Annotated in this window: 118 protein-coding genes and 2 riboswitches (1 of these 120 running past the window's edge); of the genes, 21 read left to right on the forward strand and 97 right to left on the reverse strand. The window is 44.0% G+C overall.

The annotated features are described in order from the left end of the window. Positions 1-218: 218 nt before the first annotated feature. From gndA to mce, 5 genes are all read right to left on the reverse strand, one after another. Positions 219-1,631, reverse strand: coding sequence for an NADP-dependent phosphogluconate dehydrogenase (gene gndA, locus QNI08_RS18325; RefSeq protein WP_285768846.1), 1,413 nt, complete (start codon positions 1,629-1,631; stop codon positions 219-221). A gap of 45 nt (positions 1,632-1,676) precedes the next feature. Beyond that, positions 1,677-2,951, reverse strand: coding sequence for a DNA polymerase IV (locus QNI08_RS18330; RefSeq protein WP_285768847.1), 1,275 nt, complete (start codon positions 2,949-2,951; stop codon positions 1,677-1,679). Between the two features lie 352 nt (positions 2,952-3,303). Beyond that, positions 3,304-4,422 (reverse strand): tripeptidase T, encoded by a 1,119-nt coding sequence (locus tag QNI08_RS18335; RefSeq protein WP_285768848.1) that lies wholly within the window; start codon positions 4,420-4,422, stop codon positions 3,304-3,306. A gap of 208 nt (positions 4,423-4,630) precedes the next feature. Next, positions 4,631-6,184 carry an acyl-CoA carboxylase subunit beta gene (locus QNI08_RS18340; RefSeq protein ID WP_285768849.1) on the reverse strand — a complete coding sequence of 518 codons (1,554 nt, stop codon included), beginning with the start codon at positions 6,182-6,184 and terminating at the stop codon, positions 4,631-4,633. Continuing rightward, a complete protein-coding gene (mce, locus tag QNI08_RS18345; protein ID WP_285768850.1) occupies positions 6,181-6,606 on the reverse strand; it encodes a methylmalonyl-CoA epimerase in 426 nt (141 codons plus the stop codon). The genes QNI08_RS18340 and mce overlap by 4 nt, the downstream gene beginning before the upstream one ends. Before the next feature lie 161 nt (positions 6,607-6,767). Here mce and prli42 point away from each other — a divergent pair, with 161 nt between their 5' ends. Then, positions 6,768-6,863 (forward strand): stressosome-associated protein Prli42, encoded by a 96-nt coding sequence (prli42, locus tag QNI08_RS18350; RefSeq protein WP_155645590.1) that lies wholly within the window; start codon positions 6,768-6,770, stop codon positions 6,861-6,863. A gap of 40 nt (positions 6,864-6,903) precedes the next feature. Here prli42 and QNI08_RS18355 read toward each other — a convergent pair whose 3' ends face one another. The 15 genes from QNI08_RS18355 to QNI08_RS18425 form a co-directional block, all read right to left on the reverse strand. Then, positions 6,904-7,419: a L,D-transpeptidase gene (locus tag QNI08_RS18355; RefSeq protein WP_285768964.1), complete on the reverse strand. Its 516-nt coding sequence runs from the start codon at positions 7,417-7,419 to the stop codon at positions 6,904-6,906. A gap of 31 nt (positions 7,420-7,450) precedes the next feature. Then, on the reverse strand, positions 7,451-8,440 hold the full coding sequence (locus tag QNI08_RS18360) for an aromatic acid exporter family protein (protein ID WP_285768851.1): 990 nt from the start codon (positions 8,438-8,440) through the stop codon (positions 7,451-7,453). A gap of 189 nt (positions 8,441-8,629) precedes the next feature. Beyond that, positions 8,630-9,352, reverse strand: coding sequence for an amino acid ABC transporter ATP-binding protein (locus QNI08_RS18365; protein ID WP_285768852.1), 723 nt, complete (start codon positions 9,350-9,352; stop codon positions 8,630-8,632). Beyond that, positions 9,345-10,004, reverse strand: coding sequence for an amino acid ABC transporter permease (locus QNI08_RS18370; RefSeq protein WP_061144441.1), 660 nt, complete (start codon positions 10,002-10,004; stop codon positions 9,345-9,347). Before QNI08_RS18370 ends, QNI08_RS18365 begins: the two co-directional genes overlap by 8 nt. Before the next feature lie 127 nt (positions 10,005-10,131). Continuing rightward, positions 10,132-10,935 carry a transporter substrate-binding domain-containing protein gene (locus QNI08_RS18375; RefSeq protein WP_285768965.1) on the reverse strand — a complete coding sequence of 268 codons (804 nt, stop codon included), beginning with the start codon at positions 10,933-10,935 and terminating at the stop codon, positions 10,132-10,134. 498 nt (positions 10,936-11,433) lie between these two features. Continuing rightward, positions 11,434-11,871, reverse strand: coding sequence for a BrxA/BrxB family bacilliredoxin (locus QNI08_RS18380; RefSeq protein WP_285768853.1), 438 nt, complete (start codon positions 11,869-11,871; stop codon positions 11,434-11,436). A 211-nt stretch (positions 11,872-12,082) separates the two neighbouring features. After that, positions 12,083-13,204 (reverse strand): methylmalonyl Co-A mutase-associated GTPase MeaB, encoded by a 1,122-nt coding sequence (gene meaB, locus QNI08_RS18385; RefSeq protein ID WP_285768966.1) that lies wholly within the window; start codon positions 13,202-13,204, stop codon positions 12,083-12,085. Then, positions 13,204-15,390 carry a methylmalonyl-CoA mutase gene (gene scpA, locus QNI08_RS18390; protein WP_285768854.1) on the reverse strand — a complete coding sequence of 729 codons (2,187 nt, stop codon included), beginning with the start codon at positions 15,388-15,390 and terminating at the stop codon, positions 13,204-13,206. Before scpA ends, meaB begins: the two co-directional genes overlap by 1 nt. Further along, positions 15,387-17,261, reverse strand: coding sequence for a methylmalonyl-CoA mutase family protein (locus QNI08_RS18395; RefSeq protein ID WP_285768855.1), 1,875 nt, complete (start codon positions 17,259-17,261; stop codon positions 15,387-15,389). Before QNI08_RS18395 ends, scpA begins: the two co-directional genes overlap by 4 nt. A 298-nt stretch (positions 17,262-17,559) precedes the next feature. After that, on the reverse strand, positions 17,560-18,849 hold the full coding sequence (locus QNI08_RS18400; RefSeq protein ID WP_285768856.1) for a dihydrolipoamide acetyltransferase family protein: 1,290 nt from the start codon (positions 18,847-18,849) through the stop codon (positions 17,560-17,562). A gap of 26 nt (positions 18,850-18,875) precedes the next feature. Beyond that, positions 18,876-19,859 (reverse strand): alpha-ketoacid dehydrogenase subunit beta, encoded by a 984-nt coding sequence (locus QNI08_RS18405; protein ID WP_285768857.1) that lies wholly within the window; start codon positions 19,857-19,859, stop codon positions 18,876-18,878. A 12-nt stretch (positions 19,860-19,871) separates the two neighbouring features. Next, positions 19,872-20,867, reverse strand: a complete 996-nt coding sequence (locus QNI08_RS18410) for a thiamine pyrophosphate-dependent dehydrogenase E1 component subunit alpha (protein ID WP_285768858.1) — start codon at positions 20,865-20,867, stop codon at positions 19,872-19,874. Positions 20,868-20,889: 22 nt separating this feature from the next. Further along, complete coding sequence (gene lpdA, locus QNI08_RS18415) at positions 20,890-22,311, reverse strand: dihydrolipoyl dehydrogenase (protein WP_285768859.1); 1,422 nt, start codon at positions 22,309-22,311, stop codon at positions 20,890-20,892. 131 nt (positions 22,312-22,442) lie between these two features. Then, positions 22,443-23,540, reverse strand: a complete 1,098-nt coding sequence (bcd, locus tag QNI08_RS18420; protein ID WP_285768860.1) for a branched-chain amino acid dehydrogenase — start codon at positions 23,538-23,540, stop codon at positions 22,443-22,445. 400 nt (positions 23,541-23,940) lie between these two features. Then, positions 23,941-25,998 (reverse strand): sigma 54-interacting transcriptional regulator, encoded by a 2,058-nt coding sequence (locus QNI08_RS18425; protein ID WP_285768861.1) that lies wholly within the window; start codon positions 25,996-25,998, stop codon positions 23,941-23,943. Positions 25,999-26,203: 205 nt separating this feature from the next. On the opposite strand from QNI08_RS18425, the gene QNI08_RS18430 reads away from it, so the two are divergent. After that, positions 26,204-26,440 (forward strand): DUF2627 domain-containing protein, encoded by a 237-nt coding sequence (locus QNI08_RS18430; RefSeq protein WP_285768862.1) that lies wholly within the window; start codon positions 26,204-26,206, stop codon positions 26,438-26,440. A 38-nt stretch (positions 26,441-26,478) separates the two neighbouring features. On the opposite strand, the gene QNI08_RS18435 is transcribed toward QNI08_RS18430, so the two are convergent. The 28 genes from QNI08_RS18435 to QNI08_RS18570 form a co-directional block, all read right to left on the reverse strand. Further along, positions 26,479-27,213, reverse strand: a complete 735-nt coding sequence (locus tag QNI08_RS18435) for a glycerophosphodiester phosphodiesterase (protein ID WP_285768863.1) — start codon at positions 27,211-27,213, stop codon at positions 26,479-26,481. Positions 27,214-27,301: 88 nt separating this feature from the next. Further along, the gene (locus tag QNI08_RS18440; RefSeq protein ID WP_285768864.1) at positions 27,302-28,879 is read right to left on the reverse strand and encodes a flagellar assembly protein A; all 1,578 of its coding nucleotides are present in this window, start codon (positions 28,877-28,879) and stop codon (positions 27,302-27,304) included. Positions 28,880-29,210: 331 nt separating this feature from the next. Beyond that, positions 29,211-30,002, reverse strand: a complete 792-nt coding sequence (spo0A, locus tag QNI08_RS18445; protein WP_034308269.1) for a sporulation transcription factor Spo0A — start codon at positions 30,000-30,002, stop codon at positions 29,211-29,213. Between the two features lie 330 nt (positions 30,003-30,332). Continuing rightward, positions 30,333-31,625: a SpoIVB peptidase gene (gene spoIVB / locus QNI08_RS18450; protein WP_285768865.1), complete on the reverse strand. Its 1,293-nt coding sequence runs from the start codon at positions 31,623-31,625 to the stop codon at positions 30,333-30,335. A 170-nt stretch (positions 31,626-31,795) separates the two neighbouring features. Further along, a complete protein-coding gene (recN, locus tag QNI08_RS18455) occupies positions 31,796-33,511 on the reverse strand; it encodes a DNA repair protein RecN (RefSeq protein WP_285768866.1) in 1,716 nt (571 codons plus the stop codon). A gap of 22 nt (positions 33,512-33,533) precedes the next feature. Next, positions 33,534-33,983, reverse strand: a complete 450-nt coding sequence (gene ahrC / locus QNI08_RS18460) for a transcriptional regulator AhrC/ArgR (protein WP_061144401.1) — start codon at positions 33,981-33,983, stop codon at positions 33,534-33,536. Positions 33,984-34,293: 310 nt separating this feature from the next. Then, entirely contained in the window at positions 34,294-35,121 is an 828-nt protein-coding gene (locus QNI08_RS18465; RefSeq protein WP_285768867.1) for a TlyA family RNA methyltransferase, read from the reverse strand. A gap of 4 nt (positions 35,122-35,125) precedes the next feature. After that, entirely contained in the window at positions 35,126-37,018 is a 1,893-nt protein-coding gene (gene dxs, locus QNI08_RS18470; RefSeq protein ID WP_285768868.1) for a 1-deoxy-D-xylulose-5-phosphate synthase, read from the reverse strand. A gap of 236 nt (positions 37,019-37,254) precedes the next feature. Then, on the reverse strand, positions 37,255-38,148 hold the full coding sequence (locus QNI08_RS18475) for a polyprenyl synthetase family protein (protein ID WP_285768869.1): 894 nt from the start codon (positions 38,146-38,148) through the stop codon (positions 37,255-37,257). A gap of 1 nt (position 38,149) precedes the next feature. After that, entirely contained in the window at positions 38,150-38,383 is a 234-nt protein-coding gene (locus tag QNI08_RS18480; RefSeq protein WP_061144404.1) for an exodeoxyribonuclease VII small subunit, read from the reverse strand. After that, on the reverse strand, positions 38,380-39,732 hold the full coding sequence (gene xseA / locus QNI08_RS18485; RefSeq protein ID WP_285768870.1) for an exodeoxyribonuclease VII large subunit: 1,353 nt from the start codon (positions 39,730-39,732) through the stop codon (positions 38,380-38,382). The genes QNI08_RS18480 and xseA overlap by 4 nt, the downstream gene beginning before the upstream one ends. 150 nt (positions 39,733-39,882) lie before the next feature. Then, on the reverse strand, positions 39,883-40,758 hold the full coding sequence (gene folD / locus QNI08_RS18490) for a bifunctional methylenetetrahydrofolate dehydrogenase/methenyltetrahydrofolate cyclohydrolase FolD (RefSeq protein WP_285768871.1): 876 nt from the start codon (positions 40,756-40,758) through the stop codon (positions 39,883-39,885). A gap of 69 nt (positions 40,759-40,827) precedes the next feature. Next, positions 40,828-41,220, reverse strand: coding sequence for a transcription antitermination factor NusB (nusB, locus tag QNI08_RS18495; protein ID WP_285768872.1), 393 nt, complete (start codon positions 41,218-41,220; stop codon positions 40,828-40,830). A 431-nt stretch (positions 41,221-41,651) separates the two neighbouring features. Then, on the reverse strand, positions 41,652-42,056 hold the full coding sequence (locus QNI08_RS18500; protein ID WP_483313796.1) for an Asp23/Gls24 family envelope stress response protein: 405 nt from the start codon (positions 42,054-42,056) through the stop codon (positions 41,652-41,654). A gap of 37 nt (positions 42,057-42,093) precedes the next feature. Beyond that, positions 42,094-43,446 (reverse strand): acetyl-CoA carboxylase biotin carboxylase subunit, encoded by a 1,353-nt coding sequence (gene accC / locus QNI08_RS18505; RefSeq protein ID WP_285768874.1) that lies wholly within the window; start codon positions 43,444-43,446, stop codon positions 42,094-42,096. Positions 43,447-43,460: 14 nt separating this feature from the next. Further along, a complete protein-coding gene (gene accB, locus QNI08_RS18510) occupies positions 43,461-43,949 on the reverse strand; it encodes an acetyl-CoA carboxylase biotin carboxyl carrier protein (RefSeq protein WP_285768875.1) in 489 nt (162 codons plus the stop codon). Positions 43,950-44,528: 579 nt separating this feature from the next. Further along, on the reverse strand, positions 44,529-45,134 hold the full coding sequence (locus QNI08_RS18515; RefSeq protein ID WP_285768876.1) for a SpoIIIAH-like family protein: 606 nt from the start codon (positions 45,132-45,134) through the stop codon (positions 44,529-44,531). Between the two features lie 14 nt (positions 45,135-45,148). Next, positions 45,149-45,817: a stage III sporulation protein AG gene (gene spoIIIAG / locus QNI08_RS18520; protein WP_285768877.1), complete on the reverse strand. Its 669-nt coding sequence runs from the start codon at positions 45,815-45,817 to the stop codon at positions 45,149-45,151. Between the two features lie 8 nt (positions 45,818-45,825). After that, on the reverse strand, positions 45,826-46,434 hold the full coding sequence (gene spoIIIAF / locus QNI08_RS18525) for a stage III sporulation protein AF (protein ID WP_285768878.1): 609 nt from the start codon (positions 46,432-46,434) through the stop codon (positions 45,826-45,828). A gap of 16 nt (positions 46,435-46,450) precedes the next feature. Further along, complete coding sequence (gene spoIIIAE, locus QNI08_RS18530) at positions 46,451-47,659, reverse strand: stage III sporulation protein AE (RefSeq protein ID WP_285768879.1); 1,209 nt, start codon at positions 47,657-47,659, stop codon at positions 46,451-46,453. Between the two features lie 33 nt (positions 47,660-47,692). Then, positions 47,693-48,088 carry a stage III sporulation protein AD gene (gene spoIIIAD / locus QNI08_RS18535; RefSeq protein ID WP_100531630.1) on the reverse strand — a complete coding sequence of 132 codons (396 nt, stop codon included), beginning with the start codon at positions 48,086-48,088 and terminating at the stop codon, positions 47,693-47,695. Positions 48,089-48,096: 8 nt separating this feature from the next. Beyond that, positions 48,097-48,300 carry a stage III sporulation protein AC gene (spoIIIAC, locus tag QNI08_RS18540; protein WP_034308319.1) on the reverse strand — a complete coding sequence of 68 codons (204 nt, stop codon included), beginning with the start codon at positions 48,298-48,300 and terminating at the stop codon, positions 48,097-48,099. Between the two features lie 20 nt (positions 48,301-48,320). After that, positions 48,321-48,836, reverse strand: a complete 516-nt coding sequence (gene spoIIIAB, locus QNI08_RS18545; protein WP_285768880.1) for a stage III sporulation protein SpoIIIAB — start codon at positions 48,834-48,836, stop codon at positions 48,321-48,323. After that, positions 48,829-49,761: a stage III sporulation protein AA gene (gene spoIIIAA / locus QNI08_RS18550; RefSeq protein WP_285768881.1), complete on the reverse strand. Its 933-nt coding sequence runs from the start codon at positions 49,759-49,761 to the stop codon at positions 48,829-48,831. Before spoIIIAA ends, spoIIIAB begins: the two co-directional genes overlap by 8 nt. A gap of 603 nt (positions 49,762-50,364) precedes the next feature. Then, positions 50,365-50,922 carry an elongation factor P gene (gene efp, locus QNI08_RS18555; protein ID WP_034308328.1) on the reverse strand — a complete coding sequence of 186 codons (558 nt, stop codon included), beginning with the start codon at positions 50,920-50,922 and terminating at the stop codon, positions 50,365-50,367. A gap of 26 nt (positions 50,923-50,948) precedes the next feature. Beyond that, complete coding sequence (locus QNI08_RS18560) at positions 50,949-52,010, reverse strand: M24 family metallopeptidase (RefSeq protein WP_285768882.1); 1,062 nt, start codon at positions 52,008-52,010, stop codon at positions 50,949-50,951. Beyond that, on the reverse strand, positions 52,011-52,457 hold the full coding sequence (gene aroQ, locus QNI08_RS18565) for a type II 3-dehydroquinate dehydratase (RefSeq protein WP_285768967.1): 447 nt from the start codon (positions 52,455-52,457) through the stop codon (positions 52,011-52,013). 95 nt (positions 52,458-52,552) lie between these two features. Beyond that, positions 52,553-53,065 (reverse strand): YqhR family membrane protein, encoded by a 513-nt coding sequence (locus QNI08_RS18570; RefSeq protein WP_285768883.1) that lies wholly within the window; start codon positions 53,063-53,065, stop codon positions 52,553-52,555. Positions 53,066-53,398: 333 nt separating this feature from the next. Here QNI08_RS18570 and QNI08_RS18575 point away from each other — a divergent pair, with 333 nt between their 5' ends. Both QNI08_RS18575 and QNI08_RS18580 read left to right on the forward strand, forming a co-directional pair. Further along, complete coding sequence (locus QNI08_RS18575) at positions 53,399-54,352, forward strand: DUF1385 domain-containing protein (RefSeq protein ID WP_285768884.1); 954 nt, start codon at positions 53,399-53,401, stop codon at positions 54,350-54,352. 136 nt (positions 54,353-54,488) lie between these two features. Further along, positions 54,489-54,863 carry an SA1362 family protein gene (locus QNI08_RS18580; RefSeq protein WP_285768885.1) on the forward strand — a complete coding sequence of 125 codons (375 nt, stop codon included), beginning with the start codon at positions 54,489-54,491 and terminating at the stop codon, positions 54,861-54,863. A gap of 316 nt (positions 54,864-55,179) precedes the next feature. Here QNI08_RS18580 and QNI08_RS18585 read toward each other — a convergent pair whose 3' ends face one another. The 4 genes from QNI08_RS18585 to QNI08_RS18600 all read right to left on the reverse strand — a co-directional run bounded on the left by QNI08_RS18585 (position 55,180) and on the right by QNI08_RS18600 (position 61,212). Then, a complete protein-coding gene (locus tag QNI08_RS18585) occupies positions 55,180-56,061 on the reverse strand; it encodes a patatin-like phospholipase family protein (protein WP_285768886.1) in 882 nt (293 codons plus the stop codon). Positions 56,062-56,144: 83 nt separating this feature from the next. Next, positions 56,145-57,170 carry a spore photoproduct lyase gene (gene splB / locus QNI08_RS18590; protein ID WP_285768887.1) on the reverse strand — a complete coding sequence of 342 codons (1,026 nt, stop codon included), beginning with the start codon at positions 57,168-57,170 and terminating at the stop codon, positions 56,145-56,147. Between the two features lie 246 nt (positions 57,171-57,416). Continuing rightward, on the reverse strand, positions 57,417-59,987 hold the full coding sequence (locus tag QNI08_RS18595) for a vitamin B12-dependent ribonucleotide reductase (protein WP_285768888.1): 2,571 nt from the start codon (positions 59,985-59,987) through the stop codon (positions 57,417-57,419). A gap of 388 nt (positions 59,988-60,375) precedes the next feature. Beyond that, positions 60,376-61,212, reverse strand: coding sequence for a lipoate--protein ligase family protein (locus tag QNI08_RS18600; RefSeq protein ID WP_285768889.1), 837 nt, complete (start codon positions 61,210-61,212; stop codon positions 60,376-60,378). Between the two features lie 216 nt (positions 61,213-61,428). Between QNI08_RS18600 and QNI08_RS18605 the strand changes: the two genes are divergently transcribed. Next, positions 61,429-61,812 carry a rhodanese-like domain-containing protein gene (locus QNI08_RS18605; RefSeq protein ID WP_285768890.1) on the forward strand — a complete coding sequence of 128 codons (384 nt, stop codon included), beginning with the start codon at positions 61,429-61,431 and terminating at the stop codon, positions 61,810-61,812. 114 nt (positions 61,813-61,926) lie between these two features. Here QNI08_RS18605 and gcvPB read toward each other — a convergent pair whose 3' ends face one another. The 3 genes from gcvPB to gcvT are packed head-to-tail and all read right to left on the reverse strand — an operon-like array spanning position 61,927 to position 65,880. Beyond that, positions 61,927-63,384, reverse strand: a complete 1,458-nt coding sequence (gene gcvPB, locus QNI08_RS18610; protein ID WP_285768891.1) for an aminomethyl-transferring glycine dehydrogenase subunit GcvPB — start codon at positions 63,382-63,384, stop codon at positions 61,927-61,929. Continuing rightward, complete coding sequence (gcvPA, locus tag QNI08_RS18615; protein ID WP_285768892.1) at positions 63,377-64,723, reverse strand: aminomethyl-transferring glycine dehydrogenase subunit GcvPA; 1,347 nt, start codon at positions 64,721-64,723, stop codon at positions 63,377-63,379. The genes gcvPB and gcvPA overlap by 8 nt, the downstream gene beginning before the upstream one ends. Positions 64,724-64,740: 17 nt before the next feature. Then, entirely contained in the window at positions 64,741-65,880 is a 1,140-nt protein-coding gene (gene gcvT / locus QNI08_RS18620; RefSeq protein ID WP_285768893.1) for a glycine cleavage system aminomethyltransferase GcvT, read from the reverse strand. Positions 65,881-65,953: 73 nt separating this feature from the next. Then, positions 65,954-66,034: riboswitch (glycine riboswitch) on the reverse strand. A gap of 3 nt (positions 66,035-66,037) precedes the next feature. Then, a riboswitch (glycine riboswitch) is annotated at positions 66,038-66,125 on the reverse strand. Between the two features lie 286 nt (positions 66,126-66,411). On the opposite strand from gcvT, the gene QNI08_RS18625 reads away from it, so the two are divergent. Both QNI08_RS18625 and QNI08_RS18630 read left to right on the forward strand, forming a co-directional pair. Further along, the gene (locus tag QNI08_RS18625) at positions 66,412-68,100 is read left to right on the forward strand and encodes a DEAD/DEAH box helicase (protein ID WP_285768894.1); all 1,689 of its coding nucleotides are present in this window, start codon (positions 66,412-66,414) and stop codon (positions 68,098-68,100) included. Next, the gene (locus QNI08_RS18630) at positions 68,078-68,878 is read left to right on the forward strand and encodes a YqhG family protein (RefSeq protein WP_285768895.1); all 801 of its coding nucleotides are present in this window, start codon (positions 68,078-68,080) and stop codon (positions 68,876-68,878) included. The genes QNI08_RS18625 and QNI08_RS18630 overlap by 23 nt, the downstream gene beginning before the upstream one ends. 392 nt (positions 68,879-69,270) lie before the next feature. Here QNI08_RS18630 and QNI08_RS18635 read toward each other — a convergent pair whose 3' ends face one another. The 9 genes from QNI08_RS18635 to QNI08_RS18675 form a co-directional block, all read right to left on the reverse strand. Beyond that, a complete protein-coding gene (locus QNI08_RS18635) occupies positions 69,271-69,456 on the reverse strand; it encodes a YqzE family protein (protein ID WP_100531647.1) in 186 nt (61 codons plus the stop codon). Positions 69,457-69,557: 101 nt separating this feature from the next. After that, the gene (gene comGG / locus QNI08_RS18640; RefSeq protein WP_285768896.1) at positions 69,558-69,944 is read right to left on the reverse strand and encodes a competence type IV pilus minor pilin ComGG; all 387 of its coding nucleotides are present in this window, start codon (positions 69,942-69,944) and stop codon (positions 69,558-69,560) included. After that, a complete protein-coding gene (gene comGF / locus QNI08_RS18645; protein WP_285768897.1) occupies positions 69,937-70,416 on the reverse strand; it encodes a competence type IV pilus minor pilin ComGF in 480 nt (159 codons plus the stop codon). Before comGF ends, comGG begins: the two co-directional genes overlap by 8 nt. Positions 70,417-70,467: 51 nt before the next feature. Further along, positions 70,468-70,701, reverse strand: coding sequence for a hypothetical protein (locus tag QNI08_RS18650; RefSeq protein ID WP_285768898.1), 234 nt, complete (start codon positions 70,699-70,701; stop codon positions 70,468-70,470). Beyond that, positions 70,688-71,143, reverse strand: coding sequence for a competence type IV pilus minor pilin ComGD (gene comGD, locus QNI08_RS18655; RefSeq protein ID WP_285768899.1), 456 nt, complete (start codon positions 71,141-71,143; stop codon positions 70,688-70,690). The genes QNI08_RS18650 and comGD overlap by 14 nt, the downstream gene beginning before the upstream one ends. Beyond that, positions 71,136-71,444, reverse strand: coding sequence for a competence type IV pilus major pilin ComGC (gene comGC / locus QNI08_RS18660; protein WP_285768900.1), 309 nt, complete (start codon positions 71,442-71,444; stop codon positions 71,136-71,138). Before comGC ends, comGD begins: the two co-directional genes overlap by 8 nt. Positions 71,445-71,518: 74 nt before the next feature. Further along, positions 71,519-72,553: a competence type IV pilus assembly protein ComGB gene (gene comGB / locus QNI08_RS18665; RefSeq protein WP_285768901.1), complete on the reverse strand. Its 1,035-nt coding sequence runs from the start codon at positions 72,551-72,553 to the stop codon at positions 71,519-71,521. Further along, positions 72,537-73,613, reverse strand: coding sequence for a competence type IV pilus ATPase ComGA (gene comGA, locus QNI08_RS18670; protein WP_285768902.1), 1,077 nt, complete (start codon positions 73,611-73,613; stop codon positions 72,537-72,539). Before comGA ends, comGB begins: the two co-directional genes overlap by 17 nt. 104 nt (positions 73,614-73,717) lie before the next feature. Then, positions 73,718-74,098 carry a Spx/MgsR family RNA polymerase-binding regulatory protein gene (locus tag QNI08_RS18675; protein WP_285768903.1) on the reverse strand — a complete coding sequence of 127 codons (381 nt, stop codon included), beginning with the start codon at positions 74,096-74,098 and terminating at the stop codon, positions 73,718-73,720. 215 nt (positions 74,099-74,313) lie between these two features. Here QNI08_RS18675 and QNI08_RS18680 point away from each other — a divergent pair, with 215 nt between their 5' ends. Next, complete coding sequence (locus QNI08_RS18680) at positions 74,314-75,015, forward strand: helix-turn-helix transcriptional regulator (RefSeq protein ID WP_285768904.1); 702 nt, start codon at positions 74,314-74,316, stop codon at positions 75,013-75,015. An 85-nt stretch (positions 75,016-75,100) separates the two neighbouring features. Then, positions 75,101-75,343 (forward strand): DUF2626 domain-containing protein, encoded by a 243-nt coding sequence (locus QNI08_RS18685; protein WP_057911743.1) that lies wholly within the window; start codon positions 75,101-75,103, stop codon positions 75,341-75,343. A gap of 59 nt (positions 75,344-75,402) precedes the next feature. Here QNI08_RS18685 and QNI08_RS18690 read toward each other — a convergent pair whose 3' ends face one another. Together QNI08_RS18690 and QNI08_RS18695 are read right to left on the reverse strand one after the other, a co-directional pair. After that, entirely contained in the window at positions 75,403-76,500 is a 1,098-nt protein-coding gene (locus QNI08_RS18690) for a class I SAM-dependent methyltransferase (RefSeq protein WP_285768905.1), read from the reverse strand. A gap of 177 nt (positions 76,501-76,677) precedes the next feature. Beyond that, positions 76,678-77,304, reverse strand: coding sequence for an MBL fold metallo-hydrolase (locus tag QNI08_RS18695; RefSeq protein ID WP_285768906.1), 627 nt, complete (start codon positions 77,302-77,304; stop codon positions 76,678-76,680). Between the two features lie 220 nt (positions 77,305-77,524). On the opposite strand from QNI08_RS18695, the gene QNI08_RS18700 reads away from it, so the two are divergent. Next, the gene (locus tag QNI08_RS18700) at positions 77,525-77,698 is read left to right on the forward strand and encodes a DUF2759 domain-containing protein (protein ID WP_285768907.1); all 174 of its coding nucleotides are present in this window, start codon (positions 77,525-77,527) and stop codon (positions 77,696-77,698) included. A gap of 304 nt (positions 77,699-78,002) precedes the next feature. Here the strand turns inward: QNI08_RS18700 and QNI08_RS18705 are convergent, their stop codons facing one another. The 5 genes from QNI08_RS18705 to QNI08_RS18725 all read right to left on the reverse strand — a co-directional run bounded on the left by QNI08_RS18705 (position 78,003) and on the right by QNI08_RS18725 (position 83,706). Next, positions 78,003-78,251 carry a hypothetical protein gene (locus tag QNI08_RS18705; protein ID WP_285768908.1) on the reverse strand — a complete coding sequence of 83 codons (249 nt, stop codon included), beginning with the start codon at positions 78,249-78,251 and terminating at the stop codon, positions 78,003-78,005. 1,532 nt (positions 78,252-79,783) lie between these two features. Beyond that, positions 79,784-80,956 carry a YqgU-like beta propeller domain-containing protein gene (locus tag QNI08_RS18710; RefSeq protein WP_285768909.1) on the reverse strand — a complete coding sequence of 391 codons (1,173 nt, stop codon included), beginning with the start codon at positions 80,954-80,956 and terminating at the stop codon, positions 79,784-79,786. A 166-nt stretch (positions 80,957-81,122) separates the two neighbouring features. Continuing rightward, positions 81,123-82,289, reverse strand: a complete 1,167-nt coding sequence (locus QNI08_RS18715) for a M14 family metallopeptidase (RefSeq protein WP_285768910.1) — start codon at positions 82,287-82,289, stop codon at positions 81,123-81,125. A 230-nt stretch (positions 82,290-82,519) separates the two neighbouring features. Continuing rightward, positions 82,520-83,482 carry an ROK family glucokinase gene (locus tag QNI08_RS18720; RefSeq protein WP_285768911.1) on the reverse strand — a complete coding sequence of 321 codons (963 nt, stop codon included), beginning with the start codon at positions 83,480-83,482 and terminating at the stop codon, positions 82,520-82,522. Between the two features lie 2 nt (positions 83,483-83,484). Then, entirely contained in the window at positions 83,485-83,706 is a 222-nt protein-coding gene (locus QNI08_RS18725) for a YqgQ family protein (RefSeq protein WP_285768912.1), read from the reverse strand. Between the two features lie 221 nt (positions 83,707-83,927). On the opposite strand from QNI08_RS18725, the gene QNI08_RS18730 reads away from it, so the two are divergent. Further along, positions 83,928-84,785, forward strand: coding sequence for a hypothetical protein (locus QNI08_RS18730; protein ID WP_285768913.1), 858 nt, complete (start codon positions 83,928-83,930; stop codon positions 84,783-84,785). Here the strand turns inward: QNI08_RS18730 and QNI08_RS18735 are convergent. From QNI08_RS18735 to QNI08_RS18755, 5 genes are all read right to left on the reverse strand, one after another. Beyond that, positions 84,780-86,318 carry a rhomboid family intramembrane serine protease gene (locus QNI08_RS18735; RefSeq protein WP_285768914.1) on the reverse strand — a complete coding sequence of 513 codons (1,539 nt, stop codon included), beginning with the start codon at positions 86,316-86,318 and terminating at the stop codon, positions 84,780-84,782. The genes QNI08_RS18730 and QNI08_RS18735 overlap by 6 nt on opposite strands. Positions 86,319-86,442: 124 nt before the next feature. Continuing rightward, the gene (locus QNI08_RS18740; RefSeq protein WP_285768915.1) at positions 86,443-86,631 is read right to left on the reverse strand and encodes a hypothetical protein; all 189 of its coding nucleotides are present in this window, start codon (positions 86,629-86,631) and stop codon (positions 86,443-86,445) included. A 75-nt stretch (positions 86,632-86,706) separates the two neighbouring features. Then, on the reverse strand, positions 86,707-87,279 hold the full coding sequence (locus QNI08_RS18745) for a 5-formyltetrahydrofolate cyclo-ligase (RefSeq protein WP_285768916.1): 573 nt from the start codon (positions 87,277-87,279) through the stop codon (positions 86,707-86,709). Positions 87,280-87,395: 116 nt separating this feature from the next. Beyond that, positions 87,396-87,545 carry a 50S ribosomal protein L33 gene (gene rpmG, locus QNI08_RS18750; RefSeq protein ID WP_028391797.1) on the reverse strand — a complete coding sequence of 50 codons (150 nt, stop codon included), beginning with the start codon at positions 87,543-87,545 and terminating at the stop codon, positions 87,396-87,398. 116 nt (positions 87,546-87,661) lie between these two features. Next, on the reverse strand, positions 87,662-88,270 hold the full coding sequence (locus QNI08_RS18755) for a hypothetical protein (RefSeq protein WP_285768917.1): 609 nt from the start codon (positions 88,268-88,270) through the stop codon (positions 87,662-87,664). Between the two features lie 418 nt (positions 88,271-88,688). On the opposite strand from QNI08_RS18755, the gene QNI08_RS18760 reads away from it, so the two are divergent. Continuing rightward, positions 88,689-89,078: a hypothetical protein gene (locus QNI08_RS18760; protein WP_285768918.1), complete on the forward strand. Its 390-nt coding sequence runs from the start codon at positions 88,689-88,691 to the stop codon at positions 89,076-89,078. Beyond that, positions 89,075-89,515 (forward strand): hypothetical protein, encoded by a 441-nt coding sequence (locus QNI08_RS18765; RefSeq protein WP_285768919.1) that lies wholly within the window; start codon positions 89,075-89,077, stop codon positions 89,513-89,515. The genes QNI08_RS18760 and QNI08_RS18765 overlap by 4 nt, the downstream gene beginning before the upstream one ends. A 56-nt stretch (positions 89,516-89,571) precedes the next feature. On the opposite strand, the gene phoU is transcribed toward QNI08_RS18765, so the two are convergent. The 9 genes from phoU to QNI08_RS18810 form a co-directional block, all read right to left on the reverse strand. Then, positions 89,572-90,225, reverse strand: coding sequence for a phosphate signaling complex protein PhoU (gene phoU / locus QNI08_RS18770; RefSeq protein ID WP_285768920.1), 654 nt, complete (start codon positions 90,223-90,225; stop codon positions 89,572-89,574). A gap of 20 nt (positions 90,226-90,245) precedes the next feature. Next, positions 90,246-91,073: a phosphate ABC transporter ATP-binding protein PstB gene (gene pstB / locus QNI08_RS18775; protein ID WP_285768921.1), complete on the reverse strand. Its 828-nt coding sequence runs from the start codon at positions 91,071-91,073 to the stop codon at positions 90,246-90,248. Positions 91,074-91,090: 17 nt separating this feature from the next. Further along, the gene (gene pstA / locus QNI08_RS18780; protein WP_285768922.1) at positions 91,091-91,969 is read right to left on the reverse strand and encodes a phosphate ABC transporter permease PstA; all 879 of its coding nucleotides are present in this window, start codon (positions 91,967-91,969) and stop codon (positions 91,091-91,093) included. A gap of 3 nt (positions 91,970-91,972) precedes the next feature. Next, the gene (gene pstC, locus QNI08_RS18785) at positions 91,973-92,872 is read right to left on the reverse strand and encodes a phosphate ABC transporter permease subunit PstC (protein WP_285768968.1); all 900 of its coding nucleotides are present in this window, start codon (positions 92,870-92,872) and stop codon (positions 91,973-91,975) included. Between the two features lie 139 nt (positions 92,873-93,011). Then, positions 93,012-93,974 carry a PstS family phosphate ABC transporter substrate-binding protein gene (locus tag QNI08_RS18790; protein WP_285768923.1) on the reverse strand — a complete coding sequence of 321 codons (963 nt, stop codon included), beginning with the start codon at positions 93,972-93,974 and terminating at the stop codon, positions 93,012-93,014. 189 nt (positions 93,975-94,163) lie between these two features. Next, the gene (locus QNI08_RS18795; protein ID WP_285768924.1) at positions 94,164-96,341 is read right to left on the reverse strand and encodes a peptidoglycan D,D-transpeptidase FtsI family protein; all 2,178 of its coding nucleotides are present in this window, start codon (positions 96,339-96,341) and stop codon (positions 94,164-94,166) included. A gap of 172 nt (positions 96,342-96,513) precedes the next feature. Beyond that, positions 96,514-97,734, reverse strand: a complete 1,221-nt coding sequence (locus QNI08_RS18800) for an MFS transporter (protein WP_285768925.1) — start codon at positions 97,732-97,734, stop codon at positions 96,514-96,516. 343 nt (positions 97,735-98,077) lie between these two features. Continuing rightward, positions 98,078-98,686: a superoxide dismutase gene (locus QNI08_RS18805; protein WP_285768926.1), complete on the reverse strand. Its 609-nt coding sequence runs from the start codon at positions 98,684-98,686 to the stop codon at positions 98,078-98,080. A 136-nt stretch (positions 98,687-98,822) separates the two neighbouring features. Next, positions 98,823-99,308 (reverse strand): DUF456 domain-containing protein, encoded by a 486-nt coding sequence (locus QNI08_RS18810; protein ID WP_285768927.1) that lies wholly within the window; start codon positions 99,306-99,308, stop codon positions 98,823-98,825. A gap of 160 nt (positions 99,309-99,468) precedes the next feature. On the opposite strand from QNI08_RS18810, the gene QNI08_RS18815 reads away from it, so the two are divergent. From QNI08_RS18815 to ispG, 4 genes are all read left to right on the forward strand, one after another. After that, on the forward strand, positions 99,469-100,236 hold the full coding sequence (locus QNI08_RS18815) for a DUF1189 domain-containing protein (RefSeq protein ID WP_285768928.1): 768 nt from the start codon (positions 99,469-99,471) through the stop codon (positions 100,234-100,236). Positions 100,237-100,425: 189 nt separating this feature from the next. Beyond that, on the forward strand, positions 100,426-100,572 hold the full coding sequence (locus tag QNI08_RS18820; protein ID WP_285768929.1) for an anti-repressor SinI family protein: 147 nt from the start codon (positions 100,426-100,428) through the stop codon (positions 100,570-100,572). A gap of 81 nt (positions 100,573-100,653) precedes the next feature. Next, entirely contained in the window at positions 100,654-100,986 is a 333-nt protein-coding gene (locus QNI08_RS18825; RefSeq protein ID WP_285768930.1) for a hypothetical protein, read from the forward strand. 203 nt (positions 100,987-101,189) lie between these two features. Continuing rightward, positions 101,190-102,302 carry a flavodoxin-dependent (E)-4-hydroxy-3-methylbut-2-enyl-diphosphate synthase gene (ispG, locus tag QNI08_RS18830; protein ID WP_285768969.1) on the forward strand — a complete coding sequence of 371 codons (1,113 nt, stop codon included), beginning with the start codon at positions 101,190-101,192 and terminating at the stop codon, positions 102,300-102,302. 43 nt (positions 102,303-102,345) lie between these two features. On the opposite strand, the gene QNI08_RS18835 is transcribed toward ispG, so the two are convergent. Further along, entirely contained in the window at positions 102,346-102,816 is a 471-nt protein-coding gene (locus tag QNI08_RS18835; protein ID WP_285768931.1) for a DUF308 domain-containing protein, read from the reverse strand. 169 nt (positions 102,817-102,985) lie between these two features. Here QNI08_RS18835 and QNI08_RS18840 point away from each other — a divergent pair, with 169 nt between their 5' ends. Then, the gene (locus QNI08_RS18840; RefSeq protein ID WP_285768932.1) at positions 102,986-103,570 is read left to right on the forward strand and encodes a 5' nucleotidase, NT5C type; all 585 of its coding nucleotides are present in this window, start codon (positions 102,986-102,988) and stop codon (positions 103,568-103,570) included. Between the two features lie 39 nt (positions 103,571-103,609). Here QNI08_RS18840 and QNI08_RS18845 read toward each other — a convergent pair whose 3' ends face one another. From QNI08_RS18845 to QNI08_RS18855, 3 genes are read right to left on the reverse strand one after another with little or no spacing between them, the layout of a single operon-like run. Continuing rightward, positions 103,610-104,035, reverse strand: a complete 426-nt coding sequence (locus tag QNI08_RS18845; protein WP_285768933.1) for a Fur family transcriptional regulator — start codon at positions 104,033-104,035, stop codon at positions 103,610-103,612. A gap of 15 nt (positions 104,036-104,050) precedes the next feature. Then, complete coding sequence (locus QNI08_RS18850; protein WP_061140661.1) at positions 104,051-104,884, reverse strand: metal ABC transporter permease; 834 nt, start codon at positions 104,882-104,884, stop codon at positions 104,051-104,053. Between the two features lie 21 nt (positions 104,885-104,905). After that, a complete protein-coding gene (locus tag QNI08_RS18855; protein WP_285768970.1) occupies positions 104,906-105,640 on the reverse strand; it encodes a metal ABC transporter ATP-binding protein in 735 nt (244 codons plus the stop codon). 244 nt (positions 105,641-105,884) lie between these two features. Here QNI08_RS18855 and QNI08_RS18860 point away from each other — a divergent pair, with 244 nt between their 5' ends. Continuing rightward, positions 105,885-106,145, forward strand: coding sequence for a DUF2624 family protein (locus QNI08_RS18860; protein ID WP_285768934.1), 261 nt, complete (start codon positions 105,885-105,887; stop codon positions 106,143-106,145). Between the two features lie 68 nt (positions 106,146-106,213). Here the strand turns inward: QNI08_RS18860 and QNI08_RS18865 are convergent, their stop codons facing one another. Beyond that, positions 106,214-107,107 carry a deoxyribonuclease IV gene (locus tag QNI08_RS18865; protein WP_285768935.1) on the reverse strand — a complete coding sequence of 298 codons (894 nt, stop codon included), beginning with the start codon at positions 107,105-107,107 and terminating at the stop codon, positions 106,214-106,216. A 12-nt stretch (positions 107,108-107,119) separates the two neighbouring features. Continuing rightward, on the reverse strand, positions 107,120-108,433 hold the full coding sequence (locus QNI08_RS18870) for a DEAD/DEAH box helicase (protein WP_285768936.1): 1,314 nt from the start codon (positions 108,431-108,433) through the stop codon (positions 107,120-107,122). Between the two features lie 283 nt (positions 108,434-108,716). Between QNI08_RS18870 and vrrA the strand changes: the two genes are divergently transcribed. Beyond that, entirely contained in the window at positions 108,717-109,382 is a 666-nt protein-coding gene (vrrA, locus tag QNI08_RS18875) for a VrrA/YqfQ family protein (protein WP_285768937.1), read from the forward strand. Between the two features lie 127 nt (positions 109,383-109,509). Next, positions 109,510-110,454, forward strand: coding sequence for a 4-hydroxy-3-methylbut-2-enyl diphosphate reductase (locus QNI08_RS18880; protein ID WP_285768938.1), 945 nt, complete (start codon positions 109,510-109,512; stop codon positions 110,452-110,454). A gap of 39 nt (positions 110,455-110,493) precedes the next feature. Here the strand turns inward: QNI08_RS18880 and QNI08_RS18885 are convergent, their stop codons facing one another. The 6 genes from QNI08_RS18885 to dnaG form a co-directional block, all read right to left on the reverse strand. Next, positions 110,494-111,612, reverse strand: coding sequence for a Nif3-like dinuclear metal center hexameric protein (locus QNI08_RS18885; protein ID WP_285768939.1), 1,119 nt, complete (start codon positions 111,610-111,612; stop codon positions 110,494-110,496). Then, entirely contained in the window at positions 111,609-112,316 is a 708-nt protein-coding gene (locus tag QNI08_RS18890) for a tRNA (adenine(22)-N(1))-methyltransferase (protein ID WP_285768940.1), read from the reverse strand. The genes QNI08_RS18885 and QNI08_RS18890 overlap by 4 nt, the downstream gene beginning before the upstream one ends. Positions 112,317-112,532: 216 nt before the next feature. Beyond that, on the reverse strand, positions 112,533-112,901 hold the full coding sequence (gene cccA / locus QNI08_RS18895) for a cytochrome c550 (protein WP_285768941.1): 369 nt from the start codon (positions 112,899-112,901) through the stop codon (positions 112,533-112,535). 234 nt (positions 112,902-113,135) lie between these two features. Continuing rightward, positions 113,136-113,666: a hypothetical protein gene (locus QNI08_RS18900; RefSeq protein WP_285768942.1), complete on the reverse strand. Its 531-nt coding sequence runs from the start codon at positions 113,664-113,666 to the stop codon at positions 113,136-113,138. 141 nt (positions 113,667-113,807) lie between these two features. Continuing rightward, positions 113,808-114,941 (reverse strand): RNA polymerase sigma factor RpoD, encoded by a 1,134-nt coding sequence (gene rpoD, locus QNI08_RS18905; protein ID WP_285768943.1) that lies wholly within the window; start codon positions 114,939-114,941, stop codon positions 113,808-113,810. Between the two features lie 35 nt (positions 114,942-114,976). Beyond that, positions 114,977-115,343, reverse strand: the 3' end of a protein-coding gene (dnaG, locus tag QNI08_RS18910) for a DNA primase (RefSeq protein ID WP_483313795.1). The gene runs 1,442 nt beyond the window's last position; the window shows 367 of its 1,809 coding nt (coding positions 1,443-1,809); its start codon lies beyond the right edge, outside the window — the gene reads right to left on this strand; it ends in the stop codon at positions 114,977-114,979.

Raw genomic sequence — 115,343 nt, forward strand, 5'->3', positions numbered from 1 at the left:
TATAAAGAAGATGGCCAATTGGACATGGAAAGGTCCAAAAATGGCCTAACATGGTGGGCTCGTAGAGCTCCAATCTCTTAACTATAGGTAAAAATCAATAGGGAATTTCAAAAGGGGTACGGAATTTAATAATTCCGTACCCCTTTTGTCTACAAACTGAAGAGAGGGCGCCGCTTTGCGCCCTCTCTTTTTTACGTACAGTTTAAAAGGAGATAAATTTATTTATCCATCCATTCGGTATGGAATGTACCTTCTTTATCGATGCGTTGGTACGTATGAGCTCCGAAATAATCCCGCTGTGCTTGAATTAAGTTGGCTGGCAGCGTTTCAGTGCGATAGCTGTCGAAATAAGCAAGTGCAGATGACAGGCAAGGAACTGGGATTCCGTTCATTACCGCAGTTGATATAACCTCACGTAAAGCCCCTTGGTAGCTCTCAACGATTCCTTGGAAGTAAGGGTCCAGCAGGAGATTGTTCAGGTTCGCTTCACGATCGTAAGCATCCTTGATTTTTTGCAGGAATTGCGCGCGGATGATGCAGCCGCCACGGAAAATCATCGCGATATCACCATATTGCAAGTTCCAGTCATTTTCTTCAGACGCTGCTTTCATTTGAGCGAAGCCTTGTGCATAGGAACAGATTTTGCTCATATAAAGTGCTTTACGAATGCTTTCGATCAAGGCCTTCTTATCGCCTGTAAAGCTTTCGGCTTTTGGACCGCGCAGGATTTTGCTCGCTTCGACACGTTCGTCCTTAATGGCCGAAATGAAACGGGCGAAAACGGATTCCGTAATGATTGGCAGCGGTACACCAAGATTAAGGGCACTTTGGCTTGTCCATTTTCCGGTTCCTTTTTGGCCAGCTTTATCCAAAATGACGTCAACCATCGGTTTCCCTGTTTCTTCATCATACTTTTTGAAGATGTCAGCAGTAATTTCAATCAGATAGCTATCCAGTTCCCCTTCATTCCATTCGGTAAATACTTCATGGAATTCCTCAGCAGAAAGTCCAAGAAGATTTTTCATAAGGAAATAAGATTCGGAAATCAATTGCATGTCGCCATACTCGATACCGTTATGTACCATTTTCACATAATGACCTGCTCCATCCGGCCCGATATACGTACAGCAAGCATCACCATCGACTTTGGCTGAAATATCCTTCAAGATCGGTGCAACCAGTTCATAAGCTTCCTTTTGACCGCCAGGCATGATGGAAGGACCTGTTAGCGCTCCTTCTTCCCCGCCTGAGACGCCTGTACCGATGAAATGGATGCCTAGCTTGCTTAATTCCTCATTGCGGCGTTGAGTGTCCTTGAAGAACGTATTTCCGCCATCAATGACGATGTCAGCTTTATCAAGTAACGGTTTTAATTGCTCGATGGTAGCATCGGTGGCCGCACCGGCTTTAACCATCAATAAGACTTTTCGCGGCGTTTCCAATGATTCGACGAATTCTTCAAGTGTATATGCAGGCTTTACATTTTTGCCTTCCGCTTCCTTCATCATATCATCCGTTTTTGAACCTGAGCGATTATAAACGGATATTGAATAGCCTCTGCTTTCGATATTAAATGCAAGATTCTTACCCATTACTGCAAGTCCGATAACGCCAATCTGTTGTTTTGTCATAATTATCTTTCCTTCCCTTCTCTATATCTTTACACAGCCCAGACACTACTCTTTGCCACCTGAATGATCATTCCTCCTTGATTGCTCAAAGAAATCCTTACTGAAGCTCGTGTCTGTTCCGATCGAACCGTTCTTCAAGGGTAATCCCTTTTTAATAATATTTTCTCCGTACTTATTTTGCAAGTGTTCCATCGCTTCATACAACGGTTCTTTTTCTGCTTCCTTTTGAAAAGAAAAAATATCCAGCTGCATGAAAGCCGACTCCTTCTCGATCACATCATAGGCGGTTACGCCAAGAAGCCTGATTCCTTCGCCGTTCCAATTTTTCATGAAAAGCTCGGCAGCTGAAGCCATTATATCCTTTTTGTCGAACACCGGGTTGGAAACGGTCCGGCTTCGGGTAATGGTGCGACGATCTTTGTATCGGATCGTCACTCCTATTTTTTGGCCAAGGAGACGCTTATTTTTCAAACGGGCAGCCACTTTCCCCGAAAGCTTTTCCAGCACACCGAGCAGTTCTTTTTGGTTCGTGGAGTCATGGGGAAGTGTGGTCGAGTTCCCGATGCTTTTATGATCAAAAATCGATTCGGGATCGACAAGCCTCGGGTCAATGCCATTAGCCCTATCTTTCAAACGAATGCCATTGATCCCAAGCAATTGCTTAAGCTGACTGTCATGTGAACTGGCAAGCTCCCTGATCGTCATGATGCCGATCGCATGAAGTTTTTCCGAGGTCTTCTCGCCGATGCCATGCATGTCACCGACTTGCAGGGGCCAGAGCTTCTCAGGGATGTCCCTTTTCCTTAAAACGGTGATGCCCATTGGCTTCTTCATATCAGAGGCGGTCTTCGCCAGGAATTTATTAGGTGCAATCCCTATGCTGCACGGGAGATCCATCGTGTTATAAATCCGTTCCTGAATGCTTTTGGCTATTTCCAAGGGCGAACCCAATTCAGCGCATTCACTGATATCCAGATACCCCTCATCGATTGAAACAGGTTCAACCATATCGGTATATTGCCTCAATAAATCAAAAATGGCCAATGACGCCTTTCGATAACGTTCGAAGTTCGGCTTCTGTATGACCAATTGGGGACAGAGCTTTTTTGCCTGCCATATCGGCATCGTCGTTTTGACCCCGAATTTCCTTGCCTCATAGCTGCAGGTGACGATGATCCCCCTTCTCTCTTCAACATTACCGGCGATGGCAAGCGGCTTGCCTTTCAAAGAAACATCATAGGACATTTCCACCGAAGCATAAAAACTATTCATGTCTACATGGAGAATGACCCTGCCATTTTTGGGATACATGTTCTTCATTTTGACCGTCGTCACTTCCTTGTAAAAATAAAAAAACATCGGATAGCGGGGTCCATAAAAAACAAGTTCTTTTAAAGATAACCCCATTTACAGGTGGACAAACCAGGTACGGTGCTTGTCGCTTCAAGAAAAACAGCCATCATTTCATTGATGACTGTACATGTCTTCTTGCCACTTCTTAAATACACGCTACTGGCGGGATCAAGATTGGTACCGGCGGCTAATAACGCGGAATCCCTGCTGCCACTCCTGTTCCGATCGAAGCAAAAAACACGGGATGTGCAGCCCCTTTCACCTACAACATGGCTTTATTGAAAAAGAGGCTCCAGTGATCCCAGCATTTTTCACTTCATCATGCGGATACTTCCTGAATGATGCTTACGACCATTTCAGCAAGTTTCGTCAATTCTTCAACCGGAATTCTTTCATTTGTAGTATGAATATCTTCATAGCCGACTGCAAGATTGACAGTAGGGATTCCAAAACCAGCAATGACATTCGCATCGCTTCCGCCGCCGCTTTTAACAAGCTCGCATGGACGGCCAATTTTTCCCGCTGCCTTTCTAGCAACTTCGACGACATGATCACCGGCCCCATATTTGAAACCTGGATACATGACTGTCACTTCCACTTCAGCGCGTCCGCCCATTTCAATGGCGGCCGTCTCGAATGCTTCTTTCATTCTCGCTACCTGTTTTTCCATCTTTTCAGGCACTAGGGATCTTGCTTCTGCCAGGATTTCCACATGGTCACAAACGATATTCGTTTGCTGCCCTCCTTGGAAACGGCCGATGTTAGCTGTCGTTTCCTCGTCGATACGGCCCAATGGCATTCTTGAAATCGCTTTGGAAGCAATCGTGATTGCTGAAACCCCTTTTTCGGGAGCCACACCAGCATGGGCGGTTTTGCCCAAAATGGTTGCAGACACTTTCGCCTGAGTAGGTGCAGCGACCACCACATTCCCCACTTTTCCGTCACTGTCAAGCGCAAAACCGAATTTTGCCGTTACAAGCGAGCGATCCATCGCTTTCGCTCCAACCAATCCGGATTCTTCCCCGACCGTGATGATGAATTCGATTGTTCCATGCTCAATATTTTGTTCCTTCAACACTTTTAGCGTTTCTAACATGACCGCCAATCCCGCTTTGTCATCCGCCCCTAAAATGGTCGTTCCGTCTGACACTATGTATCCATCCTTAATGGAAGGCTTGATGCCCTGACCAGGCACTACCGTGTCCATATGGGAAGTGAAATAGATGGTATCTACACCTTCCTTCGTTCCTTTAAGCGTACATATTAAATTACCTGCACCATGACCGGTAACGGCTGTTGTATCATCTTCAAAAACCTCTACACCTAATGCCGTGAATTTTTCCTTCAGGACTTTGGCGATGGCTGCTTCATTTTTCGTTTCGGAATCGATTTGCACCAATTCCATGAATTCACTTACGATACGTTCTTCATTAATCATAAAATAAAACCTCCAAAAAAGTTTTCCTCTTTAATTATACTTCTAAAAGCTGCGCTCCGGCAAATAATGTGAAGGCGAATCGTCGCCGACCTAGCTTTTTAAGTTCCGTCCGCTAAAGATGCGGTATGGATCACTCCCAGTTATCTTCATTACTAAAAGAAGGGAAAAAACCCAAACAGATAACGTTTGGGTTCTTTGTCATATGAGATCACAGCGGGATATTGCCGTGTTTTTTCCATGGCCGTTTTTCTTTTTTATTGCGCAGCATTTCAAGCGATTGAATGATCTTGATCCTGGTTTCCCGGGGATCAATGACATCATCGACCATTCCAAGGCTTGCAGCGACATAAGGATTGGCGAATTTATCCCGATATTCTTCAATTTTTGCCGCTCGGGTAGCATCCGGATCTTCGCTTTGTTGGATCTCACGGGCAAAGATGATATTTGCCGCTCCAGCAGAGCCCATGACCGCAATTTCGGCATTCGGCCAGGCAAACGTGAGATCGGCACCGATAGATTTACTATTAAGCGCCACATAGGCCCCGCCGTAAGCTTTGCGAAGAATGATCGTCAACTTTGGAACGGTTGCCTCGGAGTAAGCATAGAGAAGCTTTGCACCATGGCGGATAATTCCGCCATGCTCCTGCTTGACACCCGGAAAGAATCCTGAAACATCTTCGAACGTAACCAGGGGAATGTTGAACGAGTCACAAAAACGGATGAAACGGGCAGCCTTATCGGATGAATCAATATCCAGCCCGCCAGCCAACACTTTAGGCTGGTTACAGACAAGTCCCACCGATTTCCCTTTGATCCGTGCCAAGCCAATTACGATATTTTTAGCGAAGCCCTCTTGCACTTCCAAGAAAGACCCCTCATCGACGACTTGCTCCAACACTTTCCGAACATCATATGGACGGATTCCTTCAAAAGGGACGACATCCGTTAAATCCGGACGGTAATCATCTTCACCTTCGATTTGGAAAACCGGCGGCTTTTCTTCATTATTTTGTGGCAAATAGCTCAGGAGACGTCTAACGTCAGCCAAGACTTGTTCTTCGGAAGCGCCCTTGAAATGAGCATTTCCGCTTATGGTATTATGTACGGTCGCTCCTCCCAGTCCTTCTGATGAAATCTTTTCACCCGTCACCGTCTCAATCACTTTTGGACCGGTAATGAACATTTGGCTCGTTTTCTCCACCATGAAGACGAAGTCGGTGATGGCTGGGGAATATACGGCTCCGCCTGCACAAGGTCCCATGATAACGGAAATTTGCGGGATGACTCCCGAGTAAATGGAGTTGCGATAAAAAATATGGCCATATCCGTCAAGAGAAACCACCCCTTCTTGTATGCGCGCACCGCCAGAATCATTCAAACCAATGAAGGGAGCACCATTTTCAGCTGCCAAATCCATGACATTGGCAATTTTCAATGCATGCATTTCCCCTAGTGCACCTCCAAACACGGTGAAATCCTGTGAAAACAAATAGATGTCACGGCCGTTTACTTTTCCGTAGCCCGTAACAACCCCTTCTCCAGGTCCTTCTTCCTTCTCCATGCCGAAATTGGTGTTGCGATGTTTGATGAAGGGATTAAGTTCAATGAACGTGCCAGGATCGACCAACAGATCGATCCTTTCCCTTGCCGTGAGTTTTTCCTTTTCATGCTGCTTGTCGATTCTTTCTTCACCGCCGCCCATTTCCACTTTTCGGCGCCTGTCATATAAATCATTGATCGCTCCATAAATGTCGTCTGTCATCCCTGTTCCTCCTTCGGTAGACCTGGTTCACAAAGTTCATACAATACACCCGCAGTGGACTTGGGATGAACGAAAGCAACATCCGCATCGTGCGCTCCCTTTCGTGATGTATCATCAATCATCCGTATTCCTGATTCTCTCAATACTTTAATCCGGGCTTCAATATCGTCTACACCGAGAGCAACGTGATGGATACCCTCACCACGCTTTTCGATGAACTTGGCGACGGGACTTTCGGATGATAACGCTTCCAATAATTCCAAACGTGTATTGCCGGCCAAGATAAACGCCACCTTCACTCCTTGGCTTTCGACAATTTCGATTCCTTCAAGTTCCAACTTCAGCGTTTCCGTGTAGAGCGGCAAAGACTCCTCAAGTGACCTGACCGCAATACCGATATGATCAATCTGTTTAATCATCATCCAGCCCCCTTAATCAATCTTGGTCGCTTCTCTTAAAATATGTCTATCATTCCAACGGAATCCCAAGATTCAAAATAATATGAACATTACACTTTTACTTGTTTCTGCTAATTGTACACGTTAAAATGAAATCAATTAAACTGTTAAGAGGGAGAGAGCATATGGGAAACAAAAAAATGAGAAAAATCGTTGTGTATTTAATGCTTATCTCAATGATATTAACAACGTTATTGTCAGGCATTGCATTTCTTTTGTAATAGATACTAAATGGGGAGGGGAGCCTAAGCTTCCCTCTCTTTATTTTATCGCGCCACTTTTTATCGCCAATGTCTTAAAGTCCTCGGCTGAATGGGTGATCAACACCTTTGTGCCGGCATCGACTTTGTCGTACAAGCGCTCTACATCGGATTTATGCATGCGCACACAGCCATTTGAAATGAATTTTCCGATCGAGGACGGTTGATTCGTGCCGTGGATCCCGTAAATCCTTCCATCGGTATTTCGGGCGTCAAACCCGATCCACCTCGACCCCAATGGATTCCTGGGATCGCCTCCGGGGATATTCTTTTTTCTATAGTATGGATTGACGGCTTTCACCTTGATGGTGAATATTCCTTCAGGTGTCAGCTCCTGGCTCTTCCCGGTACCGACTGGCAGTATCTCCTTGATTTCGTTATCATCGATGAACGCCAATTTGTTGCTGGCTTTATTGATGATGATGAAAGCATCGCCAGGCTTGACCGAGTGGGGTTCGGCATGTACAGACAGCGGCCACAGCGAAAACATAAGCATGAAAGAAAGGATCCTTCTCATTCGTCTCAATTCCTTTACCTTTTTGCTTAGTTTAAGCAAAGTGCCTCTTCTTCATTCGGTGTTTGTTATGCTTAGGCAATCCCTTGAAGGAATGCTTCAGCAAAAGGTAACGCTCCATTTCCTTCATGAGCTGCAATAATGCAGCCCTGGATTCAAACTCTTCCCTCGTTTGCGGAAGTGCCATTCCCCTAAAAAAGATCTCCAGCTCCTCAAGCTTCTTCAAATAAATGATGGCGGTATTTTGGGGATGGACGTTTTCGGCCAGGTCTTCGATGAAATTCGCCACGATGCCGCTTTGCTTGACGACCAGAGGAATATTCGTGACTAAAGGAAGGATGCGCTCTATTATTTCAAATTGCTTTTCACGCATCTTGAAATAATGGTAATACAGATCTTCTTCCCTTAAAAAATGATTTTCCACGTCCCTGAAAGCAAGGCTCTTGGCTTCATTAAGAAGATCGGCCGTTTCAGTGATTTCCTTTCCGCCCCATGTGTGATCATTATCCCGTAGGTAACGGACGATCCCCATCAGGATTTCACTGAAGTTCGTTTCAATACGCTCCTGATAGGCCAACAGCTTATCATCGACACTAGGCATGTACAGATTCATGACCAGCGCCACCCCAATTCCGACGGCAATCAATATCGTTTCATTCAACAGTAAGGAAAAAGTGATGTGTCCAGATCCATATAGATGCAGGATGATGACACAGCTCGTAACAATTCCCTCATTAATCTTCAGGGCAACGGTCGTTGGAATGAAGATCAAAAGAATCAATCCAATGACCAGTGGATTGAAGGCGATGAAATGAAACATCAGGGAAGAATAGGCCATTGCAATTAAGCAAGCTAAAAAACGGTGCCAGGAGGCATACACCGACTTTTTTTTCGTAACCTGGATACATAAAATCGTAATGATTCCAGCAGACGCGAAATTTTCCAGATTAAGCATTTGTGAAATAATGATTGCCAAGGTAGCCCCTAAAGCGGTCTTAATCGTTCTGTATCCGATTTTGAACATTGTTATGTATCACCTGGCTCTTTCGCTATCTATAATAATACTATCAGGATTGCAGAAATTTTCACAGTCCTTTGACCAGGAAATTTTCGATTTTTCTAAATACATTCCTTCAAGAATACGTTATAGGAATAAAATAAAAAAAGGCAACCTGAATGTCACCTTTTTTTGATTATATACTATTTGCTCCGCTTATAAAACTTTTTCCAAGAAGTCTTTTGCCCGTTGACTTTTTGGATTGGAAAAGAATTCATCCGGGGCACTTTCCTCTATCAGCAAGCCCTCATCCAAGAAGAGAACACGGTCTGCCACTTCTTTAGCGAATCCCATTTCATGCGTCACGATCAGCATGGTCATTCCTGTATGTGCCAACGATTTCATGACCTCGAGGACTTCCTTCACCATCTCGGGATCAAGCGCTGAAGTCGGCTCATCGAAAAGCATGACCTCCGGATTCATGGCCAATGCCCGTGCAATGGCAACCCTTTGTTTCTGACCGCCTGAGAGGCGATTTGGATAGGAAGATTCTTTATCCGCCAAGCCCACTTTGGCCAAGAGCTCACGTGCTTGCCTTACTGCCTCGGCCTTTGATAACCTTTTCACCTTCATCGGTGCATACGTAAGATTTTCGAGCACGGTCTTATGAGGGAACAAATGAAAATGCTGAAATACCATCCCGACATTTTCACGCACTTTCATGATATTGGTCTTCTTATCGGTGATCACTTGATCCTTGAACGAAATTTTACCATCAGAAGGGTTTTCCAGCATATTAATGCAGCGCAGGAATGTTGATTTTCCTGATCCGGATGGACCGATGATGGCCACCACTTCACCTTGACTAATTTCGGTGCTGATTCCTTTCAATACCTCGAGCTTACCATAATTTTTTTTGAGTTCATCAATTTTAATCACTGCGCCTCATTCTCCTTTCAATCACTTTGCCTAAGATGGTAAGTATCATCACCATCACATAATAAATCAGACCGGCAAATAAAATCGGTTCGAAGAATTTATAGGTCTCACCGCCGACAATGTAAGAACGACGCATGATATCCCCTAATCCAATGATCGTGACGACGGCCGATTCCTTCGTTAAGGAAATCAGTTCGTTCACGAGGGAGGGCAGGATATTCTTGATGGCCTGCGGAAGGATGATATTGAGCATCATACCTGAATAAGGAACCCCAAGTGCCAGTGCAGCCTCACGCTGCCCTTTATCGACAGCCAAAATGCCTCCCCTGATGATCTCAGAGATGTATGCAGCGGAATTCAAGCCGAATGCTAAAAATGCTGCTTGGAATGCTTCGATTTGGATACCAAGTATTTGCGGTGAACCAAAATAGATTAACATCAATTGCAGCACTAATGGTGTACCGCGGAAAATGGATGTGTAAAAGTCCGCTATCCAATTCAATGGCTTGATTCTACTGATTTTAAGTATAGATAATAGTATTCCCAAAACAAAACCAATTACTGCCGCAACCGCCACTACCTTTAAAGTGGTCGGTATTCCCTCCATGATATAGGGAAGGGAGGGCATGATCCTATCAAATTCCAGATTCACTTCATTCATCCTCTCTAAAAAGAAGGTCTCGAACGGTCCTTCCTTGCTTCATTTAACAGCAACAAAGCGCGGAAAAACGCTCAGAAGGCATACTCTTACTTCTGAACGCTTTTCTTCTCTCTCTGTATTATTCAGTTTTGCTGCCACCGAACCATTTCAGGATCAATTTTTCCATTTCACCATTCTCTTTCATGTCCTTCAATTCAGCATTGAATTGGTCAGTCAGCTTACTTCCTTTTTGGAATGCGATGGCCGAACCGGCTTCTTCTTCACCAGATTTGATTAAGTAGCCCACCAAATCTTTATTGTCTTTCAAATATCCTTTTGCCACAGTATCTTCCATGATGACAGCGTCAAAACGGCCTGTCGACATTTCTTGAACAACCTCTGGAATCCGATTCCGTTTTTCGACCGTCATCCCAAGATCTTTTTCTTTATTCAAGTCCGTTGCCAATGTCTCTTGTATGGATGCAAGCTGTACGCCTACCTTTTTTCCTTTTAAATCTTCAACCGTTTTGATTTTACTGTCCTGTGTCGTAATGATCATGTTTTTGGCTGTATAATAAATATCACTGAAATCCACGGATTGCTCACGTTTTTCCGTTGGAGTCATTCCAGAAATGACAAAGTCAATAGATTTGTTTTCCAGCGCAGGAACAAGGCTATTAAAATCAATATCCTTCACCTGGACCTCATATCCTAATTTTTTCCCAATCGCTTTAGCGATATCGATGTCAAATCCCTTTATTTCATCACTTTTAGAGGTTTCAACGAATTCAAATGGCGGATAGTCCGCAGAAGTTCCCATTACCAGTACCTTCTTGTCCCCATTTCCCGCTGTGCTCTTATCTTCCTTCTCTGATGTCCCGCATGCCGCTAATAGGCCAACCATCAATACGGTAGCAAGCAACAGCGCTAACTGCTTTTTCAACTTCATTATTATTCCTCCAAAATGATATTTTTAATTTTTTGTTAATAATTTTTCAATTTAGCTAAAATATCAATTAATTTAAATAACTAATATTCATACACTATGTTGTATTTTAACACACTCTAAAAATTATTCAATAACGTAAAGAATAGATTTATTTTTCTGAATATTACCATAAGTCCAATTGAGATTGCCTTTATTTTCTTAAGGGATTTGCTTGTCTGGCACCCTTAGTAATCTTTTTTCCTAAATGTTTCTTTTTTATGCAGATTCATGAATGGGAAATCCTGCTGGCACACGGGTCAAGACTGTGGACAAATTCAAGGCAAATCAATTTGTCCAATTTTTTTTGATATCTTTGTAAAATGTCAAGATAAACATAGTCCTGTACACACCCTCGCCTGAATAGCAAAAGGGTTCGGAATGAATCATTCCGAACCCTTTTGCTAAAAAGCCGGTGCCGCCACTTGGCAGTTCCTGTCGCTTTATGAATATCGCTTACACTTCTTCACAATATTGATCGAAGTAGTCTTGTAATTTTTCCACCACGGACATCGGATGGTGGCCTTCTATTTCATGGCGTTCTATCATCGTCATGATCTTTCCGTCCTTAAGCAATGCAAATGATGGGGAGGATGGCGGATACCCTTCAAAGTAATCGCGTGCCTTCTCAGTAGCCGATTTATCTTGCCCTGCAAAAACCGTTACAAGCTGGTCCGGGCGTTTGTCATTGTGGATTGCATGGGCCGCTGCCGGTCTGGCTATGCCCCCGGCACACCCACAAACCGAGTTGACCATAACAAGAGTTGTTCCTTTGTGTGCAAATACTTCTTCCACTTCCTCGGGAGTCGTCAATTCTGTATATCCAGCAGTCTTAATCTCATCGCGAGCCTGTTTGACCACATCGTTCATCAAAAAATTAAAATCCATATTCATGGTTTATACCCCTTCCAAGTTTTCTCTTCAATTCTATCATATCAATTGCCACAACGTGATTCAATAAATTTACCCGCTATTTCGCTAAAGGTTTTGATGAACAAGTTTAAAACGAAAAGGATATGGGAAACATATGTGTAACAACAAGACAGCTTCACTTCATACAAAAGGAGGGGGCGTGCGTGAAATTCATGCATGCCCCTTCCTTTTCTCATTCCAGCGTGTCCATAAAGGCTTGAAACGCCTGCTTTACTGCAGCCGTGACTGTTTTATTGCCTGACATCACCTGATTCTCAAGGTTAGGAAGCAGCTCCTTGATGGCTTCATTTTTATAAAACATCATTTTAAGCTGATGGTCCATTAAAGAATAAAGCCATTCCTTCGCTTGCATTCTTCTCCGTTCCTGGAAAACACCAGATTTTTTTGTCGTCTCGGAAAAATCAGTTAATACACCCCAAAGCTCGGGAATTCCTTTTCCGGTTAATGCAGAACATGTATAGGCCTTCCCTGCCCACCCTTTCGTTGCCGGCTGGAGAAAGTGCAGCATCCTGCTATATTCCGATTTCGTTCTAATCGCAAGCGGGAGATTATCACCGTCCGCTTTATTGACAACAATTCCATCCACTAACTCCATTATCCCTTTTTTCATTCCCTGTAATTCATCACCGGCACCTGTCAGGACAAGAAGCATGAAAAAATCAACCATGCTTCGAACCATCGCTTCGCTCTGACCGACACCGACCGTTTCAATCAGTATGACATCGAAGCCTGCCGCTTCGCAAAGCAGCATCGTTTCCCTTGTTTTGCGATGAACGCCTCCCAAAGTACCTTCTGAAGGCGATGGTCTGATGAAGGCGCGTGGGTTTCTTGCCAACTCCTCCATCCTCGTCTTGTCGCCAAGTATACTCCCCCCATTAATGGACGAGCTTGGATCGACGGCCAGGACTGCAACCTTATGGCCCCTTTCACATAAATAGGTTCCGAACGTCTCGATAAACGTGCTTTTTCCCGCCCCGGGCACACCGGAAATCCCGATTCGAATCGACCGTCCTGTATGGGGAAGTACGGAATGGAGCAATTCTTGTGCATGATTGAAATGATGGGAAGCATTGCTTTCAATCAGTGTGATACCTTTAGCAAGCCGGGCCCTGTCACCTGATAATATCCCCTTTTTCAATTCTTGGACAGATATGGTCTCACCATGTTTTTTGACGAATTTACTCGTCGATTCCTTGGTACGGTCAGCGGCAAATTCCACACCTGGTTTTAAAGAAGATGCAAAACCCTCATGATTGCTGGAATCAAACCATTCTGGCCTCTTGTCATCACTCATCATTCAGCCACTTCTTCATATCCGAGACGTTTGTATATTTCGAAAAGCACCTTTTTCGCTGCTTGGGGAATGACCGTCCCGGGCCCAAAAATGGCTGAAGCGCCATTTTCAATTAAGTACTCATAATCCTGGGCAGGGATGACGCCGCCGACAATCACGATGATGTCTTCACGCCCGAGCTTCTTCAGTTCTGCCATAAGCTGCGGCAATAGGGTTTTATGTCCGGCAGCCAGTGAACTCATGCCGACCACGTGCACATCATTTTCCACGGCTTGTAAGGCCGTTTCTTCCGGTGCTTGGAATAATGGGCCGATATCGACATCATAGCCCAAATCTGCAAATCCCGTTCCCACCACTTTGGCTCCGCGGTCATGACCGTCCTGACCCATTTTAGCCATGAGCAGCCGCGGCCTTCTTCCTTCATTTTCAAGGAAATCCCCGGTCATGCGGATAACTTCCTCGATCTCTGCTTCTCTTGAGTAAGCAGCGCTATAAACACCGCTGATGGATCGGATCGTCGCTTTGTGGCGGCCGGCAACCTCTTCGATCGCATCTGAGATTTCACCTAACGAGGCCCTGACTCTAGCAGCTTGCACAGCCAATTCAAGCAGGTTGCCATCACCTTTCCGGGCAGCAGCCGATAACGCCTGAAGGGCTTCATCCACTGCAGCCTGGTCACGTCTTCCCTTCAATTCCAACAAACGCTTAAGCTGGCTTTGGCGGACGGCAGTGTTATCGATTTCCAGGATTTCAATCGGATCTTCTTTTTTCAAGCGATATTTATTGACACCGACGATCGTCTCATCTTGGGAATCGATTTTAGCCTGCCGCTTTGCCGCGGCCTCCTCGATTCTCATCTTTGGCAGGCCGGTTTCAATGGCCTTTGCCATCCCCCCTAGGTCTTCAATTTCTTCGATGTGGTCCCAGGCACGCTCAATCAGCTCTTTTGTAAGAGCTTCTACATAGTATGAACCTGCCCAAGGATCGATGACCTTTGTAATTCCCGTCTCCTCCTGCAAATAAAGCTGTGTATTACGGGCAATGCGTGCCGAAAAATCTGTAGGCAAAGCAATGGCTTCATCCAACGCATTCGTATGGAGGGACTGAGTATGTCCAAGTGCAGCTGCATGCGCTTCAATCAACGTCCGCGCGACGTTGTTAAACGGATCTTGCTCCGAGAGACTCCAGCCAGAGGTTTGGGAATGGGTCCTTAATGCCATCGCTTTTTTGTTTGTCGGTTCGAATTGCTTCATCAGCTTTGACCAAATGAATCGGGCTGCCCTCATTTTTGCCACTTCCATGAAGTAGTTCATCCCAACAGCCCAGAAGAATGACAGCCGCGGTGCGAATTTATCGATTGCTATGCCTGCCCTCATGCCGGTACGCGCATATTCAAGTCCATCCGCCAACGTATAAGCAAGCTCGATATCGGCCGGAGCGCCGGCCTCTTGCAGATGATAACCGGATATGGAGATGGAATTGAATTTCGGCATATATTTGGAAGTATACTCGAAAATGTCAGCGATGATTTTCATGGACATCTCGGGCGGATAAATATACGTATTCCTAACCATATATTCCTTAAGGATGTCATTCTGGATCGTCCCTGATAGTTTATCCTGTGTGACGCCTTGTTCCTCGGCTGTCACGATGTAAAAAGCCAGAATGGGTAGCACGGCACCGTTCATCGTCATTGAAACTGACATCTGATCGAGCGGAATACCGTCGAAAAGGATTTTCATATCAAGAATGGAATCGATGGCAACTCCCGCCTTCCCCACATCACCGACAACGCGTGGATGGTCGGAGTCATAGCCACGGTGTGTGGCTAAATCAAAAGCGACGGAAAGTCCCTTCTGTCCCATCGCCAGATTACGCCTGTAAAACGCATTGGATTCCTCTGCAGTCGAAAAACCTGCATATTGACGCACCGTCCAAGGGCGATTGACGTACATCGATGGATATGGCCCCCTTGTATAAGGAGCTAGACCCGGCATGCTTTCCATATGCTCCAAATCCTCCGTCTTTACATAAAGCGGTTTTACTTTTATTTGTTCGTTCGTTTCAAACAATAAATCATCAATATTTTCCCCCACGGCTTTTTCTGCTTCTTTTTTCCAGGCTTCTACTGACCCTTTTCTTTCAGCCGCGTTTGGGTTTATCGCTGAAAAATTCGGTTTTTTCATTTCATTTCACCCCTAGCTGATGCAAGTAATTCCTCTAAAAAGGTAATTGAGTTCGTTCTCATATGGATAAAATCTTTGACACCAGCTGCGCTTAGCGTGATTTCCAGTTCCTTTGGCTGCTTGCCGGCGCAATATATTTGGATTTGCGGGAAGTGCTTTTTGATTTCTTGAATCACATCCGCCGCCAATTCCATGTAGTCCGCATCGCTGCCGCAAACACAATAGTTGGCAAGATTGGTTGTACCCACATATCTCACTGCATCCTCACCTGATTGACATCCCTCGCTCTCCAGAGTTTCGATGCCTCCTGCCGCTGCAATCCCTTTTATGAAATCGGCACGCGGCTTGTATGATTTAATGTCTTTCAAATTAATCAAGCCGATTTTCGGTGCCGCTCCGCTACTTGCCCTAAGCCTTTCACTGCGCAGCCTGATCCGTTCGAATTGGACAGATACCCGATTCAAGGTTATCGGGATAATATCAATAGGTTTCTCCACCTTCATATATGATTCACGGTCAACCTGTGCAGCGGGTTTGAACGTATCTGCTGGATTTGGATATACATTCGTCCCGATCAAGCTGTCTTTTCTAAAGGCTGCATTTTGATTTCTTTCGTGGAAGACCTCCGCTATTTCCTTCTGCATGGTTCCTTGCTTGATCAGCGTTAATATTCCGCCGGCTTCATCGATTTCAAGAAATTTCTTCCATGCTTTTTCAGCCATTTCATCCGTTAATTGCTCGATATACCATGAACCTCCTGCAGGATCAACCACGGTGGTTATATTCGTTTCTTCCTTTAAAATCAAATGTGTATTACGCGCGATTCTTTCAGAAAGATCATCCGTTTTACCTCGAGCATGATTGTATGGATGGATTTCAAGATAATCAATGCCCCCAATGACGGCAGCGAAGGCTTGGTTGGTGCCCCTAAGGATGTTGACGTGCTCATCATAAACCGTTTCCGTCAATTCGGACGTTACGGCATGTATCGCCATCTTAAAATGCTCCGGAGCTGTTTCGAAAGGTTCTGCCAGACAAGCCCAAAGCCGTCTCGCAGCCCTAAGTTTAGCGATGGTCATGAAGTAATTGGAGCTCACAGCAAAGGAAAAGACGATTTTTCCGGCCAGGGAAGCGACTGAAAGACCTTGTTTTTGCCCTTCCAATAAATATTGGACAGCAGCCGCTAATCCGTACGCAATTTCTTGGACTGCATTCGCTCCCCCGTTATGGTATACGGCCGTATTGATCAGGATGGTTTTCAAATCCTTACCTAGCTTTTGATACTCTTCTATCGTCTTCAGCCATTTTACAAAATAACCATCCGTATCTTCCGGCATCTGGCCGCCTAAAAGCCATTGAGTGATCGGGTCTTCAGCAAGCACGCCTGTCAATTGGGCATGTTGGGGTTGGACTGCAGCTTTGAATTGCGGGAGAAAGTTTTGTTGGCCACCCTTTAAATCCATAAAAATCGGTATTTCCGTTAATGGGATGTTCTTTATCATGTTTTCAAGCCTTGCTCCCTCAGCAAGCATTCGAGCGGGGAATGCGACGGCATTTTGGCCGCGCTTAAGTGCTGCCAGCATTTTTTCATTCGCCTCATGTGCGGTGATACCGCTTACAGGCTGAACGACCAGCCAAGGCTTTTCATGATAACCCATGGGAGATGTTCCGCGCGTGAAAGGAAAAAATCCTGGCAGTTCCGCTTTTGCCCCTAAACTTGCCGTATAAAGCGGATCAAGAGTGATACCTTCATATGTATGCGTTTTCAATTTATCGATTGTTTTCCCTTTTAAAGTGACTTCCACGGCTGCCTTCCATTCCGCAAAAGAAGGCTTTGGAAAGGTTATGTTTTTAACATCTTTAAGTTCCATTGTAATTGCTTTCTTATCGAAGTCATCTCAAACGCCCTATCCTCTTTTGTGGAGAACGAACGCTCAGTCAGTTTTGATAAGAAAACCTCCCTCCCATCGATATGATCTGGATCATACTTACATTCTATCATAATTTTCTTGCAATTTAAGGTAATGGAACGATTTCTTACCCTTGAAGGGTGATGGATGGCAGCCTGTATTAGAACAGCCCTCTTTAAAATAATAGCAAAAATAAACGTTTTGTCGATGTTTTTCTAAACAAAAAGGAAGGACCTATAAGGCCTTCCTCTTGTCTCTTTTAATAGATGGAAGTATTGTCTTTTGAAATGTTTTCGATGATTTCTTTGACCCTGGCAAGGAAACGGCCGCATACAAGTCCGTCCAAAACACGATGGTCGAGAGATAGACAGAGATTCACCATGTCCCGTACGGCAATCATGTCATTTATCACGACTGGACGCTTTACGATTGTTTCGACTTGTAAAATTGCCGCCTGCGGATAATTGATGATTCCCATGGACTGCACGGAACCGAATGAGCCCGTGTTATTGACAGTGAACGTGCCGCCCTGCATATCCTCTGCCTTCAACCTGCCTGCTTTCACTTTTGAGGCAAGCTCTTGTATCTCCCTAGCAATACCCTTAATTGACTTTTCATCTGCATTTTTGATGACAGGCACGAATAAGGCATCCTCCGTCGCAACGGCAATCGAAATATTAATTTCTTTCCTTTGGATGATTTTATCGCCAGCCCACATCGAATTAAGCTCAGGAAATTCGGTCAGCGCTTGAGCGATGGCTTTTACGAAGAAGGCGAAGTATGTCAAATTGTATCCTTCTTTTTGTTTAAAGCCGGATTTAAGGTTATCACGCAGCTTTACCATATTGGTTGCGTCCACTTCCACCATTGTCCAGGCATGGGGAATTTCGTGCTTGCTTTTTAACATATTGGAGGCAATTGCCTTACGCACGCCGGTAACCGCAATTTCCTTATCCCCAACAGCAGTCGGAACAGATACGGTAGCTTCTGCTGCTGGTCGGCGAGTCATTGCAGGGGCTGCCTCGACAGGAGCCGCCTCAGCTGTTCGCGAAGGTTCATTCACGCTAGGAACGGTCCCAGACTCTACGAGCTTAAGTAGGTCTTTGCGGGTGATCCTCCCCTCGCTGCCGGTTCCTTTCACTTTAGAAAGATCGATTCCATGCTCCTGGGAAAGCTTCAATACTGCAGGAGAATAGCGCGCCTTTCTTGATTCTACGGCTGACACTTCTCCTGAAGTGGGTAGTTCATCAGCATTGCCTTCCGTTTCGGATGCTGCTTTACCTTGTTTTTCATCATCCGTGCTTGAGGATTCAACTTCAATCGAGCAAATGATTTCACCGACGGCCATCGTCTGGTTCTCATCCGCTTTCAATTCCTTAATGATCCCGGTAAACGAAGAAGGAACCTCAGCATTTACTTTATCCGTCATCACTTCTGCCAACGGGTCGTATTTCGTGACATGATCGCCAGGCTTAACAAGCCATTTGCTGATGGTTCCTTCCGTGACACTTTCGCCTAGTTGAGGCATCTTCATTAATTCCAAAGCCATAAATCGTTCCTCCTTGTTAACAGTCATTAATAATCTGCCAATTCCCTCATCGCTTTTTCCACTTTATCAGGATTGACCATAAAATGCTTTTCCATAGTAGGAGCATAAGGCATTGCTGGCACATCGGGGCCAGCCAATCTCCTTACTGGGGCATCCAAATCAAAGAGGCAATTCTCGGCGATGATGGCTGCGACCTCACTCATAATGCTTCCTTCCTTATTATCCTCGGTGACCAGAAGCACTTTACCCGTTTTGGAGGCTGCTTCGATAATGGCTTCCTTGTCTAAAGGATAGACCGTCCGCAGATCCAGAACATGAGCGGAAATTCCATCTGCAGCTAGTTTTTCTGCAGCCTGCAAGGCAAAATGAACGCATAGTCCATAGGAAATGACCGTAATGTCTTCCCCTTCCCTCTTCACATCCGCCTTGCCGATGGGCAGTACATAATCCTCAGTCGGCACTTCGCCCTTGATCAAGCGGTAGGCGCGTTTATGTTCAAAGAACAGCACGGGATCTTCATCACGAATGGCTGCTTTGAGCAGACCTTTGACATCATACGGCGTGGATGGCATCACAATCTTCAATCCAGGCTGATTGGCAAAAATGGCTTCAACCGATTGTGAATGATACAGGGCCCCGTGAATTCCTCCGCCATAAGGTGCACGAATCACCATTGGACAGCTCCAGTCATTATTGGATCGGTATCTGATTTTGGCAGCCTCCGAAACAATTTGGTTTATGGCAGGCATGATGAAGTCAGCAAATTGCATCTCCGCAATTGGTCTCAGCCCATACATGGCAGCTCCAATTCCCACCCCTGCAATGGCAGATTCAGCTAGCGGGGTATCAATGACCCTGTCTTCACCGAATTGCTCGTACAAACCATTGGTGGCTTTGAAGACACCGCCTTTTTTACCCACATCTTCTCCTAATACGAATACACGGGAATCACGTTCCATCTCTTCCCTCATTGCCATCGTTACGGCATCTATATAAGAAATCACTGGCATTCTATTACCCCCTTACTTTTGTGCATAGACATGGTTCATAGCACTTTCAGCCTTCGGATATGGAGCATTTTCAGCATAATCAGTCGCTTCATTGACTATTTTCATGACCTCATCATTCATTTGCTTCTCGGACTCATCGTCCAAGATCCCGACATCCTTCAAATACGCACCGAACGTTTTGATGGAATCTTTTGTTTTAGCTTCTGCCACTTCGTCGGCAGTCCGGTAGCTCCGGTCATCATCATCACTGGAATGCGGGGTTAGACGGTATGAAACCGTTTCTACGAGGGTCGGCCCCTCTCCCCTTCGCGCACGGTCTGCCGCTTCCTTCACTGCTGCGTATACCTCCAATGGATCATTTCCATCCACCGTTATGCCAGGCATGCCATAGCCAATTGCCCTATCGGAAACATTTTCGCACGATAGCTGCTTCGAAATAGGAACCGATATCGCATACTTATTATTTTCACACATGAAAATCACCGGTAGCTTATGCACACCTGCGAAGTTTGCACCTTCATGAAAATCGCCTTGATTCGATGAGCCTTCCCCGAACGTTACGAAGGTGACGAGATCCTTCCCTTCCATCTTCCCTGCAAGGGCAATCCCGACTGCATGCGGTACCTGTGTTGTTACAGGGGAAGAACCAGTGACGATCCTATTTTTCTTTTGACCGAAATGGCCGGGCATTTGACGGCCCCCGGAATTGGGATCTTCCTCTTTCGCGAAGCCTGATAGCATCAGATCTTTTGCCGTCATTCCGAAGGTCAGCACAACGCCTACATCCCGATAATAAGGCAATACATAGTCCTTTTGCCGATCAAGGGCAAATGCTGCACCAACCTGCGCAGCTTCCTGACCCTGACAGGAAATCACGAAGGGGATTTTCCCGGATCGATTTAACAGCCACATCCGCTCATCAATCCTTCGGGACAATAACATTGTGCGGTACATATCCAGAACCGTTTCTTCATTTAAGCCTAATTGTTCATGACGTTTTTCTGACATCATAAAACCTCCTGACCTTATTTTATGAATGAATGGCTAGCCCATCGACAGCGAGCGCTGCCTCGCCAATTGCTTCGGAAAGGCTTGGATGCGGATGAATCGTCTTTCCTATTTCCCATGGGGTCGCATCAAGCACTTTTGCAAGACCTGCTTCGGAAATCATATCCGTGACATGTGGCCCTATCATATGAACCCCCAGGATGTCATCCGTTTTCTTGTCTGCAATGATTTTGACGAAGCCATCCGCTTCCCCATAAACAAGTGCCTTACCGACAGCACGGAATGGGAATTTGCCAATTTTAAGCTCGTACCCTTCTTGTTTCGCCTGTTCTTCGGTCAAGCCGACACTGGAGGCTTCCGGACTTGAATATATACATTTCGAAATGAGTGAATAATCCAATCGTTCCGGTTTTTTTCCGGCGATATGTTCAACAGCTGTGATCCCCTCATGGGAAGCGACATGAGCCAACTGCAAACCACCGATACAATCACCGATCGCATAGATATGCGTTTCCTTCGTTTGGAAGAACTCATTGGTTTCGATGACACCTTTATCTTTCACGATTTCAGTATTTTCAAGGCCGATTCCTTCGACATTTGCTGATCTGCCAACGGACACGAGCATTTTTTCAGCCGTGAATTCCTGTGTCGTTCCATTTACTTCGGCAGAAATGGCCACTGAACCATTCTTCTTTAGGGTTTCCGGAAGCACTTTGGCCCCCGTCACGAATTTGACGCCTTTTTTGCTGAGTAGTCGCTGCATTTCACTTGAAATATCATGATCTTCGGTCGGGATGATCTTATCGGCATATTCGAGCACCGTTACTTTGACCCCGAAATCATTCAGCATCGATGCCCATTCGATCCCGATAACCCCACCGCCTACAATAATAATGGAATCGGGCAGGCTCTCAAGCTTTAGAGCTTCATCCGAAGTAAGCACCCATTCGCCATCGGCCTCCAAGCCTGGCAGCATCCGTGGACGTGATCCCGTAGCAATGATGATATTCTGGGGAATGAGCATTTCATTATCTTTGCCATTGTTCATTTCCACGGAAATCGTTCCTGGCATCGGCGAAAAGATCGATGGACCAAGAATACGCCCTAACCCTTCATAAACCGTTATCTTCCCTTGTTTCATCAAGTGCTGAACACCTTTATAAAGTTGTTCGACCACTTTATTTTTCCTGTCCTGCACCTTGGTGAAATCCACTTTAACATCTCCGGTTACGATTCCGAATTCCTCACTTTTCACCGCAGTCTGATACACCTCCGCACTTCTTAAAAGTGCTTTAGAAGGAATACATCCATTATGTAGACACGTTCCGCCGAGTTTGCCTTTCTCCACGACAGCCGTTTTCAAACCCAATTGAGCAGCCCTTATTGCAGCCACATACCCGCCCGTTCCTCCTCCGAGGATGACGAGGTCAAATTCTTCAGCCAAAATGACTCCTCCTCACTATTCAACACACTTGGCCCAATTTCCCTGCCCTATGTTAATTACGTTATCCATGCTGAAGATTCCTGTGTTTATTCAAAAATAATCACAGGAATCTCCGTGTGGCACCGTTCAAATCATTTACGTCCATTCAAGATATGCTTTTCATTTTGCAAGAATTGACTTCTTGAATTCCTCATCCGCGCAATGCGCTCCTCTGCCATCCTGTCTGCAGCTTTATAGGTTGGGATTCCATCGCGTTTTGCAATTTCGATCACCCGTGCAATGGTATCATAAACCGTTTCCACCTTTTTAAGGGCTCTTTCGCGATTATACCCTAATAGTTCATCGGCGACGTTGATGACACCGCCCGCATTGATGACATAGTCAGGCGCATAAATTATGCCTTTTTCATGAATTTGGTCGCCATGGACGGTTTCTTTCAACTGATTATTGGCTGCTCCTGCAATGACCTTCGCCTTGATCTGGTTAATGGTTTGATCATTGATGACGGCGCCCAGTGCACAAGGTGCGTAAATATCACATTCAACGCCATAAATTTCATCCGTATTCACGGCGGTTGCGCCAAACGCTTCAACCGCACGGGCCACACTATCTTTATTGATATCCGTCACGATGAGCTTTGCCCCCTCCTCATGAAGATGACGGCATAAGTTAAAAGCTACATTCCCGACGCCTTGAACGGCAACGACCTTTCCTTCCAATGAATCCGTGCCGAAAGCTTCTTTTGCAGCGGCCTTCATTCCACGGTATACACCATATGCCGTGACAGGGGAAGGATTGCCTGAGGAACCGAATTCAGGTGAAATACCGGTTACAAAATCCGTCTCCTCATGAATGAGGTCCATATCCTCAACTGTAGTACCTACGTCTTCTGCTGTTATATAACGTCCATTCAGCCCTTGGATATATCTTCCGAAGGCACGGAACATTTCTTCATTTTTATCCTTGCGCGGATCGCCGATGATGACGGTCTTCCCTCCGCCCAAATTCAAGCCCGCAGCCGCATTCTTGTAAGTCATACCTTTTGCAAGCCTTAAGGCATCTTCGATTGCGTCCTCCTCCGAAGCATAGGTCCACATTCTCGTGCCGCCAAGTGCTGGCCCCAGTGTCGTATCATGAATGGCTATGATCGCTTTCAAGCCTGATTGTTTATCCTGACAGAATAGCAGTTGCTCATAATCATACTTCTCAAGATATTTAAAAATTTCCATAAAGGAATCCTCCCTAGATGTTTTAATACGTGACAGATAAGCAAGGACGATGACTGTTGATCCTTACCGTTAATACGTTCCATTCAATTTAGGTTTGCTGCTTACATATTATTTTTCCCATGGAGGAAAGTGTGCGCTTGATGCATTAACTGTAGCGCCAATTGTACGCTTTGCCCCGTTCTTACACTTGTTAAATATGCAAATAACATGCCAATAAAAGGATGCCAAAAGACCCGTTCAAGACATATTGGGGATACTTGCTGAAAAGTTAACCAATTATAGCCTATACCAAAATTAAAAAAATTTCATGCTCCAAGTGAATTCTTACTTAAATTAAAATAAATCAGAAAATTATACGCAACTATTTGCACACTGCGCAATATTTTGCATGCAATATTTTTCAGAGTTTTAGTTTTTCCATTTTATAATATAGATTTCTGACTGAAATCCCAAGCGCTTTTGCCGTAAGGGTTTTATTTCCATTATAGGTATGTACCGCTTGCTCAATGATTTCAGCTTCATACTGGTCTATTATCTCCGAGAGCGTTTTACCTGATACGTAAACAGGGGGCATCGGCACCTCTTTATCATGTTTTAAAGATATCGTTTCAATAAAATCGGGAATATGCTGGGTATCAATGATTGTTTCATTCAATTTCATGAAAATGATCGCCCGTCCCAAAATATTTTCCAGTTCCCTTACATTCCCTGGCCAGTCATAGTCTTGCATCTTCCCTATGGCAGCAGCAGTGATTCCTTCTATGCTCCTGCCATACTCCTGATTGATTTTATGAATTAAATGTTCCGCAAGTTCCCGTAAATCTTCCTTTCGCTTCCGCAGAGGAGCGATGAAAATGGGCATGCGGTTTAGCCTGAAATATAAGTCTTCCCTGAAAGATCCGTTGGCTATCGCCTTTTCAAGATTAATATTCGTGGCAGCTATGACCCTGACATTGATGGCGATCGGCTTGGTTCCGCCTACCCTGGTGATTTCCCGTTCTTGAAGAACCCGAAGTAATTTAGCCTGAATGTTGGCTGGCAGTTCGCCAACTTCGTCCAAAAAGATACTCCCTTGATTGGCCTCTTCAAAAAAACCGACCTTTCCGCCCCTGTTTGCCCCTGTAAAGGCTCCCTCCTCATACCCGAACAGTTCACTTTCAAGCAATGAATCCGAGATGGCTGCACAGTTGACGCGAACGAATTTATTGAATTTGCGATCGCTCGCATTATGGATGGCATGGGCAAACAGCTCCTTGCCCGTCCCCGATTCCCCCCTCAATAAGACAGTCGCCGGGGTCCTTGCCGATAATTTCGCCTGTTCGACAGGGAGCTTCATCTCTTCCGAAGCTCCTATAATATCATCAAAGGAATATTTGGCCTGAAGCGTCCTGATAATCTGTCGTGCCCGGTTCAATTCATGTGTAAGATTTTGGATTTCCGATACGTCATGAATGACGCCCACACTTCCTTTGAGGTGTCCATCGACAATGATCGGAGCGACATTCACGATGACCTCCTTATGCTTCGGGCCGACCCGCATATTGACTCCCCTTACAGGCTTTTTTGTCTGGAGCACTTTCATATGCATGCTTTCACCCTCATAAATGTCAATGGAGGCAGGCTTTCCAATCACTTCGGTCTTTGTCAAGCCAGTGATCCTTGTATATGCAGGATTAATCAAAAGGCCCCTGCCTTGCTCATCAACGACTGAAATGGCTTCATCACTGGATTGGATGATCGCTTGCAGCATCGTCTGAACTTCTTTTAAATCGGTGATTTGCTCGGCCAATTGTACCGCTTCCGTCTTATTCCTGAACATGGAAAAAGCACCGATGACTTCACGATCGGCATTCACAAGAGGGATTCTTGTTGCAATCAGCTCCAATCCATTTTCAAGGATGATTGGCTGATTCACTTCTTTTCGATTCGTTTCCATTACACGCAATAATCCCGTTGAAGGAACGAGATCTTTAATCTGCCTGCCAATCACATTCTTGCGTTTCATGTTCGCTGCCCGTTCGGCACTATCATTGAACATGACGATCGATCCATCTTGATCGATCACCACCATTCCTTCGCTCGTCGTATTAAGGATCAAGTCCATCTTCGCCGAAGCGTTCTCCAATTTATTGATTAACCGATTTTTTTCTTCGAATAGCTTGGACATGATGTGAGCAACGCTTCCAGGAATGAGAATTGTTTGATCGCCCATCTCCCTTTTGATCTCTTTATAAACAGATGGATCACCCGTGGTATCGACGATGATATCCAGATTCCCATGCAGCCCCCTGCTCCAGCTAGTCACTGTAGGAATCCCTCGTTCTTTTGCAGCAAGCATCCCTTCTGCTGATTCATTCGTATCCGCCATACAAACAATCGAGAATACCTCACTTTCAGAAAGGAGTCTCAGCACGGTTGTCCCCCCGACTCCCCCTCCTACTATCATGACCTTTTGCATGGGCCATCTCCCTTCCGATTTCATCTCTTTTAAGAAAATATATCTGCAATCGCTTTCTTACTCCCTCATTTTAGCATATTGACAACCACTGAAAAACAAACAGCCATTTCGCTTCCAGTCCTTTTCTATTTTCCCGAAACTTGACAAATATTTTATATCCTTTATCATTTTTTTAAGACGGAATTATCGGAAGGGATTTGACCGCATGAAACGCTTGATCGCTTTTTTGATTCTTTTTATTCCCGGGGCATTTGCCGCTTATGGCATAAAAATAATGAGGGACATGGTCTTCGGCATTTTGCAGCCCCCTTTTCCGCTCCTTTGGGTGCAATTCTTGATCGGCTTAATGATTACGATTGGCGGAATTGCCTTCATTGCAGGGTTCATCCTTCATCGCGATCGCAAACAAAACAAGGTCCAAAGCCGGTTCAATAAGTTTTAATCCGTGAGAAGAGGTGCCACGAAATGGCACCTTTTTCTTTAGTTCACTTGGAGTCCTTTTCTGACGCGTATCGCTTCTTTAGGATAATCGGTAATGATGGCACTGCAGCCCAATTCGAATAATCGCTTCATTTCGTCTGTCTTATTGATGGTGTAGGGCCTGACAGGCATGCCCATCCTCAAGCATGCTTGAATGATGATATCGGGGGCTGCACGAATGCTTGGATGGATGGCGCTAGCGCCGATTGCCTTGGCATAAACCCAAGGCATGTACAGGCCATCACGATAAAGAGGCGCGGTTTGCACTTCGGGCGCCAATTGGTGGCAGTTGACCAAACTATAATGATTGAAGGAAGAAATAATGATCCTTTCCTCCATCTTGTAAGCACGAACGAGTTGTATGACCTTCTCCTCCAAGCCTGGATACAGGAAAAACGTGTTTTTCAATTCAATGTTGCACCACATTTGATTGCGGTTTAGCCATATCAATAATTCCTCAAGCGTAGGTATTTTTTCTTTCCCCCATTTACCCTTGAAACCAAAGGATGCATGGAAGGTTTTCAACTCCTGCAATGTACGGTCCTTCACATACCCCGATGCATTCGTCGTTCGGTCCAGCTTCTCGTCATGGATGATGACCACTGCGCCATCCTTCGAAAGTTGAACATCGGTTTCGATTCCCTCCGCTCCGACACGTGCCGCTTCATTGAACGCAGACATCGTATTTTCCGGATGTGTGCCTGCCGAGCCTCGATGGGCGAAGATTAAGGTCATATTGATTCACACCTCCCATAAACCGTCATATACCAATTTATGAAAAGCAAAGCGAAAATATTTACCAATATCCAGCCTTCAACGGAGTTCAGTCAAAATACAGCTGATTATTTTCTGCATAGAAGGTCCCTTTCGTCATATCATTCAATATCTTTTCCAGACTTTTGATTTGCAAGCGTGTATCCGGAAAGGCCATTCGATTAATCGTGATTTCACCTTCCCCTTTCGATTCAAGCATATCCATGAACGATTTCCGTTTCCCATCTATTTGAAAAATTTGCGCCAGCAGCCTCTCCATCCCCTTCCTTGTTTGTTCATATTGAAATTGCTGCTCTTCAGTCAATTCATCAGGAAACGCATCGTAGACTTCGAACTTTTCCTTTAATGCTTCCAGCTGTTCAATCTTTGATTTATATAAAAGTAAGGTCTGATTCAATTCTTCCTTGATCAACTTACGGTTAAACCCCTTCACGTTTATGATCGTTTTCCGTTGCAAACGGTTACCTATCACTGCCGCCCTCACCTTTCCTTCCGCTTCTACTACGCCGCCGATCAGCTTCCCCTTTTTTTCATCCGTGAAAATATTCTTCGCTTTAAGGAAGCTGCCTAGCGAATATGATCCTATATGTATATTTTCCCCTGCGTTCAAGTGGCATTCGTTGGCGTGCTTCACAAAAATATTCCTTCCTGCCGAGACCTTCGATAGTCCTTTACCGAATATGCCTCCTTTAATGAATACGTCACCCTCTACTGATTGGATCTCCTTGACATTGCTTATGCCGAGCTCACTAAGTATGGAGATATCTTTCGTAGCTGTAACCGAAAAATGGTCCACGACCGTTCCTTTAACCGTGACGCTTCCATCAAATTCGATATTGCCGGTTTCAATTCCTACATCTCCATCAATCGATAAGTGGGCACCCACCGCAATCTTCCCATCCCTGAATTCCACTACCCCGTCCATCAATGCCCGAAGGATGATCTTTCCCTCTTCCTCATATGCCGCGATCGTTTTTTTGTCATAGCGCAATTTTTTATCGCTTCCTTTTCTAGGAAGCGCGAGCTCTCCTGTAATCATCCGTCCCATTTCTCCTGAGGTAGGCGCAATCCTTTCGCCAAGCCAATCGCCCCTCTTCACCTCATCAAGAAAACTCATATCATAATAATCAGCTTTACCATCTTCCCTGACAGCCGGTTTACGCTTTGAACGTTTAAAATAGGTGACAACGGCATCCCTTCCATGAACTGGTTCCTTCCCCACCGCAATGATCATTTGATTTTTGGTGGTCAGCTCGTTTTGCAGAACCTCCATCAATATTCCCTCTGAAATATTTTCCTTTTGAAGGCTTTCGAGAATATCTCCCACAATGGCGGAATAATTTCCTTTAAGATGGGCTTCTGAACAATTTAGTTTTACATGTGCGGACATTTTATCCTGAGCGATGTCCAATTCAATAATGGGCTTCAGCCGCCCGACCGGAATTTTTTCTCCGTTAGCCTCCATCAGCGCTTGTTTTAAGTCTTTTACGTGCTCCAGTATGATTTGTGGGAACGTTTGCAGAATGGGGTTCAGATTCAGTATGGAAAAGCCTTTAAGTAAAACGGTGATATACACCATTCCGGATTCCGCTTCTAATACAAAATGCTCATTTTTTTCAAAGATCATGTACACCCTTCCCATCTGATACTTATATATACCTATGATTATAATCTAAAAATTAAGAGAAATGATAAAATAGGAACATTTTCTATTTAACTAATAATTCTGATAATTAAACAAACAAAAACGCCTTTTATTTATTGGATTCTTCCTGCAAAATCCAATAAATAAAAGGCGTTTAATTTTTAGCCTACTAGAAGTTGCCTAAAAGGGCGAAGGCACAAGCAACTTCTTTCTTTCCCGTGCCACCAGCAAGGGGGAATATTTATCTTTAGCGGCTCTAGCCTTTATCTAATCGAAGGAAACGATCGAAGCTAATAACATCCCGTGTGTCCTGTCAAGATGCTTTATGTTCAAGACGGAGCTTATCGGCAACCATTGCAATGAATTCGGAATTTGTAGGTTTTGCCTTGGTCATGCTGACCGTATAACCGAATAGAGATGAAATGGATTCGATATTGCCTCGGCTCCAGGCCACTTCAATCGCATGACGGATGGCTCTTTCAACACGGCTGGCGGTTGTATTGTATTTTTTTGCGATATCTGGATACAACACTTTGGTGATCGAACCCAACAGTTCGATATCGTTGTACACCATCGATATGGCTTCCCTTAAATACAAATAACCCTTAATATGTGCAGGCACACCAATCTCATGGATAATGCTTGTAATGCTGGCGTCCAGATTCTTGGGCTTGGATTCATTTTGGGGACGATAGCTGAACTGACTATGATTTTTCAAGACCGCCTGCCCTTTACCGCTCACCTGACGAATATGATTGGCCAGGTTCTCCATATCAAAAGGCTTCAGAATGAAGTAAGACGCGCCCAAATCAACTGCTTTTTTCGTGACATCTTCTTGACCAAAGGCAGTAAGCATAATTACGTTAGGCATGGCACCCCGTTTTACTTCACGAAGCTTTTCCAATACACCCAACCCATCTAAATGAGGCATGATAATATCGAGGATCAATATATCGGGATCGACGCTTTCAAGCATCCCCAGGCAATCTTGTCCGTTATGGGCTACCCCGATTACCTCCATGTCTTCCTGTGCAGAAATGTATTCTTCCAGAAGGCCAACAAGTTCTCTATTATCATCTACAACGCATACCTTAATTTTTTTCACGCTTGATTTCCTCCTCAACTACAATTGGTCTTTTTTTCTATATGACTAAATTCTATTGTAATTGAACTTTTCGACAATGGAAACTAAATTCCTTTTATTTTTGAAAAAATATAAGGAATTCAATATTATTCTCCCGATATCTCTCGTTTTCGACTTCGTTTGCTATTCGGTTAAATCGTTTGTCGAAAAATCTTCACATTGTTATCATTTTATCACATCGTTTGAAAAAAACCTCTACTTTTTACATAATACTGCAGTAAAACCTAAGGCGCGCCTTCACGATTCACTCCGCCTTCAAAAAAAAAGGGCATCCTAAGGGATACCCGGTCTTCAACTTGCCTTTTCATAATTATCTTTGTCATATATATTGATACCGGCTTCGTTTAACATCCATTCGATATGGACTCCATACCCACTTGTTGGATCATTTACAAATACATGGGTAACTGCACCGATTAATTTCCCATTTTGTATGATAGGACTGCCGCTCATTCCTTGAACGATCCCACCCGTTTTTTGGAGCAATTCTTTGTCTGTCACTTTCAAGACCATTCCTTTGATGGCAGGAAACTTTTGCGGAATGGAACTGACGATTTCCACATCGAATTCTTCTACTTTAGATCCATCCACCACAGTCAAGATTTTTGCTGGCCCTTCCTTTACCTCATGGGAAAGGGTGATGGGCAGAGCTTTGTCATTAATCCCATTTTTGAAATCTTGATTTAATTTTCCAAAAATCCCAAAGGGACTGTTGCGATTGATATTACCTATTTTTTCTTTATTGGAAGAAAAGCGTGCCAATTTTTCTCCAGGATCTCCATTGCTTCCCTTTTCAATGGAAGTGACCGTCGATTGAACAATTTGTCCATCTTTGACAACAATCGGTTTTTTCGTATCCATATCGGATATCACATGTCCCAATGCCCCATATTTTTTTGAATCCGGGTGATAAAAGGTCATCGTTCCAATGCCGGCTGCCGAATCACGGATATATAAACCCAATTTGTATGTTCCTTCATTCTTATCTTTCAAAGGTAAAAGGGTGCTATGAAGTACTTCGTTATCACGATTGATGACTAGTTTCAACGCTTCTCCCTTTTCACCTGCCTGCTGAACAAAAGGGGTTACATCCCCCATCTTTTTTATCGTCTGACCATTGATTTCTGTAATAATATCACCGATTTCAATTTTCGCTTTTTCTCCTGGTGATTTTTTCCCCTGCGCAGTATCAATAAGATGATGACCTACAACGAGTACACCAAGAGTATTCAGTTTCACCCCGATGGATTGGCCTCCAGGCATGACTTTAAAGTCCTTCAACACCCGAATGTCGACCTTTTTGGCAGGCAGCCCTGCCACATCAAGTAACACTTCATTCGTACCTGGCTTCTCTGCACCAAGTGTAATTGAAGCTTGCTCATCATGAAGCGAAATCCCGTCACTGGATCCCGAAGTTTTTGCAGAAACAGGCAATGACTTGGAAATACTATATTGACTTCCTTCAAATAGTACAAGATGATTTGGAATCAAAAAATATTCACGAGATGGCTGGTATAACCCTAATGTTAATAGCGAAACAAGGAGAATTCCACCGATGATTCTGTTTATCCATATAAATTTCAATCCATTCACTCTCCTCGCTCTCTGAAACTTTATGGCTACACCTTTAATTTAGCCCTCATGACAATCATTTATAACAGGAGCAAAAAATAAAAGCTATCCGTTTTTGGATAGCTTTACAATGAATGCTCATGATAAGTTAAAAAAATGTTCATAATCTTCTTACGCGCCGCTCAAGAAGTGATCTTCAGCCTTTTTGCCAGCTGTATTAACTCATTGGCATGCTGCTTCGTCAAGTCCGTAATCTCGACACCTGAAATCATCCTGCCGATTTCTTTTATTTTTTCCGTTTCAATCAAAGGCTTAACCGAAGTATTCGTACGTCCCCCCCTGACATTTTTCGCAATGAATAAATGGGTATCCGCCATAGCGGCAACCTGCGGCAAATGAGATATGCACAACACCTGTGATCCCGTTGCCACTTTATAAATCTTCTCGGCAATGGACTGGGCAACACGTCCGCTGACACCCGTGTCGACTTCATCGAATATGATGGAGGTAATCCCTTGATGCTTGGAAAAAATACTTTTCAGCGCCAGCATGATACGCGACAGCTCACCACCTGAGGCGATTTTGGAAAGGGGCTTCAATGGTTCCCCTGGATTGGTTGATATATAAAATTCCATGGAATCCAGCCCGGATTGATTTATTCCCTTATCTGACAATTCATCGAACGTATAAGCAGTTTGATGGAAGTGGGGTTCAAAAATTGTTTTTTCCATGTATAAATCTTTTAATTCCTGATGGATTTTTTTTGTAAGCTGTTGAGCGAATGCCTGACGTAATTCAGACAAGTTCTTTGCTTCGACAATCAAATCAGCCTTAATCGATTTCATTTCCTTTTCGAGCTTCGCTATATGCGTTTCCCTATTAAGCAGTTTTTCGACTTCCTCTTCGATGCCTGCGCCATATTCAAGAATTTCCTCGATGGACCGTCCGTATTTACGCTTCAATTGATTTATTTCATTAAGCCGTCCCTCAATGAATTCAACACGTTCCGTATCATAATCCAAGGAATCCAGTTGATCCCGGATGTTCGACACGGCTTCCTCAAGGAGGAAGTAACTATTGGAGACGATCTCAGAGCTTGCCTTTAACCCTTCATCGAGCCCTGCAGCTTCTTCCATGTTATTCATGGCCACCGACAGCCAATCAATTGCTTGCTGCTCACCGTTTAATGCATTATAGCTCGTTTGCAGCGCTTCATGGATTTTCTCAAAATTATTGATTTTCTTCCGCTCTTCCATCAATTCTTCATCTTCCTGAAGTTTCAAGTCGGCGTTTTGGATTTCATCGAGTTGAAATTGGATCAAATCAAGGCGATGAACCATTTGCTGCTCATTTTGACTTAAATCATTCAATTGCTTTGAAGCGGATTCATAACGTTTATATAGCTTTTGGTATTCCGTAAGTGCAGAAGCAATTTTTTCACCGCCGAATTGATCAAGCAGCGGCAGATGGAGTCGTTCATCCATTAATTCCTGATGTTCATGCTGGCCATGGATATCGATCAGCGTCCGACCTATCTCGCGTAAAATGGCAATAGTTACCAGCTTTCCATTTACACGGCACACGCTTTTTCCGCTGAGAGAGATGTCTCGTCGAAGAATGGCCATCCCATCATTCATGTCCAAGCCGAATTCTTCAGCCTTGGCAAAGACCGGATGTTTTTCATCATCTATTTGAAATAGCCCTTCTATTTCCGCCTTAGATTCTCCGTGACGAATAAACTCCGAAGAACCGCGCCCCCCAACTAATAGATGGACAGCATCTATGATGATTGATTTACCTGCCCCTGTTTCACCGGTCAATACCGTCAAGCCTTTCTCGAACGAAACGGACAAGCTGTCTATGATCGCAAAATTCCTTATCGATAGTTCTGTTAACAAACGAGGTCACCTCACAAAATTATTAGAGCATGTCCAAGAATTTGCCGGAAATGATCTTTGCATCTTCCTCAGAACGGCAAATGATCAAACACGTATCATCGCCGCCGATCGTTCCGAGTATTTCTTGCCAATTTAAGTTATCAATCAACGCACAGATTGCCTGGGCATTACCTGGAAGCATCTTCATGACGAGTAAATTGTTCGCTGCATCGATGCGAACAAAAGCATCAACGAGGATTCTCTTTAATTTTTGAAGTGGGTTAAACCGTTGATCGGCGGGCAGGCTGTATTTATACCTTCCATCCGTCAGCGGGACCTTTACAAGATGGAGCTCCTTGATATCCCTTGATACCGTGGCCTGGGTCACGTTGTATCCAGCCAATTTCAGCTCTTCCACCAACTCATCTTGAGTTTCGATGTCGTTATTGGTGATAATGTCCCTTATTTTTATATGTCGTTGTCCTTTATTCATAAGCAGAAGCACCTCTTCTCAACTGTTGTTCATGTAATGAGCATGGGCATCACTGTCATATCATGTTAAAGCTGCCGATTCAGTATCGCTTCTCAATGATTGCTGCGTGCCTGAAAGGGCTGCTCTTGCCCGTGGTTAATATTAATGGTAGCGGATTATTATGCAATTGTACAACTTTTTCTCTAAATCGCATGTGTTGCGCTTTCATTATTTGTCGCAATGCTTACCAAGGCTCCTAAAAATCCTTCCCCAGAAGATAAAAAGCTCCTTTAGCCAACCATTCAGCCAAAGGAGCCCTCTAAAGTTCCAGCTATTCTTTTTTGAACTGGGCATGTGCTTCCGAGACGATTTTATCAACCGATTTCGCTAGCTTAATTTCCCCGTCTTCCTTCGTTCCTTGCCAATGTAAATGGAGGAGAAATTCAATATTTCCATCGCCTCCGGTAATCGGGGAAAAGGAGGCATCCAAAATATCGTAGCCTTCTTTTTTTGCGAAAGAAATGATTTTATCCAGCACTTGCATGTGGATTTTCGGATCACGGACGATCCCCTTTTTGCCCACTTGGTCCTTTCCGGCTTCGAATTGCGGCTTCACCAAGGCAACGACATCACTGCCAGGAACAAGCAGGGTCTTTAACACAGGTAAAATTAACGTTAGCGAGATGAAGGAGACATCGATGCTTGCAAAATTAGGCATTTCCCCATCCAAATCGGCTGGTGTAACATAGCGGAAATTGGTCCGCTCCATCACTTTTACCCGCTCATCCTGCCTTAGCTTCCAAGCAAGTTGATTGTATCCGACATCCAGTGCATAAGACATTGACGCACCTTTTTGCAAAGCGCAATCGGTGAACCCGCCAGTTGATGATCCGATGTCAAGGAGGATCTTTCCATCCATTTGCAAGTCAAATTCATTTAATGCTTTCTCCAGCTTCAGCCCGCCCCTTGAAACATAAGGCATGACTTTTCCTTTAATCGTGAATTCGAGATGGACGGGCACCTTTTCCCCCGGTTTTTCATACCTCTCTTCATTCGCGTAGACAAGACCGGCCATGACCATCCGCTTAGCTTTTTCACGTGTATCGGCCAAGCCTTGTTCTACAAGCAGTACATCTACTCGTTCTTTCATTACTTTCATAGTGTCAGGCCCTTTTTTCTTTTTTGGGTGTTATCATTTTAATCTTTTTAATGGCAGTTTCCGTCGTCAACCCGATTTCTTCTAGCAATTGATCGACACTCCCATGTTCAATGAAATAATCCGGGATGCCCATCCGATCGATGATGGCCCCATAAAAGCCTTGATCGTGTGCATATTCCAGTACAGAACTTCCAAAGCCGCCCTGCAGTACGGCTTCTTCTATCGTCAGGATCGGCATTTTTTCACCAAGGAGGCTGCTGAGCAGTTTCTCATCCAAAGGCTTAATGAACCTGGCATTGATCACCTTAACCGAATAATCCTCTTTCTCCAGCCGTTCTGCGGCCTCAAGGGCCATCGGAATCGTTGTGCCGAATGTTAAGATGGCTGCATCCGTTCCTTCTTTCAGCACTTCCCATGAACCGATTGGTATCTGCTTCAATTCGGTGTCCATCGCAACGCCCCACCCGTTTCCGCGTGGGAAGCGCATAGCGATCGGACCATCGTCATAGTTTATGGCCGTATTGACCATATGCTGACCTTCGTTTTCATCCTTCGGCATCATCAATACCATATTCGGGACGTGGCGCAGAAATGCTATATCGAAAACGCCTTGATGCGTCTCGCCATCTGAGCCGACCAGCCCGGCACGATCGATACCAATGAATACGTTCAGATTCTGGCGGCAAATATCATGGACCACTTGGTCATAGGCCCTTTGGAGAAAGGTCGAATAAATGGCCAGGAATGGTTTCATGTTTTGCGTAGCCAAGCCGGCTGCAAAAGTGGCAGCATGCTGCTCGGCAATCCCTACATCATAGAAACGCTCCGGGAATTCCTGAGCAAATCCAACCAATTTCGAGCCGACCGGCATAGCAGGTGTTATGGCGACAATGCGTTCGTCTTCTCGGGCGAGCCTGCTGACGGTATCACTCACAAGGGCGCTCCACGCAGGACCTTTACTAGGCGATTTGACGAAATCACCAGTATCGATCTTGTACGGACCTGTCCCATGCCAATTACCTGTCGTGTCCAATTCGGCTGGGGAGTAGCCCTTGCCCTTCTTCGTGATGACATGCAGCAGTACCGGACCTTTCGTTTTCTTGGCATACCTTAAATTCTCCAAAAGTTCTTCATAATTATGGCCATCCACGGGGCCAAGATATGTGAAGCCGAGTTCCTCGAAGAAAATTCCTGAAACCAACAAATACTTCATACTATCTTTCAAGCGTTCAGCGGTAGCAGCCAGCTTTCCTCCGACGGCAGGAATTTTTTTCAACAGCAGCTCCAACTCATCTTTTGCCCAATTATATTTCCCTGCTGTCCGCAATCTTCCCAATATGGTATGCAAGGCGCCAACGTTAGGGGCGATCGACATTTCATTGTCATTAAGAATGACGATCATGTCCTTTTTTTCGTCACCGATATGATTCAAGGCTTCAAGTGCCATACCGCCGGTCAGGGCTCCATCCCCGATAACAGGTAGTATGAAACTTTTTTCACCTTTGATATCACGGGCAGCAGCCATTCCCATCGCAGCCGAAAGAGAAGTTGAACTGTGGCCGGTTTCCCATACATCATGGGGACTTTCAATCATTTTAGGAAACCCGCATAGCCCTTTGTATTTCTTTAAGCTATCGAACTCTCCAGCCCTGCCTGTCAGGATTTTGTGGACATAGGATTGATGCCCGACATCCCACAGGATTTTATCATTGGGACTGTCAAACTCTTTATGCAAGGCAATGGTCAATTCCACTACACCTAAATTGGGGCCGATATGCCCGCCGGTGACCGATAGTTTTTCTACAAGGAATTTCCGGATATCCACACTTAGCTCGACTAGTTCTTCATTATTCATCTTCTTCAAAAAAGAAGGGTCTTTTATAGATAGAAGATCCAAATAGGACCACTCACTTTCCGTCATTTTCGGTTGGAAGCAAAACAAAGCCTCATCAAGAGGTCTATATCGAAGACTTGACCGAAAAATTGTTTTAAGTTAAAAATAGCCGCCAACACCCAGGTGATTTCGGCGGCTTGATATACCTATTTTATCACGTAACTCAATTATTGATTTTCACAGTTTTTTGCACAATGAGTATACCATAAAACTTCAATTGATAACAAATTTAGCCACAATCAATGATCACGGTTTGCTATTAAATCGGTCAGTTCATTCAACAAACCGGTTTCCAGGGCCGTTTTACTTAAAGAGGCGTGGGCAAGGCCGATGTGATGTTCGAGCTTATCCTTCGCCCCTTGCAGCGTAAGCAGTGAAGGATATGTGCTTTTATGGTTCCCCTCGTCACTGCCAACGGGCTTGCCGATCAACTCGACTGACCCTTCAATATCCAGAATATCATCCCGAATTTGAAAAGCAAGTCCAAGGTGATAGCTGAAATTGCGCAAGTGCTGAAGCTGTTCTTCATTCGCACCGGATAATATGGCCCCGGAGATGACACTTGCCGTTAGCAGCTTGCCAGTTTTATGTTCATGGATATACTCCAGTTCCTGGATGGTCAGTTGCTTACCCTCTCCTTCCATATCGGCGACTTGACCGCCAACCATCCCCTCGACTCCGGCAGACTTGGCAATTTCGTCAACAAGGGCCAGCTTCATTTCAGCCGTCACCCCTGGTTCGCTCATGCCCGAGATCAACTGGAAGCTATATGTAAGCAAGGCATCACCGGCTAGGACTGCTACTGCTTCACCGAATACTTTATGGTTTGTCGGTTTTCCGCGGCGAAGATCATCATCATCCATCGCGGGAAGGTCATCGTGGATCAAAGAATAGGTATGGATCATTTCAATCGCAGAAGCAGCCGCTATGCCCCTCCTCAAGTTTTCCCCGAATGCCTCCAACACGGCAAAAACCAATAATGGACGAATTCTTTTTCCTCCCGCTTCAAGTGAATAGGCCATCGCTTCTTTCACCACAGCCGGAGCCTGAAGTTTTTTTACGTACTCAATGATTTCCGTTTCGATGATCGCTTTATATTCTTTAGAAAAAAGCTCAAAGGTTGTTGTACCCATGTTATTCTTCCTCCTGGACAACGAAATTTTCAAGTTCCCCGTCTTCACGTAAAATTTGGGTCAGCTGATCTTCAACAGCCTTGAGCTTCGTATGACAAAGTCGGGATAAATCCATTCCTTGCTTATATATGGAGATGGCTTCTTCAAGAGGCACATCGCCCTCTTCAAGCTGTTCCACGATTTTTTCGAGATTCTCCATCGCCTCTTCGAATGTAGCTTCCTGCTTCTTGGTCATGGTTCAATTCGCTCCTTTATATCTTTAATTTCACACTCAAGGGTGCCATCCTTTATGGAAACGGCTATCTTTTCCCCAACGGATACCTGCTGCGCGCTTTTCACGAGCGTCTCATCTCCAGCAAAAACCAATCCATAGCCACGCTCCATGATTTTCAACGGGCTGAGGGCAGACAAGGTGGCCGTCATATGAATGAACTGCTGCGATTTATGCCGATAGATCGCTTCCATCGCCCTCCGTATTGCCTTTTCACGCTGATGCAATTCTTGCCGGGCATTTTTCACCGCTTGTTCAGGATGCTGCTTCTTAAGGATTTCGTTCACCTGGTTTAGCCCGTCTCTCTTTTTCATGAAGTACCGGGTACTTGTTTTCAAAAGCCTATCCTTCGTCCTATCAAGCTGTTCAAGCTTTTGTTCGTACATTTTATGGGGATAACGGAAAGCATAGGATCGCTCCATCCTCGTCAATTTGGTGCGTTCGAAATTCACCGCCTCCCTAATTGAGCGGGTCAAGCGATTCTTGCGGTTCATTAGGCGCTCGAGTATTTCATTTAAATGCGGGACCGCTAGCTCGGCTGCCCCGGTCGGTGTCGGCGCCCGCATATCAGCGACAAAATCAGCAATCGTAAAATCCGTTTCATGTCCCACTGCGGAAATGATCGGGATATCGGAATCATAAATCGATTCAGCCACGATTTCTTCATTGAAAGCCCAGAGCTCCTCGATTGACCCGCCGCCCCTCCCGACTATGAGAACATCACTTTCCGCCCGGGCGTTAGCCATTGTGATCGCTTTGGCAATGGATTTAGCGGCATTATTCCCTTGGACAAGTGCCGGGTACACGATGATCCGTGCAATGGGATACCGTCGCTTGATGGTAGTCAGGATATCTCTCAAAGCAGCCCCGGTCGGAGAGGTTATGACACCTACCGATTTAGGATACTGGGGTATCTTTTTCTTATGTTCGGCCGAAAATAATCCTGCCGATTCAAGCTTTCTCTTCAATTGCTCATAAGCTAGGTACAATTCGCCCACACCGTCCGGGGCCATGCTTTTCACATAAAGCTGGTACTGTCCGCTCGCTTCATATAAAGAAATATCGCCTTTTACAAGTACCTTCATCCCACTTTCGGGGACGAACTTCATCCCCTTGGAATTAGCGGCAAACATAACGGATAGGAGGCGTGCCTTATCGTCCTTGAGCGTAAAATACATATGTCCGCTCGTATGTTGTTTAAAATTTGAAATCTCACCTTTTATGTATACATTTTGTAAATGTGGGTCGGCATCAAACTTCCTTTTAATGTACTTCGTCAATGCCGACACGCTCAAATATTGCTGGTTGTCCATATCATGTCTCCTTCCGACGGAAATCGGATATAAAGAAAGCCCACCTATAGGTTACACGTAATATGTCATTAAAATTTATCAATGTAAAAAAGCGGTCTCCCGTTATTATAAAACAAGAGGTCCGCTTCTTAAAATGATTTAACGCTTTTTTCAGCTTTTTAGTGCTGATTTTCTCTGTCCGACTGTTTTTTGAGCAGATTTGACCGTATTCTTCATAAGCATGGTAATCGTCATGGGACCGACGCCTTTGGGAACAGGGGTAATGTAAGACGCCTTATTTTTCACATCATCAAACGCCACATCACCGCAGAGCTTTCCTTCATCATTCCTGTTCATCCCGACATCTATGACGACGGCACCTTCTTTAATATGGTCGCTTGTGATCGTATCCCGCTTTCCGACAGCTGCCACGACCACATCAGCTTGCTTGGTGAAATAAGCAAGATCCTTTGTCTTTGAATGACAGTATGTAACGGTTGCGTTTGCATTTAGAAACAATTGTCCCGCGGGTTTTCCGACGATATTGCTTCTACCGACTATGACAACATGCTTGCCTTCAAGCTCATAACCGATATGGTCAAGCATCACCATGATTCCATATGGCGTACAAGGTAAGAAGGCATCCTGACCAGTCATCATCCGCCCAATGTTAATCGGATGGAACCCATCAACATCCTTTTCCGGTGAAATCGCTTCGATGATCGCCTTTTCGGAAATATGCGCTGGCAATGGCAGCTGCACCAATATGCCATGGATGCTTGCATCCTCGTTCAGTTCATCAATGCTCTGCATTAATTCCTCCTGAGATAAATCGGCTGGCTTTTTGATTAATAAAGAATGCATGCCCAAATCCTCACAGGCTTTTTGCTTATTGCGGACATAGGTCTGTGAGGCTTGATTATCACCGACGAGAATGACAGCCAACCCCGGGACAATATGTTTTTCACTTAATTGTTGAACTTCCTTGCTGATTTCCTGTCTTACTGCCTCTGCAATTTCTTTACCATTAATGATTTGAGCTGACATGTGTATATTCCTCCCAAGTTAATTTTGCTAAAGAAATTGCCGGGAGATTCATGGCTTTAGAATGTCGCCTTAGCGTTCGCTTTTCACCTTCACTTTGGATAAAACGGCATTCACAAAGCTGCTGGATTGATCATCACCGAATTTCTTAGCAATTTCAATAGCCTCATTCATTGCGACACTTACAGGCACATCTTCACTGTGAACCATTTCATAAATCGCGATTCGCAGTAAATTCCGATCAATGTTCGCCAATCTTTCCAACGTCCAGTTCTCTAAATTGTCCCTGATCATTCCATCAAGCTGTTCTCGATTTTCCGTAATCCCCATGACTAATTTCTTGAAATATTCATCAGTAGGAGCGCCATTCAATACGCTTTCCATTGCTTCTTCGGCATTCGACTTAGCAATATCCATCTGATATAGTGCTTGAAGGGATTTTTCACGGGCTACTCTTCTTTTCATAATCTTACTCCTTTAACATCTACTATTATATATGAAAACGCCAGAACAAACGAACATTAAATAACATTTTTCCAAAAATATTAAGATTTACAGCGTATTTTACCGTAATTTAGTTAAAATCCATAAATCCAAAGGGGAAAAGGTATAATCGACCGACCATTTTTCAGTAAGAAAAACGCGGCCCCATCCTGTTTAAAATTGAAAAAAAGTGCATGCCCTGGCTTTCATGCTCATATTTCACCTTTTACACTCTAACAGAAATCACCCTTGAATTAAAGGGAAACTTCCAGACACCGCCTTATTATGTTCATTTACCGAAATTTTATCAGTTTAGCTCGACTTTCTGGATGCAAGTAATCATGGAACAAAATCACAAAACAAAAACCCGGCTTTTTGCCGGGTTCCTGCAGGTGTGAATCGAATGGTGCCACTTACACTTCTTGTTCGTAATCCGCTTCTTGTTTCGCGTTTTCAAATGCTATGCCAACAACATGGATGTTCACTTCACCAGCATCGATGGCAGTCATGTTCAACAAGGCTTCACGAATGTTGTCTTGTACTTCTTGGGCAACTTTCGGAATTGAGACACCAAATTTCATGACGCAGTAAAGTTCGACTTTGATCGCTTCTCCCGTCAAGTCAACTTTAACACCCTTACCGTGGTTCTTTTTACCAAGCTTTTCAACTACACCAGTAGCGAAATTCCCACGCATATGTGCTACACCTTCAACTTCCGATGCAGCGATACCCGCAATTACCTCTATCACTTCAGGTGCAATCTCCACTTTGCCCAGTCCACTATTAAAATCATTCATTTCGAGTAATTGGCCTTCCATTTCACTCATTCAAAAGCACCTCCTGTCTTCCTTTACATTATGAGTTCATTACATCATATATTTCAAGGAATTTGGTATTAAATTCTCCGGATACGAATTGTTCATGCTGAAGTAACTTAATATGGAAAGGAATGGTTGTATTAATTCCTTCAATGACGAACTCACCTAAAGCGCGCTTCATCTTCTCAATCGCTTCATCTCTGGTCGGTGCATGGACAATCAATTTAGCAATCATGGAATCATAGTATGGCGGTATCGAGTAACCTGGGTATGCTGCCGAGTCCACCCTTACCCCATACCCGCCTGGAGGTAAATACATGTGTATTTTCCCTGCAGAAGGCATGAAATTCTTTTCCGGGTTTTCGGCGTTGATCCGGCATTCGATGGACCAGCCGTTAAACGTTACATCCTCTTGGGATAGGGATAGTTTATCACCTGAAGCGACCTTGATCTGTTCTTTAATCAAATCGACTCCTGTCACCATTTCCGTGACCGGGTGTTCAACCTGGATACGTGTATTCATTTCCATAAAGTAGTATTTTCTATTCACATAGTCATAAATAAATTCGACTGTACCGGCTCCTGAATAATTGACCGCAAGAGCAGCCGTTACCGCAGCCTGCCCCATTTCCGCACGGATTTCACCATCCAGTGCAGGAGAAGGGGTTTCTTCAACCAGCTTTTGCAAGCGCCGTTGAATCGAGCAGTCACGCTCGCCTAAATGGATGGCATTTCCATGGTTATCGGCCATGACTTGAATTTCTACATGCCGGAAGTCCTCAATGAATTTTTCAATATAAACACCCGGGTTGCCGAAAGCCGTCGCGGCTTCCTGTTGCGTGATGTTTATGCCCTTGATGAGATCTTCTTCGGTCCTTGCAACCCTGATCCCTTTACCGCCGCCGCCGGCAGTGGCTTTGATGATGACCGGATAACCCATTTCATTGGCAAGGGCCACTCCATCATCGGTATCTTTTATGATGCCTTTGGAACCTGGGACGATTGGTACGCCAGCTTCGCGCATGGTTTCCCTCGCTACGTCCTTTGTTCCCATTTTATTGATCGCTTCAGGGCTAGGACCGATGAATATGATATTGCATTCACGGCAAAGCTCAGCAAAATTAGCATTCTCAGCAAGGAAGCCATATCCGGGGTGAATCGCATCGGCTCCCGTTTTCTTGGCAGTACTGATGATGTTCGTCGTATTTAAATAACTGTCTTTTGATAGTTTGGGACCGATGCAATACGCTTCATCGGCAATCTGGACGTGTAAGGCTTCTTTGTCGGCTTCTGAATAAACCGCTACAGTCTCAATTCCCAGTTCCTTGCATGCCCGGATGATCCGGACAGCAATTTCCCCGCGATTGGCAATTAATACCTTTTTAATCATTTAGAAACAGCTCCTCATTCAGGCTTCACTAAAAATAATGGTTGACCATATTCTACAAGTTGCCCTTCCTTTACAAGGACTTCTACGATTTCACCGCTGATTTCAGCTTCGATTTCATTGAATAGTTTCATGGCCTCGACGATACAGACTATCGAATCCGCTGATACTTTATCACCCGCTTTTACATATGCCGGGGAATCCGGTGCAGGCGATTGATAAAATGTCCCTACCATAGGAGACGTGATTTTATGTAAGTTTTCCCGTTCTGAGACGGCTGCTGCCGGTGCTTCCGGTTCAACGGATTTTGCTACTGCAGGGGCAGCAGGTAGGACCTCGGCGGCTGCATTGGCTTGAACGACATCAGGAGACGCTGCTGGCTGGATGGCTGTAACCGTTTCAGTTTTCTTCAACTTAATTTTCGTACCTTCATTTTCATAAACGAATTCAGTGATATTGGATTGATCAACTAGCTTGATGATTTCACGAATTTCTTGCACTTTCATTTTGTGCACCCCTTGTCTAATTTAATATGAGTTTGTGAGGCAATAATATTTTATGTAATACCCTTTTACTCTTAGCTTATCTCTATCTTGTCCAATTCTGCAAGATGTAATTGGTCCTTCACCCGGAAACGAATGTCCTCTTCCTGTTTTATAACAGGAATTTCACTTTCCCAAAATATTGTTTCCTTTAAAGAATTGAAAAGTTTATGACCAGCTTCTAACATCATACAATATTAGCTTATACAAATTCAATGATAGATTAGTTGCAACTTGATACCCGCCCCTCCATTCTACACCTTTATTATACTATTGTGAATTCTTTACCCTTGGTTTCGTTGGCTTTTCCTTTAATAATTCAGCAATAATCTTTCAGAAGCAGATGCAACATCCCTTTCTATTACTTTTCTAGAAAAGTAATTTCTTCCTACCTATTTGATTTACCATCATCAATTGGCCTAAAAAAGCTTTTCCTCCAAAATTTACGTTTGAAAAAAGGCAAAAAAAAAGATCCCTTTATTAAAAAGGGAGACCTTCAAACTCTAGAGCTGTTGTGTATCAGACCTTTTATCTGACTATGGATCATTTTTCAGGTTGGAAATCCACCACTACATTTTGTGCATCGCTCACTTCTTTCCGGACCAGGCGGATAATGTTATTGGCTTCTGTTTTTGTTTGCTTATCAGCTTTGACACTCACCTTTACGTCCGTTCCATCAACGCGAACCAGCGCAGCATTATAATCCATGGCCACAATCAAGTTTTCAATGATATTTTCTTTTACCTTTGTTTCACTCAATTGTTCGATTTTCGCATACGCTTCGTCTCTTTCTTCAGCGGATAGTTCTGTGTTGCCCATCTTTTCAGTCAATTCTTCATTCAGCTTCGCTCGTTCATCCTCAATTTGCATCCTCAATGATTCGAACTCATCGCCTGAGGCAATCGTTACGGAAGATCCTTCAGCATTTTTGGACGTTTCTTTATTCCCTTTGCTTTCACCTTTTGTATCAGCTTTACTGTCCGTTTTATTTTCCGCTTTGTTTTCCGCCTTATTTTCTGCCTTGTCCGTCTGCTCCGACGCCGTCATATCGGAAGCATTTTCTTCTGGAGCGGTTAAATAATAGACCGAAAGGACAACGACCAGACTTAGCATTGTCAACAACCAAACCGTTTGCTTTTTTAATAACATGTTACTATTCCCCCTTATTTTTTAGGCATGACCGAAACCCTGTGACTCGGTACGTCAAGCGATCGTGTGACAGCCTCGATGATCCACTTTTTTATTTGGATGTTCTCGGCTCCTTTAGCGACTACCAATACTCCCCTTACACTCGGTTTCTTTGTTTCGGAAATGATTGGCCCCTCTTTTTCACCGCTTTTGACTAAAACGAGTTGTTCATCCACCGATGTATCCTCGACGGTCCTTTTACCGCCTTCCTGATCGGTTTCTTCGGTGATCTGCTTTTGGGTGACTTTATTTCTTTCATATACTTTTTTCTCGGATGCATCCACATAAATCACGACTTTTACATCCTTGACCCCCGTAATCGATTCCAGCGCTTCCTTCATTTCATTTTGAAGGTATATTTCATAATCCTTCGTGTTCTTGAATTCGGATTGATTTTTCTGTCCGAATGTTTCAACATCATCCTTTTCTTCTTGCTTGTTATTGAATACCGACTTCACGTCGGATGTTTGTCCCGTCTGGTTGGTGGTTAACAGATTGCCGGCCATCATGATCCCCGCCCCCAAAAGGACGACGATCAAAGCATAAACATACAGGGAAGGCTTTTTTTCATTGGGCTCTTTTTTGTCAGGGTCCTTATTCAATAGTTTTTGCAGCCAGGATAATGGACCTTTGTCTTTGTTCAATACTTAAGTCACTTCCTTTCCCCGGCGATTTCAATGATCTCTTTATCGACAGACCAATTTGTAGCCAGAAAACTTTTGACCGCCTCCAGATTGGCATCGTTCGAAGGTGACGGCCGCTCTGCGTTAATATCGACCTTTGCAACAGCCTCTATCGAAGTGTCTTCTTTCCCTTCAGCCTTTTCGAGAGATATGGTGATATTTTGCAAGTCTTCCAAGCTGGGATTTTCCTGATTCTTGACTCCTACCTCAATCTCACTGATCTTCATGTTATAATCCTTCATCAGCTCCTCTTCCACCTCTGTCTTTAAGTCAACAGCCATTTGTTTTAAAATATATGCACCCTGAGTAGCTTGTATTTCTTTTTTCTTCATTTCTGTCAAATTTCCTAAATCTTTTTTTTTCTGATTTTGAAATTCGCTGGTGGCGGCAGATAGAATTTCGTCGAAGTCCTTATTGAATAATCCCAATATTGGAGTGATGATGATCGCGATCAGCAATAGTCCGATGACCATTTTGGCATATTTCTGTAAAGCTGAATTGGGAAGGAGCATATCGATTACAGTGGCAAGCAAGACGAATACAATGATATTGGATACCCAGCCAGCTAAAAAACTCACCAAGACTTCCTCCTTTCTAACGAACCATCAGGGTAATGTTTCCAGAGGCTATGATTACGGTGATACTTAAAAAGAACATGAGCGATACGATGGCCAATGCGGCAAAAATATAAATCATGCTTTTACTGATGATGTCGAGGCATTTGATGACCGGTCCGCCGCCAAGAGGCTGTAAAAGACTTGCTGCCAATTTATAGACAAATGAAATCATCAGGATCTTTATCGCAGGAAAGGTCGTAATGAGCAGCAATATGATGACGCCTGAAAGGCCCACCGTATTTTTCAGAAGCACAGAGGCACTGATGACCGTATCCGTTGCATCGGTGAACATGCGACCGATTACCGGTATGAAATTGCCCGTCACGAATTTGGCCGTCCTGATCGTCACTCCATCCGCTACAGCCGAGGATGCCCCTTGAACGGATATGACACCAAGGAATATCGTCATGAACGCCCCAAGGATGCCGATGGCAAAGTTACGGAGAAGCTGGGCAAGCTGGGTTACTTTGTAATGTTCGGTAAGTGTGCTGACGATGCTTAAAATTGCTGCAAAGAATAATAACGGAAGGACGACGAATTGTACCAAGATGCCGCTCGTATTCATTAAAAACATTAAAACCGGATGAAAGAAAGCTGCTGACACAAGCCCGCCTGACGCGGCTATTAAAGCCAATAGAAGCGGGATGAGCGCCATCAAGAAGGAGATCATCAAATCTATCGTGTCTTTCGTATATTCAATCGCAACGTGAAAGCTGTTGAGCGCCAGAATGATCAGCACCATATAAACGATGGCATAGGCGACCTTACTTACGGAGCTTTGCTCGAACGCGTTCTGCAAATTCTGTAAAAACATGCTGAAAACTGTTAACAGGATGAGTGAGCCCAATAGCTTGCCGTTGACTAGCAGTTCATGAAAAACGAATTTTGTAATGCCCTTTAACCACTGGTCAAAGGAGAACTTCTTATCTCCGCTTACAAAATCCATGAAACTGCCTTTCTGGCTTTCCGGTAAGAACCCCCCGTATTCGGTGACAATGTTATCCCAATATTGTTTAAGATCATCCACTCCCAGTCGTTCTATTTGGGCTTGTACCAGTTCGGACTGCATGATCGGCTCTTGAACACTTTCGCCATTTTCAGGATTTTCGGCAGCTTGTCCAACAGATGTATGCAAAAAAAAGAGTAAAAGGAATAGGAACGATAAGTAAGGCATCCGCTGCTTCATACATTCACCTCATTGACTAGTAGGAATAATCCATTAACTTGGGAGCATCTGAATGATCGTTTCGATAATGACCGTCAAAATCGGGATTGCCATCGCCAGGATCAGGATTTTCCCGCTCAATTCTATCTTTGAAGCGAGAGAGCCTTGCCCGGCATCCTTCGTAATTTGGGAAGCGAACTCAGCAATGTAAGCAATTCCGATTATTTTCAAGATGGTCTCTAGGTATACCGTATTTACATTGGCATTAACTGCAATTTTCTCTAACATTAAAATGATTTCGTATATTTTATCTGCGAGAAAAAGAAAAATGGAGCATCCGACAAAAACGATAAGCAGGAATGCCAGATTTGGTTTTTGCTCCTTTACGATCAAGGCCAGAAAGGTGGCAACGAGGGCAATGGCTACGATTTTTATGATTTCAATCGCCAATCCCCCCCTTACTGAAATAGGAATACAGATTTAATTTTTTGGAATAAGTCCTCCACTACAGATGCGACCATGAATAAAATATAGATGAATCCGAAAAGTGTCACCCATTGGGCATACTCCTTTTTCCCAACCTGGTCGAGTATCGTATGAAGAAATGCCACAACAAGCCCCACACCCGCTATTTTGAATATGATGTCCACATCAATGCCCATTTTCATTCCCCCCACATAAACTACATCAGCAAGATGATCAATAACAATCCCGTTAGAAAACCTAAACTTTTCATCATTTTTTCATATTTCCCCTGTCGGTCGAGGGCATCGCTCTCTTCGCGTTCCAAGTGTGCCAGCGTCAGCATGATTTGTTTTTGTTGATGATGCCTATCGCTTTTTCCGAGGGTCTTCCCGAACTGTGAAAGGATTTCGAACTCCCCCTGCTTCAGGGCCAGCGATTGCCATATTTTCCTGAGGCTCTCATCCCATGCTTCCTTGACCGTGGTCTCACCAGACTGGAGCCGATTGGCGAATGTATCGAAAAAGTTGGATAAAGGCTTTGCCAGCTGCTTGGAAAGCTTCCTTGACGCCTCTTGCAAAGGTGTATGGCCATACATGATTTCCGCTTCAAGCGATTGCAAGGCGACTTTCAGCTGCCTTAGCTGCCGCGGCCTCAAGCTCAATTTTTTGGCAGCCTCGAAACCGGCCCATGTCGTGGCTATGATGATGATTGCAGCACCAACCAATTTAAACATGCGGCTTCACACTTTCATTCGAAAATAGATGAGCCCCAGCAGCATCGAGGACTCTGCAGCTTCGCACCCCGGCTTTCGTTCTCTGTAACTCTATAAAACGTTCAAAGATGTTTTGTTTTAATATTTCTGCGATGAAGGGCCGCTTCTTCACTTCTTCCAGTGTATGTCCATGTGTTGTTATCATGAGTTTAATGCCCGCATTCACTGCTTCGAGAACTGCTTGAGTATCTTCAGCCCGGCCTATTTCATCCACGACCAATACGTCCGGGGACATCGAGCGGATCATCATCATCATCCCTTCCGCTTTAGGGCAACCATCGAGGACATCCAGCCTTGTACCAAATGCAAGCTGCGGCACCCCATGAACGCAGCCTGCTATCTCCGAGCGCTCGTCCACAATTCCCACCTTTTGCGGTGCAATGCCCTTCATTTCACTTCCACTTGATATCATTCTTGCAATATCTCGCAATACCGTCGTTTTTCCTGTTTGCGGAGCGCCGATCAACAAGGTATGCTGCCATTCCCCATCATATATAAATGGAGTAAGCGGTTCAGCCACACCCACTTTTTCACGGGCAATCCGAATATTGAACGAGGATATATCCCTGATTGCCTTGACGGCCCCATTTTCCAGAATCACCTTGCCTGCAAGACCGACACGATGGCCTCCGGCAATGGTTATATAGCCGCGCTTTAATTCTTCTTCAAGCGTATACAACGAAAATTGACCGATTTGGTTCAATAATTGATCTGCATCCGTTTTGGTCACTGCATATGAAAAGAAGAAAGGTTCCCCACCTATAATGACCTCAAGCGGCCTTCCGATCCGGATTCGCAGCTCTTCCATCTTTTCAATCATCATCGGTGTCATACCCTGGAGCTGTTCGTATATGGTTTTCGGTAAAAAAGAAAGAATACTTTCCATTTTGACAATCCTCCTGTATACACCACTTTCAATAAAATATATGCCGTTCAATCATTATTGATGCCAAGCTATTAAAGAAACTGGGCATTAATTGATTGTTTATGGTCCCAGCTAAACATATATAAAAAAAAAGCAGAGACATGAATCTCAGCCCCGCCGTAGTCTAACGCGTTAATATTTGTGTTTACCCTTATCATTTTTTTACCTGATCGTTGATTTTTCCACAAGGCAATTCCATTCCCGCAGAAGCCTCTCTCTTATGTTCCAATCAACTTGCATACCGTTATGAATATGGACCATTTTGTTTAAATATACAGCATATAAAAGCGGATTCGATTAAATTGGCAAGCCCACTTTGTCTACAGAAAGCATGGATTACCAACCATCCCTATGCGGAAGATCAAGTCAAGAAATGATTTTCAATACAAATAAAAAACCTAGTGAATACTATAAGGGGATAAAAAAATTTTCAAGCAAGCGATGCATCACTTGACTTCAAGCCAACATATATAGGGGAAATATAAAAAGGGTCCGGAAATTTAATTCCGAACCCCTTTGTCTACAAACTGAAAGGCCGAGACATGAATCTCGGCCTTTCGGCAATTATGCGCGTGATACGTATGAACCCTCATTCGTATTGATCAATAGTTTATCACCTTGGTTGATGAAAAATGGGACTTGAACGGATAGTCCCGTCTCAAGTACAGCTGATTTCGTACCGCCTGATGATGTATCGCCTTTAATTCCAGGCTCAGTTTCGGCCACTTCAAGTTCAACTGTATTCGGAAGCTCAACTCCAAGTGTTTCGGCTTGGAAGGTCATGATATGGACTTCCATATTTTCTTTAAGGAATTTCAGTTCGCGCTCGATGCTTGAAGCAGGCAGCTCGATTTGGTCATATGTTTCGTTATCCATGAATACATGGCTATCACCGCTTGCATAAAGGTACTGCATTTTTCGGTTTTCGATATGTGCCTTTGCGACCTTCTCACCTGCGCGGAATGTTTTCTCTTGGATTGAACCTGTACGCAAATTGCGTAGCTTGGAACGTACAAATGCTGCACCTTTACCAGGTTTAACATGTTGGAACTCGATAACCTGCCAAATCCCGTTATCTACCTCAATCGTAACACCCGTGCGAAAATCGTTTACAGAAATCATAAATTTGTCCTCCTACATGTACATGTTTACAGAATGATTAACTCTTTCGTTGAATGAGTAAGCGCTTCGTTACCTTCAAGTGTAACGATTGTATCATCTTCAATCCGCACACCGCCAACACCCGCCAAGTAAATGCCCGGCTCTACGGTTACGGCCATACCTGGTTCCAAAATGATATCAGACCTCAAGGATAATGCTGGACCTTCATGGACTTCCAGACCAATCCCATGTCCGGTCGAATGTCCAAAATACTGTCCAAATCCCTTTTCTTCAATTAAGTTACGAGTCAGTGCATCCGCTTCCCTGCCCGTCATGCCTGGTTTGATCCCAGCCATACCGCGCAGCTGCGCTTCTAAAACAATGTCATAAATGTTAATAAGTTCTTCACTTGGCTTGCCAACTGCTAATGTCCGAGTTATATCAGACACATACCCGTCATAGTATGCTCCGTAATCCAATGTGACAAAATCGCCCTTTTCAATGATTTTATCCGTAGCCACTCCATGCGGAAGTGCCGATCTCTTGCCGGATGCCACAATAATATCAAAAGAAGAAGAAGTTGCCCCTTGCTTTCTCATGAAGAATTCAAGTTCATTGGATACATCCAATTCCGTAATCCCTGGACGGATGAAATCGAGGATATGCGTATAGGCAGCATCGGCAATAGCAGCCGCTTCCTTTAATATCTTAATCTCTGATGAAGTCTTTATCAAGCGTAAATTCTCGATAACCCCTGACACTGGGGTAAGTTTTGCTTCCACAGCTGCTTCATATGCCTTGTAGGTTGCAAAGGTCAGGTGCTCCTGCTCGAAACCGAGTGTGCCGATATTCATTTCTTTCACCTGCCTACCGACTTCTTCGATGATGGTACCCGTGTGCTGAACGATTTCATAGCCTGCCGCCTGCTTGGCAGCTTGTTCCACGTAACGGAAATCCGTGATGAATTTCGCTTCATTACGGGAAACCAGGACGACACCTGCGCTTCCTGTAAAATTGGTCATGTAACGGCGGTTATATGTACTGGTGATCAATAAGCCATCAATGCCCGCCTTTTCCATTGAAGCTCTTAAGCTAATAAGTTTCTTCATTCAATTTCTCCCCTTTGCAATCTTTGTGATCGCCTGCAGCGCCAATTCATATCCGTGTATCCCCAAACCGACAATTTGCCCCGCCGTGACCGGTGCAGTCACTGATTCATGCCGAAAGCTTTCACGTGCATGGATGTTCGATATATGCACTTCCACGACTGGAACATCGATTCCGGCAATTGCATCACGAATCGCATAGCTGTAATGAGTAAAAGCACCGGGATTAATGATGATCCCGTCGATTCCATGATCTTCGGACCAATGGAGCTTATCGATGATTGCTCCTTCATGGTTAGATTGAAAAGAAGAGAATACCACATGCATCCCTTCCGCTTGCTGCTGTAGCATGGCTTCAACATCCGCAAGCGTCGAGGATCCATAATGCGCCGGTTCCCGCTTCCCTAACCGATTTAAATTCGGACCATTGATTAATAAGATTTTTGTCATCATCCAACACCTGCTCATACATAAAAGAATGTTTACCACCAACATTCTACCATAATTGCAAATTGTCTTACTACTTTTTTACAACTAAGTTGCCTTTAGCTTTCCTGCTGCTTTTGAGCGCTGTTTTTGTTACGTATATATTCCTGATGATCATATGATATAGAATATCCAACAAAAAGTCCGTATAAAATAAAAATGCAGGCACTTGTGATGATCGTATTCGCCGACATTTTTGAAAAGGCAGGCAAGTCGGAAAACATCGGCTTTAAAACGAAAATCAACAAAGCCCAGCAAACCGCTCCAAAAATAATCCCCGAGAAGAAGCTCTTCACCCTTTTAAACAAGCCATAGTAGATCAAGGCAAGCACGACGGATATGATGCCGAAAATGATGATGGTCATGACAGCACCTAACCAGTGATCGATCCAACCCATATTCGACCAAGAAGTAAGAATGAACCTAGGACTGAAATCCATGAAATTGACATAGTGCACAATCATACCAGCAGCACTGGCTGCGGCGCCTCCAACAAAACCGATAATTAATGCGTTATAGAGTAGCATGCTTTGATTTTCCTGTTGATTTTGTCCATGTTCATTAGAAGACATATCAAACACCTCCGCTTGTAGTATGCCCTTTGTTATTTAGAACTATTTTTTTTTATTGTTATGGAGGAGATTCACTAGAGGTTTTTCGTTTTATTATGTATGATTAAATCATAAATAATGGACTTTCAACAAAGGAAAATATGCACCCTCTGTTGAAGTTTATATTGTACACAGGGTGATCTCTTCCCGTGATTCAACAATTCATAAAGCATGGCAGGGATCAGGTGCGCATTTCCTTTCCTGGAAGTTCGTCCGAATCCTTGTAATGTTTGATAATAAACATGTTAGCACCCATGAGAGAGCTACGTGAATAACGATTAGGTTGGTGTAGAAATGTCCGAAATCCAAAAACCCGTTTATGGAGGGCAGGCTGTAGTGGAAGGCGTCATGTTCGGCGGCAAACATCACACAGTCACTGCGGTCCGCCGCAAGGATTCAACGATCGCGTATTACCATTTACCGCGTGAATCGAAGCCTGCTGTAAATATTATGAAAAAAATACCGTTTCTACGGGGGATCGTATCATTGATCCAATCCAGTGCTACCGGCTCGAAACATCTGAATTTTTCCACGGAACAATTTGAGGAAGAAGACGGGGAAAAGCAGGCCGAAATAAAACAAGAAACGAAAAATCCTTCTAAATTAAGTCTGTGGCTGGGTGTAGCCGTGATCGGGGTGATTTCCTTCCTATTCGGAAAATTGCTTTTCACTTTAATCCCTGTCTTTCTCGCTAAATTGACGGAACCCATTTTTCCAGGCCATACTGCTCAAGTGCTAGTCGAAAGTGTATTCAAGCTGATCTTGCTGCTCGTATATATTTATGTAGTCTCCTTAACGCCATTGATCAAGCGAGTCTTTCAATATCACGGGGCTGAGCATAAGGTGATCAATTGCTTCGAGGGCGGAAAAGAATTGACTGTGGAAAATGTGCAGGCAAGTTCCCGCCTACATTATCGATGTGGCAGCAGTTTCATTTTATTTACTGTTTTTGTAGGAATGTTTGTCTATCTGCTCGTACCGACGGATCCGTTATGGCTTCGTGTCGTCAATCGGATTTTACTCATCCCGGTCGTTCTCGGCATTGCCTTCGAAGTATTGCAGGCAACGAACAAATTAAAGGATATTCCTGTTTTGCGCTACCTTGGCTACCCTGGACTTTGGCTTCAATTGTTGACAACCAAGGCTCCAACCGATGACCAAGTAGAAGTCGCATTGGCTTCCTTCCATGAACTGTTGCGAATGGAAAAAGAAACCGAAAAAGGTTTAGAGTCGGATGTTATTGTGTAAAAACCTATACACAAAACAATCACCAAATCACATATACTACCTAAGGGAATGATCTTCATTTTTTTTAAACATTTTACATGAAGAATGTTTAAAATAAGCAGAAAATGCTTATGATGCTCTTAAGGAGGTGTCTTTGTTGAAACGTTTCATATCTTTCATGATATACGGAATCATCGCCCTCGGAGTCCTCGGATTATTGAGCCGACTATTTAATGACCCGATTGGCTTTTTTAGGAACATTGTCATAATAGCCATTGTCGCAGGGATTATTTATATGATTTATACCGGATTAACAAAGGGTAAACCAGCAAAAAAAGAGCAGCAAGCATTCCGGAAGGCTGCCCGCCAATCGAAAAAAAGGCTAAAAAGCCGAACATCGAAAAAGGATAATGTGGCTAGCTTTTCTGCAGCAAAGTCTTCAAAGAAAATTAAAGTGAGAAAGAAAACGGATAGCCATCTAACCGTCATCGAAGGAAAAAAGAACAAAAAGAAAAACCGGGCTTCTTTTTAAGAACCTGGTCCAGATTGTAGACAGAGGGGTTCGGGATGATACCGAACCCCTTTAAAATTGAATGAATACGCTGCAGCCTCTGCTGGTTTTCAACTTTTCAAGCACTGCAGATCCATGCAGCCGAAAGGGGTAGTACTTCAAGGCCAAGCGAAGCATAATGAAGGATGCACTCCCCCCTGCGAAACAAGGGAGACCCGCAATGGAAAGGAACGATAAAGGTGCGGAACCTAAAAAAGCCTGCAGACAAAACTCGATTCTCTCCGAGTTTGCCTACAGTGTCCACCCTCTTATCAAGAGTCCTATCCTTTCGTGTTCATCAATAGCTCCATTGCTTAAGGAATTCTTTCGTCCGCTTACGGCCCCGGTTAATCAACTCCATCTTTTTTTCGTCATTCAGATTGAAATCCATGGCGGAAATCCCCTTCATCGGAATGAACACAATATTCTGGACGTGCTTCTTGGAAATGTAACGGGCGTCATGTGCATCTTTCATCGTCTTGAACAGGGCGGAAAACAATTCAACCGCATTGTCCACCTCATGTGGTTTCCATATTTCATCGACACTAAGGCGCAGGCCAATGACCGGCCGCTCCTTCCTTACATGATCTGAATTGAATAACCACATGGGAAAATTACTCAGCACACCTCCATCAACGAATAGGAATGTGCTTTTCCCAACTTCAATCTTAACTGGCTCAAAGAAATAGGGAATACTGCAGCTCATCCTTACTGCCTTGGCCACAGGGAACGTAAACGGATCGAGTCCATAGCTCGGCAAATCATCAGGAAGTACCACCAACTTGCCATTTGTAATGTCAGATGTAATGATACGGAGGGAATTCGGGCGAACGTCCTTAAAGGTGACCACCCCCCTTTCCGCAAGCTTACCGGCAATCCATGATTCCATTGCATCTCCCTTATAGAGCCCCAGTTTCCAATATACAAGGAGCCATTTCGCGAGTGGAACGGGCAAAAGCCCGCGCCTTTTATCAAGAAGGCTGCTTAAGTCTATATCAAAAAAAAGCTCTTCCATTTCTTTTCCCGTATAACCCGCAGCCACGAAGGCTGCTATTATTGAACCTGCACTCGTACCGGCTGTCCTATGAAATACAAATCCCCGATCCTCCAATTCCTGCAGGGCCCCCACTAAACCATAGCCTTTAATCCCGCCCCCGGAAAAAACGCCGTCAATAATCATAGCTGCCCTCCCCTAATCCGGTCTTTACATTTCTAAGCGGAATTAGGGCGAATTATGACCATTTCATCTGGATAATTTCTTGATCAGGTGAAATACTGAATGTCAGCTTCAGGGAAATATTCAGCTATATACCCACGGATGGTTGACTCCAGTTCGGCGGCTTCTTCGGTTTGATAAACATATTTTCCGATTCCATACCGCCCCCACTTATACTTTCGCTTCGATTCATCCAGTTCCAATTTCGTTTTCGGATAGTTTTTTTGAATCACCTTTTTAGCAGGGCCGGTAAACCGATGCTGGATCAATTCAAACGTCAAATCCGGGGTTTCCACACCTTCCAATGCCACGCTTAATCGCTCGAATAGTTCATGATAGCCTTCCTTCCATCCTTCATGACGATAAATCGGGGCAACGATGAACCCTAACGGATACCCTGCTCCCGCCACCTTGCGAGCCGCCTCCATCCTTTCCTCGAAGCTCGAAGTGCCTGGCTCGAAATTTTTGATCACATAACGGGAATTGATGCTGAACCGAAATCTTGTCTTCCCGTTATGCTCTGCATCCAATAGATGATCGACGTGATGGAATTTGGTTACGAATCTTAAAACCCCATATTCACTTTTCCCAAAATATTCAATGGCCCTTTTTAATGAATGCGTCAAATGATCGATGCCAACGATATCAGAAGTACAGGCTGCCTCAAAACGGGTGATTTCAGGCTTTCTCTCCTCTATATATTTTTCGGCTGCCTCGAAGATTTCATCAAGATTCACATAGGTCCTAATATAAGGCTTTGACCCAAGTGTTGTCTGCAAATAACAATAATGGCAATGCCCCATGCATCCAGTGGCAAGCGGGATGGCATATTCAGCCGACGGCTTGGAGGTATCGAACTTCAAGGTTTTTCTGATTCCGACGACTAGCGTCGATTTGGCTACACGGTATTTCTGCAAATCGTTTTCGCCCGGAAGGTCCCTGATTTGATTATGTGAGGTTGTCTCACGGATCTCAATATTCATATCCTCGAATTTCTTCTTTAATTCCCTTCCAAGAGGGTATTCCAGTGCCTTTGGTTCAATGTATACTAACTGCGGGATAAATGGTTTCATATCTTTCTCCATTCCTTTATGGTTCTGTTCAGGCAATATTTTGAACAAAACGATTTAATTGATACAAATAGCTTTTCTTTTTTCTGTTATCCTCATGATTGTTTTTAGTTGGAAATTAAATTGTAGGAGATATGTAGAGGTAAACGGCCGTTTCATTGCAATGGCCAAAGGGTGTAAAAGTGGTTACTTGAACATAAAAAAGGCCGTTAAGGTGCAGAACTCACCTTAACGGCCTTATCAGCTAGCTTAAAGCCCGCATTTCAATTGTGCTCCGCAATTGGTGCAAGTGTTACAGCCACCCATTTCCTGAACTTCCCCTTTACGGCAGACAGGACAAGTGTTTCCCACTTCCGAACCAATCGTAACATTCGTCGAGCGCAGTTCATTTATCGTATCGACCAATACGACTTTTTTCGTTACTTCCACATCATTCAATTCAGCCATCTCAAGCTGCTCATCCATTTGGTTTTCTTCCGCTTTAAGCGTTAGGACCTGACTGTCTCGGCTGCCATCCACATAGACGGTACCGCCTTTCGCTCCGCCTTTGTATAAACGTTCATATACCTTTTCGACTTGCTCGACCGTATATCCCTTAGGTGCATTGACCGTTTTACTGATTGAGCTGTCTATCCAGCGCTGAATGATGCATTGAACATCAGCATGGGCTTCAGGTGCTAATTCCATCGCGGAAATGAACCATTTCGGAAGCTCTTCCGTCCCTGCCTCCGGATGGCGATCCAAGTATTCCTGGACGATATCGGCCTTCACTTCAATGAATTTACCAAGACGGCCGCTGCGGAAATAGGTGAATGAGAAATACGGCTCAAGCCCCGTTGATACCCCGACCATCGTCCCTGTGCTTCCTGTTGGCGCCACTGTCAGTAAATGAGAGTTGCGGATGCCGTGAGCGGCGACACTTTCCTTGATGTCTTCCGGCATTTTATCCATGAATCCGGTTTGCGTAAAACGTGTTCTTAGCTCATCGGTTTCTTTATCCGTCGATCCAATCAGGAACGGGAAACTGCCTTTTTCTTTCGCAAGTTCCACGGAAGCTCTGTAAGCTGTAGTCGCGATTGTTTCAAACACCTTGTCAACAAGCACATTTCCTTCCTCAGAGCCGTATTCCGTTTCACAGTAGATTAACAAATCATGCAAACCCATGACACCGAGGCCGACCCGACGCTCTCCAAGGGCTTGTTTTTTGTTTTCCTCCAAGAAATAAGGAGTGGCGTCAATGACATTATCCTGCATGCGCACACCGACTTCGACCGTTACTTTAAGCTTTTCGAAATCGACGGTTTTATTGTCTTTATCAGCCATCTCAGCCAAATTGACAGCAGCAAGGTTACATACTGAATATGGGGCAAGTGGCTGCTCACCACATGGATTCGTGGCAACAACCTGTTGGCCATAAGCCTTCGCATTCGTCATTTCATTGGCATTATCAATGAAGAAAATGCCGGGTTCAGCGGAATATGTCGCACAAATGTTAATCAAGTTCCAAAGCTCTTTAGCGCGGATTTTACGGTAGACTCGGACTTTATGACCCATTTTCTCCCATTCACGAACATCGCCGACTTTATGCCATTCTTCATTATAAATGGCCATTTCTTCGGCATTGTAACTTTCTACGTCAGGGAAGCGTAATTCATATTCTTCATCTCGTTCTGCCGCTTCCATGAATTCCTTCGTCAAGCAAATCGAAATGTTGGCCCCTGTAAGGAAATCAGGATTATGGACACTGTACGTTCCGCCCGTACGGAGTTTTTCCTCTGCATCCTTAATGATCTTCTCGTTAAACCCGCCAAGGCCAGGAATTTCTTTATAATTGATGATTCCTTGATACATGGCCATTTCCTGCTCGGTATGTGCAGTGAACTTCAATTTATCCGTCGCATATTTCTTGATGGCTTCATCTTTCGTGTTTTCCACCAAGTAGCGAAGGATCCGTGGATTTTGCATTTTGGAAATGATGAATTCTGCAATATCCGGGTGCCAATCGGCAAGCATGATCATTTGTGCACCGCGCCTGCTGCCGCCCTGTTCAACAAGATGCGTCAATTTCGCAATGTCATCCAACCATGACACCGAACCTGAGGATTTACCATTAACCCCTTTTGCCAGTGTGTTTCTCGGACGAAGGGTCGAACCGTTGGTGCCTACTCCTCCGCCGCGGCTCATGATCTCCATAACCTGTTTTCTATGCTCGGAAATGCCTTCTCGGGAATCCGGTACGAAAGGCATTACATAGCAGTTGAAATACGTAACATCCGTATTGGAACCTGCCCCATATAATACACGTCCTGCCGGGACGAAATTAAGGTTTTTCAATTCTTCATAGAATTTATTGAACCATTCCGTCCTTTTTTCTTCCGTTTTTTCCACTGAAGCAAGTCCCGTTGCATTACGTTTTGCTATTTGCTCATAGAATATTTCAAGCGGCTTCTCGATGATATCAAGCGGACGATTTATAATCCCCGTCTCCACTTCTTCGGGATTATCCAATACGCCACGGAATTCATCATCCACCAATACCTTGGCCTTTTTCGTTTCCCAATCTATTTCAACGATATATCCGAGACCCCGTGCCGGGAATTTCGGATCTTCCTTAATTGTCAGCACCACAAAATCGCCTGCCGAGAGCGTGATTTTTTCAGTATCCTTAAAAGAATAGCGGTCAAGCATGACTAGACGGGATACACCCTTATGCGTCATTTTCATATCAGCCGTTACAGGGTGTACTTGGGGAAATAAAGAAATATCCTTATTCAACCTTTCTAGATCAACCTTTAGAGCATCTTTTATTACAACCGACATAATTCCCTCTCCTTTATCTGTTTCAAAGTCCGTCCTTGCTGACGCAAAAATCTATATGTAGCCTTACATGTCCGTTTCGCTTAAACAAGTACCCTAAATTTATCATAGCGAAACGCAAATATCAACATATGGTGTGTCGTAAATTATTTTAACCACTATATATTGTGTTTTTTTAATTGACTTTTCATTTTGTCAAACGATGAATCAATTAATATAGTTAGCAAAGGGGAGTAAAATGTCGATTTACAATAATTTTTCAACAGATTTCAATTAATTTGGGCCTTGCTTTTTTCCCATCCCTTTTAGAGCTTATCCAGTCAAGGAAAAGCCTTCTTGGTCAAACAAATCTGAAAAAACTTTTTTATTATCCAAACCGATCATTTCCATTTCATCTCATGAAATTCCATTCATCGCTCTCATATTTACTTTCTGCGATGGCCTTCACTTCCAGCATTTGCTGTTCAGTAAGGGTGTATGGGACCAAATCGATGGACAGCCCCTCTGCAAAACCTTTTTCAAAAGCATCTTTCGCTTCCGGTATGCCAATCTTTCTCCCAGCAATGTCATTTATCGCCACAGCTTTATTTCTCAGGTTTTTTTGCATTCTTTCTTTAACCCTGTCATTGGAAAACTTAAATACACTGAAGAGCTTTTCATCATCCAGATCGAGTAAAATTGCGCCGTGCTGAAGAATGACTCCCTTTTGTCTCGTTTGGGCGCTGCCGGCCACCTTCCTGCCCTCCACGACCAGTTCATACCAGCTCGGAGCATCGAAGCATACCGAAGATTTGGGAGCCTTTAATGCCGCTTTTTCCTGATCGGTTCGGGGCACTGCAAAGTAAGCATCCAGCCCGAGATTCCTGAATCCCATCAATATCCCTTCCGAAATAACCCGATATGCCTCGGTGACTGTGGTAGGCATGCCTGGGTAAGATTCCGGAACGATTACACTATATGTCAGTTCATGCTCGTGCAGGACAGCTCGTCCTCCGGTAGGTCTGCGCACGAATCCAAGACCTTGCCGTTTGACCTCCTCGAGATCGATTTCCGCTTTTGCCTTCTGGAAATAACCAATCGATAATGTCGCCGGATCCCATCCGTAAAAGCGTATGATGGGAGGGATTTCCCCTTGACTTTGCCAGTTCAATAATGCTTCGTCCAACGCCATATTAAAGGCTGGTGAACAATATCCTGAATCGATAAATCCCCACTTTTCTTTCGTCATCCTTACCCCTCATTTCAATTAGATTTTATCTCGGCAAGTTCGTCATTCCCCATAAAAAACTCACATGTAGTAGTTTAACAGACTTTATCACTCTGAAAAAGGAAGGGACATCAAGTTTGATGCTGAAATTGCTGAAAATTCTTTTTGATTATTGGGTAAAGCAATTATATAATAAAGATTGTCTGTAATCGTTAAGGTAGAAGGGAGTTTTTATGCTTGGAAATATTATATACACTGCTCATCATCATAGGAGCGATCATTGTGTATTCACTTTTTAATTGGTACCGCCAGCGTAAAATCGTAAAGACATTGACACAGGACGAGTTTATTGCCAACTACAGAAAAGTGCAGCTCATCGACGTTAGGGAACCGAATGAATTTGACAATGGCCACATCTTGGGGGCACGGAACATCCCGATGACACAAATGAAAACCCGCTTGGTGGAGATCAGGCCGGACAAGCCGGTTTATTTGTATGCCCAAAGCGAAATGATCAGCGGAAGAGCTGCGGCCATGCTTTACAAAAAGGGATACAGGGAACTTTATCACTTAAAAGGCGGTTTCAAAATGTGGACCGGAAAAATCAAAGCAAAGAAATAAGCTATAGCATGTGGGTCGGCCTCGCATTACGGGTTCATTCACAAGATACATAAACAAGAAAAAATCCCCGCCATGCCGGCTGGGATTTTTTCCTCTGCTTGCAGCCCCTAGAGGCTACGCTTGATGGCGCAGAACTGGCTTTCTCGCTGCTAGTGTTTCATCAAGCCGCTTTATGACGGTAGTGTGCGGTGCTTCCTGGACGATTTCCGGAGTTTCTTCCGCTTCCTTGGCAATCTGGATCATTGCATCGATGAAAGCATCGAGAGTTTCCTTCGATTCCGTTTCAGTCGGTTCGATCATCATTCCTTCCTCTACGTTCAGCGGGAAGTAAATGGTTGGAGGATGATATCCGAAGTCCAAGAGCCTTTTCGCTATGTCAAGCGTCCTGACCCCCAATTGCTTTTGCCGGCGACCGCTTAATACGAACTCGTGCTTGCAATGGCGGTTATATGGCAAATCGAAAAATGGTTCCAGCCTTCGCATCATATAATTGGCATTGATGACCGCATTTTCGGTTACTGCTTTAAGACCGTCCGGCCCCATTGAGCGAATGTACGTGTATGCCCTCACATTTATACCGAAATTTCCGTAATACGGCTTCACCCGTCCAATTGATTGCGGGCGGTCATAATCCAAGGTGAATCGCTCATCCTGTTTAATCACGAGCGGCTTCGGCAAGAAAGGAATCAAATCTGCTTTCACACCGACAGGGCCGGAACCCGGACCGCCGCCTCCATGCGGGCCAGTGAAGGTTTTATGAAGATTCAAATGTACCACATCAAAACCCATGTCACCCGGGCGTGCTTTGGAAAGCACAGCATTCAGATTGGCTCCATCATAGTAGAGCTTCCCGCCGGCTTCATGGACAAGCTGAGCCATTTCCAAAATGTTCTCCTCGAATAATCCAAGCGTATTGGGGTTCGTGAGCATCAAGGCCGCCGTATCCGGACCCACCACTCTTTTTAAATCTTCAAGGTCAACCAACCCATTTTCATCGGATTTCACCGTAATCGTTTCAAGACCGGCAACCGTGGCAGATGCCGGGTTCGTACCATGGGCCGAATCCGGCACGATCACCTTTGTCCTTTCTGTATCGCCATTTGCCTCGTGGAAGGCCCGGATCATCATTAATCCAGTCCATTCACCATGTGCACCTGCGGCAGGCTGCAAGGTCACTTGATCCATCCCGGTGATTTCAGTTAAATGCTCCTGCAAATCAAATAACAGCTCCAAAGCCCCTTGGACGGTCGATGGATCTTGATATGGATGAATATGGGCAAACCCGTTATAACGCGCAACGTTTTCATTGATTTTCGGATTATATTTCATCGTGCATGATCCCAGCGGATAAAATCCTGAATCCACACCATGATTACGCCTCGAAAGGGCTGTATAGTGACGCATGATATCCAGCTCCGACACTTCGGGAAGCGCTGCTTCTTCTGTACGGATATACCCCTCCGGAAGAATTTCTCCAAGTGGAGTAGCTTCCACATCCATTTCCGGCAGGCTGTACCCGATGCGTCCTGGTGTACTGATTTCAAAAATGAGTGATTGATCTTGATTATTCATGTTGATCCCCCAATTCCTGCGCAAATGCATCGATTTCTTCTTTGGTCCTAAGTTCAGTAACAGCGACAAGCATATGGTCATTCAATTCAGGATAAACGGAGCCTAAGTCGAAGCCGCCGATCATTCCTTTTTCAAATAGTTTCTTATTGACTTCCGAAAACGAAGCAGGAAGTTTGATCACGAATTCATTGAATGAAGGACCAGCAAACACAATCTCCAATCCTTTTTGCATGAAAGCGTTTTTTGCATAATGCGCCTTTTGAATATTTTGCACAGCCATCTCCTTCACGCCCTTTTTGCCTAGGGCTGTCATGGCAACGGAAGCCGCCAGTGCATTCAACGCTTGGTTGGAGCAAATGTTGGATGTCGCCTTGTCACGGCGTATGTGCTGCTCACGGGCTTGCAGCGTCAGCACGAAGCCTCGTTTGCCATCTTCATCGACCGTTTGACCGACGAGCCGGCCAGGCACTTTTCGCACCAGTTTATTCGTGACGGCAAAATATCCGCAATGAGGTCCGCCAAATGCTGCAGGAATGCCGAAGGGCTGCGCATCTCCCGTTACGATGTCCGCGCCGAGTGAACCTGGCGACGCCAAAGCCCCCAATGCAAGCGGATTACTGGACACGATAAACATGGACTTGACGCCATGAATGATTTCTTCCATTTCCTTCAAAGGCTCAATCCGTCCAAAAAAGTTTGGATATTGGATGATCACACCCGCGATGTCGTCATTGGCCAGTTCCTTTAAAGCAGCCACATCGGTCACGCCGTCCTTATAAGGAATCTCGATCACTTCCACGCGCTGCCCCTTCGCATACGTCTTGACCACTTCTCTCGATTCAGGATGAACCGCTCCTGAAATGAGGATTTTCTTCCTGCGTGTCTGACCTGAAGCAAGCATGGCCGCTTCAGCCAGCGCCGTCCCCCCGTCATACATCGAGGAGTTGGCCACATCCATGCCCGTCAGCTCACAAATCATCGTTTGGTATTCAAAGATGGCTTGAAGCTCTCCTTGTGAAATTTCCGGCTGATAAGGAGTATAAGCTGTGTAAAACTCCGAGCGGGAAAGGACGTGATCGACGATGACCGGTGCATAATGGTCATATACACCCGCACCAAGGAATGAAGCATAGTTTTTGAGATCCGCGTTCCTCGAAGCGAGCCTCGATAATTCCTTCATTAAGGCTGGTTCCGATTTGGCTGGTTTAATATCATATTCTCCTTGAAAGCGAACACTTTCAGGGATATCCTTGAAAAGCTCTTCAACCGTGGGCACCCCTATAACCTGCAGCATATCCTGTTGATCTTGCTCTGTCATGGGTAAATAACGATGTTTCATCTATTGACCATTCCCCTCTATTTACGTGGTTTTTTATAAAAAGGTGTTTGTATGATAACGGCTTTCAAACGTTTGGAGCGGATCTCCACTTCCACAGCTGCATCCAGCACCGAAAACTCCTTATCGATAAGCGCCAATCCAACATTTTTCTTCAATGTAGGGGATTGCGTGCCGGTCGTGACCTCGCCAATGAGTTTGTCCCCGCTGTATACCTTGTAACCATGACGCGGAATGCCCCTGTCGATCATTTCAATTCCGACAAGCTTGCGGGGAGCCCCTTTGTCCTTCTGTTCAGCAAGAACGGCTTTTCCGAAAAAATCCACTTCCTTATCCACTTTTACCGCAAAGCCGATTCCCGCCTCTATTGGAGTGATGTCCGCTGATAGCTCCTGCCCATATAACGGCAGCTTCGCTTCGAATCTTAGTGTATCCCTGGCACCCAAGCCGATCGGCTGAATTCCTTCTTCCTTTCCGGCTTCCAAAATCGCCCGCCAAAGGGCCGGACCGTTTTCACTTCGGCTGTAGATTTCAAATCCATCTTCGCCTGTATATCCAGTACGGGAAACGATCGTTTCGGCCCCATTGATCATGACGTTTTCCTTGAACTTGAAGAAGCCGATTTCACTAAGGTCCGTGTCACCCGACAGTTTTTGCAATATTTTCTCTGCAGCCGGTCCTTGAAGGGCAAGCTGTATATAGTCACTTGAAACATTCGTAAGTTGGACATCTTCCGGACAATTAGCTTGCAGCCACTTAACATCTTTTTCGGTATTCGCTGCATTGACCACAAGCAGATAGTCATCCTCCGCCATTTTATAAACGATGAGGTCATCCACCGTCCCGCCGTTTTCATAACACATAGCCGTATACAGCGCACCGCCCTGCTGCAGCTTCGATACATCATTGGTCAGCATCTTTTGTAAAAAAGGAAGGCTTCCAGGACCTTTTACATCAACCTCACCCATATGCGATACATCGAATAATCCCGCTTTCGTACGGACCGCTTCATGCTCATCCTTTATACCTGAAAATTGGACAGGAAGTTCCCAGCCGCCAAAATCAATCGTTTTGCCTCCGCTTTCCTGATAAAGCTCGAATAGTGGTGTTCTTTTTAAATTGGTCAAAAAATGACCCCCCTCAGATATTTTTGGATTCATCAATCATAAACTTCTTAATCACTCAGATGGGAAAAGCACAAAAAAGGACAGAGAAAGCCCGTTTGAGCTTTTTCTCTGTCCTGAAACCTGAAAGTTTACCTATATGATAGGTTTTCCCCTTTGGTGGCCGTCCAACCGGCGGCGCTCTCCAGAGTCGCGTCCAATAAGAGTTCTTTTGCCTGAGAGATTCACTGCTAAGTTTGCTCCTTCGGCGCTACATCCGTAGTCTCTCCCCTTATCTTCAACCGCATATAAATGGTTTACCGACGGAATATCTTCACTGCCACCTCTTTTATCTTCAGTTACTTGGATAAAGCGGGAGCCTATGGCCCATACTAATAAAACGCGAACCACAAATCAAAGTACTCCAAACGTGGAAAATTGGAATTTTCTAAATATACTTATATCCTACCCTAAGAAACTTATCTCTGCAATATCTTTTGAAGATAAATATTTTTCTTATTCCACATATGTAATGTTCGGATTTTGACCTTATATTAAGGAAATTATGATGTAAGAGGGAGTTTTTTTATGAAAATCAATATATCCTCCAATTCCGAATGGAATGACGAGTTTCTGCAAAAAATTGAAAATGACGGACCATGGGGCAATTGGGAGCTGTATAAGCTGGCTGTTCAAATGGAGGAAAACCTGATCATTCCGGATTTCGAAGGATTACAGGCACCCAAGCATCTACCGCATCTAACCCCGCTTCCCCATCAATTGGAGGCAGCAAAACAAGTGGTGGAAAAGATGAATGGCAAGGCCATTTTGGCAGATGAGGTGGGGCTCGGAAAAACGATCGAAGCCGGACTGATTTTAAAGGAATATATGATACGCGGCCTTGTCAAAAAAGTATTGATCCTTGTACCGGCTTCCCTTGTATCGCAATGGGCATTCGAACTGAATACGAAATTTCATATCCCTGCAGTCGCCCAGAGGAAAAGTTATGTTTGGGAATCTTGCGATGTCGTCATCTCTTCCATCGATACTGCGAAAAGGGCCCCCCATCGCGATATCATTTTTAATCAGGAATATGATTTCATCATCATTGATGAAGCTCATAAATTAAAAAATAATAAAACGAAGAACTATGAGTTCGTCCAAAATCTGAAAAAGAAATTTTGCCTGCTCCTGACTGCAACTCCGATCCAAAATAAGGTAGAGGAAATCTTTCACCTTGTATCCTTGCTGAAACCAGGGCATTTGGGAAATGCTTCGCTCTTTTCAGAAAAATATAAAGGAAAAGGCAGAAACATAATCGAGGATGAGCACCTTAAGGAATTGGTCAACACCGTCATGATTCGCAATCGAAGGGCCGATACAGGGATCGAATGGACAAAAAGGCATGTGGAAACCATCACCATCGAGTTTTCTCCCACCGAACAAGCCTTATATGATGCTGTTTCCCAATTCAAGCCTATTTCAGAGGGAACAAAGGGAAGTACCTTTTCCGCTCTCACTCTTCAAAGGGAGGCTTGTTCAAGCAGGGAGGCCGTCTACTACACTTTAAAAAATATGAAAGCTAAATATGAAGACCCTTCTCCCGACTATATGGAAAAGCTTGATGATTTATTTACAAAAGTGAATGAAACGGTGCAGAATTCAAAAGCCGAAAAGGCTCTGGAGCTTATCAAGAAAATTGATGATAAAGTGATCATTTTCACCGAATACCGGGCCACCCAGCTCTATTTGCAATGGTATTTACAGCAAAACGGCATATCCTCGGTCCCTTTTCGCGGCGGCTTCAAGCGCGGAAAGAAAGATTGGATGCGGGAATTGTTCCAAAAGAACATTCAGGTGCTGATTGCTACGGAAGCTGGCGGAGAAGGGATAAACCTGCAGTTTTGCCATCACTTGATTAATTTCGACCTGCCATGGAACCCAATGAGGCTTGAGCAAAGGATCGGGCGGATCCATCGGCTGGGTCAGGAAGAAGATGTCAGGATTTATAACTTTGCCACCAAAAATACGGTCGAAGAGCATATTCTCAAGTTACTATACGAAAAGATTAATTTATTCGAAAAGGTGATTGGGGAATTGGATGATATTTTAACCAAATTGGACATCAGCAATATTGAAGAATATTTAATAGATGTAGTCGGCGAGTCCAAAACCGAGGGCGAAATGAAAATCAAGATGGATAACTTTTCGTCGTTAATCCAATTCGCTCAATCCATGAAGGAAGGTGAGGTTCATGCAGCAACAGGAAATTCATGATTTTTTACGTACCTACTTTCAGGCCAATGATTGCGAAATACTGAACGATGGCGGCTCCCATCTCACCGTTCAATTGTCAATCGACATGGATAAAGAATTGATGAACCGCCCTTTTTATTGGCACTATCTTGAAAAAACGGGAGGGATCCCGAACCCTGCAGTAATCACCTTCATAACCAACCCAGAACAAGCGCCGGCGGATTTGAAGGGAGAAATGATTCATTTCGGTTCCCCCCGCCTTCATCAGATTATTCAATCGACGAAGAAGCTGGCAGGGTATACGAGACTTTTTGAGAATGCCCCTCCAGTCAAAAGCGGCGGAAATAATCCATTATTTCCTTGGCTGACACTTAATGTGAAAATATCTTATCAATGCGATCGTAAAAAAGATACGTTTATGTCCATTGGCCTGAATCTCATATCAGGAGAAATCATGGAAGGTTTTCACAATCGGCTCTTGCCAATCAAAGTCACACCAAAGATACCAGATTACTCCTTTACCCTTTCACCCCTCATCATGCCTAAAAGTGGATTGGCAAGACTCGATACATACATTAGAACCAGTTTCGAGGGTGATGATCATTTATGGGCGGAGGAAGCGATGAAGCGCTGGCAGGATGACTTGAAGTTGTTGGAGCATTTTTACAAAGATATGGAAGAAAAAAGCGATAGCTATTTTACCGAAAAAGAGGCACTCAAGGCCCAATACGAACCGAATATACGAATATCAATCATTAACGGAGGATTATTTTACCTTTCAGAACGTGCATTAGGATAGACCTCCGGCGACTCTGGAAACTGGGTCCCAGCTGGAAACCGACGGCTCATGAACATTTCCTACAACAATTGGGATTACCACTTCATTCCCACACTAATATGAATGAATCGTAAGGCGCGGCACTCCTGCGGGAAATGCGCGGCACGTGAGACACCGTAGGCTGAAGGCGCCTAAGGAGGCTCACGGACCGCCCGGGGAAAGCGAGCGCCCACAGTGAAACGCTCATTATACACATCTCTACCTGTGGGCAATTGGAATCCACTCTTATATTTCTAATGCAGAGTGGAATGAATCGAATTTCAGTATAAACAAAATAACTGTAGACAAACCCCTTATCATTTTTGAGTTTGTCTACAGTTTGAGATGTCCATGTACAATGAAGGACATCAGTTTCATTTTTTGATATTCTTCCTTACAAACATCGTCAATGCAAAAGGGACAATGCCAAACCAATGGGACATCCCGTGATTTTTATCCTCTTTTTTATGACGGCGTTTTTCTTTTCGTTCTTTTTTGGTCAGATTAAAATACTCGACAAACTGCTGCGTCAAATATTTGATATAAGCGTTAGTAGACATATTAAATCACCCTCAAATAAGTATGCCCGAATTCCGCTCCTTTTATTCCCTGCTTCATCCTTAACAGGCTCGGCTTATCGTTAACCGCTTGTAGAAAACATTCACCCAATCTGTTTTTCGATCCATTCCACCACCCTCCCCTCCTCTTGATCGTATTGGATGACGATCCTGCCCACTCGATCGTTTTTAGTCGTGGAGGAAAATTCGATAAAGGCATATCTACCTTCTTGCTTCAGTAGCGAATACCGCACCACACCATTCGGATAAGAAATGTCGCCTTGGAAAACTACTTGAGGTTCCTTCTCCCACCCTGCCGTCACTTCCTTGACGGCAAGGTGGACAAGATGGTCTGCTACCAGCGATTCTTCCACTTCTTTATAAAATCTTTTATCAATGATAAATTGATCAATCATTAAAACCATCAGTATGATGAAAACACTGGCGATAATTAGCACCATCGGGAATACGACTCCTTTTTGATTATTCATCGGCTTCCTGCTCCACTTTAAGGAATGGATGAAAACTTCGGCTAAAAGTAGTCCCTGCCTTATCCGTTATGTCTAGGACGATGACACTGCCATCCTTCTTCACCTGAAATCTCGATATATTCTGCAAGATGACTTCATGTCCCTTGCCATCCACCCTCCTTCGAACCTTATCCTCATATTGTTCAATGGATGCTAATTGATCACCTGAAAGCAAATATAACCGATTTCCGTTTACATCCTGGGATTTGGAACTCCGTATCTCCTGATGCATCTGCATGGTAAAAACCTCCCACTCTTTAGGATGCAATTTGTCAATGGCCCTCACCTGGGTTTGGATGATTGAAAAAAGCTGTACGACAAAAAGAGAGATTGACATCAAAACCAGTAGTGAAAAAAGCATTTCAATCATCGTAAAGCCATCATTTTGGCGCAATATCACAAACCGATTCATCTTTTCCCGACGCATTTTCATAATATACACATCCTTCCATGCTTCCCGATGAGTCACCATCTTCCTGCCAAATCATGCGGTACGTTTTTTTTGAATCATGAATTCTTTCTCCATTCCTTGTTGCTCCCCATCCATGAACGCCGTCAATTTTTCATACAACAAATGATGGGCTTCCGTTTTCATGATCATATTTTTGCGGTCGGTCATCACTTTCTCAAGAATCGGGAAAATCGACAGCACCAAAAATATACAAACGGAAAAGGCAGCCATCAGCTCAAGGTAGACATATCCCTTACAATTCCTCAATCCTGAACCTCCCTTTACCGATATTCAGAACCAATTTGTATTTCCCCTTTGATGTCTCAATCATCATCGTTCCTGCTTTTGATATATTTCCATACTGATTAAAGTGAAAGCTATATCCCAAAGTCGCATTCGAAAATTGGATATCCGCCGGTATTTTACGCTCAAGGATCATTCCTTCATTGTATGAGGAAACGGTATATACCTTATTACGGGTATCGATATGGAGGTAAAGCAATCCTTCATGGCTGATCGCATATTGTTGCGCATAGAAAATATCCTCATGAAGCTGGAAAAGAAACATTCTTTCTTCCATACCTTTATTGAAGCTTGGATATAAATTGGGGGTTACGGAAAGCAGCAGTACGAAAATGACGAGCACAATCAATGTTTCCGACATGGTATATCCGTTGGCTGCCTTCACTATTCCTTTTCTGCTACTCAACGATCGTGATCTTTCCCTTTTTATCCATACTGATTTCTTCTCCATTCGGGCAGGTTGTCTGCTTAAGATAGCCTTGATTTTCCAATTCGTTGATGCTCATAGGAAGCTTGGCATTGTCAATCTCATATGCCTGTACTTGTGCTTGAGCCATCTTTATGAACGCTTCACATCCTTTAGAATGGATCGTCGATTGATGCTTGGTGATATTGGGGATGGTTATGATCAAAAGTATCGATATGACAAGTAAAACAATAAGCATCTCGATTAAGGTAAATCCTCTTTCATCCAAAATTTTCTTCATATCAACCTGCTCCTGAAACCACCTGATTCCCGATGGTCCGTGCAGTGTCACCTCCACAAATCAATAATGAAATTCTATACACCTTCGAGCAATGAGAACATCGGCAGCAACACCGCCAAATAAATCGAAACGATCAGGCAACCTATCACCGAAAACATAAGAGGCTGAAGGATCTTCAGGATAACATTCATTTTTTCTTCCATTTTCTCAAGCAAAAATTGGCTGTAATGAAGCAGCTCTGCATCAAGCCTGCCGTATTTTTGGCCATTCGCGGCAACCACTGGTAAATTTCGATCAAAATAGGGCAGCTCCTGAAAAATCATTTCGAGCGAACGGCCCTCTGTCAGGTCATCCTTGATGATCGAGCAAAGTTTTTGGTAGAATGGCTGCTGCTGATTGATCGAAAACAAATTAATGCTTTCGTTAATGGACAGACCTCCGGAAAGCATGCCGCTAAATTGGCTTGCAAAAAAATAGGTTTCATATAACCTGATGAAGCTTCCTACTATCGGGATCCCGATTAATAGCCTTCGCTGCCGCAAAGGGCACATTCGGTTAAACCATAATCGTCTGAGTAGATACAAGAATAGGAACATGCCAATGAGAATGAAGGGAAGAAGAGGCAAAATGAAGGATAATGCAGATAACAGGATCAGAATGATGTTTTGATCCACATTCATCGTGATATAGATGGCCTGGAACTTAGGAAGGAGAACACTTTGGAGAATATAAAACACAATGCTGACAAAAAAGACCAAAAATATGGGATAAACCAATACTTTTTTTACTTTATGGAGATCTTCCGTTCTTTTTTTCCAATAACCTCCTCCTTCTTTCAACGCCCGATCCAGATCGCCGTACTGCTCTCCATAAAAGATATAACTTACAAGTTGTGGATGAAAACCAAGATGGGACAGCACTTGATGCAAGGGATAACCGCTCCTTAAGTCCTTTAAGGCCTTAGTGAAATCTCCCGCCTTCTTCTTGGATTCCTGAAATTCGAGGAAATGGATAGCCTCTGCCAATGGGTAGCCATGGCTTAATAATTCACCTAGCTTGGTAACGAAGACGGCTTGTTCCTTCAATTTCCATTTACTTTTTGTCATCATGATATACCAGCCGGTCATATTCTTGTGAATCCACATAGCCCATGGCAACCGCTTTTCCGATTTCATCCCTTAAGCGGCGATAGCTGACAGATGCACTGCCCTTTTCAGCCTTATGCATTTGGAAAAGGTCCGCCAAGCTTTTTCCATAAAGCAATTCATACACACTCGCCCTTTTCGCCCTATCAGTCATGACGCAAGCAGATGCACAATCCTCCTTACATGGCAGGCAGCGAAGTTCAACAAGCCGCTGAGCCGTCACACCGATCAAGCTTTGTTCGATCTCAAGCAAGCTGACACCAAATTCCAGCAGCCTGGAGATCGCACCTTGTGCATCCCTTGTATGCATCGTCGTCAGGATTAAATGACCGGTCAAAGCGGCCCGCACCGCGATTTTCGCCGTTTCCGAATCCCTGATTTCCCCCACGATTATCACGTCGGGGTCGTGTCTAAGCACGGCCTTTAGGCCGACCGAATAGGTAATGCCGGCCTTTTCATTGATTTGGACTTGCAGCACCTTTTCGGACACACTCTCAATCGGATCTTCAAGTGTGATGATATTTCGGTTGAGCATCGCATGGGCATGATGGAGCAGGGAATAAAGGGTAGTCGTTTTCCCGCTGCCGGTCGGGCCGGTAAATATGAGCATGCCATGGGAGTGCTTCAGAAGTGCAATCAGTTTTTGGGCGGTATTCGGGAATAAGGATAATTGTTCTAGCGGAAGAATGTTCTGTTGGGGTATTAAGCGGATGACCAGACTCTCGAGATAGGCAGTGGGGAGTGTGGAGAGGCGAAGTCCTACCACTTGGTTAGCTAGATTCATGGTGATGGCACCGCTTTGCGGCCTTCTTTTCTCGCCTATATCCATTGCGGCAAGGAACTTCAAATGAGCTATCAGCCTTTCAGCTTCAAAGAATGATATGGTTTCCTGAGGGACAAGCTTATTATCGATCCTGAATTGGATGAGCGGTCCCTCCCTGCGGAAAAAAATATGGATGTCCGACGCGGATGCCTGAATGGCACGGGTAAGGATTTTTTCTGCCGTTTTTTCAATTGATATCAAATCATTCATCACCTCCTATAGTTCTAAATTAAAATTTCGACAATCACCGACAAATTCCTGCTAAATACATGAAAAAATCCTCGAAAAATTTTCGAGAATCACTTTTACATGCTCATTTTCAAATCCATCTTTTTGGAAACCAAATTTCTCAATGCATCTTCATTGTGGCCGATCACTAATTTTTCCCCGTCTATAAGGATGGGCCTTCTCAATAGTCTCGGCTCTTTTGTAAGTAATTGGATGACATCAAAAAGCATCATTTCGTCAATATTAACTTCCAAGCCTTTATACACTTCACTTCTTGTTGCCAATACTTCATCAAGGCCCTCGGTAGTCAATTCAAGGATCCGTTTTAATTCAGCTTCGGTCGGTGTTTCTCTGAATAAATGACGCTCTTCGAAAGAAATATGATTGGCCTTTAACCATTTTTTTGTTTTTCGGCAAGATGTACAACTTGGATACGAAAAGAAAGTCAATCGTTCCATATTTACAACCCCTCATTCCTAATTTGTATATATAACATGTTCTTTAAAAGTATTGTATAACATTTGTACAATAAATGTATATTAAAAAGCTCTACTAAAATGGGGAAAATGTGAATTTTTTTTTAACTAAAGCGATATTGCAGGTTCTGTTATTCCATTATTTTCTGCCTGTATTATAATAAACAAGTAAAACTATGGAAATGCAGGAGGGCAAAATGGAACAAACGTTAAAAATTACGAACGTGTTAGCAGACCCCACCCGGTATTATATATATCAATATATTTTGGACAATCATGGGGACGTGACGGTACAGCAAATTGCCGATTCATTTAACATCCATCCAAATGTGGCTCGCCTACACTTGTCAAAACTCGAAGATATTGACATGCTGGTATCGGAAGCACGTAAAACGGGGAAAGGCGGACGTCCAAGCAGGCTTTATCGTTTATCCGATAAAGTCATTCAGCTGCATTTTCCTTATAGGGACTATCAGCTGCTATCAAGGATAGCCATTCAGACGATGATGACATTAGGGGAGCAAGGGAAACAGGCCCTTTACGATACGGGCAAGGTTTTCGGCGAGGAATTGGTCAATCAGCAACTATCGATGAGCTTACATTCAATTAACAGCCTTACTTTTGCGGAGAAAGTCGGTATGCTCAGGAATGCTGCCATCATTGCAGGGTTTTCACCTGAAATTCAGGCAAACGATGCGGAAAATAAAATTCACTTCCGTATCTTCAATTGTCCATTCAAGGAAGTTACAGCCGTAGAGCCAGGAATAATATGCTCGATGCATAATTCTTTCTTAAAGGGAATGTTCGAAGCCTTGTTTGATAACGTGGATCTTGTGGAAGTAGAAAATATGATGTCTAATTGTTCCACTTGCTCTTATCAAGCTTCGGTTCTGACATAGAAACAAAAGGCATCCTTTACATTACCTTACAATTTCATTTATAATTATTGGGAATGTACACGACTTGACAAAAGGAGGGATTCGGATGGAACGCATGTTCAGAGTATGTGGATTTTGGACAGGAATTATGGCTATTTTCTTTTATCTGGGCCATATGCATCAAACGTCTTTACTTTTCTTTGCACAAACGATCTTTTTTGTTCTCTTAAGCTATTTGAAATTATCGGAGCGCATGTATATTTATGTATTTGGCGCCTATCTTACCGTTTTCTTTGCAGGATTCTCATATTGGAGTGTATTTATGATGACTCCTGGTGCCTCCCATTAGGATCGGAACATGCATGATACATAACCCATGAATCATTGGTTCATGGGTTTTCTCTTGCATCAATCAGGGAAAATCCTTGCAGCCTCAGCCAGATTCTTCGTTTGCAGCAGCACCCTGAAATGGTCACTGTACCCACCTATGATCAGGCCCCGAATAGCACGGTTGCGCCTTGCCGTTTCCGAGAAGGGATTCGTCTCTTGGTGCCCCTTCAGCTCCTGGAGGATCCCCGTTTTAAGCAAAAATTCATGCTGCTGATAAAGGCCGGAGACGGCTGCCCCCTTTTTTTTTCCAATATCCATTAATGTGTCAAAATGGATATGTGTCGTCATATCCATATCACCAGGATGCATAAGTGCATCCGTGATCATTTCATGCCGATAGTAGCCCCTTAGACTTCCTTGATGATGTGCGGACTCCTGCCACTCCTTTTGAGTGTAGCCATAATCGATGGTAAGCAGGACCCCCGAACGGATGCTTGAAGCGATCTTTTCATATTCCTGAACCATCTGCAGCGGAATTTCATATCTTTGCTTATCTTGTAATGTTACGGACCGTTCCGCAAGGTAAGTAAGAATGTCAGGATTGTCCAACGGCTCCTTCACTTCCAGCAAACGGCCACCCTCCATCGTGACGAAGACCTCTGCAAGGGACCCGCCATCCTTCTCGATGACATGGACAGGCAGTGCATCGAAAAATTCATTTGAAAACACGATTCCATTCATATTCGCCCATTCTTCTGCTTCGACAGCTAAAGATGCCTGTTTGAACATCCCTATACGGTCTTGCTGAGCCCTCCTATGAAATGGGCTGGTTTCTACCAGAACATACGTCAGCGAGTCCCAAATCAGCGGCTCTGTTTCTTTAATGTAGACGAGAATGTCATACGCCAGCTTCCCATCCCCTGCACCCATTTCAACGATGTGCGGGGAAACGCCGCACACTTTTATCAAATGGACGAACCACCTCGCAAGTGATCTGCCAAAAGCGTCCCCGACATTGCCGGACGTATAAAAATCCCCTCTTGAGCCAATCTTCTTTTTTTGCCTCATATAATAGCCAATCTGCGGGGCATATAAAACGGCTGCCATATAGTCCTGATAGGAAATTCTCTTTTTAGGGCTGCGTTCAATCATTTCCTCCAAATGGTGTATCAACATAACGCCTCCTCTTCCCTGAAACGCGATCAAAAAAAATGACCTTTCCGATTAGTTAATGCGTCGGCTATTCTTTTACTTTATCAAGAAACATACTCAGTATAATTCCACGAGTCATTTTTTTCAATATTCAAACATCAAGACCCAAAAACCAGGTGCCACATGGCACCTGGAGGAATGTTATCTCAAAAAGGGGTTTGCACTCTTTTCATCTAAGATGGTCGTGACTGGACCATGTCCCGGGAAAACGATCGTATCATCAGGAAGCGGCAGCAGTTTCGTATCGATGCTTTTTAGCAGGACCGCTTCGCTTCCGCCAATTAAATCTGTCCTGCCAATGCTTCCTTGGAACAAGACGTCTCCTGAAAATAGCAGCCGTTCATCCCTTAAAAAAAAGGAAACACTGCCTGGTGAGTGCCCGGGGGTTTCGAAAACTTCGAAAGTAAACCCACCAATTGTAAGCTCCTGCTCATTTGCGATGAAATGATCAGCCGGTTTCATGCGCATCGGGTTTTCAGGGAACCAGTTCAAAGAGCCGTTCAACGCGGGATCAAGAAGCCACTTGGCCTCTTTTTCATGAAGATAAGCAGGCACTCCATAATGATCGCGGATGGCATCAAGAGCACCGATATGATCGAAATGAGCATGCGTCAATAAAATCGCCAAAGGCTTCAATTTTTTTGTTTGTATATATTGTATGATTTTCTGTGGCTCTTCACCCGGATCGATAATGATGCAATCCGTTCCATCCGAGACTGCATAACAATTCGTTTGCAGGGGTCCAAGCGGGATTTGTGTCCATTTCATTTCCATCAACTCCAATAAGAATTTCTCTCTCCATCTTACACCAAATCTTGACGTACATGTTAATCCTGTTCACTCCAAGCCCTTTTTAGCCTCGACAAATAATTGAATAAATATTAAAATATTAACAAATGCATTCTTTTCTACATATTTTTGGTAGTTGCATAATTCTCTGGGTATATTATTAGTGATGAACATTCATTTTGTAAAAGGGGGTTTTGATATGATATTAATGGTTGTGTTCGGACTTGTGGCCCTTTTGGGGGTGGCAGCTGTATTTACTTCATTAAAAAAGAGAAACTTCTTAGGATTCATTTTTGCAGCCGGCAGTGCCGTCGTATTCGGCTGGTTCACTGTCATGACAATCATCAACAGCGGCTTTCCTGTTTCCCACTAAAGAAAAAAAGGTTTCGGAAGGATTTCCCTTCCGAAACCTTTTTTAATTCCCAGATTGCCTAAAGTTTGGAGTATCTGTACTTAGACCGCTCTGTTCCGTTCCCCTTTGCGTGAAAACTAAGGTTAGAATCGAAACGATATAGATATTGTTTGGGGGAAGTCTCAACGAAGGTTATTAAAATACATTAGTGTTTCTATTCATATAGTCCTAAAGGATCGGGGTTACGTAATAAGAGAACACCCCGTACATGTTAGTTTGGTGTCTAACATATACGGGGCAATTCATATTGAGTAAAGCGAACTTCCTATGAATTCAAAAACAAAAAAAACCTTAGCGATAAAGAAAATAGCATTACGATAGCACAAATGATTACAATAACAAATGAAATTTCAGATTTATTCTTAAAAGCAATATATGTAAACGTAGAGGTGGAAAATAAAAATACTACTTGCATCCAGATGGGCTGTTCAAAAGGTCCCATACGCAATAAAAAGGTTATCGCCATTGCTGAAACAATAAGTATTATAAAAAGCGGAAAAAATCTCTTTCCCATTTTTATCACCTCCTATTTTATGCTATGCACAAGGTCTTGTTCCATAATACCAGCTACCAGTCTTATTAAATGATTTATTGAACTTTTTTCCAACTATAGTGAAATTAATTCTTGGATTTTGATATCTATATTGATACAAATATTCACAACCAGTAAATTTCTTTGAACCACTTCTATAATTATCAACTTTGAAAGTACCACTCATTAATTTTGAGGAGAAATATGTTCCTAATCCAATAACACTCAACCAATTACCAATTGCACTAGCAAAATCTGTTTTAGCAAATTTGAAACCAGTAAGAGAAGCAGCTGCTATTACTCCACCAATGACTGTTGCTACAGCACTTTAAGAAGCTACGTGTTTATTGAAGCTAAGAGTTGTAGTAGACATATATTTAGGTGAAGTTGAAGCAGCAGCCATTATTGAATGAAACGTAGATTCTGACTTCACTAATTCTGGATCTATAGATTCGACAATCTTTAATTTTCTATTTACTTAGACTTATATATTCTCATCTAGAACTTTTTTAAAAATATAAACCAGCTAACAAATTAGTCGCATTATCATTGCTATGACTTCTTTCCAGCATTTTTAATAGCATTGTTCATATTCTCTCTTTCTATTAACAATACCACCGCTAGTTGAGGTTTTTCTCCGTAGTCTCTACCTGAACCTATGGAAATCTGTAACATATTTCAAGTACACTTCCATTATTCATGGAAAATCTAGCTTGTACACTCTATTAAAATCATCATTTGACACAAATTTATATGCAGCTTCTGGTATTCATGCACCTTTAGAAATAAACTTTACTAACTCCTAATTATTCTATTCAATTGTTTGCTCTGACCATCCTGTTCTGTAAGAAAGGACAATTAACCATCAATTAATTTAACTTGATGGGAGCCCAAATATTAAATCATTTATTTGGCATCATAGCGTTCCTATTTTGATATGCGCATTCACAAATTTGGAATTAGCAATTGGTGCTGGTAGGTTAAAATGAGGGGTTGTCATTATCATTGGGTCCAATTAAAATGTCGGTTTAATTTGGTGGTGCGAGTCTCCTGCGGGTACGAAAATCTAGTCTACTTTTCACGTACAGTGAAATGAAACGATTGAAGTCCAATTCCTCAAATTTTGTGGGCAATAGTATCCACTTAAATTTCATTCAGAGTAAAGGGAAACGAAACGGTCCATGTACAAAGCTCCATTACTTATAGCTATTGCGATTCTAAATTTTCAAGCAAAGTGAAATGGAACGGAAGGCAACGAGACTCCTGTGGGAAATGCGTGTCAACGTGAGACCCTGCAGGAGCAAAAGCCGAGGAAGCTCACGGACCGCCCGCGGAAAGCGAGTGCCTGAAGTGCAATGAAACGGTCTACGTACATCCAACTTGGGTAATAGTGGTTTGAAAAACAGCGTTCAATTTATCTAAACCTAAAAAAATACTGTAAACACACTCCATCCTTACAGAGTGTATCTACAGTAAGAAAGCTCGCCATTGTGGCGAGCTTTTAATTTAGATCATCATTGTTTTTTAAACAGTCTTTGTATTTGATGGGTTTTCATATCAATGATTTTCTCGAATTGATATCCATATAAGCAGAGGTTGCCATCAAGCGAACAGCTTAATGGTTCATTTTCCATGTCCTTCATCACTTCTTCTTGTGTGCCTTTTTCCCAATTAAATTTAGTCAAGGTAAACCTTCCCTCATATTGGTCCGCGTCTTTTGATTCATTTGGAATGAACGTTATGAATTCCTTGTTTTTTTCAATGAAATCGTAGGATGGAATCACCCAATCTGAAAAGCTTTTCAATAGCGGCACGGAAAAAGAGTGAATCGGCTTGTTTGTTTGATCATAAAAAGCGTATGTACCCCGATCATGTTGTTCTGTCTCCACTTGAATCGTCATTAGCGTATGTTTCATTTTTTTAAAGTGAATGACATCGAGCATAAGGCTGTCCGCCCCATCAGCATTCAACGCTTTTTTTACTAAGGGAGCCGTCAAAGCAGGTTCATTCCTATCCCAATCGAGAAACATCAATTCCTTTTCACCCGCCCACTGTGCAAAGGGCTGTGGAAAATCCAGTGCTTCCATTGATTGTTCATCCGGGTTCAGCACATAGGAGCTATATGTCCAATCTTCATTAAAACTAGATAAAAACAGCGTTCCATCTCGATAGGAGTTCCACTCGTAAGCTAATTCATAAGCTGGTATCGCCACAGAATACAATGGATTGCCTGTGCGATCGAGAATGGTAATCGATGCTTTACCCGAAGATGTGAAGGACGATACCAAGATATGCGTTCCAGATGGACTGATTGAAACTTCGGAAAACGCAAAGGTTGGCTGATAGAAAACGGAGGTATCATTCGTTTCCATATTCCAAGTCATAAGCTGGGGGACTTTATTGCCATCCCGCTTCTCAGCGAACAAAATGGTTTTGGAATCAAGCCATCCATAAATAGCGACGATTTTTTCGGTTTCAGCAGTCGGGATCTTCCATTCACCTGAAGATATCCCCAAATTGGGTTGGGAGTGTTCTTTTTCCGTATCAGTTACGGGTTTACTAAGGTCCTTGGAAGGCTCACAAGCCGAGATAAGAAGGATAGTGGAGATAAATAATGGGACAAAACACAACATCTTACAAATGGTAAGCCGCATACAAAGCGCTGCTTTGATTGCTTTAATCTCCACACACCTCCAACTTCAAAACTAAAACGCCTGGCATATGTGAGCGAGACATTAGAAAGAGCAAGGATCCATCGAATCCTTACGCATTTCATTATAAAGTAAAAAAGAGTAAAAGTGGCGAATAATTATCTTATATTTTTGTGGAAGTATATTCCTTAGTAAAATCGACTCAAATACAGAGCCCAGCCATTAAAATCTTCACAGATTCTTCATAAATACCCGGAAGATGAGACAAAGGAAGTGGATTGATGCCCTTCCCCAGCTCAATTGTGAAGCCAGGTCGCTTGAATTCCTGAATGAACCAATCTTTATAGCCGGCGTGGCTATCAACGTAGCGAACGGCCCGATATCCGCTGCGTGCCTCAAACTCCTTTGCCATAGTAGCCGAATTCTCGGGTTCATGTCCTTCATATCCCCAATAAAACTCCTTCCCCTGTGTATGAAGGGCTATTACTCTTTCGAAATTCCGTCTTTCAGCCAATTTCTTCATGGCCAATGCTTCTGGTTCGGATAAGGGAAGCTCTCCTGGAAAATCCCTTGGAGCTGGAGCTTTTGGAAGCTTTCTTTGCTTTTCAATCTCCCAATTGGCAGGGTATTGATTATTCAGGTCAACGCCACGAATATTGGCTTTCCAGGCGTAAAAGGCTGGATTGCCGTTATTCATCTTGATTACATCAAATTTCCCTTCTGCGGCTTGCTTCCCTTTTATCACTAGGTTGACCCCATCCGGATCGACCATCGGAACGATCGATAGTGTCACATTTTGATAATAAGGCATACAGTCCACACCGCTAAGCGTGCCCTCATTGGTTACAGCCAACAGGAAGTCATTCAGCCATTTCATTAAAACGGCAGAGGTGATCCACTCGTTGGCATGGAATGAACCGTTATAATGGATTACCTTCTCTCCTTGACCGACTCGCACTTCCAGGAGCTCTTTTCCTAATACACTCTTTCCGATTGATTCGATTTGAATGAAGGGATAATGAAACGAAAGAATGTCAAGGTCATCGAGAAGAGATTGGTATTCGTACGGTTTTTCGATGTCAAGCAGGGGATTGGTGATTCTGACCGGTACAGCAATCGCGTCTTGTTCGACTTGGTTCACTAATGATAAAGCATCTATGGGCAATTGCGAACGTTGCCCGATGTCATTCAATGTCGCCCCCAAACGGGATTCCCTTACCGTAACGAAACCAGGAATCTGCACCTCGATGCCCATCGGCAAAATTCCTTCAGAGTTGCCGGGATTGGCATCCTCCAATAAAACTTTAGGGATTTGAAACAATTCGCTGTAATAGGCTAGAGTATCCCCGCTTCTGCTTACGACTTTCATTAAAGGCTCCCCCCTTCCTAGTCTGATTTTATGAAATGATTGCCGAAAAAATGTTCGGAAGCGATGCCAAAAAAAAACGACCTGGAGCAATCCAGGTCGTTTTTTCATCATCGGTCATTTTTCGTGCCTCAGCCTTATATGCCGCCGCACTTTTTGAATTTTTGAATATTGCCTCTTTTTTTCTTATCAGCCCTGTCCAAACAGGGCTGATAAGAAAGCGGCTCAAGCATTCACTGATTTTTGATTAGCCAAGCTGCGCCTATGACGCCAGCATCATTGCCTAGGGTAGCAAGGCTTATTTTCGTTGATTTGCCAACACGTTTGAATGCATACTGTTCAAACGCAGCACGGACAGTATCAAGCAAGATCGCTCCCGCCTGGGAAACGCCGCCGCCAATTACGATCTTATCTGGATTCATGACATTGCCTACATGCGATAGTGCAAGACCTAAGTAATTGCCTACCTTATCCACTACAGCTTTTGACAAGGAATCGCCAGCTTTTGCACATTGGAATAGCAATTTGGAAGAAACGACATGTCCTTCATTCACTTTTTGCTGCAGCAATGATGTTCCGCCGTCTTCATTCAGTGCCTCTAAAGCAAGCCGAACGATTCCGGTAGCGGAAGCAACCGTTTCCAAACAGCCCGACTTGCCGCAATTACACGGAGCGCCTCCGTCGGCTACAACTGTTATGTGCCCTATTTCACCTGCAGCACCGCTTGTTCCATGGACGATTCGGCCATTATGGATGATGCCGCCGCCTACACCCGTCCCAAGTGTTACGCAAACAAGGTCTTTGGCTCCATTACCTGCCCCTTTCCACATCTCTCCAAGAGCGGCCATATTGGCATCATTATCAATGACCGCTGGCAAAGAGGTTTCGACCTCCAATAAATCCTTTAATGGATAGTCCTTCCAGCCAAGATTCACTGCTTCGTATATCGAACCGTTGACGAAATCCACAGGGCCCGGTGCTCCCATTCCTATCCCCACTAGCTTACTCTTCGGTTCATTCAATTCTTCAAGCTTCGCATCGATTGCTTTGGCAATGTTCATCGTGATGAATTTCCCCTTTTCGGAGATGTCAGTGCTGATTTCCCATTTATGAATAATTTCCCCATATGAATTGATTAAAGCCAGTTTGGTAGTTGTACCGCCTAAATCGACACCCATCAGCCACTTTTCCATCATTCTCACCTTTTTTTATCAATTTTTTTCTGTTTCTCCATCTCAAGAGCCAATTGCTGCCTAATTAAAAGGATGGCCATTTGATAATCTTTCGTATCCATCATCTGCATCCGATGGATTTCCCTGATTTCCGTCTCCATCATTTCGAGCTCGGCTACCCGATCGCCAATATAAATAAATGTACCAAATCTTTTCAAGTATTGTTGAAGATCATAATATGTTTTCATAATAAGCCTCTTTACTCTTTTCTATAGCAAAGTATATCGAATCAGCCGCTTTGTAACAAGCGTTCATTTCCTCTTTTTGATAATTTCCCCATCCCCCTCATACATGTCCGGATCCATTCATATGATGGATTACAGGACAAGTGAACGCCGAAACTGGATTGTTTCGATTTTGACGACGCTTCGGAAAAGCCTTGAATCCTGCTTTAAAACGGAGGGGAAAAATGAAACTACAATTGAAGTATACCGTTTTATTAGTTTTTACCACCATTTTTGTCATCCTTTATTTTTCAAATAATGAGCGGGCTGAGGAAACCATCACTTACTTTCCCATCGATTCCTCGCTCCATTTTGAACATGCGTCCACACATCTTACACCAAAGGACAGCGGGGGTTCTGCCTATACGATCACTTGGAGGGTGGATTCCGCATTGGACCGGCCTGCTTACCTGCGTCAAGATGTGTCCCTTTTATACACTAATGGAAAATTGACAGGAGCTTTAAAAAATTGGCGGCAAAATAAACAAGAACTCTCCCAAAAAGCAAAGGCGAAAGAAAGCGAAAGCGGACGTTATGAGGCCGTCACTTTTCATTATGCCGAGGTTCATCCAAGTGAAACGATTTTCACCAGTGCCCAGCAGCTCAGTAAGGATAAAATGTATGCGGTAACGACACCTTCATTTCAATATTTTCACCGTCCACTTTCGGAGGAACAAATCGAATGGAAAAAAACACTAGACAACTTGACCGGACAAACGGTTCAAAACGGTTTGGAAAAAGCCAGCCAAGCCTATCAAATAAACTTGGATCACTATAACATCATCTCGTTAACCGATCTCCCTGATAAAAAAAACGAGTGGCTTTCCGCCTTCCCTGCATTCAAGCGGGAAGAAATAGTTGGCAAGCTATGGGAAGGCCTTTATAAAGAGTATGTCTTGGGAATAAAAAAAGAGGATGGTACCACCGTTAATGCACAAGGCAGTACCATTCCCCTATTGCTAATGGCGAAGAACCAACGTGAATTACTTGTCTTGTTTACACTGAAGGATGGTACCCCGATCATGCTTCGCCAAGATTTATAGTTGCGTTTCGATTTTCTTTAGCAGTTTAGCGTATGACTTATTATCCGGAGCAAGCTCGACCGCTTTTTCCGCTTGCTCCTTTGCTTGGGCGTATGCTCCAAGTTTCATCTGGATCAAGGCAAGGTTGTAATGCGCTTGATGTAATTCCGGGTTAGCCTTGATCGATTTTTCATAATAATCCTTGGCTTGGTTTATGTCGTTTTGTTCTATGGCTAAATTTCCGAGCATAAAAAGCGAGATTGGTGCATCCTGGTTATCACCCACATAATCGATCAGCATTTCTTCCGCTTTCGCTTCCTTTTCTTCATTGATATACTTTTGGGCCAGCAGGCCCATCGTGTTATCATTTATGGCTGCGCTGTTTTGATGATGGTAGCCGTACTGAAGCAACGTATAAGTCAGGGCCGCCGTCCCCAGTAAAAAGACCAGCTGCCGCCATATTATTTTGCTTTTTGGAAGGTGGACAACTCCAGCAGCAAGGAAGCCGCCAATCAACCCTCCGATATGGCCGGCATTATCAATCCCCGAAACGGAGAAACCATATATTAAGTTGATGATGATCAAGACGATGACCGAGGATCCCATCGAACGCATGAATAATTTCGGATAGACGATTCCAAAGTACAGCAGTGCCCCGAAACAGCCAAAAATGGCTCCGCTTGCACCTGCCGAAAGGTTCGGAGTCAGGATGAAGCTGCCAAGCGTCCCGGCAAAACCAGCGAAAACATAAATGAAAAGGAACCTCACATTCCCGTAAATCCTTTCTACTTCAGCGCCAATTAAATACAGGGAAAAAGTGTTCATCAGCAAATGAAGGAAGCCGATATGGACAATCATCGGACTAAAGAACCTCCACCATTCCCCCTGTATGATCAATGGTGAGTATTTTGCCCCGAACTCGATCAAATTCATGGAGTTGGTGCTGCCCCCATTAAACTCCATCAGAATGAACACAGCTATCTGGATTGCCATGAATATGTATGTAAAGACTGGCTTATTGGCGTTTTGAAACACCTTCTGCTCGGCCTTGGCCTTTTTGACTGATTCCGAGATGGCTTCCTTCTTTAAGGTCAAAACTTTTTCTTCATCTAAGTCAGCTTCATTAGGAACATGAACTGAAAGTGTTTTTTTCAAAACCTGCTCAAGGTCCTGCAGTGACTGATGGAATGCTTCGCAAGTCAGAATGAATGTGTTCACCTTTGTTTTTTTATAGGAAGCAGCCTGCAAACTGAAATCGTAATCATCAACAGGTGCAAATTTACTCACATAGATGCTTAATATGCTTATCGGTTTTTTGTATAATTTTTGCCTGATTCTTTCTCCGTTTTGCAACGTCCGTTCAATATCGCGCTTCAGCCAGTTCGCCCAATCCAAATCATGCCGGATCAGCCTGACGACCGGAAATTCCTTGTTCGTATCACTTTCAAGCCAAATCTCCTGATGGTTTTCCGTGACGGTGATCATTCGGTAATCATGACGGGCAGTCAACTCCCGTATGGTCCCCCAAAACAGATAATCCTCTTTAAATCCCAATGCCTTCCCCACTTTCCAATCGATCTCAAGCTTCTGATTTTGTTACTTAAAACTATAGACGATATCATGTAAAAAGTAAAAAAAGGAACCTTGATGAGGTTCCTTTTCAAAGCTGCAGGCATTTTCATTTAGTCTGACTGAACATACTTTGCATCATTTTATCCCTGAACATTGGAGTATTCAAGGATTTGGTGACTAAAAACCTTCGCAAAAAGCCATTGGAAAGCGCCACGTTGACCAAACGGTAACGGTTTTTATAACCGGCATATACCGCTAAACCAACCAAGAAGATGTGAATAATTGATCGAAGCATAACAATCCCTCCTACCAATAGTGTGATACAGGACAGGATTTTTATGAGTTAAAAGTGATAAATATCAAACATCTTCTATTGGGCGGAGGTTTTAAGGACCTTAGATGGGGTAATGAGCTGTCCGACGGCAATGTCATGCAGTTCTATCGGCAATTCACCCACAAGCTGAAGCTCGTATGCGAGGGCCAAAGTAGCTCCTTTGTAGCCGGGAAGGTACCGGTCATAATAGCCGCCGCCGAAACCAAGGCGATACCCCTCTTTCGTAAAGGCGAGGCCTGGAACGATCAATACATCCATTTCGTCTTTGGTCACCTCGGAGGTTTCGGCTATAGGTTCATGCAGCCCCTGATATACAGACTCCAGCTGATCGAGGGAGGAAATCTTTTTGAATTGCATTGTCTTTTTATCGGGATCACATTTTGGTACAGCAACTGACTTGCCCTCACTCCACGCTCGTTCAATGATCCGGAATGTTGAAACTTCGGGATGGATGGATATCGTGATGCCAATCATTCTGGCCTTTTTCCATTCTTCCAGCGAGAATAAGTTTTCAGCGATCCTGTCCGATTGTTCTTCATGCTCCCCGTCGGTCAGCTCCATTAAGTGTGCTTTCACTTGCTGTCGAAGCTTCTTCTTATTTACCATCATTATTTCCCACTCCCTTGCTCTGCTGCTGTCATTATTCCATAATAGCACTTCATTAACAGAACCCCGGTAAAATCATAAAAAAAGCATAAAAAAAACAACAGGAAAAATCCTGTTGCTTACTTTGTTTCACGGTGAGTCGTGCTGCGTTTTTCTCTTGAGCAGTATTTTTTAAGCTCAAGACGGTCTGGATTGTTACGTTTATTTTTTTTAGAAATATAGTTACGGTCTCCACATTCAGTGCAAGCTAAAGTAATATTCACGCGCATGTGTATTTCCCTCCAAACATATTGACTTTTTCACATAGGACTTTTCTATAATAGCATTATTCCAGGTGAATTGCTAGTATGTTTTTTGGGAAATCGCACATTAACTTTTATCCATATCAATTCGTTACGCTTTGCATCGTCAGGAGAAGCTGATTATTGATGACCTTCGCTTCCTCCTTCGTTTCAGCATGAATGGCCCAGGCCACCGCTTCGACACATTCCTTAGGCAGGATCTCCGTCTCCAGCGTGAACATACTGGTCACTTCCCCTTTAGCGAGCGGTGAATAAGCAAGCAGCCCTTCTTTCAGTGACTTGAAACAGCCTTCCTGATAAAGGCTTCCCTTGCCTTGAATGCAATATTGAGAAATGCTTTTCCCTTTTACAAGGCCGCCCAATAAAGCGATTGACCGAGGGGCTACATGCAATATGGCCTGTTCATTCGGGCTATAAAAAGCCACTGCCTGTCTTTCGAAAGCGTTTTCATAATGGAAAAATAATTTTGGATGCTTCGTCTCGAATGAGGTATTCCTAATCGTGAATTTCGAAAAGGTCACCTTCCCCTGTGTGAAGGTTTGCAATAGTGTCCGTATCTCCCCATTCGGATGACTCATCATATCTTCCTCAGGATACCAATCAAAACTTTCATCCATCCATAGTCCAGCCTTCAATCCTTTACGGTATAGGTCTTGGTGATCCTGCGGCATATATGCGTATAGTGAATTCATATAATCATCCCTTCCCCTTCTCTATTGTAAACAGCTTATCGTTAGGCGCTGACAGTGAATGGATCCACGCTTGAATCTGCACACCAATTCTTAATGGATAAAAAATCTTAATATTCAAAATATTCTCTTTCGTTTTATTCTACCTTCATGTTAGCACTGTTTGTGCTGATGGACAATAAACACATTTTGTCGAATTTTATGCAAGTTAGTTAGCTAAGGGTTTTTACCGGTTTTCTTGCCCATTTTTTTTTCTGGATCAGGTCCTTAGTTTGTTTCGACAATAAATTGAAGCAAACTAAGCAAAAAAAATGGCTATTGCTGCCCATGAAAAGGGTAAAAAAGCAGGAAATTCTCCATTTTTTTAAAAATATGTGTAAAATATAAGTATATGTCGAAAATTATCTTCTGAGGTGAAACCATGGAAACCCTAATCATCCTTCTCTTCTCATTGGCAATCATCCTTCTTATCATTTCCTTTTTCAGTAAAGATAAAGTGGCCAAATTAGAAGAAGATTTAGAACAGATGACATTAACGTATATGCAGGATATGTACCAATTAAAAAAGAAAGTGAAGATCATTGAAGAGGAATTCGTCATTGGGGATGACCCGCTTCCTGCCTTAAAGGCCCCACAGCCAACGGCCACTTTCAGGGATTCCGAACCCATTCATGAAATTATAAAGAGCCAAGTTCTATCCTTATATGGGCAAGGGCTTTCTTTGGCACAAATTGCAAAACAATCCTCCTTAACCGAGGAACAAACCCTATCAGTCATCGAACAGCAAAGAATGCGGGGAAATGAACAATGATGAAGGTAAGACTGCAGGGCATTTCCGCCGGGATCATCTTCACGACAAGCATCTTTGCCGGCTGTTACTATGGTACCGGACTAATGAAGGAGACCCCTTTGACCAATGAGGAGGCCAAGGAAAAGCTCGAGAAAGATGGATTCATCGTCTCGCCTCCCGATCAAGAATCTATGCAGGCTGTCCAGCGTTCAAAGGAATCCGATCAAAATCAGAAGGTCGAAGAATCCTCTGTGGTCACCTATACCATTAAAATCAAATCGAATATGACCTCAACGGAGATTGCCAAGCAACTTTTCAAGGCAAGGATCATCGATGATGCAGCTGAATTCGAAAAATACATGAACGAGCATGGCTTTTCGAAGAAAATTCAAATCGGTGACTTCGTTGTCACGAATACGATGTCTTATCGGCAATTGGCCAATACTATATCTCATTAATCAATAAAAAAGAGGCTTTGCAAAAAGCCTCTTTTTTATTCTGCGAACGGATGGAATCAGTCATTTCGGCCGATATATCTGCCTCTAACTAGAAAATAAATATTTTCGGCGATATTGGTCGTATGGTCCGCCGTCCTTTCCAAATAGCGGGCAATGAAGGAAAGCTGCGTGACCTGCTGCAGGTTTTTTTCGTCGGATAGGCGGAGAAGGCTGCGGATCATTTCTCCATAAAAGCGATCGACCTCTTCATCCATTTCGATAATTTCACGCGATAACGCGACATCCTCCTTTTCGAAGGCTTCCATCGAGAGTTCAATCATCTGTAACGTAATATCATACATCTGCTGCAGAGGCGTCAAAGGGAGTATGAACGGCTGATCCCCAATACGAATGGCCGCCTTGGCGATGTTGACGCCAAAGTCTGCCATCCGTTCAATGTCGGAGGCAATCTTAATGGCGGCAATGATTCTCCTTAAGTCAATGGCAACTGGCTGCTGCTTCGCAATCAGCAAAATCGCAAAATCATTGATTTCCTCTTCCAATAAATCCGCTTTCGTATCATCATCAATAACTTCCAGTGCTGCTTCTGCATCCCTGTTTTCCAGCGCGGTGAATGATTTTGAAATGGCATGCGAGGCTAGATTGGCCAATTCCACTATTTTTTCTTGCAGCTCTTTCAATTGAAGCTCAAAGTTTTCACGAACGATCATGATATTATCTCCCTTCCTCGTTAACCGAAGCGTCCTGTAATGTAGTCTTCCGTTCTTTTATCATCCGGATTGGAGAAAATGGTGTCGGTATTGGCGTATTCTATAACTTCCCCGTTCAGGAAGAAGGCGGTTCTGTCAGAGATACGCGCTGCTTGCTGCATGTTATGGGTGACGATGATAATGCTGAAGTCCTTTTTAAGTTCCTGGACCAATTCTTCTATTTTCAACGTTGATATCGGGTCGAGGGCAGAAGTCGGCTCATCCATCAAAATGACATCCGGTTCGATTGCCAGGCATCTGGCAATACAAAGTCGCTGCTGCTGTCCGCCTGATAGCCCATATGCATTTTCGTGGAGACGGTCTTTCACTTCATCCCAAATGGCTGCCCCTTTTAAACTCTTTTCTACGATTTCATCGAGGACCTTTTTGTTTTTGATACCATGGATTTTTGGCCCATAGACCACATTATCATAAATGGATTTAGGAAATGGATTAGGTTTTTGAAAGACCATGCCCACTTGTGTCCGTAAATCTTCAACCTTATAGGACTGGTCAAGGATATTTCTGTTTCTGTATTTGATTTGACCTGTCGTTTTGACATCAGGGACCAATTCGATCATTCTGTTCAAGGTTTTGATATAGGTGGATTTTCCGCAGCCGGAAGGCCCGATGATGGCTGTCACCTCATTTTGATGCATATCCAGATTTATATTTTTCAGAGCATGGTTCTCTCCATACCATAAATTGAGGCCGGACGTTTCATATACCTTTTCCGTTAAAGCGGTTGGCTGTATGGCACCATTCACGATGGCTGATGAATTTTTTTCTTTCGTTAAGGTCATGTTCATGCTTCCTTCCTCCTCGTTCAGTATCTTTTCTGGAATTTATTTCGAATCAGAACCGCGATGGAGTTCATAACTATTAACAAGATGAGCAAGACGATGATTCCTGCTGCAGCGACCTGCTGGAATTCCTCCTGCGGACGAGATGTCCAATTATAAATCTGCATCGGCAGGACGGTAAAGGTATCCAGCACCGTTTGCGGCAAAAAGGCGATGAACAATGGGATACCGACCACAACCAATGGGGCGGTTTCACCGATTGCCCGGGATAAAGCAAGAATACCGCCCGTTAATATGCCCGGTATTGCTGCTGGCAGGACAACTTTCCGTATCGTCTGCCATTTTGTTGCTCCCATCCCGAATGAGGCTTCCCTTAGATCCCGCGGGACGGCCCGTATTGCCTCCTGGGCAGCGACGATGATTACGGAAAGGACGAGAAGGCTCATGGTCAAGCCTGCCGCCAATACCGATCGATCCAACGCAAGCGCCCGGACGAAAACCGTTAAGCCAAGCAATCCGAAAACGATTGACGGGACTCCCGCTAAATTGGAGATATTCACTTTAATGAAAGTGGTGATCCAATTTTTCCGCGCATATTCCTCTAAATAAATCGCCGTTCCTACACCAAGCATCAGCGAAACCGGCGCAACGACCGCCATCAACCAGACCGACCCGATCAAGGCCGCCTTTATCCCCGCTTCTTCTGGTTTCCTCGAAGCGAAATTCTGCAGGAAATCCCCATTCAGATGGCCAATTCCTTGAGTGAATATCCGATAAAATAAGATGGCCAATACGATGAGGCCAACCAGTGTAGCCAAGAAGAACAGTCCTTTACATATCGTATTGACAGCCAGCCTGACAGGCATTCTTTTTGCAACATGACTTTTGTTTATCAGCTTCATGTCTTAATATTCCTCCCTGAACCTGCGAGAGATGAACTGCGCCAGTAAATTCATGACAAGCGTAAAGACGAACAGTGTCATTCCCACCGCATAGATGCTGTAGTAGATCGTTGTCCCATACCCTGCATCACCTGAGCTGACCTGTACGATATAGGCGGTCATCGTTTGAATCGATGAAGTGACGTCCATATCCATACTTGGGGTCGAGCCCCCTGCCACACTCACGATCATGGTTTCGCCGATTGCGCGGGATAGCCCAAGCACGACGGAGGCGACAATTCCGGAAACGGCAGCAGGCAATACCACCTTAATGGTCGTTTCAAGTTTCGTCGCACCTAGGGCATAGGCACCTTCACGAATGGACTTCGGCACGGAAACAAGGGCATCTTCCGACAAAGAAGCAACCATCGGCATGATCATGATCCCTACAACGATCCCAGGGCTTAAGGCATTGAACATGTCAAGAGAAGGAAATAAATCCCGCAAGACCGGTGTTACAAAAGTTAAGGCAAAGAAGCCATAAACGATAGTCGGAATCCCGGCTAAAACTTCTAAAATCGGCTTGATGATCCTCCGTGTTTTCTCAGATGCATATTCACTCAAGAAAATGGCTGTTGCAAGCCCTACCGGAACTGCAACCACCGCTGCTATCAACGTTATCTTTAACGTCCCGACGATAAGGGGCATGATCCCAAATGAAGGAACGGATGCAAATGGGAGCCACTTGCTTTCCGTGAAAAATTCAACAATCGAAACTCGATCAAAAAAGATGAATGTTTCAAATATGAGCGTCAAGATAATTCCAATCGTAGTGAATACGGAAATGGCCGCCATAAGGAACAAGAGCTTCGGTATGATTTTTTCTACATTCACTTTTTTCTTGCTTTTCTTTTCCAGGATCATCTGCTGTACAGAATAGGTTTCTGTTTTTCTCAGTTCCAACTTGCATCCTCCATTTCAGACACGCAATATTTGGATTTACAAGCCGTTGCCCCCGCCTTCAACGAGCCAAGGCGGGATCTTTCATAGCCTGTAATATCTTTTATTTTTTCAGTTCCTTCAATTTATCAAGATCTTTCTGGTACTCTTCTTCCGGAAGGCTTATATACCCCACTTCCTCGGATAGCTCCCCTGCATTTTCAATGACGAATTGAGTATAATCGGCCACCTGTTCTTTTTCAGCTACAGACTTGTTGGCCACATATGTGTATAGCGGACGGGACAATGGCGCATACTCCCCGCTTTTAATCGTTTCATGGGTCGGCTCTACAGCCCCTTTTCCATTATCGATGGAAATGATCTTAAGCTTATCTTTATTTTCCGCATAGTAAGCAAATCCGAAGAATCCAATCGCATTTTTATCGCCTTCGACGCCTTGTACAAGGACGTTATCATCTTCGGAAAGTGTCGCATTTTCCACCATCGGTTTTTCTTCCAGAATCACTTCATTGAAATAATCGTATGTGCCCGAATCTGTTCCCGGTGAATAGAATTTAATTTCTTCCTTTGGCCATTCAGGGCGGATATCAGACCATTTCTTCACCTTGCCATTATCGATCCACAGCTTTTGCAGCTCTTCGACCGTAAGTGAGTCGATGAAGTCATTATCTTTATTAACAACGATCGAAATGCCGTCGAAAGCCAACTTCAGCTCTGTATATTTAATTCCCTTATCATCAAGCATCGCACTTTCTTCTTCTTTTACCGGGCGTGAGGCATTACTTAAATCCGTCTCGCCGGCGATGAATTTCTTGAAGCCGCCGCCAGTTCCAGAAGACCCAACGGAAACTTTTACATCAGGCTGTGCACTCATATATTCCTCTGCGACTGCCTCCATGATCGGGAAGACCGTCGAAGAACCATCCGTGATCACTTCTCCCTGTAGCTGGCTGGACCCTTTTCCTTCGCTGCCGCTTGTCTTAGCATCATCAGATCCGCAACCCGCAGCCACTGCAATTACTCCGCCCATTACTACAGTCATCGCCAAACCTTTGAAACGTCTCATTTGAAAATCCCCCTAAGATTTTTTTATATGAATATTTTGTCCTACAAACAAATCATACTTTTAGTCTGTAAAGCCCGTTTGAAGCGATTGTAAATATTCAGTAAATTATTGTGTGTTAATTGTAAAGATGCCGGATCAAGACAAAAAAAACACGTTTTCGATTTATCCGAAAACGTGTTTTTTGTGCTTTCATTCATTTTCCTGGCTTTTTCTAACCTCTGCCTGATCCTTTTGAACGTCTTTTCCGTTCTCCACTTTCAAATCAGTCGATTTTTCTGCATCTTTGTTGGTTTCCTTCTTAGCCCGTTCTTTTTTCAGTTTGAAATACGTGTCCATGATTTCCTCGCCTATTTCCTTACTCATGTTATGACCAGTATGGCCCTGATATGCCCACGGTACGACGACCGCAAAAGCGACCTCAGGATTTTTGGCAGGTGCATAGCCAACCATCGTGATGTTCATCGTATCCTGCGGCTCGCTAAACTTCGCCCGGTCCGGTCCGTCATAGAACGCTTCAGCCGTCCCCGTTTTAGCAGCGACTGTATAAGGTTTGTTCCCGAAAAACTTATAAGCTGTCCCGCCTTGTTCCATTGATACCTTCTCGAAACCGCTCTGTACGCGCTTGATCCAGTCTTCCTTCATATCGAGTCGGTTCATGACCGTCGGCGAAATGTCTTCGGCAACTGGTCCCAATTCCTCATTATTATCGACCGGATCACGGATTTCCTTGACCATATGCGGCTTCATGCGATTTCCGCCGTTGGCGATGGAGGAAACATATTGTGCAAGCTGCATCGGTGTGTAGGTATCATATTGCCCGATGGCAAGGTCAAGCAGCTTACCAGGTGATGTTTCCGAGCCTTTGAACCCGCCCATTTCATTTGGAAGGTCAATTCCCGTGCGCACGCCCAGGCCAAACTGTGCAAATGAGTTCCGCATCGTCGAAAAGGCGCTTGATCTGATATTCAATGGCTCATTCGGCACATAGTGGGCACCGGCGATATTGATCGCCGTCCTGAACATATAAACGTTCGAGGACACCTTCAACGCCGTCAAATCATTGATGTTCCCGAAATTACTGTATGATCCTTTAGCTGGGGTACCTTTAATCTTCAACTTCGTATCATAAAAATATGTTCCTGGCTGGATAGCCCCTTGCTTGTATCCCGTCAGGACGGTGGCACCTTTCACGGCAGACCCCATCGTATAGGATGTCGTGATATTTCCTAAGGCAAAGTCTTCTATGGAGGATTTACCGGTCTTCGGATCTTTCTCGATTTTCTTGCCCGCCATCGTCAGGACTTCCCCTGTATCGGGATCCATCATCACGACGAATGCCCTATCAAGGAACTTCGTGTTCCCCATTTTTTTCTTGGCAATCAATTGCTTTTCTATGATTTCCTCGGTTGCCAGCTGTAAATCCATATCGACCGTCAAGATAAGATCTTTTCCGCGCTGACCCTCAGAAACCACCTCGGAGTCGACGACATTACCTGATTTATCTGTCACGTTTCTCACTTTCGCTTTCTGTCCTTGAAGGATGTCTTCATATTGCAGCTCGATATAACTCTTTCCTACACGGTCATTCCTGCTGTAATCACGCGCCAGATAATAATTGAGGCTTTCACTCGGCAAACCTTCTTCGGAAGATGACACTTTTCCTAAAACAGATTTGAGTGTTTTGTTATACGTATAAAAACGATCCCAATCCGTCGATATATCCACACCCGGTAATGAATCGAGGTTTTCACTCACCCTGGCGAATTCTTCTTTGGAAACTTTCTTATTTTTCACAACCTGCGGCGTAAGAGCATATCCGCTGGCAAACTCCCTGTATATCGCAAGGGTTTCCATATCCTTGCCGGAGAGTTTTATTTCATCCTCTGTAATCCTGTCGAGCTGGAGCTTGTAGAGATCACTCTCTTTCAGCTCACCCTCTTCGACTTTCTTTCTCTCTTTATCGGTAACCTTTTTCTCCGCCAGCTTTGGATTATTCATTATCCAAAAATCCTTCTTATCGCGCTCAGTCACTTTATCCGTATCTTTTTCGATCAACTTCGCTAGTTTCTCGGCGGTTTCCACCATTTCTGCTGGTTTCGTACCTTGCTTTCGTGTATATGTAATTGCATCCAGTGGCTGATTGTCGACCATCAATTTTAAATTCCGGTCATACATTTTTCCACGGGGCACCGAATTATTCACGGTCACTTCCTCTGTTCTTTCGATTTCACGCCGATAATCGTCGCCATACACGATCTGCACGACACCTAAGCGTAAAATGAGAGCGGAAAACAAAACAAACACTAAAAAGAAAAGAATATTCAATCTGAAAGGCACATGCGTCTTTTTCTTTTTCTTTTTATTCACACTAAGCCACACATCCTTTTTACATAGTCATAATGGTCCTTTACTATTCTATAGAACATTTATATTTTTTTCTACCTTAGTGTTCTAGAAATATTAAACATCTGACCCACTTTCGACAAAATGTGACTTACGGCTCATTCTTACTAAAAAGAGGCCCCTTTAGGCCCCTTTCTCAAGCTTGGTCGTTGATATCGATTTTCCGGACAAACCAATAGATCATGGTATGCCCCGCTCCCACGATCAGCAAATAAACCGGCAGGACTTGCTTTAACTCGAAAAACATGACGGCCAAAATGAATCCAAAAATGGATACGATCCTTCCAAAATGGATGAAAAGCTCCCTGACGACAATATATTCGATCCTCATATCAGCGGCTTGCCATGCCCGGCCTATGATGTCATAGGTCAAAGATATGTATGGAACCAGCAGGATCGGATAGGCGGTCGCCACGATGGCCCCATAAATGAGGAGCCTTCCAAAGGTGACATCAAAGGCGATCAGCAAGACTCCCGCATATAACAGGATTCCCCCTATAAGGATCGCGTTTTTTCGCATCGGCTGCTTGATATACCGGGAAGCAAGAAAATAAGCGACGAATGATATCGCCGAATTCAATAAACCATAGCTCCCCAAGGCAAGTTCACTATCCGTCTGTATGAAAACGATGATCGAAATGATGAACATGAATGTACCCTCCCGCAGCCCTTGAAAAAAATGGGCGCGAGTGATCAATTGCCAATTCCGATTGTTTTTACGCTCTTTCAATATCCTAAGGAAAAAATATTTCCCATGAGCAGGACGCCTTTTTAACGAGAAGCTTAGAAGCACGGCAACGGAAAACAACAGCAATGATAATCCAAATACAATCGAATATCCCGTGAATTTTTCCAGCCGCGAAATGATGAACCCTGAAAGAATCGGTCCAATCATTCCTCCAAGCGATGATAAAATCCCCAAAAATCCATTGAAGAAATCCCTCGTTTCCGGCTCGGTAATCTCGAACGTCAAGACATTGTACGCCAGCCAATAAAACCCATACCCTATCCCGATCAATGCACCAAGAAGCCAAATGAAATCCGTGGCACGCGTCCCCACCAAAAGGACAGATAAATAAAACAGGGCCATAAAGATAACACCAAGACGCAAAACGATAATCCGATCCACTTTCTTCGCCAGCCTGCCAGCAAAAACGAAAGTCAGCGGTTGAAAAAGCACCACGGTTAGATTATATACGGCAATATCAACTATTTGACCGGATTGTTTCCACAAGTACACATTAACGAATGTATTGGATAAAGCAACGCTCAGACTATACAGTCCGCCAATAAACAAAAGCAGGTGCAGGTCCTTCTTCCCTCCCGCTTCACCCAACCATCTCTCTAAAATACCCATTGTTTTAACTCTCCTTTAAATTCCACTCTAGTGTTTGAAAAAACAAGGAGATTTATGTAACAAAAAAGTAAAGAAAACTCTTCGATTGGCGAGACGAAGGCGATGACAGAGAAGTAGTTGCCCACAGAGTTGAACGTTGCGTGCGAAATTTTGGAGTTTACTCGCGAGTTTTACGCGTTTACCCGCCAATTCAACGGGTTTACTCGCCAATTCAGCCCGTTTACTCGCCAATTCACTTTTTTCTCGTAAATTAGGGAGTCACTCGCGACTGTGATCCAGTTAAGAGAAACGGCAAAAAAGCAGGATCCCACTATAGGGACCCTGCCTTTTTAATTATTATCAATTATTTTGCAGCGTTGAAACGTTTTGATACTTCGTCCCAGTTTACAACATTCCAGAAGGAATTGATGTATTCAGGACGACGGTTTTGGTAGTTTAGGTAGTAAGCATGTTCCCAAACGTCTAATCCAAGAATTGGCGTTTTGCCTTCTGATAATGGATTGTCTTGGTTCGGAGTGCTAGTTACTTCCAATTCGCCATTGTTGACTGCAAGCCAAGCCCAGCCAGATCCAAAGCGAGTAGTAGCGGCTTTAGCGAACTCTTCTTTGAAGCTGTCGAAGCTGCCGAATTTTGATGTGATGGCGTCTGCTAATTCACCAGTTGGCTGTCCGCCGCCGTTTGGAGAAAGGATTTCCCAGAATAATGTGTGGTTAGCGTGTCCGCCGCCATTGTTGCGAACGGCTGTGCGAACCGCTTCAGGTACTGCATCAAGGTTAGCGACAATTTCTTCAACGCTTTTGCTTAGAAGTTCTTGATTGCCTTCAAGGGCATTGTTCAAGTTTGTCACATATGTGTTGTGATGTTTAGTGTGGTGAATGTTCATTGTTTCCTTGTCGATGTGTGGTTCCAATGCATCATATGCGTACGGTAATTGTGGAAGTTCAAAAGCCATAATAAAATTCCTCCCTATGTAAGCTGTTTTTTTTGAGGGCTTCAGTTCTCGAAAGATACATGAAGCTCGCTAGCATTAGAGTATCAAATTTTTGTAAACGTTTCAAACCTTATGCCTCGTTTTGCGATAATATTTCCTATGAGAATACCACGAATAGAAAATAGCCGACCATCAGCAATTGGATGATCCCTTTTGTGATCACACTGCTAATAAAACCAACGACGGAGCCGAGACCGATTTTAGCTGCAGTGACTGGATCTTTTCGATGGACGAGCATCTCCGCCAGAAAGGCACCGATGAAGGGGCCGATCAAGATTCCGACAAACGGAATCACGAACGGGCCGACCAGGAGTCCGATTGTACTGCCCCAGACACCGGCTTTTGTGCCTCCGTATTTTTTGACGCCAACCATGTTTGCGATATAATCCGCCGCGAACAAAAGGATGACGAACAAGATTTGGACGGTCCAAAAAAACCAGCCAAACGGTGCAAAGGAATAAAATAAACCATACAACACCATTCCGCCAAATATGAACAAAACGCTTGGGATGATCGGAAAAATCAGGCCGACGAAACCCATGATGAACATGAGGACAATAATTATCCAAAAAAGTGTATCCACAACAAAACGCCCTTTCTCATTTCATTTATCAGTTGCCTCTTTCTCTCCATAATTGCCTCATTATGGCTAGTTGAAACCATTGACGCAACATACAGGTTGTTTTATTTTCCCCATATAGTTAAAATTGTTAGGAATCTTATAAAGTTAGGTGCTGAAAACATTGAACATATTCAAACAACTTTGGGTAAGCCTTTATTCGCCTAAAGATATCGCTTCCTTTCAAAACCAAGGGATCGGCAAAACGATTTTGTATGTATTTTTCGTGAGCCTCATTGCCTTCCTTCCCTCGGCCTTTTATTTCGGTACAATGATGGTTGATGGGATAGATGCCATGCACGAAACGGTATCGGAAGACCTACCGGAATTCAAAATCCAAAATGGCACATTGACGACAGAAAGTGATGAACCATTTAGCTTGAATAAAAATGGATATCAAATTTACGTGGACGGGACAGGTACCTTGACCCCTGAAGATGTGGCTGAAAAAGCTGATGAAGCCGTTGCCCTTTTGAAATCCGATCTTGTTTTCGTATCTGGAGGCAACGTACAATCCTCGCCTTATTCTCTTCTCGAGGGAGATAACCAGCAAATCTCGTCTTGGCTTGATTCCGTCGAGTCTGTACTGCCGATAATCCTTCCGTTGCTGCTCCTTATATTATACTTGTTCACTTCCGGGGGAATCTTCATTAAAGTAACGATTCTTGCCGTTTTCGGTCTGCTTTTCAAAAATGCCCTTGGCCGGCCGCTTTCATATAGGCATCTATGGAGAATTGGTGCATACAGCATTACTCTTTCGACCATTTTCTTCACCGTCATGGATTCATTCAAAGCAACTGTTCCATTCGCTTCATTCATCAGCTGGTTCGTCACATTGATGATGCTTTATTTATCCATTAAAGAAACCTCGGCCAATGCCCGCAAGGATTGACAGGTATAACCGCAAAGATCGAGTCCCAATGGATATTCGATCTTTGCGGTTTTTGTTTTAGACCAATAGATCCCCCGTTGTTTCATGTGACTGCAGTCATCATTTTTAATACCTCCTTAATTCGACAAAATACTCAGTAAGTTTTACCTATACTGAGATAATTGAATATGGTGATACGAGGTGATAAACGTGAAGACAAGTTTTCTTGATTTGCAGTGGGTGTCACTCATCTTGGAGGCGAAAGAGATAGGCCTGACTCCAAAGGAAATCCGTGTCTTTCTTGACACCTTCTCAAATCATCAGGATGTTGCCAAACCCCCACATACTAATGGATGATTTAAAAATGCCCAATTTCAGGCATAATTCCAGTCCCTTTCAAGTATACATAGTGTAAAGACAAGCTTGGGAGGGTTGAATGTGAAAAGGCTACTGCTTTTTATTTCATTTTGCTTCACATTATTCATTATTTATTTTGATTTGACCACTGGCACCCTGCCGACTTCACGGCAGCCGGTTTCTACGGTCCAGCCAGCCGTCCCGGCAAGTCAGCAGCAGCCTGCCCCGACTGCAGCTTTTAAAGAAGTCACCATGAAACCAGGAGATACCCTGATTTCCATCATTGAATCGGAAAAAGCCGGGAACAATAAGCCGATTGAAACGATCATCTCCGATTTCCAAAGTTTGAATGAAGGCATGAAGCCTGAAAATATGCAGATTGGCAAGACGTATAAGATTCCTGTTTATGAGTAGCCGGAAAACCAGGGCACCTGTGCGTTTTCATGTATCTGGATGACATCGAAAAAAAATCCGCAGTGCCGGATACTTCTTATTAAAAAAGATATTGCATCCTATTTCCTTGTCATACGGGAAGTACATTGATACAATATTTCAGAGAAACAAATTAAAAATCAAAACTGATTTTTTCCTAAAGGAGAGAATTCCACTTGAGTGAAATCATACATCGCACCAAGACGCGGCCAGTTAAAGTCGGAAACTTAACGATTGGCGGCAATAATGAAGTTATCGTACAAAGCATGACAACCACTAAAACACATGATGTTGAAGCAACTGTTGCAGAAATCCTTCGTCTTGAAGAAGCAGGCTGCCAAATCGTACGGGTTGCCTGTCCTGATGAAAGAGCCGCAAATGCAATCCCTGAAATAAAAAAACGGATCAACATCCCGCTTGTAGTCGACATTCATTTCGATTATAAGCTGGCATTGAAGGCGATTGAAGGCGGAGCCGATAAAATCAGGATCAACCCTGGCAACATCGGTCGCCGCGAAAAGGTTGAAGCCGTTGTTCAAGCTGCCAAGGCAAAAGGCATTCCGATCCGAATCGGGGTCAATGCAGGTTCCCTTGAGAGGAAGATCCTTGAAAAGTATGGGTTCCCAACGGCAGATGGAATGGTCGAAAGCGCCTTGCACCATATCAAGATCCTGGAAGATCTCGATTTTCATGACATCATCGTGTCCATGAAGGCATCGGATGTCAATTTAGCCATCGAGGCATATGAAAAAGCCTCGAAAGCATTCGATTATCCTTTACATTTAGGAATAACCGAATCGGGTACATTGTTCTCCGGAACGGTCAAATCCGCTGCCGGTCTTGGGGCCATCCTAAGCAAAGGCATCGGTAGCACGTTGCGTGTTTCCCTGAGTGCGGACCCAGTCGAAGAAATCAAGGTCGCACGTGAGCTCCTGAAAGTATTCGGTCTTGCCTCCAACATGGCCACTTTGATTTCCTGCCCGACCTGCGGTCGCATCGAAATCGATTTGATTTCCATCGCAAATGAGGTTGAAGAGTACATCCAGACGATTAAAGCTCCGATCAAGGTGTCTGTGCTTGGCTGTGCGGTAAACGGGCCTGGTGAGGCTCGTGAGGCTGATATCGGTATAGCCGGTGCCCGCGGTGAAGGCTTGCTGTTCAGAAAAGGGCAAATCGTACGGAAAGTGCCTGAAGAAACGATGGTCGAGGAACTGAAAAAGGAAATCGACAAAATCGCTGAAGAATACTATGAGAAACAAAGAGCGGAAGCTGCTGCTGCAGCCTTACTGAATAAATAAAACAAAACCCCGATTTTTAATCATCGGGGTTTTTGCTTGTACCTTAAAAGAACGGCAAGATGAATATGCCTACGATAATGGAAAGGGCTCCAATGCCAATCGCCCATGCCCCCAAGTTCGAACCCCGGTTACGGGCCATTATCCCTACAATGATCCCTGCGATCCCTAAAAGGAAAGGCATCATGAATAACGATAAAATGGAAATGATCAAGGCTGCGACACCAATGACTTTTCCTCTTGATGCCACGTCCCCAGAATCAACAGCTCCCACTACAGATTCATCTTTATATGACCTGCTTCTTCGTGGCATGGTTGAAATCTCGGCTGATGTCTCTTCATGATAACGGTTATCCGCATTGGGCACGGCCCCCCGCTTTTCATAGCGCCGATCATCTGCAGGTTCATTTTCATTATAATACCGCTCATGGTGCGGATCATCGACAATCGTTGTTTCACTGTCTTCTTTGCCCAGGCGTATTTCATCGTCAATACTGGAGTATTGATCCTTTTCCATTCGTGCATCCCTCACTTTCGTTTATAGGAGCAGTTATAGTATATGCAAAAGCCACAGAATCCATCGTGATAATGGTTTCTTGTCTTGGAAATAAATAAGCGATTTTCCCAAAGCAGCGGTTGTATATGTTACACTATTACAAGTACTTTTAGACGAGGAGAGATTCATCATGAAAAAACGTTTTGGCATCGACATAGACGGGACTGTCACAAGACCTGATTCGATGGTTCCCTTTTTAAATAAAGCTTTCCAGTTGAACTTGGCTTATGAAGACATTACCGAGTATGACTTACTCCCCTTCGTCAATGTGCCGAAGGAGGATTTCAGCAAATGGTTCATTGAGACAGAGCCGCTCATTTATACCGAGTCATCATTGGCTGAGGGAGCGAAGGATGTCCTGGAAAAATGGACAAAACAGGCCGATCTCTATTTCATCAGTGCCCGCAGCAACCGATTATTCGATGTGACGAAGAATTGGTTCACGAGGAACGAGGTCCTCTATAATCATATTGAGCTTGTAGGCTCACACGACAAAGTGTCTGCAGCAAAGAAATTCGCAGTCGATCTTTTTTTGGAGGACAAGCATGATAATGCGGTGGCCATCTCGGAGGAATGCCAAATACCAGTGATTTTATTCAACACCCCCTACAATCAAGACCCTGTGCCTGAAAGCGTCATTCGGGTCAACAGCTGGCAGGAGGCCTCCTGCTGGGTGAGCAACTGGATGGCAGAAATGCCTGCTATGATCAAATGAGAAAAGAAAAAACCATTGACTTGAAAGTCAATGGTTTTTTCATGCCTCTACAGATACACTGCATGCGGGACAGCGGCCGTATATTTCGAATTTATGACCTGAGACATCATAGTCCTTCAAGCTATCCTCCAGTTCCTGCATCGGGCACACTTCGATTTCCTTCGTTTTCCCGCAGCTCAGACAAATGAAGTGGTGGTGGTGGGAAGAATGTCCGCAGGTAAACCGGAAGTGCTTTTCCCCTTCCAACTCGGTCGTTTCAAATATCCCCAGTTCAACGAATAAAGAAAGGTTCCGGTAAATCGTATCGAAGCTCAATCCCGGATAATCCTGTTTCATATTCTCCAGCACATCTTTTGCCGTTAAATATTTATCGCTGGTCGAGAAAAGCTGCAGCATTTCTTCCCTCTTTCCAGTATGCTTGAACCCTTTATCTTTTAGTAATTGCATGGCAGAAGAAACGTTCATAAAACATCACCCCATCTATCGATTTTTCCACTTATCAAACAAAATTGACAAGATGAGAATTAGCACAGCGATTATTACAATGGTGCCGCCCGGAGCAAGATCAAGATTGTATGATAAAAACAAACCGCCCACAACCGAAACCTCACCGAATAAGATCGAGAACCCAATCATCTGCTTAAAGCCCTTGGCAAAACGGAGACTGGCCGCCACAGGCAGCGTCATCAGCGAAGAAACCAGCAAGATGCCAATGATCTTCATGGAAGCGGCAATCACCAAGGCGACCATGACGATAAAAATAAAATGGATCGCTTTATAAGGAATCCCGGAGGCTTTGGCATGCTCTTCATCAAATGATAACAGAAATAGTTCTTTATACAATAGGGTGAGAGTCAAGACGACGACGATCCCCACTGCCAAGATGACATACAAGTCCGTCCGGCTGACCGCACTGACACTGCCGAATAAATACCCATATAAGTCCGTATTGAACCCGTCTGCGATGGATATGAAAATGACGCTGAGACCCATGCCGCCGGACATAATGATCGGAATCGCAAGCTCTTGGTAATGCTTGTATACCCCTCTTAATTTTTCAATGAATAATGAACCGCCAACCGAAAAGGCCATCCCCATATAGAGTGGATTCAATCCAGCCAGTGAAAGGAAACTCTTTTGAAGCAATAAACTGAACGCTATTCCGGCAAGCGCTACATGACTGAGTGCATCAGAAATCATGGACATCCGCCTCACCACAACAAAAACGCCCACTAATGGCGCAATCGCTCCGATGATGATCCCCGTCAAGAATGCGTTCTGCAAAAATTCAAACTGCAATATCCCCGATATCATTGGGCTATCCTCCAAAACTTTTTAATGATCATGATTTAAAAACTGGACGCCATGCCCATAAATAGATGATAGCTCGCCCTCATCCAGCTCATTATATTCACCGGCATCTCCGTGAAAATGAAGCTTTTTATTCAAGCAGGCAACATGTGTGACTTTATCGGTCACGGTACCGACGTCATGGGTCACCAAGATCAAGGTGATTCCCAACTTCTTGTTCAGCATCTCAAGCATTTCATAAAATTGATGGACATTCTTTGAATCGACGCCGACCGTGGGCTCATCCAAGATCATCAATTCCGGCTCACTGACCAGTGAGCGGGCAATGAAGACCCTCTGTTGCTGCCCTCCGGACAATTCCCCGATATTGCGGTTCTGATATCCGAGCATGTCGACGGACTCCAAAGCCTTCTTCACCCTTTTTTTATCGTCTTTGCTTGCAAACTTGAATAAACCGATTTTCTTGGTCAAGCCGCTCTGAACCACTTCAAATACCGTTGCGGGAAATCCAGAGTTGAAGGAATTCGCCTTTTGGGAAACGAACCCGACCTTTTGCCAAGCTTTAAAGCGTCGGATGTCTTCCCCGAATATTTCAATTTTACCTTTTTGGAGCTTGAACAGTCCGAGCAACAGCTTTAATAACGTCGATTTTCCTGAGCCATTTGGCCCGACGATCGCCAGAAATGCCCCCTTTGGAATTTCAAGCGAAACATGTTCAAGCACCAGATCTTTTGTATATTTGTATGATATATCTTCCATTTTAACGATCGGGTTCACTACATTATCCAAACAAATCACCTATTTTTTAAGAATCATTACGATTAACAATCGTTAGTATAAAACAAAGAAGACCAGATGTAAAGAAACAGCACCTTAATGCTCCGTGCTCCTCCACCCCGAATCACTAAAATCGTCAGCTCCATTAAATTACCAGGAATCAAACGAAGTTTCGGGTTCACATACGCCCGCCTCCTTCATATGTTTTTAAAAAGGAGGAGATCGTTTGAAATTATTCGAAATGATGGTCAATCATAAAATCAACCATATTCGTCCCGATGAGCTGCTTTCCCTTGCCAAGCAGCATAAAATTGCAATCACGCAAAAACAAGCGCAGGATATCACTGCACTTCTAGCAGGTAAAAATATCAACATTTTTGATATACGCCAAAGGCAAAACGTTTTGGGACAGATCACGAAAGTTGCCGGGGCAAGTACAGCAAGGGAAATAGAATCGCTCTTCAACACTCTCACTTCCAACTTTTAACGAGCATTTCCATAATGAAAGGACGATTCATCTTTATTGGATGAACCGTCCCTTCACAAGTCGAATGATTATTGGGATGTAATCTTTTCCAGTAAGCCTTCGTCAAATTGATTGCTTTTGAACATACTGATTTCATATTTATATGGGGCCTTTTTATCCTTCTTATCTTCCCCTACATATGGTGTTTCCAAAATTTTCGGGACAGCAGTTAACTGCGGATGATGGACAATGTCATTCAACGCGTTGAAGCCAATATGACCGAATCCAATGTTTTCATGGCGATCCTTGCGCATGCCGCGTTCATTTTTGCTGTCATTTATATGCAGGACCTTGATACGATCGACACCGACCAATTTATCGAATTCATTGAGGACACCATCGAAATCTTCGATGATATTATACCCGGCATCATGAGTATGGCAAGTATCGAAACAAACCGACAGTTTTTCATTGTGGGTGACGCCATCGATGATCATCGCCAGCTCCTCGAAAGACCTGCCGCATTCCGTCCCTTTTCCAGCCATCGTTTCCAGAGCGATCTGAACTTTGTCGTCTGCTGACAGCACTTCATTCAAGCCTTCAATGATCCTTTTGATCCCCACTTCACTGCCTGCACCAACGTGCGCACCGGGATGAAGGACGATTTGCCTTGCACCGATCGCCTCTGTCCGATCGATTTCGCTTCGTAAGAAGTTGACTCCAAGCTCGTATGTCGCTGGATTGGTCGTATTTGCTATGTTAATGATATATGGGGCATGGACAACGATATCAGTTATTCCATTTTCCTCCATATGCAATCTTCCAGCTTCTATATTCAAATCCTCGATCTTTTTACGTCTTGTATTTTGCGGCGCTCCGGTATAGATCATGAATGTGTTGGAGCCATATGAAACCGCTTCTTGACTCGCAGCAAGAAGCATGTTTTTCCCGCTCATTGAAACATGCGATCCAATCTTCAGCATCTGATTACTCCCCTATTTCTTTCTCTGAATGCGACGTTCGCGTTTTTTGAAGTTTTCCACATCACGCTGGATTTTCTTCTTGTAACCAGGCTTGACTTTCGAAGGTTTCTTAACATGCCTGCTCGCTTTCACATCGATATCAGATTTCTGTTTCTTACGGTTCTTCCGCTTGTTACGTTCTTCCAAATCAACCCAATCCCCGTTTTGGATATCGGCATCACGAAATTCAATGCCCATTTTTTCCAAACGATTCAATGAGTCTTCATCTGATGTATCGTAAATGGTAGCGGCAATCCCTGAATAACCTGCACGGGCCGTCCTTCCCGTCCTATGGATGTAAAAATCAAGATCTGAAGGCAATTCATAATTGATGATATGACTGACGCCTTCAATATCGATTCCACGGGAAGCCAAGTCTGTCGCAACGATGAATTGATACTCGAGGTCATTGATTTGCTTCATCATTTTTTTTCGCTCACGAGGGGTTAAATCCCCATGAATACGACCGACATTCAGACCCTTTCCGATCAAGGAATCAGCGACACTATCCGCCATTTTCTTTGTGTTCGTGAAAATGATCGCCATATATGGATTATAACGAACGATAATATCGTGCAGCAGCTGGTCCTTATTACGATGGCGAAGCGGCACCAAAACATGCTCGATCTTCGCGGCGGTCGCCTGCTTCGGGTTGACTTGGACATACTTCGGATTTTCCATATATTTATTCAGAAACGGCTTTAATTTTTCCGGAATGGTTGCCGAGAAGACAAGCATTTGGATTTTTTCAGCCATACGCGACGCGAATAAATCGACATCTTCAATGAACCCCATGTCGAGCATTAGGTCTGCTTCATCGACCACTAGCATTTCTGCCGTGTATACTTGAAGCGCCTGGGCCTCGACAAGATCCTTGATCCGGCCTGGCGTTCCTATCACTAGCTGTGGCTGTGTCTTCAATTTATCGATCATACGCTGTTTATCCGTACCACCGATAAAACAACGAACGGAAATCTGCTCATCCTCTGGGAAATGGTCAGCAATTTTCAAAGCTTCTTTGTAGATTTGGTTCGCTAACTCACGGGTTGGTGCAGCGATAATCGCTTGAACTTGGTTTTTGCCTGGATCAAGCCTATTCATGATCGGCAGCAAATAGGAATGTGTCTTTCCTGTACCTGTCTGCGACTGTCCAATTAAGCTACTTCCCTTTAAAAGCGACGGGAGCACGCGTTCCTGAATCTCCGTCGGCTTATCGAACCCTAAAGTACGAACCGCATCTAGAATGTAGCTTTTCAAATTAAATCGTTCAAATTGGTTTTGTTTCATCAAAAAACTCCTTTATCCTTGTCAGTCATTAGACATGTCCTGTTATTATAATAAATTTCACACAAAAAACGCAAGCGAATGGGCGCTTGCAAACGAGTGCCCCTGTCCTGTTCATAGCGTATCCCCCGCAGACATGGAGCTTAAAAGACTACCGTTTCCATCTTACCTTCTTTCCGGCCACTTCACAACAGCCCAGTCACTCTTTCCTCAAACCTTTTTTGCCGAGTTGCATATTTTATAGAGAGGAATACATCAGCAATCAAGATCAGAGGAGGTGAAACCTATGTTTCCAGATAGAAGTCGTCAACCCGGTCCAGGTTTTGGCCCTCCCCGTGGCCGGAGGATGCAGCAGCCGCCTGCCCCATTCAGGCAGCCTATGCCACAGGCCTTCCAGATGAGGCGGCCAATTGCCCCAAGCGGACCGCAGGCACAGCAAGGACCACAAGGTTTCCGGGCACCATTTGGCCAACAGCAGCGCCAGGATATGCCACCTGCCAAGAAGGAAGGCCTGCTTTCGAAAATACTTGGAAAGTCCAAACAAAAGGGTGGTCCTCCAAACTTATTCGCACCTGCCGCGTCCAACAGCCAGAGTTCATCCAGAAGCAGCGGGGGAGGGATTTTAGAAACACTAAAAAACCCGGATTCCTTGAACAATATGTTAACCAACACGCAAAAGGTGCTTCAGGCTGCCGAACAATTCACCCCCATGGTGCAACAATACGGCCCCGTGATCAAGAATCTGCCGTCCATGTGGAAAGTATTCCGCAGCATATCATCAGCTGGCGATACAGAGACCCAGGAACCATCAATTGATGGTGCGCCTGAGTCAGTCGTTGAGGGGACGCCGGAGCCGATTCAAAAGGATAAACCGCTCGAGGCTGCCCCCGCTGCACGTGTTCGACAGCAGCGTAAAAGGGAAAGATCATCCGGACCTAAGCTTTATATATGATTTCGCCAAAATATTTGCCAGTAATTGATACTAAACAAATAGGATGTTTTGTAATATCATCTATGGTCTTATATAATAGAAAGGTATTAAAAGTGAGAGTTTCTTGCCTTTGAAGGAGGACACATAGATGAAAGTGATTAAAATTTCCCCGCGCGGCTATTGTTATGGTGTCGTCGATGCCATGGTCATCGCCCGAAATGCGGCTTTAGATAAAACATTGCCACGTCCGATTTACATTTTGGGCATGATCGTGCATAACAAACATGTTACGGATGCGTTTGAGGAAGAAGGCATCATCACATTGGACGGAAGCAACCGTAACGATATCATTGAACAAGTGGACAGCGGTACCGTCATCTTTACCGCTCACGGCGTTTCCCCTGAGATCAGGAAAATTGCCAAAGAAAAAGGGCTGGTGACCCTTGATGCAACATGTCCGGATGTTACCGCAACTCATGACTTGATTCGTGAAAAAGAAGCGGAAGGCTATCAAATCATCTATATCGGCAAGAAGGGTCATCCCGAACCTGAGGGTGCTGTCGGCGTCGCTCCCGATGTGGTTCATCTTGTCCAAAAGGATGAAGATGTCGAAGCTTTGACATTGAATAGTGACAAAATCATCGTGACCAACCAAACAACGATGAGCCAATGGGATGTCTTGGATATCATGGATAAGGTGAAGCAAAAATTCCCACATGCCGAAGTTCATAAGGAAATTTGTTTAGCTACACAGGTCCGTCAGGAAGCCGTTGCCCAGCAAGCTGGCAAGGCTGATGTCTTAATCGTTGTCGGTGATCCGAAAAGCAATAACTCCAACCGCCTGGCACAGGTTTCCGAGGAAATTGCGAGCACGACAGCCTATCGAATTGCAGATATTTCTGAGCTGAACCTTGAATGGCTGAAGGATGCCCAAACGGTCGCTGTCACTTCCGGTGCCTCCACACCGACCCCGATCACAAAAGAAGTCATTTCATTTTTGGAGCAGTATGAACCTAATGATGAGTCGACTTGGAATACCGAAAAGAAAACGCCATTGAATAAAATCTTACCTAAGATCAAAGTGAAGAAATAAACAAAAAAAAGAGCAGCCCACGGCTGCCCTTTTTTTTGTTCATATGAAACGGAATGGATCTGTATTCACCTGCGATGGAATGAACTCGACATCGAAGTTCCGCTCGCGGCACATTTCTCCAAGTCTCCGGGCTACACCTTTTTTCATCACTTTTTCCACATTATGGCCTGGGTCCACGATATTCAAACCGAGCATCGTCGCGTCATGTGCGGTATGGTAATACATATCGCCGGTAACATACACATCCGCACCCTTGAATTTCGCAGCTGTAAAGTATTTATTGCCATCGCCGCCAAGCACGGCCACTTTTTTGATCGGGCTTTGCAAATCACCCACGACCCGTACCTTATCAACATCGAGAGTCACTTTTACATGTTCGGCAAACTGTTCAAGTGTCATTTCTTCAGCTAGGACGCCAATCTTCCCTAATCCAAGCGACTCACCTTGATTCTCCAGTTGATATATATCGTAAGCGACCTCCTCATATGGATGGGCCTTCAACATCGCTGCCAGCACTTTCTTTTCAAGATTCTCCGGGAATAAAGTTTCGATCCGCATTTCCTTGACGGCTTCGAGCCTTCCTTGAGAGCCGATTACCGGTTCACTGCCTTCACCCGGCAAGAAGCGTCCTGTACCTTCCGAGGAAAATGAACAATGGCTGTAATTTCCGATCGCCCCTGCACCTGCCTTGCCTAATGCTTCCCTCAGCTTTTCTTCATCGGCCTTGGGAACATAGACGACAAGTTTTTTCAGCCGCGCCTCATGAGTGGGAACCAGCACTTGTGTCTCCTGTATTTGCAGCGCATCGGCAAGTAAGTCGTTCACGCCGCCCGCAGCGACATCCAAGTTGGTGTGCGCCGCGTAAACGGCGATATCATGTTTGATCAGTTTCTCGATGATACGCCCTCCGGCAGTCATCGTATCAATTCGTTTTAATGGCCGGTAAATGAGCGGATGGTGGGCAATGATCAGCTGGACCCCATGTTCAATCGCTTCTTCCACGACCTCTTCAAGTACATCCAGTGCAACCATCACCTTCGTAACGGTCTTGTTGAGCTGGCCGACGTGCAGCCCGATCGGATCTCCATCCATTGCATATGTCTTAGGTGAAAATTGTTCAAACAACTCGATGATTTGGTTACCGTTCACCTTCTTCACCCTTCAAGCACCTCCTCGATTACGGAAATTTGCGATTTGAGTCCATTTCGTTTCGTTTCCAGTCCGCTTCGTCCGCTTTCATCAAGCTGCTCGATGATTCTCTGCAAATGTTTTTTCTCCAGTTGCCACTTCTTGATGAAGGTGTCACTGAATTCTTTTGTTAAATGCGGTCCGAACATGATGCCATTTTGCTTGTTAACACGATATGGCCGTAGCGGGTCCCCTTTTTCGGCAATCAAGATTTCATAGATTTTCCCATCTTCTTCTAAAATTTCTTCGCCAATTAACTCCCAGTCGTTCTCGATCAGCCAGCTGCGTACATTCGCTGCACCGACATTCGGCTGGAGGATAAGCCTTTTTGCCATGCCCAGTTTTTCTTTCCCGCTTTCCAGAATGCTGGATATCAAAGTCCCTCCCATGCCACAAATCGTAATGCATGTCGCTTCATCGGGATTCAATACTTCCAGTCCATCTCCTTTACGCACCTCTATCTTTTCCTCAAGCCCCGTCATTGCCACTTGCTTGCGGGCTGACTGATAGGGCCCCTCCACCACCTCGCCCGCTATGGCACCCTCGCACAGGCCGTTAGTCACTGCATAACAAGGCAAGTAAGCATGATCTGAACCTATATCGGCCAGAAGGCTTCCTTTAGGTATATGTATGGCTACGCGTTCCAATCTCATTGATAGTCTTTCATGATTCATATTCATCAACTCTCTTAATTCTAGTAATGGCTTACAAATAATTAGTTTCCCATTCGATTATAACAAGTTCCATGAAAAAATTACAGAAAGAGAAAAGAAGCTTCCCATCACTGGATAGAAGGATCCCCTCTTGTACGTGTCTCCTTTTTCAAAAATACAAAAAAACCGACCCAAAGCCTCGCCTTCCAACGATTTTTTTGAGTCAGTTTCCTTGCATTATTTCAATCCATGAATATATTTGGCCATGGCGTCAATGTTCTGTTCTTCGACCAAGCCTGCTGGCATGGCGCCACGCCCATTGGTGATGACTTCTTTCACCTGGTCTACCGAAAGGCGGTCACCCACGCCTTTAAGAGCTGGTCCGACACCGCCCTGATAGGCATTACCGTGACAGGAGATACAGTTTTGCTTATAGATGTCCTCGGGTGAAGCAGAGGCACTGTCAGATTCTTCAGTCTTTGCGCCGCCCTCTTTTTCCTTGGCAAGATCTTTGGCATCACCCAAACCTTTAAACGAAAGTAAAAACATAAGTCCAATACCAAAAACCATGATAATAATAAAAGGCATTACTGGATTGCGATTCATTGTCTTTCCTCCCCTATGTAGAACCTAAACTTTCCCTTTTTAATATATACAAACAGCTATATATTATTTTACTTGAAAAGAGTTTCAAGTAAAACCCCAAAAATAGAAGATATTATATAATTTCTTAAAATTGTCAAAAATTTATGTATATTTCCAAATGATTTCCCTTCAACTTACATATATTTCATAATACCCTGAATGAACCATTTGAAACCGCTTAAATCTCGATTGAACTTATATGAGCAAAAAGTAAAGAGTGACTGCAGCGCCCAAGCCTCCGGCAATCCAGAAATGGGCCAGCTTCAGCCTGACACCGAGTACAATCCAGAATCCGCAATTCAAAAACAGGATGAAGTACAGGACTCCTGCTTTTCCCGGTGCCATGAAATCAGCCAAACTGACTGTCAATAACAGAAATGAGAGAACCATCCCAATCAACGCCATCTGAAATATGAGCTTCCTCCCGATAAGGCGGCGGGCCATCAGACCAAAGATGATGATTGAAATAGTTGTCAGAAGCATTTGCATTCTTATGGGTATTTCAGTAAAATAATTCAAAAATACAATAAATGCAAAAAGCGCTCCAATCCACAACAGGGAAAAGAGACTCTTTTTCTCCTTCCGGTTGGCATCCGTAACGGCGTGGGGACTTTCACCTTCAGAATATAAGGTAAGCAGGTAATTACAATATTGCTCGGGAAGCATTCGACTTTCCTTCCAAGCATTTATTTCTTGAATGATTATTTTCTTTCTCATTTCATCCATGAATTTCACATCCTCATGACCATCGTTCTTTTTAAACGGCTGTTAGCCGCGTTGTGCATTCACATCCATGCACATGGGCAAAAAAAAAGCCGCTCCCGAACGCTGGGCATTCAAAGAGGGCTCTGTAAAGTTCAATCTATACTATTCCAAGAAATCTTTCAGGCGTTTGCTTCGGCTTGGATGCCGTAGCTTACGCAACGCTTTCGCTTCGATCTGGCGGATACGCTCGCGGGTAACTCCAAATACCTTACCTACCTCTTCAAGCGTCCGTGTACGGCCATCATCAAGTCCAAAGCGCAGTCTCAAGACGTTTTCTTCACGATCAGTCAGTGTGTCCAATACGTCCTCCAGCTGTTCTTTCAATAGTTCATATGCTGCATGCTCCGATGGGGAAGTCGCATCCTGATCCTCAATGAAGTCACCTAAATGAGAATCATCTTCTTCGCCTATCGGCGTTTCCAAGGAAACTGGCTCCTGAGCTATTTTCAGGATTTCACGTACCTTTTCAGGCGTCAGGTCCATATCCTCTGCAATTTCCTCCGGCGAAGGCTCACGCCCTAGGTCCTGAAGGAGCTGCCGTTGGACACGAATCAATTTATTGATCGTTTCCACCATATGCACAGGTATCCTGATCGTTCTTGCTTGGTCGGCAATGGCACGTGTAATGGCTTGGCGAATCCACCATGTTGCATACGTACTGAACTTGAATCCCTTGCGGTAATCGAATTTTTCCACCGCTTTGATAAGACCCATGTTCCCTTCCTGAATCAAATCAAGGAATAGCATGCCGCGGCCAACATAGCGTTTGGCAATGGAGACAACCAGACGAAGGTTAGCTTCAGCCAGACGGCGTTTCGCTTCTTCATCCCCATCTTCAATCCGGGTGGCCAACGAGATTTCCTCTTCTGCGGATAATAGATCCACCCGGCCGATTTCCTTTAAGTACATCCGGACTGGGTCATTGATCTTAACGCCGGGAGGAACACTTAAATCATTCAGATCGAACTCTTCTTCTTTTGCAAGTTTCTTCTCATCCGGATCATCTTCATCATCGTCTTCCTCGCCATCAGTGAGGATTTCGACGCCATTTTCTGCCAACACCTCATAGAACTCATCCATTTGATCGGAATCCAATTCAAAACCGCCAATCATTTCAGCGATTTTTTCTAATGTCAAAGAGCCTCGTTTTTTACCTAGCTCTAATAATTTTTCTTTCACCTGCTCAAGGCTAAACTCATTATCAACTTGTTTGGAACGTGCTGGTTTTTCAGCCATTAGTTCCCCTCCTTCCAGGACTTACACCTAAACAACTACAACATTTTACGCAATTTAATGATTTCCATGGCTATCTGTGCAGCGGTGACATAATCGCTTCGCCTGACTGCATCTTTTTCTTCAGCTTGTTTTTCTTTTATCTTTAACAACTTTTCATATTTCAACACTTGATTTATACAATCGGTCAGTTCTTTATCGGTAACTTCCTCATTCACTGACATCATTTCTATTTCTGAAACGATCCTTCTCAAGTTTGGATCCGGTAAATATGATAGGAAAAAGCTTGTATCCGGTTCGTGTCCATCTTCATAGAACGCATATAAATAGGTGATGATTGCCTGATGTTCATCTACATGAAAGGATGTCTGGCCAAGCAACTGCTGAATTTTGAAACTCATATCC

The sequence above is a fragment of the Peribacillus folii genome, assembly GCF_030271255.1.
Classification (GTDB): Bacteria; Bacillota; Bacilli; order Bacillales; family DSM-1321; genus Peribacillus.

Excerpts from the sequence above, each read along its gene's own strand:
- QNI08_RS18400 (WP_285768856.1), bottom strand. The coding sequence starts at position 18,849 with ATGGCTTTGGAATTAATGAAGATGCCTCAACTAGGCGAAAGTGTCACG.
- spoIIIAA (WP_285768881.1), bottom strand. The coding sequence starts at position 49,761 with ATGGAAAGTATTCTTTCTTTTTTACCGAAAACCATATACGAACAGCTC.
- QNI08_RS18900 (WP_285768942.1), bottom strand. The coding sequence starts at position 113,666 with ATGGATGAAATGAGAAAGAAAATAATCATTCAAGAAATAAATGCTTGG.
- pstB (WP_285768921.1), bottom strand. The coding sequence starts at position 91,073 with ATGAACATGACCTTAACGAAAGAAAAAAATTCATCAGCCATCGTGAAT.
- QNI08_RS18700 (WP_285768907.1), top strand. The coding sequence starts at position 77,525 with ATGATATTAATGGTTGTGTTCGGACTTGTGGCCCTTTTGGGGGTGGCA.
- QNI08_RS18480 (WP_061144404.1), bottom strand. The coding sequence starts at position 38,383 with ATGACCAAGAAGCAGGAAGCTACATTCGAAGAGGCGATGGAGAATCTC.
- nusB (WP_285768872.1), bottom strand. The coding sequence starts at position 41,220 with ATGAAAAGAAGAGTAGCCCGTGAAAAATCCCTTCAAGCACTATATCAG.
- QNI08_RS18340 (WP_285768849.1), bottom strand. The coding sequence starts at position 6,184 with ATGACAGACGACATTTATGGAGCGATCAATGATTTATATGACAGGCGC.
- QNI08_RS18740 (WP_285768915.1), bottom strand. The coding sequence starts at position 86,631 with ATGCTTCGATCAATTATTCACATCTTCTTGGTTGGTTTAGCGGTATAT.
- QNI08_RS18685 (WP_057911743.1), top strand. The coding sequence starts at position 75,101 with ATGGAACGCATGTTCAGAGTATGTGGATTTTGGACAGGAATTATGGCT.
- rpoD (WP_285768943.1), bottom strand. The coding sequence starts at position 114,941 with ATGGCTGAAAAACCAGCACGTTCCAAACAAGTTGATAATGAGTTTAGC.
- QNI08_RS18475 (WP_285768869.1), bottom strand. The coding sequence starts at position 38,148 with ATGGGTACAACAACCTTTGAGCTTTTTTCTAAAGAATATAAAGCGATC.
- bcd (WP_285768860.1), bottom strand. The coding sequence starts at position 23,540 with ATGGAAATTTTTAAATATCTTGAGAAGTATGATTATGAGCAACTGCTA.
- folD (WP_285768871.1), bottom strand. The coding sequence starts at position 40,758 with ATGTCAGCTCAAATCATTAATGGTAAAGAAATTGCAGAGGCAGTAAGA.
- QNI08_RS18865 (WP_285768935.1), bottom strand. The coding sequence starts at position 107,107 with ATGCTGAAGATTGGATCGCATGTTTCAATGAGCGGGAAAAACATGCTT.
- spoIIIAE (WP_285768879.1), bottom strand. The coding sequence starts at position 47,659 with ATGAAGCAGCGGATGCCTTACTTATCGTTCCTATTCCTTTTACTCTTT.
- QNI08_RS18360 (WP_285768851.1), bottom strand. The coding sequence starts at position 8,440 with ATGTTCAAAATCGGATACAGAACGATTAAGACCGCTTTAGGGGCTACC.
- QNI08_RS18870 (WP_285768936.1), bottom strand. The coding sequence starts at position 108,433 with ATGAAACAAAACCAATTTGAACGATTTAATTTGAAAAGCTACATTCTA.
- QNI08_RS18585 (WP_285768886.1), bottom strand. The coding sequence starts at position 56,061 with ATGATTATTGACGGCGTTTTTTCCGGGGGCGGGATTAAAGGCTATGGT.
- QNI08_RS18695 (WP_285768906.1), bottom strand. The coding sequence starts at position 77,304 with ATGAAATGGACACAAATCCCGCTTGGACCCCTGCAAACGAATTGTTAT.
- QNI08_RS18430 (WP_285768862.1), top strand. The coding sequence starts at position 26,204 with ATGAAACGCTTGATCGCTTTTTTGATTCTTTTTATTCCCGGGGCATTT.
- QNI08_RS18600 (WP_285768889.1), bottom strand. The coding sequence starts at position 61,212 with ATGACGAAAGAAAAGTGGGGATTTATCGATTCAGGATATTGTTCACCA.
- QNI08_RS18575 (WP_285768884.1), top strand. The coding sequence starts at position 53,399 with ATGTCCGAAATCCAAAAACCCGTTTATGGAGGGCAGGCTGTAGTGGAA.
- QNI08_RS18500 (WP_483313796.1), bottom strand. The coding sequence starts at position 42,056 with ATGGAAGGCCAATTACTCGAAATGAATGATTTTAATAGTGGACTGGGC.
- vrrA (WP_285768937.1), top strand. The coding sequence starts at position 108,717 with ATGTTTCCAGATAGAAGTCGTCAACCCGGTCCAGGTTTTGGCCCTCCC.
- QNI08_RS18840 (WP_285768932.1), top strand. The coding sequence starts at position 102,986 with ATGAAAAAACGTTTTGGCATCGACATAGACGGGACTGTCACAAGACCT.
- QNI08_RS18690 (WP_285768905.1), bottom strand. The coding sequence starts at position 76,500 with ATGTTGATACACCATTTGGAGGAAATGATTGAACGCAGCCCTAAAAAG.
- QNI08_RS18845 (WP_285768933.1), bottom strand. The coding sequence starts at position 104,035 with ATGAACGTTTCTTCTGCCATGCAATTACTAAAAGATAAAGGGTTCAAG.
- cccA (WP_285768941.1), bottom strand. The coding sequence starts at position 112,901 with ATGAATCGCAATCCAGTAATGCCTTTTATTATTATCATGGTTTTTGGT.
- QNI08_RS18330 (WP_285768847.1), bottom strand. The coding sequence starts at position 2,951 with ATGAAGAACATGTATCCCAAAAATGGCAGGGTCATTCTCCATGTAGAC.
- phoU (WP_285768920.1), bottom strand. The coding sequence starts at position 90,225 with ATGATCGTTCGTGAAAACTTTGAGCTTCAATTGAAAGAGCTGCAAGAA.
- efp (WP_034308328.1), bottom strand. The coding sequence starts at position 50,922 with ATGATTTCTGTAAACGATTTTCGCACGGGTGTTACGATTGAGGTAGAT.
- comGG (WP_285768896.1), bottom strand. The coding sequence starts at position 69,944 with ATGAATAATCAAAAAGGAGTCGTATTCCCGATGGTGCTAATTATCGCC.
- QNI08_RS18405 (WP_285768857.1), bottom strand. The coding sequence starts at position 19,859 with ATGCCAGTGATTTCTTATATAGATGCCGTAACGATGGCAATGAGGGAA.
- QNI08_RS18355 (WP_285768964.1), bottom strand. The coding sequence starts at position 7,419 with ATGAGAAGGATCCTTTCTTTCATGCTTATGTTTTCGCTGTGGCCGCTG.
- splB (WP_285768887.1), bottom strand. The coding sequence starts at position 57,170 with ATGAAACCATTTATCCCGCAGTTAGTATACATTGAACCAAAGGCACTG.
- QNI08_RS18595 (WP_285768888.1), bottom strand. The coding sequence starts at position 59,987 with ATGTCGGTTGTAATAAAAGATGCTCTAAAGGTTGATCTAGAAAGGTTG.
- QNI08_RS18720 (WP_285768911.1), bottom strand. The coding sequence starts at position 83,482 with ATGATGGAAAAGTGGCTGATGGGTGTCGATTTAGGCGGTACAACTACC.
- rpmG (WP_028391797.1), bottom strand. The coding sequence starts at position 87,545 with ATGCGCGTGAATATTACTTTAGCTTGCACTGAATGTGGAGACCGTAAC.
- mce (WP_285768850.1), bottom strand. The coding sequence starts at position 6,606 with ATGATGATTAAACAGATTGATCATATCGGTATTGCGGTCAGGTCACTT.
- QNI08_RS18410 (WP_285768858.1), bottom strand. The coding sequence starts at position 20,867 with ATGTCAGAAAAACGTCATGAACAATTAGGCTTAAATGAAGAAACGGTT.
- accC (WP_285768874.1), bottom strand. The coding sequence starts at position 43,446 with ATGATTAAAAAGGTATTAATTGCCAATCGCGGGGAAATTGCTGTCCGG.
- QNI08_RS18855 (WP_285768970.1), bottom strand. The coding sequence starts at position 105,640 with ATGGAAGATATATCATACAAATATACAAAAGATCTGGTGCTTGAACAT.
- QNI08_RS18465 (WP_285768867.1), bottom strand. The coding sequence starts at position 35,121 with ATGAAAGTAATGAAAGAACGAGTAGATGTACTGCTTGTAGAACAAGGC.
- QNI08_RS18440 (WP_285768864.1), bottom strand. The coding sequence starts at position 28,879 with ATGATCTTTGAAAAAAATGAGCATTTTGTATTAGAAGCGGAATCCGGA.
- gndA (WP_285768846.1), bottom strand. The coding sequence starts at position 1,631 with ATGACAAAACAACAGATTGGCGTTATCGGACTTGCAGTAATGGGTAAG.
- QNI08_RS18630 (WP_285768895.1), top strand. The coding sequence starts at position 68,078 with ATGCAGCAACAGGAAATTCATGATTTTTTACGTACCTACTTTCAGGCC.
- ahrC (WP_061144401.1), bottom strand. The coding sequence starts at position 33,983 with ATGAATAAAGGACAACGACATATAAAAATAAGGGACATTATCACCAAT.
- QNI08_RS18335 (WP_285768848.1), bottom strand. The coding sequence starts at position 4,422 with ATGATTAATGAAGAACGTATCGTAAGTGAATTCATGGAATTGGTGCAA.
- QNI08_RS18745 (WP_285768916.1), bottom strand. The coding sequence starts at position 87,279 with ATGATGGTAAATAAGAAGAAGCTTCGACAGCAAGTGAAAGCACACTTA.
- spoIIIAB (WP_285768880.1), bottom strand. The coding sequence starts at position 48,836 with ATGTTTAAATTGGTTGGTGCTGCAATCATCATCATAGCCACGACATGG.
- QNI08_RS18625 (WP_285768894.1), top strand. The coding sequence starts at position 66,412 with ATGAAAATCAATATATCCTCCAATTCCGAATGGAATGACGAGTTTCTG.
- QNI08_RS18765 (WP_285768919.1), top strand. The coding sequence starts at position 89,075 with ATGATGAAGGTAAGACTGCAGGGCATTTCCGCCGGGATCATCTTCACG.
- QNI08_RS18705 (WP_285768908.1), bottom strand. The coding sequence starts at position 78,251 with ATGGGAAAGAGATTTTTTCCGCTTTTTATAATACTTATTGTTTCAGCA.
- QNI08_RS18380 (WP_285768853.1), bottom strand. The coding sequence starts at position 11,871 with ATGAATATGGATTTTAATTTTTTGATGAACGATGTGGTCAAACAGGCT.
- QNI08_RS18560 (WP_285768882.1), bottom strand. The coding sequence starts at position 52,010 with ATGAAGAAACTTATTAGCTTAAGAGCTTCAATGGAAAAGGCGGGCATT.
- meaB (WP_285768966.1), bottom strand. The coding sequence starts at position 13,204 with ATGAGTGATGACAAGAGGCCAGAATGGTTTGATTCCAGCAATCATGAG.
- gcvT (WP_285768893.1), bottom strand. The coding sequence starts at position 65,880 with ATGAATCCAAAAATATCTGAGGGGGGTCATTTTTTGACCAATTTAAAA.
- QNI08_RS18800 (WP_285768925.1), bottom strand. The coding sequence starts at position 97,734 with ATGGGTATTTTAGAGAGATGGTTGGGTGAAGCGGGAGGGAAGAAGGAC.
- QNI08_RS18425 (WP_285768861.1), bottom strand. The coding sequence starts at position 25,998 with ATGCAAAAGGTCATGATAGTAGGAGGGGGAGTCGGGGGGACAACCGTG.
- QNI08_RS18850 (WP_061140661.1), bottom strand. The coding sequence starts at position 104,884 with ATGATATCGGGGATATTGCAGTTTGAATTTTTGCAGAACGCATTCTTG.
- aroQ (WP_285768967.1), bottom strand. The coding sequence starts at position 52,457 with ATGACAAAAATCTTATTAATCAATGGTCCGAATTTAAATCGGTTAGGG.
- comGB (WP_285768901.1), bottom strand. The coding sequence starts at position 72,553 with ATGATGACAAAAAGTAAATGGAAATTGAAGGAACAAGCCGTCTTCGTT.
- QNI08_RS18730 (WP_285768913.1), top strand. The coding sequence starts at position 83,928 with ATGAAACTACAATTGAAGTATACCGTTTTATTAGTTTTTACCACCATT.
- prli42 (WP_155645590.1), top strand. The coding sequence starts at position 6,768 with ATGGGAAACAAAAAAATGAGAAAAATCGTTGTGTATTTAATGCTTATC.
- comGF (WP_285768897.1), bottom strand. The coding sequence starts at position 70,416 with ATGAAAATGCGTCGGGAAAAGATGAATCGGTTTGTGATATTGCGCCAA.
- QNI08_RS18760 (WP_285768918.1), top strand. The coding sequence starts at position 88,689 with ATGGAAACCCTAATCATCCTTCTCTTCTCATTGGCAATCATCCTTCTT.
- QNI08_RS18805 (WP_285768926.1), bottom strand. The coding sequence starts at position 98,686 with ATGGCTTTTGAACTTCCACAATTACCGTACGCATATGATGCATTGGAA.
- accB (WP_285768875.1), bottom strand. The coding sequence starts at position 43,949 with ATGAAAGTGCAAGAAATTCGTGAAATCATCAAGCTAGTTGATCAATCC.
- QNI08_RS18680 (WP_285768904.1), top strand. The coding sequence starts at position 74,314 with ATGGAACAAACGTTAAAAATTACGAACGTGTTAGCAGACCCCACCCGG.
- xseA (WP_285768870.1), bottom strand. The coding sequence starts at position 39,732 with ATGGACAACCAGCAATATTTGAGCGTGTCGGCATTGACGAAGTACATT.
- QNI08_RS18790 (WP_285768923.1), bottom strand. The coding sequence starts at position 93,974 with ATGAGACGTTTCAAAGGTTTGGCGATGACTGTAGTAATGGGCGGAGTA.
- QNI08_RS18395 (WP_285768855.1), bottom strand. The coding sequence starts at position 17,261 with ATGGAACTTAAAGATGTTAAAAACATAACCTTTCCAAAGCCTTCTTTT.
- gcvPB (WP_285768891.1), bottom strand. The coding sequence starts at position 63,384 with ATGAATAATCAAGATCAATCACTCATTTTTGAAATCAGTACACCAGGA.
- gcvPA (WP_285768892.1), bottom strand. The coding sequence starts at position 64,723 with ATGAAACATCGTTATTTACCCATGACAGAGCAAGATCAACAGGATATG.
- QNI08_RS18675 (WP_285768903.1), bottom strand. The coding sequence starts at position 74,098 with ATGGAACGATTGACTTTCTTTTCGTATCCAAGTTGTACATCTTGCCGA.
- pstA (WP_285768922.1), bottom strand. The coding sequence starts at position 91,969 with ATGAAGCTGATAAACAAAAGTCATGTTGCAAAAAGAATGCCTGTCAGG.
- QNI08_RS18515 (WP_285768876.1), bottom strand. The coding sequence starts at position 45,134 with ATGTTATTAAAAAAGCAAACGGTTTGGTTGTTGACAATGCTAAGTCTG.
- scpA (WP_285768854.1), bottom strand. The coding sequence starts at position 15,390 with ATGAAAAAACCGAATTTTTCAGCGATAAACCCAAACGCGGCTGAAAGA.
- QNI08_RS18725 (WP_285768912.1), bottom strand. The coding sequence starts at position 83,706 with ATGAAAACATATTATGATCTTCAACAATACTTGAAAAGATTTGGTACA.
- QNI08_RS18435 (WP_285768863.1), bottom strand. The coding sequence starts at position 27,213 with ATGACCTTAATCTTCGCCCATCGAGGCTCGGCAGGCACACATCCGGAA.
- spoIIIAC (WP_034308319.1), bottom strand. The coding sequence starts at position 48,300 with ATGGGCATTGATGTGGACATCATATTCAAAATAGCGGGTGTGGGGCTT.
- comGC (WP_285768900.1), bottom strand. The coding sequence starts at position 71,444 with ATGAAGAAAATTTTGGATGAAAGAGGATTTACCTTAATCGAGATGCTT.
- pstC (WP_285768968.1), bottom strand. The coding sequence starts at position 92,872 with ATGATCCTGGAAAAGAAAAGCAAGAAAAAAGTGAATGTAGAAAAAATC.
- QNI08_RS18755 (WP_285768917.1), bottom strand. The coding sequence starts at position 88,270 with ATGAATTCACTATACGCATATATGCCGCAGGATCACCAAGACCTATAC.
- QNI08_RS18570 (WP_285768883.1), bottom strand. The coding sequence starts at position 53,065 with ATGTCTTCTAATGAACATGGACAAAATCAACAGGAAAATCAAAGCATG.
- QNI08_RS18715 (WP_285768910.1), bottom strand. The coding sequence starts at position 82,289 with ATGAAAGTCGTAAGCAGAAGCGGGGATACTCTAGCCTATTACAGCGAA.
- QNI08_RS18635 (WP_100531647.1), bottom strand. The coding sequence starts at position 69,456 with ATGTCTACTAACGCTTATATCAAATATTTGACGCAGCAGTTTGTCGAG.
- QNI08_RS18890 (WP_285768940.1), bottom strand. The coding sequence starts at position 112,316 with ATGAATCATGAAAGACTATCAATGAGATTGGAACGCGTAGCCATACAT.
- QNI08_RS18835 (WP_285768931.1), bottom strand. The coding sequence starts at position 102,816 with ATGGAAAAGGATCAATACTCCAGTATTGACGATGAAATACGCCTGGGC.
- QNI08_RS18880 (WP_285768938.1), top strand. The coding sequence starts at position 109,510 with ATGAAAGTGATTAAAATTTCCCCGCGCGGCTATTGTTATGGTGTCGTC.